The 114501-nt window shown below is 62.3% G+C and carries 109 protein-coding genes and 1 pseudogene (2 of these 110 cut by a window edge); 58 read left to right on the forward strand and 52 right to left on the reverse strand.

Annotated elements, in window-relative coordinates; all coding sequences use genetic code 11:
* The 4 genes from ACODR6_RS04335 to ACODR6_RS04350 all read left to right on the forward strand — a co-directional run.
* Positions 1-656 carry the 3' portion of a lysine/arginine/ornithine ABC transporter substrate-binding protein gene (locus tag ACODR6_RS04335; RefSeq protein WP_112714637.1) on the forward strand. The gene continues 118 nt to the left of window position 1, outside the view, so 656 of the gene's 774 nt are visible here — the last part of the coding sequence; its start codon lies off the left edge, out of view; the stop codon is at positions 654-656.
* Between the two features lie 27 nt (positions 657-683).
* Complete coding sequence (locus ACODR6_RS04340; protein WP_112714639.1) at positions 684-1388, forward strand: ABC transporter permease; 705 nt, start codon at positions 684-686, stop codon at positions 1386-1388.
* Positions 1385-2071, forward strand: a complete 687-nt coding sequence (locus tag ACODR6_RS04345) for an ABC transporter permease (protein WP_112714641.1) — start codon at positions 1385-1387, stop codon at positions 2069-2071. Before ACODR6_RS04340 ends, ACODR6_RS04345 begins: the two co-directional genes overlap by 4 nt.
* Positions 2072-2282: 211 nt before the next feature.
* A complete protein-coding gene (locus tag ACODR6_RS04350; RefSeq protein ID WP_203431171.1) occupies positions 2283-2918 on the forward strand; it encodes a hypothetical protein in 636 nt (211 codons plus the stop codon).
* A gap of 7 nt (positions 2919-2925) precedes the next feature.
* Here ACODR6_RS04350 and ACODR6_RS04355 read toward each other — a convergent pair whose 3' ends face one another.
* Positions 2926-4254: an aminotransferase-like domain-containing protein gene (locus ACODR6_RS04355; RefSeq protein ID WP_489021026.1), complete on the reverse strand. Its 1329-nt coding sequence runs from the start codon at positions 4252-4254 to the stop codon at positions 2926-2928.
* A 101-nt stretch (positions 4255-4355) separates the two neighbouring features.
* On the opposite strand from ACODR6_RS04355, the gene ACODR6_RS04360 reads away from it, so the two are divergent.
* The 11 genes from ACODR6_RS04360 to ACODR6_RS04410 all read left to right on the forward strand — a co-directional run bounded on the left by ACODR6_RS04360 (position 4356) and on the right by ACODR6_RS04410 (position 16655).
* Positions 4356-5336: a substrate-binding domain-containing protein gene (locus ACODR6_RS04360; protein WP_489021028.1), complete on the forward strand. Its 981-nt coding sequence runs from the start codon at positions 4356-4358 to the stop codon at positions 5334-5336.
* A gap of 35 nt (positions 5337-5371) precedes the next feature.
* Positions 5372-6256, forward strand: a complete 885-nt coding sequence (locus ACODR6_RS04365; RefSeq protein WP_203430265.1) for an ABC transporter substrate-binding protein — start codon at positions 5372-5374, stop codon at positions 6254-6256.
* Complete coding sequence (locus ACODR6_RS04370; protein ID WP_203430266.1) at positions 6253-7209, forward strand: amino acid ABC transporter permease; 957 nt, start codon at positions 6253-6255, stop codon at positions 7207-7209. The genes ACODR6_RS04365 and ACODR6_RS04370 overlap by 4 nt, the downstream gene beginning before the upstream one ends.
* Positions 7206-7985, forward strand: coding sequence for an amino acid ABC transporter ATP-binding protein (locus ACODR6_RS04375; protein WP_489021031.1), 780 nt, complete (start codon positions 7206-7208; stop codon positions 7983-7985). The genes ACODR6_RS04370 and ACODR6_RS04375 overlap by 4 nt, the downstream gene beginning before the upstream one ends.
* Positions 7986-8069: 84 nt before the next feature.
* Positions 8070-9251, forward strand: a complete 1182-nt coding sequence (locus ACODR6_RS04380) for a M20 aminoacylase family protein (protein ID WP_489021033.1) — start codon at positions 8070-8072, stop codon at positions 9249-9251.
* A gap of 259 nt (positions 9252-9510) precedes the next feature.
* Positions 9511-10668: a Gfo/Idh/MocA family protein gene (locus tag ACODR6_RS04385; RefSeq protein WP_489021035.1), complete on the forward strand. Its 1158-nt coding sequence runs from the start codon at positions 9511-9513 to the stop codon at positions 10666-10668.
* 13 nt (positions 10669-10681) lie between these two features.
* Positions 10682-11566 (forward strand): carbohydrate ABC transporter permease, encoded by an 885-nt coding sequence (locus ACODR6_RS04390; RefSeq protein WP_112714657.1) that lies wholly within the window; start codon positions 10682-10684, stop codon positions 11564-11566.
* On the forward strand, positions 11563-12420 hold the full coding sequence (locus tag ACODR6_RS04395) for a carbohydrate ABC transporter permease (RefSeq protein WP_199625638.1): 858 nt from the start codon (positions 11563-11565) through the stop codon (positions 12418-12420). The genes ACODR6_RS04390 and ACODR6_RS04395 overlap by 4 nt, the downstream gene beginning before the upstream one ends.
* A gap of 73 nt (positions 12421-12493) precedes the next feature.
* Positions 12494-13699 (forward strand): ABC transporter substrate-binding protein, encoded by a 1206-nt coding sequence (locus ACODR6_RS04400; RefSeq protein WP_489021526.1) that lies wholly within the window; start codon positions 12494-12496, stop codon positions 13697-13699.
* A gap of 87 nt (positions 13700-13786) precedes the next feature.
* Entirely contained in the window at positions 13787-14920 is a 1134-nt protein-coding gene (locus ACODR6_RS04405) for an ABC transporter ATP-binding protein (RefSeq protein WP_489021038.1), read from the forward strand.
* Between the two features lie 325 nt (positions 14921-15245).
* Positions 15246-16655, forward strand: coding sequence for a sensor domain-containing diguanylate cyclase (locus ACODR6_RS04410; RefSeq protein WP_489021040.1), 1410 nt, complete (start codon positions 15246-15248; stop codon positions 16653-16655).
* Positions 16656-16757: 102 nt separating this feature from the next.
* Here the strand turns inward: ACODR6_RS04410 and ACODR6_RS04415 are convergent, their stop codons facing one another.
* Positions 16758-17129: a hypothetical protein gene (locus ACODR6_RS04415; RefSeq protein WP_489021042.1), complete on the reverse strand. Its 372-nt coding sequence runs from the start codon at positions 17127-17129 to the stop codon at positions 16758-16760.
* A 70-nt stretch (positions 17130-17199) separates the two neighbouring features.
* On the opposite strand from ACODR6_RS04415, the gene ACODR6_RS04420 reads away from it, so the two are divergent.
* From ACODR6_RS04420 to ACODR6_RS04445, 6 genes are read left to right on the forward strand one after another with little or no spacing between them, the layout of a single operon-like run.
* On the forward strand, positions 17200-18186 hold the full coding sequence (locus ACODR6_RS04420) for a BMP family protein (RefSeq protein ID WP_112714669.1): 987 nt from the start codon (positions 17200-17202) through the stop codon (positions 18184-18186).
* Positions 18187-18195: 9 nt separating this feature from the next.
* Entirely contained in the window at positions 18196-19608 is a 1413-nt protein-coding gene (locus tag ACODR6_RS04425) for an amidase (protein WP_489021045.1), read from the forward strand.
* The gene (locus ACODR6_RS04430) at positions 19605-21131 is read left to right on the forward strand and encodes an ABC transporter ATP-binding protein (protein ID WP_489021047.1); all 1527 of its coding nucleotides are present in this window, start codon (positions 19605-19607) and stop codon (positions 21129-21131) included. Before ACODR6_RS04425 ends, ACODR6_RS04430 begins: the two co-directional genes overlap by 4 nt.
* On the forward strand, positions 21121-22170 hold the full coding sequence (locus ACODR6_RS04435) for an ABC transporter permease (protein WP_489021049.1): 1050 nt from the start codon (positions 21121-21123) through the stop codon (positions 22168-22170). Before ACODR6_RS04430 ends, ACODR6_RS04435 begins: the two co-directional genes overlap by 11 nt.
* Positions 22167-23108, forward strand: coding sequence for an ABC transporter permease (locus ACODR6_RS04440; protein WP_112714677.1), 942 nt, complete (start codon positions 22167-22169; stop codon positions 23106-23108). The genes ACODR6_RS04435 and ACODR6_RS04440 overlap by 4 nt, the downstream gene beginning before the upstream one ends.
* A gap of 21 nt (positions 23109-23129) precedes the next feature.
* On the forward strand, positions 23130-24419 hold the full coding sequence (locus ACODR6_RS04445; protein ID WP_489021052.1) for an amidohydrolase family protein: 1290 nt from the start codon (positions 23130-23132) through the stop codon (positions 24417-24419).
* Between the two features lie 30 nt (positions 24420-24449).
* Here ACODR6_RS04445 and ACODR6_RS04450 read toward each other — a convergent pair whose 3' ends face one another.
* A complete protein-coding gene (locus ACODR6_RS04450) occupies positions 24450-24617 on the reverse strand; it encodes a hypothetical protein (protein WP_162708653.1) in 168 nt (55 codons plus the stop codon).
* Positions 24618-24706: 89 nt separating this feature from the next.
* On the opposite strand from ACODR6_RS04450, the gene ACODR6_RS04455 reads away from it, so the two are divergent.
* The 3 genes from ACODR6_RS04455 to ACODR6_RS04465 all read left to right on the forward strand — a co-directional run bounded on the left by ACODR6_RS04455 (position 24707) and on the right by ACODR6_RS04465 (position 27694).
* Positions 24707-25318 carry a pyridoxamine 5'-phosphate oxidase family protein gene (locus ACODR6_RS04455; protein WP_489021054.1) on the forward strand — a complete coding sequence of 204 codons (612 nt, stop codon included), beginning with the start codon at positions 24707-24709 and terminating at the stop codon, positions 25316-25318.
* A gap of 10 nt (positions 25319-25328) precedes the next feature.
* Complete coding sequence (locus ACODR6_RS04460; protein WP_489021056.1) at positions 25329-26186, forward strand: LysR family transcriptional regulator; 858 nt, start codon at positions 25329-25331, stop codon at positions 26184-26186.
* 107 nt (positions 26187-26293) lie between these two features.
* Entirely contained in the window at positions 26294-27694 is a 1401-nt protein-coding gene (locus ACODR6_RS04465; protein ID WP_489021058.1) for an amidohydrolase family protein, read from the forward strand.
* Between the two features lie 225 nt (positions 27695-27919).
* On the opposite strand, the gene ACODR6_RS04470 is transcribed toward ACODR6_RS04465, so the two are convergent.
* Positions 27920-28831, reverse strand: coding sequence for a LysR family transcriptional regulator (locus ACODR6_RS04470; RefSeq protein ID WP_489021060.1), 912 nt, complete (start codon positions 28829-28831; stop codon positions 27920-27922).
* A 186-nt stretch (positions 28832-29017) separates the two neighbouring features.
* On the opposite strand from ACODR6_RS04470, the gene ACODR6_RS04475 reads away from it, so the two are divergent.
* The 4 genes from ACODR6_RS04475 to ACODR6_RS04490 all read left to right on the forward strand — a co-directional run bounded on the left by ACODR6_RS04475 (position 29018) and on the right by ACODR6_RS04490 (position 32711).
* On the forward strand, positions 29018-30376 hold the full coding sequence (locus ACODR6_RS04475; RefSeq protein ID WP_489021062.1) for a citrate:proton symporter: 1359 nt from the start codon (positions 29018-29020) through the stop codon (positions 30374-30376).
* Between the two features lie 29 nt (positions 30377-30405).
* The gene (locus ACODR6_RS04480; RefSeq protein ID WP_489021064.1) at positions 30406-31278 is read left to right on the forward strand and encodes an NAD(P)-dependent oxidoreductase; all 873 of its coding nucleotides are present in this window, start codon (positions 30406-30408) and stop codon (positions 31276-31278) included.
* Between the two features lie 24 nt (positions 31279-31302).
* Positions 31303-31992 (forward strand): RraA family protein, encoded by a 690-nt coding sequence (locus ACODR6_RS04485; RefSeq protein ID WP_489021066.1) that lies wholly within the window; start codon positions 31303-31305, stop codon positions 31990-31992.
* Positions 31993-32087: 95 nt separating this feature from the next.
* A complete protein-coding gene (locus tag ACODR6_RS04490; protein WP_489021068.1) occupies positions 32088-32711 on the forward strand; it encodes a hypothetical protein in 624 nt (207 codons plus the stop codon).
* A 12-nt stretch (positions 32712-32723) separates the two neighbouring features.
* Here ACODR6_RS04490 and ACODR6_RS04495 read toward each other — a convergent pair whose 3' ends face one another.
* The 19 genes from ACODR6_RS04495 to ACODR6_RS04585 form a co-directional block, all read right to left on the reverse strand.
* Entirely contained in the window at positions 32724-33479 is a 756-nt protein-coding gene (locus tag ACODR6_RS04495) for a sulfite exporter TauE/SafE family protein (RefSeq protein ID WP_489021070.1), read from the reverse strand.
* 102 nt (positions 33480-33581) lie between these two features.
* Positions 33582-34457: an MBL fold metallo-hydrolase gene (locus ACODR6_RS04500; protein WP_489021072.1), complete on the reverse strand. Its 876-nt coding sequence runs from the start codon at positions 34455-34457 to the stop codon at positions 33582-33584.
* Positions 34458-34568: 111 nt separating this feature from the next.
* Positions 34569-35318, reverse strand: coding sequence for a sulfite exporter TauE/SafE family protein (locus ACODR6_RS04505; protein WP_489021074.1), 750 nt, complete (start codon positions 35316-35318; stop codon positions 34569-34571).
* 118 nt (positions 35319-35436) lie between these two features.
* Positions 35437-36873: an aldehyde dehydrogenase family protein gene (locus tag ACODR6_RS04510; RefSeq protein WP_489021076.1), complete on the reverse strand. Its 1437-nt coding sequence runs from the start codon at positions 36871-36873 to the stop codon at positions 35437-35439.
* Between the two features lie 23 nt (positions 36874-36896).
* Positions 36897-37955: an Ldh family oxidoreductase gene (locus tag ACODR6_RS04515; protein ID WP_489021078.1), complete on the reverse strand. Its 1059-nt coding sequence runs from the start codon at positions 37953-37955 to the stop codon at positions 36897-36899.
* A gap of 21 nt (positions 37956-37976) precedes the next feature.
* Positions 37977-39644: an ABC transporter ATP-binding protein gene (locus ACODR6_RS04520; RefSeq protein ID WP_489021080.1), complete on the reverse strand. Its 1668-nt coding sequence runs from the start codon at positions 39642-39644 to the stop codon at positions 37977-37979.
* Positions 39641-40564 carry an ABC transporter permease gene (locus tag ACODR6_RS04525; protein WP_489021082.1) on the reverse strand — a complete coding sequence of 308 codons (924 nt, stop codon included), beginning with the start codon at positions 40562-40564 and terminating at the stop codon, positions 39641-39643. The genes ACODR6_RS04520 and ACODR6_RS04525 overlap by 4 nt, the downstream gene beginning before the upstream one ends.
* Positions 40561-41472, reverse strand: a complete 912-nt coding sequence (locus ACODR6_RS04530; protein WP_489021084.1) for an ABC transporter permease — start codon at positions 41470-41472, stop codon at positions 40561-40563. The genes ACODR6_RS04525 and ACODR6_RS04530 overlap by 4 nt, the downstream gene beginning before the upstream one ends.
* A 65-nt stretch (positions 41473-41537) precedes the next feature.
* Complete coding sequence (locus tag ACODR6_RS04535) at positions 41538-43067, reverse strand: ABC transporter substrate-binding protein (RefSeq protein ID WP_489021086.1); 1530 nt, start codon at positions 43065-43067, stop codon at positions 41538-41540.
* Between the two features lie 57 nt (positions 43068-43124).
* Positions 43125-44051 carry a dihydrodipicolinate synthase family protein gene (locus ACODR6_RS04540; RefSeq protein WP_489021088.1) on the reverse strand — a complete coding sequence of 309 codons (927 nt, stop codon included), beginning with the start codon at positions 44049-44051 and terminating at the stop codon, positions 43125-43127.
* Between the two features lie 171 nt (positions 44052-44222).
* Positions 44223-45212, reverse strand: coding sequence for an ABC transporter substrate-binding protein (locus tag ACODR6_RS04545; RefSeq protein ID WP_489021090.1), 990 nt, complete (start codon positions 45210-45212; stop codon positions 44223-44225).
* Between the two features lie 63 nt (positions 45213-45275).
* Entirely contained in the window at positions 45276-46115 is an 840-nt protein-coding gene (locus ACODR6_RS04550; protein ID WP_489021529.1) for an ABC transporter permease, read from the reverse strand.
* 19 nt (positions 46116-46134) lie between these two features.
* Positions 46135-46917 carry an ABC transporter ATP-binding protein gene (locus ACODR6_RS04555; protein WP_489021531.1) on the reverse strand — a complete coding sequence of 261 codons (783 nt, stop codon included), beginning with the start codon at positions 46915-46917 and terminating at the stop codon, positions 46135-46137.
* A gap of 136 nt (positions 46918-47053) precedes the next feature.
* Positions 47054-48280 (reverse strand): enolase C-terminal domain-like protein, encoded by a 1227-nt coding sequence (locus ACODR6_RS04560; protein WP_489021092.1) that lies wholly within the window; start codon positions 48278-48280, stop codon positions 47054-47056.
* Positions 48281-48387: 107 nt separating this feature from the next.
* A complete protein-coding gene (locus ACODR6_RS04565; RefSeq protein WP_489021094.1) occupies positions 48388-49284 on the reverse strand; it encodes a LysR family transcriptional regulator in 897 nt (298 codons plus the stop codon).
* A gap of 247 nt (positions 49285-49531) precedes the next feature.
* On the reverse strand, positions 49532-49753 hold the full coding sequence (locus ACODR6_RS04570) for a hypothetical protein (protein WP_489021096.1): 222 nt from the start codon (positions 49751-49753) through the stop codon (positions 49532-49534).
* Between the two features lie 72 nt (positions 49754-49825).
* Entirely contained in the window at positions 49826-50926 is a 1101-nt protein-coding gene (locus ACODR6_RS04575; protein ID WP_489021098.1) for a D-TA family PLP-dependent enzyme, read from the reverse strand.
* Between the two features lies 1 nt (position 50927).
* Positions 50928-52403 (reverse strand): M81 family metallopeptidase, encoded by a 1476-nt coding sequence (locus tag ACODR6_RS04580; RefSeq protein ID WP_489021100.1) that lies wholly within the window; start codon positions 52401-52403, stop codon positions 50928-50930.
* Between the two features lie 30 nt (positions 52404-52433).
* Positions 52434-52919, reverse strand: a complete 486-nt coding sequence (locus tag ACODR6_RS04585; protein WP_203430286.1) for a hypothetical protein — start codon at positions 52917-52919, stop codon at positions 52434-52436.
* A gap of 111 nt (positions 52920-53030) precedes the next feature.
* Here ACODR6_RS04585 and ACODR6_RS04590 point away from each other — a divergent pair, with 111 nt between their 5' ends.
* The 6 genes from ACODR6_RS04590 (at position 53031) to ACODR6_RS04615 (ending at position 59790) form a co-directional block, all read left to right on the forward strand.
* A complete protein-coding gene (locus ACODR6_RS04590; protein ID WP_130280459.1) occupies positions 53031-53417 on the forward strand; it encodes a RidA family protein in 387 nt (128 codons plus the stop codon).
* 27 nt (positions 53418-53444) lie between these two features.
* The gene (locus ACODR6_RS04595) at positions 53445-54311 is read left to right on the forward strand and encodes a MurR/RpiR family transcriptional regulator (RefSeq protein ID WP_203430287.1); all 867 of its coding nucleotides are present in this window, start codon (positions 53445-53447) and stop codon (positions 54309-54311) included.
* Positions 54312-54331: 20 nt separating this feature from the next.
* Positions 54332-55108: an SDR family oxidoreductase gene (locus ACODR6_RS04600; RefSeq protein WP_489021103.1), complete on the forward strand. Its 777-nt coding sequence runs from the start codon at positions 54332-54334 to the stop codon at positions 55106-55108.
* Positions 55109-55139: 31 nt separating this feature from the next.
* Positions 55140-57059, forward strand: a complete 1920-nt coding sequence (locus ACODR6_RS04605; protein WP_489021105.1) for a beta-N-acetylhexosaminidase — start codon at positions 55140-55142, stop codon at positions 57057-57059.
* 10 nt (positions 57060-57069) lie between these two features.
* Entirely contained in the window at positions 57070-58506 is a 1437-nt protein-coding gene (locus tag ACODR6_RS04610; protein WP_489021107.1) for a M81 family metallopeptidase, read from the forward strand.
* A gap of 81 nt (positions 58507-58587) precedes the next feature.
* Positions 58588-59790 (forward strand): MFS transporter, encoded by a 1203-nt coding sequence (locus ACODR6_RS04615; RefSeq protein ID WP_489021109.1) that lies wholly within the window; start codon positions 58588-58590, stop codon positions 59788-59790.
* A gap of 124 nt (positions 59791-59914) precedes the next feature.
* On the opposite strand, the gene repC is transcribed toward ACODR6_RS04615, so the two are convergent.
* The 9 genes from repC to ACODR6_RS04660 form a co-directional block, all read right to left on the reverse strand.
* The gene (gene repC / locus ACODR6_RS04620) at positions 59915-61201 is read right to left on the reverse strand and encodes a plasmid replication protein RepC (protein ID WP_489021111.1); all 1287 of its coding nucleotides are present in this window, start codon (positions 61199-61201) and stop codon (positions 59915-59917) included.
* 151 nt (positions 61202-61352) lie between these two features.
* Complete coding sequence (gene repB / locus ACODR6_RS04625) at positions 61353-62396, reverse strand: plasmid partitioning protein RepB (RefSeq protein ID WP_489021113.1); 1044 nt, start codon at positions 62394-62396, stop codon at positions 61353-61355.
* 51 nt (positions 62397-62447) lie between these two features.
* The gene (gene repA, locus ACODR6_RS04630; protein ID WP_489021115.1) at positions 62448-63662 is read right to left on the reverse strand and encodes a plasmid partitioning protein RepA; all 1215 of its coding nucleotides are present in this window, start codon (positions 63660-63662) and stop codon (positions 62448-62450) included.
* A gap of 449 nt (positions 63663-64111) precedes the next feature.
* Positions 64112-64795 carry an ABC transporter permease gene (locus ACODR6_RS04635; protein ID WP_489021117.1) on the reverse strand — a complete coding sequence of 228 codons (684 nt, stop codon included), beginning with the start codon at positions 64793-64795 and terminating at the stop codon, positions 64112-64114.
* Between the two features lie 3 nt (positions 64796-64798).
* Positions 64799-65470 carry an ABC transporter permease gene (locus ACODR6_RS04640; protein ID WP_199625672.1) on the reverse strand — a complete coding sequence of 224 codons (672 nt, stop codon included), beginning with the start codon at positions 65468-65470 and terminating at the stop codon, positions 64799-64801.
* A complete protein-coding gene (locus tag ACODR6_RS04645) occupies positions 65463-66833 on the reverse strand; it encodes a M20/M25/M40 family metallo-hydrolase (protein ID WP_489021119.1) in 1371 nt (456 codons plus the stop codon). Before ACODR6_RS04645 ends, ACODR6_RS04640 begins: the two co-directional genes overlap by 8 nt.
* Before the next feature lie 47 nt (positions 66834-66880).
* Positions 66881-67660: a transporter substrate-binding domain-containing protein gene (locus tag ACODR6_RS04650; RefSeq protein WP_112714739.1), complete on the reverse strand. Its 780-nt coding sequence runs from the start codon at positions 67658-67660 to the stop codon at positions 66881-66883.
* Between the two features lie 78 nt (positions 67661-67738).
* Positions 67739-68872: an aminotransferase gene (locus tag ACODR6_RS04655; protein WP_489021122.1), complete on the reverse strand. Its 1134-nt coding sequence runs from the start codon at positions 68870-68872 to the stop codon at positions 67739-67741.
* A gap of 22 nt (positions 68873-68894) precedes the next feature.
* Positions 68895-69839, reverse strand: coding sequence for an ornithine cyclodeaminase family protein (locus ACODR6_RS04660; RefSeq protein WP_489021124.1), 945 nt, complete (start codon positions 69837-69839; stop codon positions 68895-68897).
* 121 nt (positions 69840-69960) lie between these two features.
* Here ACODR6_RS04660 and ACODR6_RS04665 point away from each other — a divergent pair, with 121 nt between their 5' ends.
* Complete coding sequence (locus ACODR6_RS04665) at positions 69961-70530, forward strand: helix-turn-helix domain-containing protein (RefSeq protein WP_112714745.1); 570 nt, start codon at positions 69961-69963, stop codon at positions 70528-70530.
* Positions 70531-70628: 98 nt separating this feature from the next.
* Here the strand turns inward: ACODR6_RS04665 and ACODR6_RS04670 are convergent, their stop codons facing one another.
* The 4 genes from ACODR6_RS04670 to ACODR6_RS04685 all read right to left on the reverse strand — a co-directional run bounded on the left by ACODR6_RS04670 (position 70629) and on the right by ACODR6_RS04685 (position 73771).
* A complete protein-coding gene (locus tag ACODR6_RS04670) occupies positions 70629-70871 on the reverse strand; it encodes a hypothetical protein (RefSeq protein WP_112714747.1) in 243 nt (80 codons plus the stop codon).
* A 225-nt stretch (positions 70872-71096) separates the two neighbouring features.
* Positions 71097-71558 carry a helix-turn-helix domain-containing protein gene (locus ACODR6_RS04675; RefSeq protein ID WP_112714749.1) on the reverse strand — a complete coding sequence of 154 codons (462 nt, stop codon included), beginning with the start codon at positions 71556-71558 and terminating at the stop codon, positions 71097-71099.
* 153 nt (positions 71559-71711) lie between these two features.
* Positions 71712-72818, reverse strand: coding sequence for a hypothetical protein (locus ACODR6_RS04680; protein WP_489021127.1), 1107 nt, complete (start codon positions 72816-72818; stop codon positions 71712-71714).
* On the reverse strand, positions 72734-73771 hold the full coding sequence (locus ACODR6_RS04685; RefSeq protein WP_489021129.1) for an aldo/keto reductase: 1038 nt from the start codon (positions 73769-73771) through the stop codon (positions 72734-72736). Before ACODR6_RS04685 ends, ACODR6_RS04680 begins: the two co-directional genes overlap by 85 nt.
* 260 nt (positions 73772-74031) lie before the next feature.
* Here ACODR6_RS04685 and ACODR6_RS04690 point away from each other — a divergent pair, with 260 nt between their 5' ends.
* Positions 74032-74475 (forward strand): SRPBCC family protein, encoded by a 444-nt coding sequence (locus ACODR6_RS04690; protein WP_203430299.1) that lies wholly within the window; start codon positions 74032-74034, stop codon positions 74473-74475.
* A 193-nt stretch (positions 74476-74668) separates the two neighbouring features.
* Positions 74669-76375, forward strand: a complete 1707-nt coding sequence (locus ACODR6_RS04695; RefSeq protein WP_489021131.1) for a methyl-accepting chemotaxis protein — start codon at positions 74669-74671, stop codon at positions 76373-76375.
* A 26-nt stretch (positions 76376-76401) separates the two neighbouring features.
* Here ACODR6_RS04695 and ACODR6_RS04700 read toward each other — a convergent pair whose 3' ends face one another.
* Complete coding sequence (locus ACODR6_RS04700; protein ID WP_489021133.1) at positions 76402-76995, reverse strand: amino acid synthesis family protein; 594 nt, start codon at positions 76993-76995, stop codon at positions 76402-76404.
* Positions 76996-77161: 166 nt separating this feature from the next.
* On the opposite strand from ACODR6_RS04700, the gene ACODR6_RS04705 reads away from it, so the two are divergent.
* The 9 genes from ACODR6_RS04705 (at position 77162) to ACODR6_RS04745 (ending at position 86702) form a co-directional block, all read left to right on the forward strand.
* Positions 77162-78964 (forward strand): helix-turn-helix domain-containing protein, encoded by a 1803-nt coding sequence (locus ACODR6_RS04705; protein ID WP_489021135.1) that lies wholly within the window; start codon positions 77162-77164, stop codon positions 78962-78964.
* 165 nt (positions 78965-79129) lie between these two features.
* Positions 79130-80122 (forward strand): flavin reductase, encoded by a 993-nt coding sequence (locus ACODR6_RS04710; RefSeq protein WP_489021137.1) that lies wholly within the window; start codon positions 79130-79132, stop codon positions 80120-80122.
* Between the two features lies 1 nt (position 80123).
* Positions 80124-81638 carry an aldehyde dehydrogenase gene (locus ACODR6_RS04715; RefSeq protein ID WP_489021139.1) on the forward strand — a complete coding sequence of 505 codons (1515 nt, stop codon included), beginning with the start codon at positions 80124-80126 and terminating at the stop codon, positions 81636-81638.
* A gap of 39 nt (positions 81639-81677) precedes the next feature.
* Positions 81678-82754 (forward strand): LLM class flavin-dependent oxidoreductase, encoded by a 1077-nt coding sequence (locus ACODR6_RS04720; RefSeq protein ID WP_489021141.1) that lies wholly within the window; start codon positions 81678-81680, stop codon positions 82752-82754.
* Between the two features lies 1 nt (position 82755).
* Positions 82756-83565: an alpha/beta fold hydrolase gene (locus tag ACODR6_RS04725; RefSeq protein ID WP_489021143.1), complete on the forward strand. Its 810-nt coding sequence runs from the start codon at positions 82756-82758 to the stop codon at positions 83563-83565.
* On the forward strand, positions 83558-83947 hold the full coding sequence (locus ACODR6_RS04730; RefSeq protein ID WP_112714771.1) for a carboxymuconolactone decarboxylase family protein: 390 nt from the start codon (positions 83558-83560) through the stop codon (positions 83945-83947). Before ACODR6_RS04725 ends, ACODR6_RS04730 begins: the two co-directional genes overlap by 8 nt.
* A gap of 145 nt (positions 83948-84092) precedes the next feature.
* Complete coding sequence (locus ACODR6_RS04735; protein WP_130280511.1) at positions 84093-84926, forward strand: transporter substrate-binding domain-containing protein; 834 nt, start codon at positions 84093-84095, stop codon at positions 84924-84926.
* Between the two features lie 61 nt (positions 84927-84987).
* Positions 84988-85962 (forward strand): amino acid ABC transporter permease, encoded by a 975-nt coding sequence (locus tag ACODR6_RS04740; RefSeq protein ID WP_112714775.1) that lies wholly within the window; start codon positions 84988-84990, stop codon positions 85960-85962.
* Positions 85959-86702 carry an amino acid ABC transporter ATP-binding protein gene (locus ACODR6_RS04745; protein WP_281438215.1) on the forward strand — a complete coding sequence of 248 codons (744 nt, stop codon included), beginning with the start codon at positions 85959-85961 and terminating at the stop codon, positions 86700-86702. Before ACODR6_RS04740 ends, ACODR6_RS04745 begins: the two co-directional genes overlap by 4 nt.
* A 14-nt stretch (positions 86703-86716) precedes the next feature.
* Here ACODR6_RS04745 and ACODR6_RS04750 read toward each other — a convergent pair whose 3' ends face one another.
* The 3 genes from ACODR6_RS04750 to ACODR6_RS04760 are packed head-to-tail and all read right to left on the reverse strand — an operon-like array spanning position 86717 to position 90722.
* On the reverse strand, positions 86717-87805 hold the full coding sequence (locus tag ACODR6_RS04750) for a lactonase family protein (protein WP_489021147.1): 1089 nt from the start codon (positions 87803-87805) through the stop codon (positions 86717-86719).
* Between the two features lie 11 nt (positions 87806-87816).
* Entirely contained in the window at positions 87817-89085 is a 1269-nt protein-coding gene (locus ACODR6_RS04755) for a glycerate kinase type-2 family protein (protein ID WP_489021149.1), read from the reverse strand.
* A gap of 26 nt (positions 89086-89111) precedes the next feature.
* The gene (locus ACODR6_RS04760) at positions 89112-90722 is read right to left on the reverse strand and encodes a GMC family oxidoreductase (protein WP_489021151.1); all 1611 of its coding nucleotides are present in this window, start codon (positions 90720-90722) and stop codon (positions 89112-89114) included.
* A 221-nt stretch (positions 90723-90943) separates the two neighbouring features.
* Here ACODR6_RS04760 and ACODR6_RS04765 point away from each other — a divergent pair, with 221 nt between their 5' ends.
* From ACODR6_RS04765 to ACODR6_RS04780, 4 genes are all read left to right on the forward strand, one after another.
* Positions 90944-92023, forward strand: a complete 1080-nt coding sequence (locus tag ACODR6_RS04765; RefSeq protein ID WP_489021153.1) for a sugar ABC transporter substrate-binding protein — start codon at positions 90944-90946, stop codon at positions 92021-92023.
* A gap of 113 nt (positions 92024-92136) precedes the next feature.
* Positions 92137-93177: an ABC transporter permease gene (locus tag ACODR6_RS04770; RefSeq protein ID WP_354541106.1), complete on the forward strand. Its 1041-nt coding sequence runs from the start codon at positions 92137-92139 to the stop codon at positions 93175-93177.
* A 5-nt stretch (positions 93178-93182) separates the two neighbouring features.
* Entirely contained in the window at positions 93183-94685 is a 1503-nt protein-coding gene (locus ACODR6_RS04775; RefSeq protein ID WP_489021155.1) for a sugar ABC transporter ATP-binding protein, read from the forward strand.
* 10 nt (positions 94686-94695) lie between these two features.
* Positions 94696-95658 (forward strand): ABC transporter permease, encoded by a 963-nt coding sequence (locus ACODR6_RS04780; RefSeq protein ID WP_203430310.1) that lies wholly within the window; start codon positions 94696-94698, stop codon positions 95656-95658.
* Positions 95659-95720: 62 nt separating this feature from the next.
* Here ACODR6_RS04780 and gloA read toward each other — a convergent pair whose 3' ends face one another.
* Positions 95721-96134 (reverse strand): lactoylglutathione lyase, encoded by a 414-nt coding sequence (gene gloA / locus ACODR6_RS04785; RefSeq protein WP_489021158.1) that lies wholly within the window; start codon positions 96132-96134, stop codon positions 95721-95723.
* A 161-nt stretch (positions 96135-96295) separates the two neighbouring features.
* On the opposite strand from gloA, the gene ACODR6_RS04790 reads away from it, so the two are divergent.
* Genes ACODR6_RS04790 through ACODR6_RS04805 form a run of 4 tightly spaced genes read left to right on the forward strand, consistent with a single transcriptional unit; the run spans position 96296 to position 100099 of the window.
* Positions 96296-97741 carry an FAD-binding oxidoreductase gene (locus ACODR6_RS04790; protein ID WP_449097416.1) on the forward strand — a complete coding sequence of 482 codons (1446 nt, stop codon included), beginning with the start codon at positions 96296-96298 and terminating at the stop codon, positions 97739-97741.
* 3 nt (positions 97742-97744) lie between these two features.
* Positions 97745-98464, forward strand: a complete 720-nt coding sequence (locus ACODR6_RS04795) for a FadR/GntR family transcriptional regulator (RefSeq protein WP_112714795.1) — start codon at positions 97745-97747, stop codon at positions 98462-98464.
* A gap of 17 nt (positions 98465-98481) precedes the next feature.
* Positions 98482-99225 (forward strand): SDR family oxidoreductase, encoded by a 744-nt coding sequence (locus ACODR6_RS04800; protein WP_130280529.1) that lies wholly within the window; start codon positions 98482-98484, stop codon positions 99223-99225.
* A gap of 28 nt (positions 99226-99253) precedes the next feature.
* Positions 99254-100099, forward strand: coding sequence for a fumarylacetoacetate hydrolase family protein (locus tag ACODR6_RS04805; RefSeq protein ID WP_489021161.1), 846 nt, complete (start codon positions 99254-99256; stop codon positions 100097-100099).
* A 33-nt stretch (positions 100100-100132) separates the two neighbouring features.
* Here the strand turns inward: ACODR6_RS04805 and larB are convergent, their stop codons facing one another.
* The 4 genes and pseudogenes from larB to ACODR6_RS04825 all read right to left on the reverse strand — a co-directional run.
* Positions 100133-100798 carry a nickel pincer cofactor biosynthesis protein LarB gene (gene larB, locus ACODR6_RS04810; protein WP_489021163.1) on the reverse strand — a complete coding sequence of 222 codons (666 nt, stop codon included), beginning with the start codon at positions 100796-100798 and terminating at the stop codon, positions 100133-100135.
* The gene (gene larE / locus ACODR6_RS04815; RefSeq protein ID WP_489021165.1) at positions 100795-101577 is read right to left on the reverse strand and encodes an ATP-dependent sacrificial sulfur transferase LarE; all 783 of its coding nucleotides are present in this window, start codon (positions 101575-101577) and stop codon (positions 100795-100797) included. Before larE ends, larB begins: the two co-directional genes overlap by 4 nt.
* Positions 101574-102866 (reverse strand): nickel pincer cofactor biosynthesis protein LarC, encoded by a 1293-nt coding sequence (larC, locus tag ACODR6_RS04820; RefSeq protein ID WP_489021167.1) that lies wholly within the window; start codon positions 102864-102866, stop codon positions 101574-101576. Before larC ends, larE begins: the two co-directional genes overlap by 4 nt.
* Positions 102867-102876: 10 nt before the next feature.
* Positions 102877-103800 (reverse strand): annotated as a pseudogene (locus tag ACODR6_RS04825) (NAD(P)-dependent oxidoreductase); the annotation flags it as partial.
* A 108-nt stretch (positions 103801-103908) separates the two neighbouring features.
* Between ACODR6_RS04825 and ACODR6_RS04830 the strand changes: the two are divergent.
* Entirely contained in the window at positions 103909-104655 is a 747-nt protein-coding gene (locus ACODR6_RS04830; protein WP_112714809.1) for a FadR/GntR family transcriptional regulator, read from the forward strand.
* 4 nt (positions 104656-104659) lie between these two features.
* Here ACODR6_RS04830 and ACODR6_RS04835 read toward each other — a convergent pair whose 3' ends face one another.
* From ACODR6_RS04835 to ACODR6_RS04860, 6 genes are all read right to left on the reverse strand, one after another.
* On the reverse strand, positions 104660-105946 hold the full coding sequence (locus tag ACODR6_RS04835) for a nickel-dependent lactate racemase family protein (protein WP_489021170.1): 1287 nt from the start codon (positions 105944-105946) through the stop codon (positions 104660-104662).
* 1 nt (position 105947) lies between these two features.
* The gene (locus ACODR6_RS04840; RefSeq protein ID WP_203430318.1) at positions 105948-106676 is read right to left on the reverse strand and encodes an ABC transporter ATP-binding protein; all 729 of its coding nucleotides are present in this window, start codon (positions 106674-106676) and stop codon (positions 105948-105950) included.
* Entirely contained in the window at positions 106673-107395 is a 723-nt protein-coding gene (locus tag ACODR6_RS04845) for an ABC transporter ATP-binding protein (RefSeq protein WP_489021173.1), read from the reverse strand. The genes ACODR6_RS04840 and ACODR6_RS04845 overlap by 4 nt, the downstream gene beginning before the upstream one ends.
* Positions 107392-108408, reverse strand: a complete 1017-nt coding sequence (locus tag ACODR6_RS04850) for a branched-chain amino acid ABC transporter permease (protein WP_489021175.1) — start codon at positions 108406-108408, stop codon at positions 107392-107394. The genes ACODR6_RS04845 and ACODR6_RS04850 overlap by 4 nt, the downstream gene beginning before the upstream one ends.
* 19 nt (positions 108409-108427) lie before the next feature.
* Entirely contained in the window at positions 108428-109297 is an 870-nt protein-coding gene (locus tag ACODR6_RS04855; RefSeq protein ID WP_112714819.1) for a branched-chain amino acid ABC transporter permease, read from the reverse strand.
* Between the two features lie 99 nt (positions 109298-109396).
* A complete protein-coding gene (locus ACODR6_RS04860; RefSeq protein ID WP_489021177.1) occupies positions 109397-110548 on the reverse strand; it encodes an ABC transporter substrate-binding protein in 1152 nt (383 codons plus the stop codon).
* Positions 110549-110754: 206 nt separating this feature from the next.
* Between ACODR6_RS04860 and ACODR6_RS04865 the strand changes: the two genes are divergently transcribed.
* The 3 genes from ACODR6_RS04865 to ACODR6_RS04875 are packed head-to-tail and all read left to right on the forward strand — an operon-like array spanning position 110755 to position 113618.
* Positions 110755-111741 (forward strand): aldo/keto reductase, encoded by a 987-nt coding sequence (locus ACODR6_RS04865; RefSeq protein WP_203430322.1) that lies wholly within the window; start codon positions 110755-110757, stop codon positions 111739-111741.
* 12 nt (positions 111742-111753) lie between these two features.
* Positions 111754-112629: an amidohydrolase family protein gene (locus ACODR6_RS04870; RefSeq protein ID WP_203430323.1), complete on the forward strand. Its 876-nt coding sequence runs from the start codon at positions 111754-111756 to the stop codon at positions 112627-112629.
* A complete protein-coding gene (locus ACODR6_RS04875) occupies positions 112626-113618 on the forward strand; it encodes an aldo/keto reductase (protein ID WP_203430324.1) in 993 nt (330 codons plus the stop codon). The genes ACODR6_RS04870 and ACODR6_RS04875 overlap by 4 nt, the downstream gene beginning before the upstream one ends.
* A 36-nt stretch (positions 113619-113654) precedes the next feature.
* On the opposite strand, the gene ACODR6_RS04880 is transcribed toward ACODR6_RS04875, so the two are convergent.
* Positions 113655-114501, reverse strand: partial view of an ABC transporter permease gene (locus ACODR6_RS04880; RefSeq protein ID WP_203430325.1) — the 3' portion only. The gene runs 815 nt beyond the window's last position; only the last 847 of its 1662 coding nucleotides appear in the window; its start codon lies beyond the right edge, outside the window; the stop codon is at positions 113655-113657.

Below are 114501 nucleotides of genomic sequence, written 5' to 3' on the forward strand. Positions count from 1 at the left end.
TCAACTTCAAGCAGGCCGACGGCACGCTCGCCGGCTTCGACGTCGATATCGCCAAGGCGCTCTGCGACAACATGAAGGTCGAGTGCAAGATCGTCGCCCAGGATTGGGACGGCATCATTCCGGGCCTGCTCGCCCATCACTACGACGCGATCGTCGCTTCGATGTCGATCACCGAAGAGCGCAAGAAGAAGATCGCCTTCACCGACCCCTATTACCACACGGCCGGTGCGCTCGCGGTTCTGAAGTCCGCTCCCCTCGCAGGCAACACGCCTGACGACCTGAAGGGCAAGACGCTCGGCGTCCAGTCCTCCTCGACCTTCTCGACGCTGATCGAAGACAAGTACAAGGATGCCGACGTGCGCCAGTACGGCACCGTCGACGAAGCCCTGCTCGACCTCGTCGCCGGCCGCGTCGATGCCGTCATGGCCGACAAGATCACGCTGACCGAGTGGTTCAAGAAGTCGGGCAACGACTGCTGCCAGCTCGCCGGCAACGACATCAAGGACTCGCACTATCTCGGCGACGGCGTCGGTATCGGCATCCGCCAGGCCGAACCGGACCTGCAGGCCAAGCTGAACAAGGCGCTCGCCAATATCGTTGCCGACGGCACCTACAAGACGATCAACGCGAAGTACTTCCCCTTCTCGATCTACTAAGCCGTCGCGCCCGGAGACGAAGAGGCCATGGAAACCCTTGGATTTGGCGCGAATGGCTGGGGCGGCCAGCTCCTCGCCGGCACATTGCTGACGATCGAGCTGGCACTGACCACCCTGCCGTTCGGCTTTGCCCTCGGGCTTGGCCTTGCCCTGATGAAGAACGCCCGCAGCAAGCTGCTGCGGGCAATCGGCGAAGGCTTCACGACAGCCTTCCGCGGCCTGCCCGAACTGCTGACGCTGCTGCTCATCTATTACGGTTCGTCGATCGCCATCCGCACCATCGGCGAATGGATGGGCTATAGCGTCAATCTCGAACTCAGCCCGTTCATCGCCGGTGTCATCGCGCTCGGCGCGGTCTTTGCCGCCTATTCCAGCGAAGTGCTGCTCGGCGCACTGCGCGGTATCGACCGCGGCCAGATCGAAGCCGGTCTCAGCCTCGGCCTGAAACCTTTTCCGCTGTTTCTCAAGGTGATCTTCCCGCAGCTGCTGCGCCCGGCCCTGCCCGGTCTCGGCAACTGCTGGCTGGCGCTGCTGAAGGAAACGTCGCTGGTCTCGGTGATCGCGCTCGACGACATCCTGCGCCAGGCCTATCTGGCTTCGGGCCAGACCAAGCAGCCCTTTCTGTTCTATGCCGCCGCCTGCACGATATATCTGCTGCTGACGATGCTCTCGAGCACGGTGCTGATTGCGCTCGAACGCTATGCCAACCGTGGCTGGGGGCATGCGCGATGATCGATCTCGACGTTTTCCAGCAATATGGCGGACGCCTGTTTTCCGGCCTGCTCGTCACCATCGAGCTGACGGTCATTTCCATCACGCTCGGCGCCGTCCTCGCCGCGCTGCTGACCTGGGCCAGGTTGTCCGGCCCGAAGGCGGTGCGGGCTGCGGCCTTCGCCTATTCCTATGCGGTGCGCGGCACGCCGCTGCTCGCCCAGGTCTTCCTGGTCTATTACGGTTCCGGACAATTCCGGCCCGAACTGCAGGCGCTCGGCCTCTGGCAGCTGTTCCGCGAGCCGCAGTTCTGCGTGCTTCTGACCTTCAGCCTCAACACCGCCGCCTACCAGTCGGAAATCTTCCGCGGCGCGGTGCTCGCCGTTCCGCGCGGGCAGATGGAAGCGGCCAAGGCGCTGGCGCTGAGGCCATTCCTGGCGACCTTCCTCGTCGTCGTGCCACAAGCGATCCGCCACGGCCTGCGCGGCTTCGGCAACGAAGTTGTGCTTGTGCTGAAAGGCAGTGCCGTCGCCAGCGTCGTCACCGTCTATGACCTGCTCGGCGCCACGCGCTTTGCCTTCCAGCGCACCTATGATTTCCAGCTCTATATTGCGGCGGCGATCGTCTACATCATCATCGTCGAGCTGCTGCGCCGCGGCTGGAATCACCTGGAAGCTCGCTTCCGGCTGAAGGCTGCCCGCTAGTCCAGCCGGCCTCTGATCGACCTCGACGCGGGCGGCAAGCAGGCCGCCCGGCGCATGATGCTCCCCGTCCGCTAGGGCTTTGCTGCGGCTATGTTACCGGCCGATGTGCAATCGTGAAGGAACGGGCTTGTCCACAGCTGCGTTTTCCAAACGGTAGAAATCGCGTGCCCGGCATGCGATTGACTGATGCGGAATCGCTGACGAGGACATGATGGCTTTCGATTTCGGCATGCTTCCGATTGCTCTTGCTGCAGCAATCGTCGCACCCGCCGCCGCTCCGCAGGAGACGGCGCCGGCGATGCTGCCATTCGGCATATCGCAGGACATGCGCCCCTCAACGCTCGGCTGCGAGGCGATCGATGGCGGCGGTAGCAGCACGAGCGACGCGACCGGACAATATGTCTGCAAGGGCGCGCCGGAGGCGAGCGACCTCTTCAGCGAATATATCCTCGCCTATGTGAAGGGCACCGGGATCTGCAACATCTCGGCGGTCTCCTCCTATATCGCCGAAGACAGCGACGGAAAGAAAACCCGCGCGCTGTTCGGCAAGGCCTATGCGCTGATGAGCCAGCAGCTCGGCAAACCCGACGAAACGGTCGATCACGCCACCAGCAACGAATTCCGCGACAACCGGCAGTTCGAAGAGGCGATCATCAGCGAAGACCGGCAGATCTTCGACCAGTGGAACGACCTCTCGCTGCGCTTCGGCAACGCCGAGTCCGCCAGCCTTACGATATCGGGCAGCGACGAGCTCGGCCTCGCCGTCTACGGCATCTTCCGCTTTGCCGGCAATGACGACTGCCTGCGCAAGATGGAACTGGCGACCGGCCGCTCCGCCGGCGAATAATCCTTCCTCACTGGTGAACGGCCGCGAGCGCGATGCCGTCGGCAACCTCCTGGCAACGGTCCGTCAGGTTGGCGGTCGCAACGCGCAGGTGGCTGCTCGGCAGGACCGAGAACTTCGCGCCCGGATGAACCGCGATGCCGCGGGCGGCGAGCGTCACCAGAGCAAACGGCTCCGAGGAAACCGGCACCCATGCACATAATCCGCCCCCATGGGCCGCCTCGACCCCGCGCTCGCCAAGCGCATTGATCAGGTCGGCGCGGCGCTTGATGTAGATGTCGCGCGCCCGCTCCAGCGTTTCGCCGGTTGCGGGATCGCGAAGCAGCCAGGCGGCCGCGGATTGCAGGATGCGGCTGGTCCAGCCGGCGCTGAAGGCGCGGTAGGACTGGATCTGCTCGATCATCGCCCGAGAGCCGGAGAGCACCGCGAGCCGGAGATCCGGGCCATGGGTCTTCGAGAAGGACAGGATGTGGATGACGCGATCCGGATAGAGCGAGCCCAGCGAATGGCGCGGCGCCGACGAAATATCGGCAACGCCGTCGTCCTCGACGATCAGCGTATCGCTATCTTTCAGGATCGCCGCCAGTGCCTCCATCCGCTCGGCGCTGACACTCTGGCCTGTGACGGAATGGATGCGAGGCTGGAAGATGAAGGCTGCCGGGCGCAGCCGCATCGCCGCTTCCAGTGACGCCGGAACCGGCCCCTCGCCATCGCATTGGACCGGCAGGATGCGTACGCCGCGGTCTTCCAGGATGTCGAGCAGTCGCATGCCTGTGGGAACCTCGATTGCCACCGAGGCCCCCGGCGTCACCAAGGCATGGATCAGCGTATAGACGGCATTGTAGCCGCCATTGGTCGCGAGAAAGGCTTCCGGCTCGTAGGGCCATGAACGCCTGACCGCCTCTTCTAGCTCCGGCAGGATGCGGCTGCGCTCGTAACTGTTCAGGTTCTCGGCCGAGGCGCCATAGGCCATGGCTTCGGCAAGCTTCGGCAGCAGGCGGACATCGGGCACGGCCGCCGTGAGGTCCAGCACGCCCTCACCATAATCGCCGACGCTTGCCAGGCGTTCCGGCTTGGCAATGAAGCGGTCGCCGCTGACCCAGGTGCCGTTGCGGCCGCGGCCGCTGATGATTTTCTGCCGCCGCAGTTCGCTCCAGGCCCCGGAGATCGTCGCGGGGCTGATCCCGAGCGCGAAGGCGAGATCGCGGATCGCCGGCAATTTGGTGCCGACAGGCAGCGCGCCGGCCCGGATCAAGGCACTGGTTTCAATCGCGATTCCGCGAATCGTACGATCGTTCAATTTTTCAGCAAACCAGTTTGCGTCCCGTATTTCGCTCATTTTCGCGCCATTTTTTAATGTTCAATAACGTAATAACATTTGATCAATGTATTTTGAACATTTATCGATCATGAACACAAGCTTTTTAAGAGTAGATGCACATGCCCCTGACCTTACGCCTCGCCCTTCGTGACTGGGACTACATGACGCCGCTGGTTCTCGGTGACGTCTCCTCGCCAAAGCTCGACATCAAGGTCGATCGCGTCGGCACGCTGCTTTCACATGTCGGCAAGAGCGACAGCTATGACGCCGCCGAAATGTCCTTCAGCCGCTACACGCAGCTGCGCATCGACGGCGACGAGAGCGTCGTCGGCATTCCGAACTTCATCATGCGCGGCTTCCGCCATCGCTGCATCGTCACGACCAAGGACAGCGAGCTGCGCGAACTCGGCGATCTCGCGGGCAAGCGCATCGGCGTCACCGGCTGGCGCGACTCCGGCAATACCTGGACGCGCGCCGCCGTGCGCCGCGAAGGCGTCGGCGTCGAGGATGCCATGTGGTATGCGGGACGCCTGACCGAGGCGCATCCGATCGTCGACCGCCTCGACGGCTTCGGCCGCGCTGGGCGCATCGAAGCCGCTCCCGGCGAGCGCCCGATGGTCGATCTGCTCAAGGAAGGCGCGCTCGACGCGATCTTCACCCCCTTCATGCCCGACGGCTATTTCGCCAGCGGCTCGCCCTTCCGCCAGCTTCTTTCGGACTTCCGTGGCGCCGAGCGTCGCTATTTCGACGAGGTGGGCTATGTACCCGGTATGCACCTGATCGGCATCAAGTCGGAGATCGCCGCCGAGCATCCCTGGGTGATCGAAGAGCTCAGCCGCCTGATCGATGAATCGCAGCGCATGTGGCTCTCCAAGCGGCGCAAATATGCCGAGACGACGCCCTTCATGTTCGACGAGCTTCTGAAATGCGCCGCCGAACTGCCCGAAGGCTGGGATGCGAGCGGCTTTGCGCCCAACCGCAAGATGATCGCCGATTTCGCCGGAGAGCTTCATGCCCAGGGCATCCTGCCGCGGCTGATGACGCCGGAAGAACTCTTTCCACTCGACATTGACGGCAGACCGGTAGCTGCCGCCGCCTGACACCCGAGAATATCAAATCAAAAAGGGGAATGACCATGCAATTGAAGAAAATGACCACTCTTGCGCTCGCCGGCGTCATGCTCTCCGGAGCGGCCCTGGCGCAGGATCTGCCGAAGCTTTCGGTCAACGAGGAGCTGAAGGCGAAGCTGCCAGAGGCGATCCGCACGGCTGGCAAGATGATCTCCGTCAATAACGGCTCCTTCCCTCCCTATGAAATCGTCACCGGCACCGAGATGACCGGCGCCAGCGCCGATCTGACCGACGCGCTCGGCCAGATCCTCGGCGTCACGATCGAGCATGAAACGGTCGGCGGCCTTCCCGCCCTCCTTGCTGGCGTCAATTCTGGCCGCTACCAGTTCGCCTTCGGCCCCGTCGGCGATTTCAAGAGCCGCGAAGAGGCCAACGACTTCGTCGACTGGGTTCAGGAATTCGTCGTCTTCGCCGTTCAGAAGGGCAATCCGAAGGCGATCACCTCGCTCGACAGTGCCTGTGGCAACCGCATTGCTGTCATGGCCGGCGGCTCGGCCGAAAAGGTCATCCAGGTCCAGGCCGAGAAGTGCAAGACCGACGGCAAGGACCCGATCGAAGTACAGTCCTTCACCGACCAGCCGAGCTCGATCCTGGCGGTCCGCTCCAAGCGTTCGGACGCCTTCTTCTCCTCCCAGGCACCGCTCACCTATTTCGTATCGCAGGCCAATGGCCAGCTGGAACTCACGGGTGTCGGCCAGAAGAACGGCTTCGAAGCGCTCTATCAGGGCGCCGTCGTTCCCAAGGGTTCCCCGCTCGGCCCCGTTCTGCGTGACGCGGTCAAGGTTCTGATCGATAATGGCACCTATGCGGCCATCATGAAGAAGTGGGGCCTCGAGAACAACATGATCAAGGAGCCGGGCATCAACCTCGGCGGGACGTTGCCGAAATGAGCACTGATATCAAGAACACCGCATCGCCACCCGGCGATGCGGCAGCTCGGGATGTGGCGCATGCCCACAAGCCCTTCCCCACCGGCCGCGTGGCGGCCTGGGTCATCGTCCTGGCAATTGCCGCCTACTTTGCCTGGTCGATCGCCGGAAACGAAAATTTCGGCTGGCCCGTCGTCGCCCAGTATTTCTTCGATCCGGTCGTCATCAGCGGTCTCTATGTGTCGCTTGGCCTGACCGTAGTGGCGATGATCATCGGCGTCATCCTCGGCCTGCTGCTTGCCATCGCCCGCCTGTCGAAGGACGGCCTTGCCAACTCTCTCGCATCGCTCTTCATCTGGTTCTTCCGCGGCACGCCGCTTCTGGTGCAGCTGATCTTCTGGTACAACCTCTCGACCCTCTTCCCGACGCTGTCGATCGGCATCCCGTTCTTCGGGCCGACCTTCGTCAGCTGGGACACGAATTCCGTCATCAGTCCGATGACCGCCGCGATCGCCGGTCTCGCCCTCAATGAAGCAGCCTATATGGCCGAGATCATCCGCGGCGGCCTGCTTTCGGTCGACAAGGGCCAGTTCGAGACTGCCGAAGCCTTCGGCATGACCCGGGCAAGGGCGCTGCGCCGCATCATCATTCCGCAGGCGATGCGCTCGATCGTTCCGCCGACCGGCAACCAGCTGATCAGCATGATCAAGGCGACCTCGCTTGTCAGCGTCATCGCCATGGCCGACCTGCTCTATTCGGTCCAGTCGATCTACAACCGCACCTTCGAAGTCATCCCGATGCTGCTCGTCGCCGTCATATGGTACCTGCTCATCACCTCGGTCCTGAATGTCGGCCAGAGCTACATCGAGCGCTACTATAGCCGTGGCGACCGCCGCACCGGCGCCCCCAGGGCCGCGAAGGATGCCGCCGTGCCGGCACCGGCTCTTGCTGCCGCACAGGAGGTGAGCCAATGAACGCGATCGCGACCATCGAGCCGCTCGTGCGCGCCAGAAACGTCCACAAGTCCTTCGACCAGCTCGAAGTGCTGAAGGGTATCGACCTCGACGTCGCTCCCGGCGAAGTCGTCGTCATCCTGGGGCCGTCGGGCTCCGGCAAGTCGACCTTCCTGCGCTGTATCAACCGCCTTGAGACCATCAATCAGGGATCGATCGAGGTGGATGGCGAGCAGATCGGCTACAGCTTCCGCAAGGGCAAGCTGGTGCAGCTTTCCAATCATGCCGTCGCGCTCCAGCGCCGGAAGATCGGCATGGTGTTCCAGCAGTTCAATCTCTACCCGCATATGACGGCGCTGCAGAACATCGTTGAGGCACCGGTCGGCATCCACGGCGAAAGCCGCAAGGAAGCGACCGAGAATGCCAAGCGCCTGCTGGAACGCGTCGGTCTCTCGACCAAGGCGGACAACTATCCGCGCCAACTCTCCGGCGGCCAGCAGCAGCGCGTCGCCATCGCCCGGGCGCTCGCCATCAAGCCGAAGCTGATGCTCTTCGACGAGCCGACCTCGGCGCTCGACCCGGAACTGGTCGGCGAAGTGCTCGCCACCATGCGCGACCTCGCCAATCAGGGCCTGACGATGATCGTCGTCACCCACGAGATCGGCTTTGCCCGCGAAGCGGCCGACCGCGTCGTGTTCATGGATGGCGGCAAGGTCGTCGAACAGGGCAAGCCCGAAGATGTGCTCGGCAATCCGCAGCACCCCCGCACCCGAAGCTTCCTGTCGCGCTTTATCTGAGCGCGGCAATTCTCCTCCCGAAATGATGCGCGCCGCTTGCCGCCCTGGCGGCAGCGGCCGCACTCCCGCAAGACCGGAACGGCCATGACCCTCAAGAACGATTTCGCCAGCCTCTCGGATCTCGAACCGATGAAGGCGGAGCTGACGGCGACCCGCCGCCACCTTCACGCCAATCCCGAACTCTCCTTCGAAGAAGCCGAAACCGCACGCCTCGTCGCCGAAAAGCTCGAGGCCTGGGGCTATGACGTGACGCGCAATGTCGGCGGCCACGGTGTCGTCGCCCGCATGATGGCAGGCAGCGGCAAGAAGAGCATCGCCATCCGCGCCGACATGGACGCGCTGCCGATCGCCGAGCAGACCGGCCTCGATTATGCCAGCAAGGTTTCCGGCAAGATGCATGCCTGCGGCCACGACGGCCATACGACCATTCTTCTCGGCGCCGCCGAATATCTGGCCCGTACCCGCCGCTTCAACGGCACGGTGACGCTGATCTTCCAGCCGGCAGAGGAAGCGGGTGCCGTCAGCGGCGCTCCGGCAATGATCGCCGACGGCCTGTTCGAACGCTTTCCCTTCGACGTCATCTACGGTCTGCATAATCATCCGGGCGCGCCCGAGGGCACGTTCCTGATGCGCGCCGGCCCGCTGATGGCAGCCGCCGATACCGCCGAGATCACCATCACCGGCAAGGGTGGCCATGCCTCACGCCCGCACCTGACGATCGACCCCGTCGTCGTCGCCTGCCACCTCGTCGTCGCGCTGCAGACCATCGTCTCGCGCAGCGTCGACCCGACCCAGACGGCTGTCGTCACCGTCGGCGCGATCCATAGCGGCGAGGTTTCGAACGTCATTCCTGAAAGCGCCAAGCTGCTGATCACCGTCCGGTCCTTCGATCCGAAGACCCGCGAACTTCTGGAAGCCCGCGTCCGCAAGCTGACGGAGTCCGTCGTCGACGGCTTCGGCGCCACGGTGGAGATCGACTATGTCCACGGCCACCCTGTCGTCGTCAATTCCGAGGCGGAGACGGAATTTGCCTGGAAGGTTGCCGAAGAGCTCGTCGGCGCCGACAAGGTCACGACCTGCGCCCTGATCCCCGGGAGCGAGGACTTCTCGCACTTCCTCGAACACAAGCCCGGCGCCTTCCTGCGCCTCGGCAACGGCGTCAACTCGGCCATCCTGCACAGCGCCAAATACGACTTTGCCGATGAAAGCCTGGTGGCGGGTGCTGCCATGTGGGCGCGATTGACCGAGCGCTATCTCGACGAATAGGCTTCAAGGGCGCCGCCCCGTCTCTGAAGTGGGGCAGCCAACTGGTTCCAGGGAACGAAACCAGTTTCATGACGCCGGCGGCAGCCGTTTTCATCGGCTGCCTGCTTTGCTTGCGCGGATATGCCCAGAAACGCGCTTATCCCGTATATTATGAAAATTAATTTCATCAATGCGCTTTCAGGCCCGTTTTCGGTTGACGGCTTCTGATTTTTGTCCCAACTTGAAGAAAATAAATTACGAAATTGGGAACGTCATCGGGATGAAAGTGGGAATCATAGGGCTGGGATTCCGGCTCGGCTACCTCGGCCATGTCTTTACGGCTATCGACAGCAGCTTCGAAATCGTCGGCTATGTCGATCCGGAGCCGGCGGGTCTTCCGGGGCTGACGGAAAAGGGCATTTCGGTCGGCAAGGCCTATGGCACGCCGCAGGAACTGCTGGCCTCCGAAAAGCTCGATCTCCTGATGATCGGCTCTCCCAACCACATGCATCTCGACCATATCCGCCTCGGCCTCGAATCCGGCTTGAAGGTCTTCTGCGAAAAGCCGATCGTCACGACGATCGCCGAGAGCATCGAGCTCGCTCATCTGATGGCGAAATTCGGCCATGAGCGGCTGATGGTCGGCCTCGTGCTGCGCTACTCGCCGCTCTACAAGGACCTGCGCGCCATCCAGGCCGAAGGCAAGCTCGGCCAGATCGTCTCGATCGAGGCATCCGAGCATATCGAGCCCTATCACGGCGCCTTCTTCATGCGCGACTGGCGCCGCTACGAGCGCTATTCCGGCAGCTTCATGCTGGAAAAGTGCTGCCATGACCTCGATCTCTACAATGGCGTCGTCGGCGCACGTCCCGAGCGCGTCGCGAGCTTCGGCGGCCGCAAGAGCTTCATTCCCGCCAACGACCCGGCCCGCGAAGGCATCAACGATCTCGAACTCTTCCATCGCAAGCCGAGCGGCTGGATGGGCTCCGACAAGGTGTTCGACAGCGACGCCGATATCATCGACTACCAGGTGGCAATCGTCGAATATGCCAATGGCGTCGGCATGAACTTCCATACGAACCTGAACGTCCCCGACCAGTTCCGCCGTTTCGCGATCATGGGATCGCGCGGCATGGCCGAAGGCGACTTTGTCCGCGGTTATCTCGATGTCCACGAGCAGCTGACCGGCAAGAAGGTCGTCGAGACGAAATATGCCGCAACCGAGCTCTCCCAGCATTACGGCGCCGACGAGCAGATGGCAGCCGATATCCTGGAGAGCGTGCGCACCGGGTCCGAGCTTCCGGTCTCGACGCTCAATGCTCTGGAGGCCGGCATCCTGGCACTTGCCATGGATGAGGCCCGCATTAAGAAGGCCGTCATCGACCTTCGTCCCGTCTGGGACAGGTTCGACGAGGCGCTACACGCCAGAGCGGCTTGAGGGAGGCGGCAAGATGAGTGCTCAGAAAAGTGCCGTCATCTTCGCCTGGATCCTTCTCCTTCCGGCAGTCCTCTACGTCCTGGCAATCGTTGCCTATCCGCTGGTCGACACGTTCATCCTGTCGTTCACGGACGCATCGCTGCGTAAGGTCACGAACTGGGTCGGCTGGGTCAATTACGAGAAGATCTTCAATTCCACCTTCGCGGAAGTCATTCTGCGCACCTTCATCTGGACGTTCTTTTCGGTCGCCCTGAAGATGATCATCGGCACGTTCGGCGCCGTCATGCTGAATGCCGCCGTGCCCGGCCGCTCGCTGTTCCGGCTGCTGACCATGCCGCCATGGATCGTGCCGATGGCGATCGGCATCTTCATGTGGGGCTGGATGTATAACGGCCAGTTCGGGATGATCTCTGGCCTGCTGCAGCGCTTCGGCCTGGTCGATGGCCCGGTCGCCTTCCTCGCCTATGGCAGCACCGCCTTCTGGGCGACGATCGTGACCGACGTCTGGATCGGCGTGCCGCTGGTGACGATCTACTTCCTCGCCGCCATCCAGTCGATCCCGAAGGATCTCTATGAGGCCGCATGGACCGACGGCGCCGGCCGCATGTACCGCTTCCGCCGCATCACGCTGCCGCTGATGGTTCCCGCCATCATCACCATGTCGATGCTATCGCTGATCGCGACCTTCAATTCCTTCGACATCATCTGGATCCTGACGCAGGGCGGTCCGAGCGGTGAAACGACGACGATGATCATCGACACCTATCAGACGGCAATCGGCTCGAAGAAATACGGTGAAGGTGCAGCCCGCGCCGTGCTGATCTGCATCTTCCTGTCGCTCTTCTGCTTCGCCTATTTCCGCGTCACCCGCCGCCTTAACCCGGAGAAGCGCGCATGAGCAGCCGTCCCATGATCGATCGCTACAGCTGGTGGGAAATCATCCTCATCTATTGCGGCATCGCGATGTTTCTCTTCTTCGTGCTGTCGCCTTTCGTCGAAGGCTTCCTGGTATCCTTGAAGCCGCTCAGCCAGCTCTTCTCCTCGCCATACCGCTTCTGGCCGGAGAACGGCTCGTTCGAGGCCTACAGGACGATGTGGATCAGCGTGCCGGGCTTCGGGCGCTATATCTTTAACTCCTTCTTCATCTCGATCATCGTGACCGTCATCGTGCTCTGCCTGGTCATCCCGGCATCCTATGCCTTCGCGAAGTTCGAATTCCGCGGCATGGGCATCCTGCTCGGCGCCTTCCTGACGGTGAACATGTTCTCCGGCGCCGTGCTGCTCATTCCGCTTTTCCGCCTGATGCGCACGATGGGCGTGCTCAACACCTATTTCGCCATGATCGTGCCGGGTGTCGCCTTCCTGATCCCGTCGGCGATCTGGCTTCTGCGCACCTACATGATCCGCATTCCCCAGGAACTCAACGAAGCGGCTTATATGGATGGCGCCAGCCATTTCTACACGCTCCGCCGCGTCATTCTGCCCATTGCGATGCCGGGGATTATCGTCGTCGCGATTACCACCTTCATCGGCGCCTATGCCCAGCAGTTCATCTTCGCGCTGACCTTCAACTCGAAGACTGAATACATGCCCCTGCCGGTGGGACTCTTCGCTTACTTCGGAAAGCAGGAGGTCATCTGGAACGAACTGATGGCGGCCTCCTTCGTCGGCATCGCGCCGGCGATGGTCGTCATCTTCTTCCTTCAGCGCTACCTTGTCGGCGGCCTGACCGCCGGTGCGGTGAAACAATAAGACAAGAAAAGAGTGAACAGCTAACAACGAGAATGGGAGTCACGACGTGAACACTACCATCAAGACAGGCCTAATGGCGCTCGCCTTGCTCGGTTCGACGGCACTGACCGCGGTCACTGCCCAGGCAGCCGACAAGGAAATCAGCTGGATCTATTGCGGCGACACGATCGACCCGATCCACACCAAATACATCAAGGAATGGGAATCCAAGAACGAAGGCTGGAAGGTCGCGCCCGAAGTTGTCGGCTGGGCGCAGTGCCAGGACAAGGCTACGACGCTGGCAGCCGCCGGCACGCCCGTCGCCATGGCCTATGTCGGCTCGCGCACGCTGAAGGAATTCGCGCAGAACGACCTGATCGTTCCGGTTCCGATGAGTGACGACGAGAAGAAGGGTTACTACCCGCACATCGTCGACACCGTCACCTTCGACGGCAACCAGTGGGGCGTTCCGATCGCCTTCTCGACCAAGGCCCTCTATTGGAACAAGGATCTCTTCAAGCAGGCCGGTCTCGACCCCGAGAAGCCGCCGAAGACCTGGGGCGAAGAAATCGAGATGGCAAAGACCATCAAGGAAAAGACCGGCGTTCCGGGCTTCGGTCTCTCGGCCAAGACCTTCGACAACACGATGCACCAGTTCATGCATTGGGTTTATACGAATAACGGCGCCGTCACCGATGCCGAGGGCAAGGTGACCCTCGACAGCCCGCAGATCCTCGCGGCCCTGAAGGCCTACAAGGATATCGCCGCTTATGCCGAAGAAGGCCCGACGGCATACGAACAGAACGAAGTTCGCGCCATCTTCCTCGACGGCAAGGTCGCGATGATCCAGGCCGGCTCCGGCGCCGCCTACCGCCTGAAGGACACCAAGATCAACTGGGGCGTCGCGACGCTGCCGCTTGGTCCGGATGCCAAGGGCGCCGGCACGCTGCTGATCACCGACAGCCTTGCGATCTTCAAGGGCTCGGGCGTCGAAGAAAAGGCGACCGAATTCGCCAAGTACATCACCTCTCCCGATATCCAGGGCGAATACGAACTGCAGGGCGGCGCTGGCCTCACCCCGCTGCGTCCGTCCAAGAAGGTCGACGAGTTCGTTGCCAAGGATCCCTTCTGGAAGCCGTTCATCGAGGGTATCGATTACGGTGGTCCGGAGCCGCTCTTCACCGATTACAAGGGCTTCCAGAACTCGATGATCGAGATGGTCCAGTCCGTCGTCACCGGCAAGGCAGAACCGGAAGCCGCCCTCAAGAAGGCTGCCGGCGAAATCGAAGCCTTCAAGTAAGCCTCGAAACGAGGATCGCGGTCATCCGGCCGCGATCCTCACCGACCAACTTCATGCGCGTTCAAGGCCGGGACCGGAGACAGATTTTTGGGACAGCTTCAGCTCAATAAAGTTCAAAAATTCTATGGCGACTACGAAGTTCTGAAAGGCGTCGAGCTCGACGTGAAGAACGGCGAGTTCGTTGTCTTCGTCGGCCCGTCGGGCTGCGGCAAGTCCACGCTGCTGCGGATGATCGCCGGCCTCGATGCGACCACTAAGGGCGACATCGTCATCGACGGCGTGCGCGTCAACGATCTGCCGCCGGTCAAGCGCGGCATCGCCATGGTCTTCCAGTCCTACGCGCTCTATCCGCATATGAGCGTCTTCGAGAACATCGCCTTCCCGCTGCGCGTCGAGAAGATGGAGGAGGAGAAGCTCAAGGCCAAGGTGGAGAATGCCGCCCGCATCCTGCATCTCGAAACGCGGCTGCAGCAGAAGCCCGGCATGCTCTCGGGCGGCCAGCGCCAGCGCGTCGCGATCGGCCGCGCGATCGTCCGCGAACCGAAGATCTTCCTGTTCGACGAGCCGCTCTCGAACCTCGACGCGGCCCTGCGCGCCGACATGCGCATCGAGCTTGCCAAGCTGCACCGGCAGCTGAAGGCGACGATGATCTACGTCACCCACGACCAGGTGGAAGCCATGACCATGGCCGACCGCATCGTCGTGCTCGACGCCGGCAACATCTCGCAGACGGGCGCGCCGCTGGAGCTCTATCACAAGCCGGCAAACCAGTTCGTCGCCGGCTTCATCGGCAATCCGAAAATGAATTTCCTGCCGGTCACCTGCACCGCGGCCAGCGCCTCCGGCGTGACGATCGATTACCGCGGCCAGACGGCAACGCTACCGGTTGCTGTGCGTGACGGCATGGTCGGCAAGACGCTGACGCTCGGTGTCCGCCCGGAACATATCCAGCTGACCAACGGTGACATATCGCTCGCCGTCACCCCGAGCGTCATCGAGCGGCTCGGCGCCAACACCGTAGCCTATGCGGCACTCGGCGGCGAAACGGAGAACTTCTGCGCCATGCTCCCCGGCAGCGTCGGCATCCGCGCCGACCAGCCCGTCACCGTCGGCATCAACGCCGCCGACTGCCACCTCTTCGACGAGGAAGGCAAGGCCTTCGAGCGCCGGGTGGAACTCACCGAAATCGATATGAACCTGCTGTCGCCGGCAACGGCGTGAGGGCAAGCGAGCCAACCATATTGGCCGGCAACAACTTTGCGGCCACAGCCGTCAGCCTTGCGGCTCAGCCAGTACGATCCTCGCTGAAGCCAAGCGGAGCGCACCCGGGTTCGACGCCGAACAGCTCATGACGGCGGCATTACGCAGATTTTGTCGGCGCCCGCTCCATAGCCGGTCGCCGTGACTACTCAAGGGTGGCCTCAGGCCTGGTTTGCTGATGTGTGACGAACCATTAACCGAAGCCATCAAAACGCTGGCGGCGGTAACCGCCGCTAAGGTTTCGCTCCTGTAGGTTCACCCTGAAGAAACTCAGGGCCGGCATGCGATGAAGCGTTTCACTGGATTGAAGTTGGTAGGACCTGCGCTATTGCTCGCCGCCGTCGTGATCGCCGGGCTTGCAGCAGTTCCCTATTATGGTGTCGCGCGCCTGGATGCGGAGATCCGCGAGCGTCAGGAGACACTCGTCAAACGAAACATTTCGATCTGGATCACCGACGTCGAATTTGCCCTCACTGCTTGGACAATCTGGGACGAGTCGATCGCGAAAATCGACAACGCATTCGATCCCGAATGGACCGACCGCAACATCGGCAACTCGTTGATTGGAACGTCTCGAACCCGGTTCGTCGCCATTTTGGATGCCGAAGGCAAAATGATCTACGACAAGACCGCCGACGAAGTCGCCACGCGACCATTCTTTCATCGTGGCGCCGCCGAGATCACCGGGGACGCAAGCGCCCTCGTTGCCCAAGTTCGCGACCGCGAGCAGGGTGCAAAGGCATCAGGAATTCCCAATCCTGTTTCATTCAGCAAAATCGAGGTTGTCGGAAGTGACGCCGTGCTGCTGACTGCAAGCCTCTTCCAACCGGATTTCAAAACGGCAACACCGCGCGGACCAAGCGCTCCGATCCTCATTTCGGCGATCCCGATTGCCGGCAGCTTACAGGAGTTCCTGGGTAACCGCTTCCTCCTCGATGATGCGACCATAGGCGGCCAGGCCTCCGTTCCGGACAACCGAGCCCGCGTCGAGGTCGCAGTCGGCACCGATGGGCAAAAGGAAGTCCTGTCCTGGAAGCCACCGACGCCCGCCAGGGATTTACTTTTACAATCTCTTCCCCTTGCAGCCGCAGTCATAGCCGTGCTTGTTTTTGGCGCCATATTTGTTGCGAGGATTTCGCGGCAGGCAGTGGTGTCGTTGGTCGAAGCGGAGAAGCGCATGCGACATGCAGCGACGCATGACTTCCTCACGGGGCTTTCCAATCGCACGACGATCGAACCGCAGTTCAGTCGTCTATCCGAAACAGGAAACGTCACCGTCGTCTGCCTGGACCTCGATGGGTTCAAAGCGGTCAACGACCGGCACGGACATGCCGCCGGCGACGAGGTACTCCGGCAGGTCGCTCAACGCCTTCGATCGTCCACGAGGCATGACGACATTGTCTTCCGTCTGGGCGGTGACGAATTCGCAATTCTGATGCCTTCGACCACACAGGTCGAAGCGGAGCTGAGTTGCCGGCGGCTTTCGTTGCTTCTCGGCCAGCCCTATGACCTCGATCACATCGAAGCGCGAATTGGCGCCTCGTTCGGTATTGATCATGCCGGTTCAGTTTCAGACCGCAGCTGTGACGAAGCCCTCAAGAGAGCCGACGAAGCGCTTTACGCGGCCAAATCGATTGGCCGCGGATCCGTGGTGACTTTTCAGGCGCAGGGCGACGCCATGCTGGCATGCGCTTGAGGCTGAAGAGAGCATCACCGGCTCGTGACCTTCGCATCCCAGGCTCGCATCTTGGTGCAGGTTCATCACACTGAGCGGTTCTCGCGATATGGACTTTTTCGGTCACTGTGAAGCCGAGCGCTTGGGTCGTCGAGTGAACTCCAGAAGGTCGTTAGCCGCGATATCAGCCGGGGTAAATTCGTCGCAGGCAAGGTAAGGTGTTTCTACCAGCAGACGCGTTACCAGCTTCAGCCAGCTTTCGAACATGTCCTGGGCCAGCAACCGCCACTCTTGAAAAATTGCGCCTGCTGCCGCCTTTCCCGTCAGAGACGACCGGCGGGCTGGCAGGTCATTTGCCTCTATATGCCGGCTATCCATCGGGCATAATTGCAATCGGGCCGCGAACGGTATCCGGCGCCGCTGAAAATGCCGGCTGATTCCATAACCATTTGAAATCAAATATACTATTTTTAGCTGTGCCCATTCATTGATCACGAACTCTGCTTGACACTTTTTTAACCCCTGCCTATGGTTTTTACCAAATAGTCAAAAAAGGGGAACGACTATGAAAAATCAGATCATCATGTCTCGCCGTACCGTTCTGGCCTCGGGCATTGCGCTCGGTGTCAGCGCGCTTTCTCCCGCCGCACGCGCCGCCGCACCGCTCAAGGTGGCCGGCATCCACGCCTCGCCGGTCGAAAATGCCTGGAACTCCTGTCTCCATGCAGCCCTTCAAGCCGCGGCGAAGGAAGGCGTCATCGAATATGTCTTCTCCGAGGGCGTCTCGGGCACCGATTACCCGCGCGCCATGCGCGAATATGCCGAACAGGGCAACAAGCTGATCATCGGCGAGGCCTATGCGGTCGAAAAGGAAGCGCGCCAGGTGGCCGCCGAATATCCCGACACCGCTTTTGTTCTCGGCTCCAGCGGCAATGAGGAAGGCGACAATTTCGGCGTCTTCGGCACCTGGAACCATGACGGTGCCTATCTGGCCGGGATGCTCGCCGGCAAGATGACGAAGTCCAACGTCGTGGGTTCCGTCGGTGCGATCCCGATCCCCGAAGTCAACATGCTGATCAATGCCTTCGGCGAAGGCGTCAAGGCCGTGAACCCCGACGCCAAGCACCTCGTTGCCTTCATCGGCACGTTCTTCGACCCGCCGAAGGCGCGTGAAGCCGGCCTTGCCCAGATCGATGCAGGCGCGGACATTCTGTTCGGCGAGCGCATCGGCACGGCGGATGCCGCCAAGGAGCGCGGCATCAAGGCTGTCGGATCGCTGATCGACTACTCGCCGCGTTATCCCGACACGGTATTCGCCAACGCGCTCTGGGGCTTCCGTCCGATCCTCAATGCGGCGATCGCCGACGTTCAGGCCGGCAAGCCTGTTGGCAAGAACTACACGGCCTTCGGCCTGATGAAGGAAGGCGGCAGCGACATCGTCTATGTGAAGGGTGTTGCCCCGGCCGACGCCGAAACGGCAATGGAAGCCAAGCGCGCCGAAATCAAGGCCGGAACCTTCGAAGTTCCGAGAAACATGGACCAGCCGAAGTAATTCTCACCCATGTTTCAGGACGCAACGGCGCTCGCCGGGTCGATCAGGGACGGCCGGACCTCGGCAAGCGAGGCCATGCAGGCCGCTATCGACGCGGCCGCGCGTGAGGAGGCGCTTGGCGCGATCGCCTATCTCGATACCGGGATGGGCATAGAAGCTGCGCGCCGCCTCGACGTCGAGCGGCAAAGCGAGCCCGAGCGTTTCAACGCCCGCGTCTTCGCTGGCGTGCCGACGCTCGCCAAGGATCTCGGCGGGCCGTTTGCGGGCCTGCCCGTTGCGGCCGGTTCGCGGCTCTTCGATCGCCGGAAATCCGGCCTCGATTCCGACCTCGCCGGCCGTTTTCGCGACGCCGGTCTTGTTCCCTTCGGCCTGACCACCAGTCCGGAATTTGGCCTGTCGCTCGCCAGCGAGCCGGCGATCGGCCCGCTCTGCCGCAATCCGCTCGACCGGAACCGGACACCCGGAGGCTCGTCGGGCGGGGCGGCGGCGGCCGTTGCCGCAGGCATCGTTGCAATCGCGCACGCGACCGACGCCGGTGGATCGATCCGTGTGCCGGCAGCGTGCTGCGGCCTCGTCGGCCTGAAGCCCGGCCGCGGCGCAATGCCCGCCGGACCTTTCTTCGGCAACCATCTCGGCGGGATTGCCAGCGAAATGGCGGTCACGCGCTCCGTACGGGACGCCGCCGCCATATTCGAAGCGCTCGAAGGCGCTGCCCGCGGTCCATTTGCGGACGCACCATCTGCGGCGCCACCGGAGCGGCCGCTGCGGATCGGCGTGCTGACCGATACGGGCGCGGCCTATCCGACCACCGCAGACCGCGCGCAGGCGGTAGAAGACGCCGCGAAGTTCCTGGAAGGCCGCGGTCACGCCATCGTAGCGCTCGCCTGGCAGGATTTTGCGCCTCTCGCCGATACAAGCGCAAAAGTCTTCGGCAACATTATCGCCGCCAATCTTGCCGCCTTGATCGATGGCCTTGCTCTAGACGCCGGCAAGACGGAAAAGATGACGCAGGCCTTCATCAACCGTGGACGCACCATGCCGGCAACGGAACTCTGGAAATCACTCGATGCCGGTGTGCGGGTCAGCCATGGTCTCTGGTCCCTGTTCGACAAGGTCGATGCGATTGTCACGCCGATGCTTTCGAGCGCAGCGCTGCCGATCGGCTCGTTTCCATCGGATCACGATGACACCGAGCTTCATCTCAACCGCATGACCGCCTTTGCGCCGCTCGCGGCGCTCGCCAATATATCGGGTTTTCCCGCGATCACCCTGCCCTTCGGCAAGGACGCCGACGGCCTGCCGCTACCGGTCCAGATCATCGCTCCGTTCAGCCAGGAGAAACTGCTGCTTTCTCTGGCCGCCACGCTGGAAGCCGACGAACGCTGGCAGCACCCCTTCAGCGTTGCAGGACTGAACGCATGAGCGAAAAGGTTCTCGAGCTCCTCGGCATCAGCAAGCGCTTCGGCGACAATCTCGCCAATGACGACATCTCGCTCGCCCTCGACAAGGGCGAGATCGTTGCCCTTCTCGGCGAGAACGGAGCAGGGAAGACGACGCTGATGAGCATCCTCTTCGGCCACTATGTGCCGGACAGCGGATCGATCCGCATTCACGGAAAGGATATCCCGCCCGGACGGCCGCGTGCCGCGATTGCCGCAGGCGTCGGCATGGTTCACCAGCATTTCGCGCTCGCCCCCAACCTGACCGTGCTCGAAAACGTCATGACGGGGACGGAGACGCTCTGGAATATCCGCTCGCAATCGGCTGCGGCACGCCGCAAACTTGCCGGGATCGCCGACCGCTTCGGCCTCAAGGTCGACCCGGATGCCCGTCTCGGCGATCTCTCTGTCGGCGAGCAGCAGCGCGTCGAGATCCTGAAGGCGCTGTATAACGATGCGCGCATCCTGATCCTCGACGAGCCGACGGCCGTGCTGACCAATATCGAGGCCGAGCGGCTGTTTTCGACGTTGAAGGAAATGGCACGCCAGGGCCTTTCGCTGATTTTCATTTCGCACAAGCTCGACGAGGTCATGGCCGCGGCAGATCGTATCGTCGTCTTGAGAGGGGGCAGGATGGTCGCCGAGCGCCGGGCCGCGGAGACCAGCAAGGCGGAACTTGCCGAACTGATGGTCGGGCGGCGCGTCGAGCGGCCGGTGCGCGAACCCTCGACACCCGGCCCTGTTGCGCTTGAAGCGCGCGGCCTGACGGTCCGCATCGGCGGCGTGGACCGGCTGAAAGAGATCGGCTTCACGCTTTGCGAAGGCGAGGTTCTCGGGATCATCGGGGTATCCGGAAACGGCCAGGCACCTCTGGCTCAGCTTCTCTCCGGCACGCTGGCCCGCACGGGAGGCCATCTCCTGCTTTATGGCGAGCCCGTCGGCAATCTCGGCGTCACTGATGTGATTGCCGCCGGGATCGGCCGCATTCCGGAGGATCGCAACCGGGAAGGCGCGATCGGCGACATGGCCATCTGGGAAAATGCCGTACTCGAAAGGCTGCCGGAATATTCCCGCAATGGCCTCGTCGACCGCAAGGCCGGCATGGCCTTCGCCACCGAAATCATTCAGGAATTCGACGTGCGCGGCGGAGCAGCGGCAAGCCGCACCCGGCTTCTTTCCGGGGGCAACATGCAAAAGCTGATCCTCGGACGCAATCTTCAGCGCCGTCCGCGCATCCTGATCGCTGCCCAGCCGGCACGCGGTCTCGACGAAGGTGCGGTCGCCGCGGTGCATGCTCGTATTCTCGACGCGCGCCGCGCCGGTACCGCCGTCCTGCTGATCTCCGAAGATCTGGACGAGGTGATATCGCTCGCTGACCGCATCCAGGCCATCGTCGGCGGGCGTCTGTCGCCTTCTGTCGATGCGGCGGAAGCCAACGCGCGCCGCCTCGGATTGATGATGGCGGGCGATTGGAGCCATACCGCGGAGACCCGTCATGCGCCTTGAACGCCGCGAACATCGGCCGCTCTATCTGATGGCCGGGGCGCCGGTCGCCGCAATCATCGTTGCCCTGGCGCTGTCAGGCATTCTGATCGCCATTGCCGGTGCGCCGGTGCTGGAAGCCTACAAGCGTATCCTCATCGGCGCCTTTGGTTCGCGGCTTTCGGCAACGGAAACGCTGACGCGGGCCACGCCGCTGATCCTGACCGGGCTTGCCGCCGCAGTCGCCTTTCGCGCCCGCCTCTGGAACATCGGGGCCGAGGGACAATTCTATTTCGGCGCCATCGCGGTCGCCGCCTTCGGCTCGAAACTGCTTGCCGGTCTCCCCTCCGTCGCGCTCATTCCGCTGCTCCTCGTCATTGGCGCCATCGCCGGCATGGTGCTGATCCTCGTGCCGCTCTGGCTGCGCCTGCGCTTTTCGGTCGATGAGGTCGTCACCAGCCTGCTCATGAACTTCATCGCCATTCTCTTCGTTTCGATGCTGATCGATGGCGTGCTCAAGGATCCCCTCGCCTTCGGCTGGCCGCAATCGCAGTCGGTCGCCGATCACGCCATGCTGCCGAAGCTGCTTGCCCGCTCTCGCCTCCATATCGGCCTAGCGATTGCCATCGGCCTGGCGATCGCCATCCATTTCATCCAATCGCGCACCGTCTTCGGCATGCAGTCGCGGGCCGCCGGCCTCAATCCGCAGGGCGCCGTCTTCGCCGGCGTTCCGCTCGCCCGCACGCTGGTCAAGGTTGCCTGCATCTCCGGTGGGCTGGCGGGCCTTGCCGGTGCCATCGAGGTGATGGGCGTCAGGGGTTATGTGACCACCGACCTCTCGCCGGGCTTCGGCTATTCCGGCATCGTGGTTGCCATGCTGGCGAACCTCAATCCGATCGGCGTTATCTTCGCGGCGCTGTTTACGGCCGTGATGTTTGTCGGCGCCGACGGCATGAGCCGCAGCCTGGGCATCCCGACCTATATTGCCGACGTCACGGTCGCGCTTTCGCTTCTCACGATGGTCGTGGCACTGTTCTTCACGCAATACAGGATCCGCCGATGAGCACGCTGATCGACATCCTTGCATCGGCCGGCCTCTGGGCGGCGATCCTGCGCATCGCGACGCCGCTGATCTTCGGCACGCTCGGCGCGCTGCTCTGCGAGCGCGCAGGCGTGCTCAATCTCGGCATCGAGGGGATCATGACCTTCGGCGCCATGATCGGCTGGCTTGCCGTCTATCACGGTGCCGATCTCTGGACGGGATTGTTGGTGGCGGCACTCGCCGGCGGCCTGTTCGGATTGCTGCATTCGCTGCTGACGGTGACGCTCGGTCTTTCGCAGCATGTGACCGGCCTCGGCGTGACGCTCTTTGCCTCCAGCTTCAGCTACTATGTGTTCCGGCTGATCGTTCCGGTCGCCGGCACCCCGCCGACGATCGTGCCGTTCCAGCCGATCGACATTCCCGGCCTCTCATCCCTGCCCTTCATCGGCCCGGCGCTCTTCACGCAGACGGCGCCGACCTATCTGGCGATCGCCGTCGCGCTTCTGATGGGATACGTGATCTTTCGCACGCCTGTCGGGCTTGCCATTCGCATGACGGGTGAAAATCCACATGCCGCCGAGGCGCAGGGACTAAATCCGGTGCGGATCCGCTATGGCGCGATCGTCGCCGGCAGCGCCCTGATGGCGGTCGGCGGTGCCTTCCTGACCCTGTCGGCATTCAACAGCTTCTTTCCGACGATGGTGCAGGGCCGCGGCTGGATCTGCATCGCGCTCGTTGTCTTTGCATCGTGGCGGCCGGGCCGCGCGCTGTTCGGCGCCCTGCTCTTCGCCTTTTTCGATGCCTTCCAGCTCAGGCTGCAGACTGCCGTCAGCGGCGTGCCCTACCAGATATTCCTGATGACGCCGTATATCCTGTCCATCGTCGCGCTTGCCGTCATGGCGCGGCGCGCCCGCGTGCCGCAGGCGCTGATGCAACCCTACCGCCGCGGCGAGCGATAGTTTTCCGAAAAGGAGCCAGCCATGTTCGATCTGATCATCCGCGATGCCAACCTGCCTGATGGACGCAAGGGAATGGACATCGCCGTTTCCGGCGGCCTGATCGCGGCGGTAGAGAAGACTATCGAAGCAACGGCCGGCGAGGAGATCATGGCGACCAATCGCCTGGTCTCGCCACCCTTTATCGATCCGCATTTTCACATGGATGCGACATTGTCGCTCGGCCTGCCGCGCATGAATGTCTCGGGCACATTGCTCGAAGGCATTGCGCTCTGGGGCGAGTTGCGGCCGATCGTGACGAAGGAGGAACTGGTCGAGCGCGCACTCAGATATTGCGACCTCGCCGTCAGCCAGGGCCTGCTCTTCATCCGCAGCCATGTCGACACCTCTGATCCGAGACTGGTGACGGCGGAGGCCCTGCTCGAGGTCAAGGAGCGGGTGAAGCCCTATATCGACCTGCAGCTCGTCGCCTTCCCGCAGGATGGGTACTACCGCGCCGCGGACGGGGTCGCTTCGCTCAACCGCGCCCTCGACATGGGCGTCGATATCGTCGGCGGCATCCCGCATTTCGAACGCACGATGGATGAAGGGCGCCTATCAGTGGAAGCGCTCTGCCGCATCGCCGCCGACCGCGGCCTGCCGGTCGACATGCATTGCGACGAAACCGACGATCCTCACTCGCGCCATATCGAAACGCTTGCCGCCGAAACAGTCCGTTTCGGCTTGCAGGGCCGGGTGGCCGGCTCGCATCTGACCTCGATGCATTCGATGGACAACTACTATGTCTCGAAGCTCATTCCGCTGATGGCAGAGGCGCGGATCAACGTCATCCCGAACCCTTTGATCAACATCATGCTGCAGGGCCGGCATGACACCTATCCCAAGCGCCGCGGCATGACTCGCGTACGCGAGCTGATGGATGCCGGGCTCAACGTATCCTTCGGGCACGACTGCGTCATGGACCCCTGGTATTCGATGGGTTCCGGCGACATGCTGGAGGTCGGCCACATGGCGATCCATGTGGCGCAGATGGCGGGCGTGGAAGACAAGAAGAAGATTTTCGAGGCCCTGACCGTCAACTCGGCGAAAACGCTTGGGCTCGAAGGCTATGGGCTGGACAAGGGCAGCAAGGCCGACCTCGTCATCCTTCAGGCGGCCGATCCGCTGGAAGCGCTTCGCCTCAAGCCGGTCCGCCTGGCCGTTATCAAGGGCGGAAAGGTGATCGCGCACACCGCGCCTCGGATCACGACCATATCGATCGACGGGCGGCCGCAGGCAATCGATATCGGGCTCGACTACATTCCCAGGGCGTAACTGCGCAGCGGCCCTTCACGCGAGAAGCGTTCAGGATCTCGCGCTTGCCTGCGCGACGGAAGCCTGATGCCCGGTTTGCCTGTCGCCACCGCCGGCCCACAGGGCGAGCATGATCACCGCAGCGATCAGATAGAAGATCTTGTTCGAGAGATTGCGCAGGGATTTGTTGGCGCGCGTGCATTCGAAATGGGGTTGCAAGGGCTTGGTCCGGTGGATCGAAGTCGCGGAACCTAATGTTTTAGTCCCACCAAATAAATAGCCAATCCCGAAAGCCTTGCATGCACTGAGTGAATAGCTTTACGTCCAACGACGATAGGAGACCTGTCTATTTTACGATGACATCAATAACCGAGAGAGCCTGGGACGAGCTTGCAAACGCCGCGCGCAGCAGGTCGCCCTTCAACTTCCTTCAGCTCGCGACATCCGGGCTCGACGGCTCACCGCAGCTGCGCACCGTCGTGCTCCGGCGCTGTGATCCGAAGGAGGCAACGATTACGTTCATCACCGACATCAGATCGCCAAAGGCAATCGAGATCGGCCGCGACCCGCGCGTTTCACTCCTCGGCTTCGATCCCGCCCGAATGATCCAGCTACGCCTCTCCGGCGACGCTCAACTCATCACCGACGAGCAAAAGCGGCACGAGATCTGGGCAGCACTGCCGGAGCGAACCACCGCACTTTTCAAAATGCCTCTGGCTCCCGGAACTGCCATTGGCGATGACGGCGATGCATTGCATCGCGCCGCCCTCGACAATCCGGACGTGGCATTCGCGAGACTGGCGGTTATCATCGTTCGTCTCTCTCGCCTCGAATGGCTGGACGTCAGCGGCGAAGATCACCTGCGTTGGGCGAGCGAACTGACGGCCAGTGGCTGGAAAGACGTGAGGCTGTCACCCTGAGAAATTCGAAATGAATCGCTATCCGATGTTCAGTCCCCAACTGCTGATCAGCTTCGTCGCGGTTTGCGAGACGAGCAGCTTCACGCGTGCCGCCGATCGGGTCTCGCTTTCTCAATCGACAATCAGCCAGCAGGTTCGCCGTCTTGAGGAACTGCTGGGAAAAGCCCTCTTCGAACGGACGTCGCACGAGGTGCGCCTGACCGAGGAGGGCATCAAGCTCCTGAGTTACGCCCGGCGCATCATCGCGCTGAACGAGGAAGCGCATGATGCGCTGACCGGTCCCTGGCGAGATGGCGTGCTACGGCTCGGCATGCCCGAGGACCTGACGGTTCCCACGATCGATCTTCTCGCCGCATTCAAGCGCGACAATCCCCACCTAAGGTTGGACGTTTCGAGCGGTCTCAGCCGCGAACTTCACAGGGCATATGTTCTGGAAGAGCTGGACCTGGTGCTCGTCAAGCAGGTGCGGGCGCACCTGCCGCGCGCCGCGCGGCCAGAGCCCCTGCTCTGGCTCGACAGCCTCAGACATCCGGCAATCGAGCAGTCCCCCGTGCCGATCGCGGTCTTTCCGGTCAATGGGCTTTATCGCGAGGAGCTCTGCGATACGCTTGATGGCCTCGGTCTCAGATGGCGCGTGAGCTATAGCAGCGCAGCACTTGCCGCCCTTGCCGCGGCGTCCGCGGCCGGGCTCGGGGTCAGCCTGCTTCCGGCGAATTGCCGCCAGCCCGAGCATCGCGTTCTCGGCCGGGATGAAGGTCTTCAGCCGGTGGAGAATTTCGAACTGGCCCTCTTCTATCGCGATGATGCCTCGCCGCTGGCGCTCGATCTCGCCGAGCGGCTGATCGCGTTCTGCGGTTTGTCGCGCTGACTATTGGCAAATCGAATAGCCAGCATTCGCATAAGTCGCTGCCATCTCGTAGCCGCCTTGGCTAAATGTGCCGTCACCCATTTCTGCACGACGATGAGGAGACGATCATGCAAAATAGCCTATCACAGAGCCGCCGCGGCTTCCTGAGCCGTGCCGGGCAGCTGACGACGGCTGCCGCCGTTGCAGGCCTGACCGGCGGAGCTAGCCGCGAGGCATCGGCCGAAACGCAGAATTGCGTCGAAGATGCCGCCGTAACCGCGATCGCCGACAAGCATTACCTGCTTGCAGACGTCAGGCTCGAGGAAGGTTTCGAGAAGGATGGCGATGTCGTCATTGCGACCCGCACCGCACTTTCCACACTCGAGATCAAGGATGGCAAGATCGTCGCACTTCATGCTGCCGGCGCCGCGCTTCCGGCGGGACTGCCGACCTATCAGGCGAATGGTCAGCTTGCCCTTCCCTCGACGCGCGACATGCACATTCACCTCGACAAGACCTTTTACGGCGGCCCATGGCAGGCGCCGCTGCCCCGCCAGGGCAAGACGATCATGGATATGATCGCGCTTGAGGAAAAGCTGCTCCCGAAACTGCTGCCGACCTCGGTGGAGCGAGCCGAAGGCCTGATCGCTCTCCTGCAGTCCAAGGGCAGCACGACGGCGAGGAGCCACTGCAACATCGATCCGGTAAGTGGTCTCAAAAGCCTTGAACACCTGAAGATCGCGCTTGAGAAACACAAGGACGATTTCTCCTGCGAGATCGTTGCTTTTCCTCAGCATGGCCTTCTTCACTCAAAGGTCGACGGGCTGATGCGCGAAGCGATGCAGATGGGCGTCGACTATGTCGGCGGCCTCGATCCGACCAATGTCGATGGCGCCATGGAGAAATCCCTCGACGCCATGTTCCAGATTGCGCTGGATACCGGCAAGGGCGTCGACATCCACCTGCATGAGACCAGCCCGGCCGGCGTCGCCGCCATCAACTACATGATCGATACCGTTGAAAAGAACGGCGCGCTGCAGGGCAAGGTGACGATCAGCCACGCCTTCGCATTGACAACGCTTTCACCGGAGGCTCTGGAAGAGACGGCCAAACGGCTTGCCGCCAACCGCATCACCATTGCCTCGACCGTGCCGATTGGCGGCCTGATGATGCCGCTGCCGCAACTGAGCAAAGCCGGCGTCTTCGTCATGACCGGAACCGACAGCGTCATCGACCATTGGTCTCCGTTCGGCAGCGGCGACATGTTTGAGAAGGCCTATCTCTACGCGCAGCTCTATCGCGGTTCGGACGAATATCACTTGTCTCGCTCGCTCGCGATCTCGACCGGAGGCGTCCTTCCGCTGGACAACGATGGCGCCCGCGCCTGGCCGAAGGCTGGCGATGATGCCGGTTTCACGCTGACAGGTGCAAGCTGCTCGGCAGAGGCCGTGGCCCGGGTCTCCCCGCGCACAGCAACGTTCCATCAGGGGCGCCTGGTTTCAGGCGGCGTCAACAAGGCCTCGTCCTGAAAGCTGGCCTTGGCGTCCGCAGAGTGCCGCACAGAACCGTGGGCGGCACGTCAGTCCCTGACGACGACGCAGCAATGGCCATCGGCGATAAAGGATCGAACAGAAGTCGATCCCGCGGCGGCGCTGGCACCGGGGCGTTGCGAACCGCTGTCGGCACGGAGGTCGCGGCCGACCTAAGGCCGCGGGCAAAGTTCCGCTACGATGGCGGATCATCGCAGTTAAGCGTCAGTCACCGACATTTGGCGTGAGCTCTTCCAAGACGACTTCCTGATGAACGACGTTCAGGAAATAGCGCACCGCGGGGGAGAGGAAGCTGCGTGAGCGGTGAACAATATCGAACTGCCGGTGGAGCGTCGTTGCGGTGTTTTCCAGCTCGACGATACCTGTCGACGCCGCGAGGTTCCGGCGCGACATGAAGCTCAAGAGGTCGGTTTCTTCGAGAATGAAGGGTGCGGCAACCAATGGCGTTGCCGTGACCGCCGCATCCGGCGCCGGAAGCCCTGCGGCAAGGAAGACATGTTCGAGCCACTGGCGCGTCGAAACGGCCGGCGTCGGCAGGACCCAGGAGAATTTCGACATCGCCTCCAGGCTGGGCTCCTGATCGACAAGCGGATGGCCCTTGCCAGCCACAACGACGACAGTGTCACTCAGAAGTGGTGTCGAGACAATCCAGTCGTCGGCTTCGGCTGGACGTCCCGGACGAATGATGATGTCGATCGACCCGGCCTTGAGAGCGTCCTCCAGCGCGTCATCCATCGCAGTGCGGATCAAGAGACGAAGGTCCGGCGCCTTCTCGCGCAAGGTGCGGCAGACCCCCGGAAGAAAGAACTGAGCTATCGACGCCGAGCATCCGACGCGCACCGTTCCCGCGATCCCCTTGCGAAATGACGAGACCTGGATGCGGATATCCTCAAGGTCATGCGCCAGCAACTGGTAGCGCTCCTGCAGAAGCTTTCCGGCTTCGGTGAGCACGATACCGCGCCCTGCCCTGTCGAAAAGCGCGACACCATAGGCATCCTCCAGCCGCTGGATGCACTTCGACAGGGCAGGCTGCGACAGGTTCAGCGCCTCGGCCGCGCGCCCGAGATGCCCGAACTCGGCAACCTTGAGGAAATAGCGAAGGTCGCGAAGATCCATTGATTACCCAAAGTTATGAAAGGTTGAAAATTCGCGAATAGACTTGCAGAGCCGCCGGGTCAATAAGCAGTCCCGTTTTCGGTAATCTGCCACAACGAGCAGATCGAGAACATTTTTTTATTGGTCGCCGGGAGGAACCGTTGCGGCCACGCTTACAGTGACGGCAGGCGCCGTCGGGAGGACCTTGTGATCGCCAGTCTCGGCTATCTGATGATAGCGTCGTTCCTGATCTCCGTGATCAGAAAGCATATTTCCGTTTTCGCCGGGCTTATCGGCGTGTCTGTTGTCTTCGGCGGCGCTGCAGCGCTCTGGACCACCGGATCGATCGATCCGATCTTCGGCTGGTTCCGCGACGGGCTTTTCTACACCGTCAACGATGCAGGCAAAGTCAGCCTCGGCACCATCAACCCGACAATCATGATCCTTTTCGCGATCATGTATTTCAGCATCATGATGAATGTCGGGCTCTTCGACCCGCTTTGCACATTCCTCATCCGCCGCGCCAAGGGCGATCCTCTCAAGATCCTGATGGTCACGGTTTTCGTGACATCGGTGGTGACGCTCGATGGCGACGGCACGACGACTATCCTGATCATCACCAGCACGTTCGTGCCGCTCTTCCGCCGCATGAACATGAAGCTTTCGAATCTGGCAATGCTCATCATCCTGCCGACCGGTCTGGGCAACTGTCTGCCGTGGGGTGGCCCGCTCGTGCGCGCTGCGGCCGTTCTGAAGGTCGAAGTCAACGAACTCTTCATTCAGATCCTGCCAATCCTTGCCGTATCGCTCGTCTACATTTTCTTCCTTGCCTATTTCATGGGCCAGAAGGAGCGCAAGCGCCTCGGATACGACCTGAAGGCCGCGGACCAGATCGATCGCCAGCAGATCGAAGAGATGGTCAATGTCATCCTCGACAATGACAAGGAGTTGAAGCGCCCGCGGCTCTTCCTGTTCAATCTGGCCCTGACCGTCGCAACACTGGTCGCCGTCCTTATGGGCTGGGTCGGCGGAGCGCTTGCCTTCACCATCGCCACTGCGATAGCGCTCGCCGTCAACTACACGGCCGCCGAACAGCGCGAGCGGATCACGGCCAATGGCGGCGATGCGATTGCCGTCACATCGATCATCATCGCGGCCGGCTTCTTCCTCGGCGTCCTCAGCGGCAGCGGCATGTCGACGGCCATCGCCGAGACGCTGACGCATCTCATTCCGGATACGCTTGGCAGCCACGTCGGCATTATCTTCGCACTGGTCGGCGCGATCGCCTGCTACGCGCTTCCGATCGATGCCTACTATTTCGGTATCCTTCCGGTCATCGCACCGATCGGCGCCAAATACGGGCTGACTCCGCATGAAGTCGGGATGGCTTCCTTCATGGGCCAGGCGATCCGCTACGGCTCGCCGACCGTTGCCTGGCTCTTCCTTCTGATGGACCGCACCGAGATGTCGTTCGCCGACTATCAGAAGGAATTCTTCAAATACTCGATCCCGATGTTCGTCATCTTCATCGTGGTCGCAATCGTGACTGGCGTTCTTCCGGTCTGATGCCGGAAGCATAATTCGAAGGACAATCCATGCAGACTTTGGGCTTTCTTGGTTTCGGCGAGGCTTCCTACAATATCGCCGAAGGCCTGCGCGACGAGGGCATCACGGGCATCCGCGCCTTCGACGCGGCCTGGCAGCGCGAGCCGAATGCCTCACTCATTCAGGAACGCGCCGGCAAGGCCGGTGTGGTCCTTGAGGCATCTGCTGCGGATCTCATCGGCAAGGTCGACATTGTCGTCTGTTCGATCAGCGCCAACATGGCGGTCCCCGTCGCCGAACAGAGCGCGCCGCTGTTGCGGCCCGAACAAATCTATGTCGACCTCAACTCGGCAGGTCCCGACACCAAGACGAGTGTCGATCGCATCATCTCGCCGCGCGCCACCTTCGTCGACGTCGCAGTCATGGGAACGGTGCCCGGAAACCGTCACAAGGTTCCGATGCTGGCATCGGGCAAAGGCGCCATTGCCATCGCTGACTATCTCAATCGCTTCGGCGCAAAGGTGACCGCGATCGACGGACCGGCAGGCAAGGCCTCGGCTTCGAAGATGTTTCGCAGCATCTTCATGAAGGGCTATGTGATGCTGCTCCTAGAGGCAGTGGTTGCCGGGCGCAAGTTCGGCCTCGAAGACGATGTGCTCGCTTCGATCCGGGCGTCGCTCACCACCGACGACTTCATCAAGCAGGCCAACGACCTGATGGCTCGCGGTGTTATCCATGCCGAGCGGCGCGAGCACGAGATGGACGAGGTCATCGCGACGCTGAACAGCCTCGGCGTCGATGCAACCATGTCCATTGCCGCGAAAGACAAGCTCGCCTGGTGCGTCAAACAGGGCTTCCGCGAACACTTCAACGCCAAGCCACCGGAAGACTACCACGACATTTTCGCCGTGCTGGCAAAGTAATAATCGGAACGGAAGGATCACCCCATGTCCAATACCGGATTTCGCATCTTCACGAAGATCAATCGCCCGGATGCGGCACTCGTCGAAGGCCTGCGCGGCCTGCCGGCCGCAAATATCGGCGACTGCCTCAACCGCTCCTCGATGCTCGACGCCCGCATTCGCAAGATCTCGAAGGGCAACTTGATCGGGCCAGCCTTTACGGTGAAAAGCCGCGCCGGCGACAATCTTCTGCTGCACAAGGCGCTCGACATGGCGCAGCCGGGCGATGTCATCGTATTCGACGCGCATGGCGACGTGACGAATGCCATCACCGGCGAACTGATGATGCAGACGGCGGTTCAAAAGAAACTCGGCGGTGTCATCATCGACGGTGCCATCCGCGATCTCGCGACGCTGAGAGACATGGACCTGGCGATCTTCGCCGCCGGTGTGACGCCGGCTGGCCCCTACAAGGACGGTCCCGGCGAAATCAACGTGCCCGTATCGATCGGCAGCGTGGTTGTTCATCCCGGTGACATCCTCGTTGGCGACGACGACGGCATTGTGGTCGTCCGCCAGGCGGACGCTGCAGAGATCGCGGAGAAGGCACGCAAGAAGCAGGCCTCTGAAGACGACAAAATGAAGTCGATCATCGGCGGCACCCTGAACACATCCTGGATCGACAAGGAACTGGCGGCCAAGGGCTGCGAGATTATCGAGGATACTTATCGCTAAGCAGGCCCAGCAGGGGAAACGGTCTCTCGAATATCGGGGGACCGGGAGCGGAGATACGTGTTGACGAAGGATAGCCGACAACCCATCTCAACGCCATGCGAAAAGAACAGAAGAATGACGTCGAACTCCTGAAAACGTGGCGGCTCGCGTCGGCAGCGACCATGGGATCGGCGGTTCGCGCCAAGGGTATCCTCCTGGAACTCCGGGCACGGGTTCCGGCCGCGGTGAAGAAGTCGCTTGATCTCGATGCGGGTGAGATCACCCTCGTGATGCCCGCCAGCCAGAAGACCGAATTCCACGCTGTATCGGCTATCGTCAGCAAGGTGCTCGACGGCATCGAGCAGCTGCCGGTGATCCCGCGCGAGATCCAGGACATCCTGACGATCACCACCAGCGAACGTCATCGCTGGCTGGCGGACGGCCGGCTGCCGAGCGCCGGAACACGAACCGTCCGGCTGAACGGCCGTGCCCGCCGGATCACCTTCCACGTCTTCGATCCGAAGGTTGTCGAGGACATTCTGGATCGGGGTGTTGTGGAGGAATGGCGCGAGGAAGACGCGATTGCCAAAGCGGAAAATCGGCGCCGCGCCGCGTATCAGGCGAAGCTGACCCGATCACTGAAAAAGAGTAAGGCAAAGAAGGCCGAGACCACGACCGACGCCAATTCACCGAAACTGGAAGGCTGGGAAGAATTCGGACGCGACGGTTTCTTGAAATAGGTCCGATCCAGGTCACTCGACGAAATACGCCCGGGCAAAGAATACCGTCGTCGTTGCTACCGCGAGCACAATGGTGAGTGCCCTGATCGCAGCAGCCGGCAGTTTCCGGCCGATATGCGCCCCAGCCCAGCCGCCAAGGAGCGCCCCGATCAACATGGGCAGGCATTGAGACCAGGCAATCGCCCCGGCTGCGACGAAAACGATGACGGCCACCGCGTTCGCGGCCGTGACCATCAGCATCCGCATCGGGTTCAATTCCTTGATCTCGCCTCCGCCGAAGACACTCCAGGCCGCCAGCATCATCAGACCGACCGCTCCACCGAAATAGCCGCCATAGACGCCGAGTAAGAACTGGACGGGGACGATGGTCGAGGTTCGGGCTGAAGCGCGGCTCCGGAAGGCCGCGCTGATCCGTCGCCCGAAAACCAGCATGAGCGTAGCGATCAGCAGCAGCCAGGGGAGGATGGCGTCGAAGACACTGGAAGGCGTCAATAGCAGCAGCACGCTGCCACAGAGCCCTCCGAGGACCGTTGCAAGCGCGATCGGCAAGACCGGCACACCGCAGACTTTGCCGAACCCGTCGCGATAGACCCAGGAGCTAGCCAATCCGCCCGGGAAAAGGGAAAATGTGCTCGTCGCGTTGGCTGCGACCGACGGTACTCCGACCGAAATCAGCGCCGGCAGGGACACGAAGGACCCGCCACCGGCCAATGCATTCATGCTGCCCGCCAGCATCCCCGCCAACAACAGAAGCAACATATCATTCATCGAGATAGCCAAGAGTTGCATGTGAGGCGTCTGAATGATGGTCTATCATTGCGCGCTCGTCGAAGCGAGGTTGCATTCGATAGGGAGCCCGCCTGATCCGGTTTACTTGTCCGGGACGCCAGGGTCCCACTCGAAATGGTCGCCATCCGCCTTGACGTGGCCGACACCAGGAAACGGCAGGTGGGGAGCAAAGACCAGTTCGTTTGACGCAACGAGCTTCTTCAGCGTGTCGACACGGGTCTTCTCGCTGCCGGCGGCGTCATTGTCGAACCCTACCGGCCATTCTGGCTTGGCAAGTGAGATGATCGAGCTGTGGACCGTGTCGCCGATATCAAGCAGCTTCTCCTTGCCGGAAACAATCTGATAGCCGACGTGACCGGGCGTGTGGCCCTTGAGCCCGACTGCCGCGATGCCGGGCGAAATATTGGCGCCGGGCCGGAAGGGTTTCACATGTCCGTCGATCACCTTGATGATATCGGCAAGCTGGCTGTTCTTTCGGGCAAAAGCCCATTCTGCTTCCGACATGCGGATCGTCGCGTTCGAGAATGCAAGCTTGCCGTCCTTGACGAGACCGCCCATGTGATCTGGATGCGAATGGGTAATGAGAATGTCCGTGACCTCGTCGGGCTTGTAGCCAGCCATCGCAAGCGACTGTTGAAGAGCGCCGCCGACACCCGTATCGATCAGGATCAGACGCTTCGGCTCCTTTACCAGGAGAGCGTCGACACTAAGGGTAATTGAATCCGCCGGCGCACCGGCCGCCTTCAACACGGCGCCGACCTCTTCAGGCGTGTGGCCGACGCCGAATGTCTTGCCGTCATTCGGGCGAACAAACTGGGCATCATGCAAGGCAACCACGTCGAACGAGCCGACCTTGAACGCCTGCGCCTCCGCCTCCTGGGCGGGCATCTGGGCGAGAGCGGCAGGCGATATGGAGAGAGCAAGGCAGAAGGCGAGAGAAGCTTTGGGGGAAAGCATGGATAAGATCCTTTCATCACCAGACGGAACGCCCCTGTCTTATGACGGTTCTGCCCACTTGGTCACTTCGAAATGTCGTGAACGCGCAGCACTAGGCTGCAGCTCGCCACCCTAAGCAACCGCATAATCGGCAATCAGCTTGCATGACAGAGCAAAGAGCGTGATCTGGATTACCCGGAAGAAGATGCCGTCCGGCAGAATTTTGGTCAGCTTCTTTCCGGCCACCGTCCCGATGATCGCCGCCGGCGCCAGCCACATGACGAGCTTGGTGTCGAAATTAGAGAATTGCTGCAATTGCCAGTAGGGAATGAGCTTGGCGGCGTTGATGATCGCGAAGAGAATGGTCGCCGTTCCCGCATAGGTCATCTTCTCGAGTTTCTGCGGCAATACATACATCTGGAAAGGCGGAGCACCCGAGTGCGAAACGAAACTGGTGAGGCCGGCAATGGAACCCCAAAACATTCCAGCCGAGACGCTGGCCCTTGCGTTCTGCGACCGGAATCGGCCGCCGAACCAGGCGTTCAAGCAGAAGACGACGCCGATGATGCCGACAAGCAGGCCGATGAAGGCGCTCGAAAGATGCGAGCTGAAGGCCCATCCGATCGCGATGCCGACAAGCGAAGCCGGGATCAGGATCTGCAGATTCCGGGCAGAATAGCTGTGGCGGTAGAGATAGAGGCCGACCATGTCGCTGGCGACAAAGATCGGCAGCAGCAGCGCGGCGGCAGTAACCGGAGAAATGACCAGGGCGAGAAGCGGAACCGACAAGCCGCCGACAGATGGAAGACCGCCCTTCGACAATCCGACAAGGAATGCCGAAAGCGCGGCGATCGCGATGATCAATGGGGAATGCTCTATCACAGGATTTCTCTAGATCGCCGGTACCGCAATAAGAACCGTCGCCTTGCTGGAGCGGACGCGTGTGCGGCTCGGCCGCTGCTCATCCGCCCTCGCGACGGCCCGGATCACCAGTTGGTCGTCAAGCCAGCGTGTAGCTGGTCTTGACCGTTGTGTAGAATTCGGCGGCGTACTTGCCCTGCTCGCGCGGGCCGTAGGATGAGCCCTTGCGGCCGCCGAAGGGAACGTGGAAGTCGACGCCTGCGGTCGGCAGGTTGACCATCACCATGCCGGCTTCGGCATTGCGCTTGAAATGCGTCGCATGCTTCAGGCTGGTGGTGGCGATGCCGGAGGACAGGCCGAAGGGCGTGTCGTTGGCGGTGGCCAGCGCTTCTTCGTAATCCTTGACGCGGATGACCGAGACGACCGGGCCGAAGATCTCTTCGCGCGAAATGCGCATCTGGTTGGTGGCTTCGGTGAAGAGCGTCGGCTGCAGGTAGAAGCCGGGGGTGTCGCGGGTCAAGAGCTCGCCGCCGAAGGCAAGCTTGGCGCCTTCCTTCTTGCCGATCTCGATATAGTCGGTGTCGGTCTTCAGCTGGCGCTCGTCGACGACGGGGCCGATATGGGTGCCGGCCTTCATCGCGTTGTCGACGACGACGGTCTTCAGCTTCTCGGTCAGCGCCGCGACGAACTTGTCGTGGATGCCTTCAGTGACGATCAGGCGCGACGATGCCGTGCAGCGCTGGCCGGTGGAGAAGAAGCCTGAGTTTGCGGCTGCTTCGACGGCAACGGTGAGGTCGGCGTCATCGAGGACGACCATCGGGTTCTTGCCGCCCATTTCCAGCTGGAACTTGCGGTTATGCTCGATGGAGGAGGTGGCGACGCGCTTGCCGGTGCCCGTGGAGCCGGTGAAGGTGATGCCGGCAATATCCGGGCTGTCGAGCATGGCCTGGCCGACGACAGAGCCCTTGCCCATGACGAGGTTCAGAACGCCCTTCGGCAGGCCCGCGCGGTGCAGGATGTCGACGATCGCCCAGGAGCAGGCGGGAACGAGTTCGGCCGGCTTGAAGACGATGGTGTTGCCGTAGCAGAGAGCCGGGGCGATCTTCCAGGCCGGGATGGCGATCGGGAAGTTCCAGGGGGTGATGATGCCGATGACGCCGAGCGGGTCACGGGTGATTTCGACGCCGATATTCGGGCGGACCGACGGCATCGTCTCACCGGCGAGACGGAGCGCTTCGCCTGCGAAGAATTCGAAGATCTGCGAGGCGCGGATGGTTTCGCCGATGGCTTCCGGAAGCGTCTTGCCTTCTTCGCGTGCCAGCAGAGCGCCGAGCTCGTCCTTGCGGGCCATGATCTCGTCGCCAGCCTTCTTCAGGATGACGCGGCGTTCCCAGATGCCGGAGCGCGACCAGGCCGGGAAGGCGGCCTTGGCGGCGGCGATGGCGTTCTTGGTGTCTTCCGAGCTCGCGCGTGCATATTCGCCGATGAGCTCGTTCGTGTCGGAGGGGTTGATGTTGCGCGTGACGTCCGCGCCTCCAACCCATTCGCCGGCGATCAGGTTCTGATGAATTGTCATTGATCTCTGCTTTCTGGAACTTCTTAGGAAAATGCCGGGGCGGCTGCGAAAGTGCCGGTGCCCAGGTCACGTGCGAGTCTCGAAATCTTGTCGAAGAGATCGTCGCTGACCTCCAACCCGTTCGCCATCTGGCGCCGTTTTTCGGCCATTGCCCGCTCCCCGGGCAGACGGACGCCGCGCGATCCTTCCGCCGGCCGGCTTGCCTTGCATCGTCTCGCAAATTCCGTCGTTTCGGCAAGAAAGGCGGATGAGCCCGAAAAGGCCGCGGGATCGATGAGCTGCAGGAACACGCCTTGTGCACCGCGCTGTTTCGGGTTCAGCCGCCCGTGCCCGGAAAGGGCGAGCGCGAAGGCTTCCACCATGATGCCGAAGCCGAAGCCTTTGTAGCCGAAATCCTCGCCGCCGAGCGACACGATGGTGCCAGGCGGATCGGCGCGCAGCGCGGCCGCGTCGTCCGTCGGTCTGCCGCGGTTGTCGATGACCCATTTGCCGGGGAGTGGCTTGGTCGGATCGGCGCTCTGCACCTGCGCATTGGAAACCAGCGAGGTGCATTGATCGATCAGGATCGGATCGGCGAGCGTCGGGATGGCTGCCGCGATCGGGTTGGAGGTCAGCACGGGATCGGCACCGCCGAAGGGCGCGACCGAGGCGACGCCGGGATCCGTCACCATCATCAGGCCAAGATAGCCGCGGCGCGCCGGCTCCTCCAGATAGGCCTGCAGGCTGCCGATATGCGAGCAATTGGCAATGCTGGCGGTCACGACAGGCGTCTTCTCGATCTTCTCATAGAGGGACCGGATCGCCTTGCGAACGACATAGGCACCCGGCAGCCGGTGCGCCTGCCAGTTGAGCGTCGAAGTATCCTCGCGGACCACAGTGATCTCGCCGTCCTTGGTAATCAGATCCTTGGAAAGTCTGTCGAGATAGGTCGGCAGCATGGCGAGCCCGTGGGTGCGATGCCCCATCAGATCGCTCTCGATCATGATATGGCTCATCTCGTCCGCAAAATCGCGTCTCAGGCCGGCTGCCTGCAGCAGGCCCGAGACATCCGACCTGGCCCTCTCGACATTGAGGTTTTTCATTGCAGTTCCTTTCCCTGCGGATCAGGCATGTTGGGCGGCTGTGGGTTCCATCCTGTGCATCCAGGATGGAATTTCCCCGGCGCTCAGCAATTTGCGTGTGTATTCGTCCCGCGGCGAGAGGAAGAGGTCGTCGGTCCGGCCATATTCAACAATCCTGCCAGCCTTCATGACGACGATCTCGTCGGCAAAACTGCGCACGACAGGAAGGTCGTGGGTGATGAAGATGTAGGAGAGATCGAGCCTGTCGCGGAGTTCGGCAAGCAACGCGATCACCTGCGCCTGGATGGAGACATCGAGTGCCGAAACCGCTTCGTCGCAGATGATGATCTTCGGCTCGGACGCCAGGGCGCGCGCGATCGCGATGCGCTGGCGCTGCCCGCCGGAGAACTGGTGCGGGTATCGCTCCGCATGATCCGGCGCCAGTCCGACCAGCAAAAGCAGTTCCCGCACACGGGCTCCCCAGCGATCCCGGCCCAGGATGTCACGATGGATCGCGAGCGGCTCCGAAATCAGCTCGGCAACCGTCATCTTCGGATTGAGCGAGCCATAGGGATCCTGGAAGACCATCTGCACGTCGCGCCTGAAGGCCAGCAGTTCCTTGCCGCGCAACGAGAAGACGTCTTTGCCCTTGTATTCGACTGTACCGGACGTCGGATCTGACAGGCGCATCAGCAGCCGGGCGATCGTCGATTTTCCCGAACCGGATTCGCCGACGATCCCGAGGGTCTGTTTGGGACGGAGGGTGAAATTGGCGTGATCGACCGCAAGCAGCTTCTCGGCACTTCCACCGATCAGACCGCTCGACAGATGATATTCCTTGCAGAGATCGCGCACGACCATGAGCGGCGGCTGCAAACCGTCGATGCTCTTGCTGCGCTGCTGTTTCTCGACGTTGGGGATCGCGGCCAGCAGCTGGCGCGTGTAAGGCGCCTGCGGATTGGTGAAGGCCTCGCGCACACCGCCTGCCTCGACGATCTTGCCGTCCTTGATGATCGCAACCTTGTCGGCCATCAGACCGGCAACGGCAAGGTCATGAGTGATGAGGATCAGGCCCATGCCCATCTCGCGCTGCAGTTCCTTGAGCAGCTCAAGGATCTGGCGCTGAACCGTGACGTCGAGGGCAGTCGTCGGCTCGTCGGCGATGATCAGCTTCGGCGAGAGGGCGAGCGCCATCGCGATCATCACGCGCTGGCGCTGTCCACCGGAAAACTGATGCGGATACTGGGCCGCACGCGCTGCGGCATTCGGAATGCCGACGCGCTCCATCAGCGCGATCGCCTTCTGCATGGCTTCCGACTGGCTCGCCGCCTTCCCGTGTATCCGGAAGACCTCGGCGATCTGCCAGCCGACACTGTAGACCGGGTTCAGATGCGCCAGCGGATCCTGGAAGATGATGGCGATCTCTGAACCGTTGATCTTGCGCCGCTGCTCGGCGGTCATCCTGAGGAGATCCCTGCCCTCGAAGCGGACGGTGCCTGAGGTGATCCTTCCCGGCGGAGCATCGAGGATATTCATGATGACCGAGGCGCTGACGCTCTTTCCCGAACCGGATTCGCCGAGGATCGCCAGCGTTTCGCCTCGCTCGACACTCAGGCTGACCCCGTCCACAGCCTTCACCACACCTTGCGGGCCTGAGAATTCGACCTTGAGATCATCGATTTCCAGCAGTCGATTGTTTGCCTGCGTCATTTCTTTCGACCTCCTTCGAGGCGCCAGCGCTGTTGTGGATCGGTGGCGATCCTCAGCCAGTTGGACAGGATGTTGAGCGAGAGGGCGGTCAGCATGATTGCGAGGCCGGGCCAGAACGAGAGCCACCATGCCCGCGAGATATAGTTCCGTCCGGTTGCGACCATCGAACCCCAGGTGAAATCGGGCGCCTGTACGCCGAGCCCCAGGAAACTCAGACCGGATTCCGTGATGATCACAGCAGCGAAATCGACGGCCGCGATGGTCAGCAGCGTCGGCAGGATGATCGGCACGATGTGCTTGAGAATAACGCGTGCAGAGGAAGCACCCATCGCAACGGCTGCAGTCACGAAGACGCGGCTGCGCACTTCCATCACCTCGGCCCTCGTGGTGCGCAAATAGACCGGGATGCGGGTGATCGCGAGCACGATGACGAGGTTGGTGACACTTGGGCCGAGCACATAGAGCACGACCAGCGCCGTCAGAAGCGACGGAAAGCTCATGATCATGTCGGTAACGCGCATAATGAGATCGCTGACCAGCCCGCCCCGATAGCCGGCGATGAGCCCGAGAAGTGCCCCGATGACAACGGAAGTGATAACCGCCGACAGCGCGACCGCGAGCGTCGTCTGCGCACCGACGATGATGCGGGCGAGAAGGCTGCGGCCAAGGTTATCGCCGCCGAGAACGTAGAGGAAACCCTTGTCGAACGAGGGGGGTGCGTTGCGCCCGGCGAGGTTGAGGGCGTTTGCCGCGTTGCCGATCAGATAGGGACCGACCAGGCAGGTGATCGCGACGATCAGCAGGAAGATCGCGGCGGCTGTCGCGAACTTGTCGGCCCATAGAAGCGACAGGACGGTGCGCGCTCCGGACGGTTTTTTCGGAGTGCCGATGGCTTTGGTGCTTTCTGCGAGATAGGTCATGCATGCCTCACGCGCGGATCGAGGATGGCGTAGGTGATGTCGAGCAGGATGTTGAGGAGGAGGATCGCGCCTGCGGTAACCAGGATGGCTGCCTGGATGACAGCGAAGTCACGCTGCATGATGGCGTCGATCATCAGGCGGCCAATGCCCGGCCAACCGAAGACAGTCTCGACAATGACGGCTCCATTCAGGAGATTGGCCGCAAGATCGCCGGCAACCGTGATGACCGGCAGCATCGAATTGCGCAGCGCGTGGACGAAGACGATCTTGGTCTGCGTCGCGCCCTTGGCATAAGCGGTCTTCACATAGGCGGATGAAAGCGCGCTGATCATCGACCCACGGACGACTTGGCCAAGCAGGCCGAATGGGCGCAGCGCCAGGACGAAAAGCGGCATGATCCAGTAGAGCGGGCCGCCGACGCCCGATGTCGGTAGCCAGCCGAGCTGAACCGAGAAGATGATCACGAGGATGATCGCTACCCAGAAGTCCGGAGTGCTGGCACCGGCAAGCGACAGGATACTGATCAGCCGATCGAAGACGCCGCCCGGTTTGCGGGCTGCAAGAGAACCGCAGATGATGGCGCCGACAAAAGCAAGACCGAGAGCGATGAGCACCAGCTTCAGCGTCTGCGGAAATGCTTCGAGAGCGATGTCCATGGCCGAGCGCTGCTGGCTCAGCGATGTGCCGAAATCCAGATGCAGGAGATCGAAGACATAGCGGCCAAACTGGATATAGACCGGGTCGCTGAAACCATGGAGCTGCGAGAATGCTTCACGATCGGCCGGTGAGGCGTCGATCGGAAGGAACAGATAGGAGGGATCGCCGGTCATCCGCGAGAGGAAGAAGACGAGCAGCAACAGGCCCGCCATCGAAAGCAGAGTGAAAAGCGAACGCTTGAAGAATCTCATGGCCTCTTCCTTGCGCTAAGGTTTTGATGGGTGCGGCCCGTCGGGCCGCACCGTGACACCGCGACTTATTCGCTCGTCTTGAAGCGAATCTGAGAGAGGTCGATCTCGCTGTTGGTTGCGAGAGAGGGCTTCCAGTCGAGGCGGGGATTGACCCGGGTATAGCCGATCATGTGGTACATGTAGATATCGGCGACGATGTCGTCGTGCAGCAGCGCGAACAGGTCCTGAAACGCCTTGGTGCGCTCCTCGCCGGTCGCAGGCTCCGCCGTGTCGATCAATTCATCGACACGCTTGTCGTAGACCGCAGAGTTGACGCCGTCCGAGTCATACTTGTTGAAGGCGGTGAACGTCGCGTCGCCGAGCAGGTTGTCGTGCTGATCCTGGTGCAGGTTCGGCATGTCGGGCTCGGGGAACGGCCGGTTCTGATAACGAAGCCAGTTGCCCGTATCGAACATCTTGATCTCCGTCTTCAGGCCGATTTCGGTCCACATCGCCTGCATCGCTTCCAGAGCCTCGCCGGCATTGACGTAGATTTCGTTGCGGCCGATGATCGTGATCGGCTTGTCGACGGGAACACCGTCTGCACGGGCTTCCTCGATCAGCTTCTTGGCCTTTTCGGGATCGTAGGGGAATGGCTTGATATCGGCATTGAAGCCATTGACGTTCGGACCGACCAGCTGCTCGGAGAGCTTGGCCTGATCGCCGAAGAGCACCTTCAATCCCTCGCGGTCGATCGCGAGATTGAGCGCCAGGCGTACGCGCCTGTCGTTCAGCGGCGCGACATTGGTGCTGATACGCAGACGCGTGGTCTCGCCATTCGGATAGGCAAGATCGGTTTTCGGGTTATCGGCGTCCGCGACCGAGATGATGGGGGTCAGGTCCGCCTCGCCTCTTGCGACCATGGCCGCGCGCAGCGCGGATTCGGAGCGCCAGACGAATTTCGCCCCCGCAACGACGGGCTTGTCGCCCCAATAATCATCGCGGCGCTCGAGCGTGATATCGGTGCCCGCATTCCACGACGTCATGGCATAGGGTCCGGTGCCGACCGGCGCGCGGCTTGCTCCTTGCAGCTGCATTTTCGGCGAGCTCATTTGTACGACGCTCATCATGATCGGGAAGATCGGGATCGGCTTGCTGGTCTTGATATCGACGACATAGTCGCTGACGATATTGGTCTCGAGATTGACGCCGCCAAGCGTCTGCTGCTTGGTGTTGCAGGTCATGTCCTTGCGCTGCAGGCGATCGATCGACGAGGCAACGGCCTTGGCGTCGAAGGGCGCACCATCGGAAAACTTCACGCCTTCTCGCAGATGGAAGCGCCAGGTATCCGGAGCCGCCTGCTCCCATTTCGTCGCCAGTTCCGGCTTCACCTCGCCGCTCTGCGGATCGATGACCGTCAACGGCTCGGTGATGTTCTGGATGAGCACACGGCCGATGCTCGAATGTTTCGATTCGCACGGCTCAAGAGACGGCGGCTCTTCGGGCAGCACGACCGTGACGGTCTCGTTGGCAGCATTCGCCGGCGCGGCAATGGCGCCGGCAGACAGAATGGTCGATACGCTCAGAAGTAAAAGATAAGTCGTTCCCTTCAGCATGTTTTCCTCCCATGCTCTGAAAAAGTGGGCGGCGCCCTCCCGGCGCCGCAAATTGGGTCAAGCGGCCTTCCGGAATGATCCGATCAGCCCTTCTGCCTTCAGCAGCGAGGACAGCGTCTCGTTCTGCGCCGCTGTCAGCGGCCATGCCGAGGGTGCGCGTGTACGGCCGCAGTCGTGGCCCATCAGCTGAAGAGCAGCCTTGACGCCGGTGACATTGGTTCCGTTCATTTCCTGGGCGCGCACCTCTTCGAAGGCGCTCATGCGGCGGATGAGCTTGCCGGCTTCGACATAGTCTCCCGCATCCAATGCCTTGTGGATCGCGACAGAATGTTCCGGCCAGACATTGATGAGACCGGACGTAAAGCCTCTCGCACCGACGGCGTAGAAGGGCGGCGCCCAGGTTTCTGCCAGTCCGCCGACCCACACGATATGCGACGGCGTATTCTGGATGGTTTCTGCAAGCTTCATCGGATTGGGCGTGGCCCATTTGACACCGATGACGCCTTCCAGATTGCAGATATCCTGGATGGCCTTCAGGCCGATCTGGTCGTTGCGTAGATAGAGCACCAGCGGAAGGCCGCCGCTCGCGTCGTACACGCGCTTCACATATTCGACGATGCCGCGCGGCGCGACGAAGGGATCCGGCGGCTGATGGATCATCAATGCATCCGCACCCGCTTCGGCCGAAGTCTTGGCAAGACGGCAGGCATCCTTGATAGAGCGTCCGATACCGGCAAGCAGCGCCACCCGGCCGTCGATGTGTTCGGCTGCTGCGCGCACCATGGTTTCGGCTTCATCGGTCGTCAGGGCGTAGAACTCGCCCGTATTGCCGTTAGAAACGAGAATATGAACCCCGGCTTCGACGGCGCGGTCTACCACCGGCCGCAAAAGTAACGGGTTTAGTTCGTCCTTCGCATCGAACGGCGTGACGAGGATTCCCGAAATTCCAGTCAGAGCTTTGGCGAGATCAAATCCGGCGCCCATGCAAACCTCCCTTTCATTGGCTTAGCTGAGAGGATGCTAGGTGGGCGATTGATAAACGTCCATTTCATATAACCACTTAATCAATTCATAAAATGTATCAATCGCGAGAGGCAAAAGAAAAGGCGGGGAACGCTCCCCGCCTCTGCTTTATTCAATCGTTTTAATGGCTTATCAGCTGCCCGAGCGCTCGGTGATTTCGGGAAAATAGAGATCTTCCCATTTTTCCGGTCCGGTCGGAATGATGCCGGCGCGATGCATGAACTGAACGACCGGCAGTGTGCCCTGCGGGGTCGCCGAAAATACCGTTCCCTTCTCGTTCAACACCCCGAGAACCTCGTCGACGGTGAGCTTGTCCTTGCTGACGCGCAGATAGAGTTTCGCCGCCTCTTCCTTGTTCTTGTTGATGAAGTCGTCGGCCTCGTCGAGAGCGGCTATCAGCGCCTTGATGGCGACGGGGTTCGCATCGTGGAAGGTCTGGTTCGTGAACATGATGTTGTTGACGACGGGCACATCCGAGAGCTCGGAGGAATCGAAGACCTTGTGAATCCGGGGGTCGCGCAGGGCGAGAACCGAATAGGGCGGCGTCGAGAAATGCGTGTTTACTTCATGCTGCGGATTGAGCAGCGCCTGCAACGCATCGGGGTGAGAGAGCTGGACCGTCTGACTGTCGAGTTTCTTCCGGCCCTCTTCACCATAGAGTTTTTCGAGCGCCATGGAGAGTGCCACCGCCTGGTTCGAAACCTTGACCGTCGGTACGGCGATGCGGTCGTTGGCAGTGAAATCCTTGAGGCTCTTGACGTCGGGATTACGCGACAGGAGCGGCAGGGCAATGCCTCCAACGCCCGCTACGCCCTTGACCGAGCCCTTGGTCCGCGACCAGAGGATCGCAAAATTGGTCAGGCCCGCGGAGACGAATTCGACATTGCCCGAGATCAGCGCATCTGTCGTCGCGCCGCCATTGGCGAAGGTGATCCACTTTGCCGTAAGGTCGGGCTGGCCGAGTTCGGCGGCATGTTTTTCAAACAGCTTCTGTTCTTCCATCACCATGGACGGAAGATTGTTCATCTGCAGCTGCTTGGCAAAGCGAACTTCTTCGGCAGATGCACCAGCTCCCGCCATGACGGCGGCTGCGGCCAAAAGACTGATGGCAATTTTTCTCATTTGTTCTCCTCCTTATTGCAAGTGGTTGTGACAGCTGCCGGCATCCCCCAGCTGTCACCAGGCTCAGTTCTGCACGCCCCATTTCTGAATGGTGTGGCGTTCGATCGTTCTGAAGATCAGGTTCTCGACAATGAGGCCGATCATAATGACCGCCAGCAATCCGGCGAAGACAGCGGGAATGTCGAGGACGTTGCGGTTTTCGAAAATGTACCAGCCAAGGCCGCCCTCACCCGAGGACACGCCGAACACCAGCTCGGCCGCGATCAGCGTGCGCCAGGCAAATGCCCAGCCGATCTTGAGGCCGGTCAGGATGGTCGGAAATGCCGCCGGCACGAGGATCTTGAACACATATCGCAATCCGTTGATCTCGTAATTGCGGCCAACCATGCGGATCGTCTGGGAAACGCCGCGGAAGCCCGAATGCGTGTTCAGCGCGACCGCCCACATGACCGAATGCACGAGCACGAAGACCAGGCTGCCGATCCCGAGACCGAACCAAATGAGAGCCAGGGGCAGAAGCGCGATCGCCGGGAGCGGATTGAACGTCGCGGTCAGCGTCTCGAGCAGATCGGTACCGAGGCGCGTGTTGATGGCCAGGATCGTCAGGGCAGAAGCCAAGGTAACGCCGATGCCGTAGCCGAGTACGAGGATTTTCAGCGACGCCCAGGTCCGCTCGATCAGCACGCCATTACCGATCGAGGTCCAAAGCGACGACAGGGTCTCCGTCAGGGTCGGAAACAGCAACGGGTTCCCAAGGATCCGCGCATAGGTTTCCCAGATCGCTGCGAGCACGAGAAGGATGAAGGTCTTGCGCACCGCGCCGTTCGCCCAGAAGAGCTCGAAGCCGCTGAGGCGAACCTGGAGATCGGCCGTCCCGGTGCTTTCCTTCATCTGAGGCCGCATGATGATCGTATGCTGCATCTCAGTGTTCCTCCCCTGTCCCTGCGAAAAGCAGGTCGTGTATTTCCTTTTCCAGCTGCGCGGCAGAGCCATCGGCAGCACTCACCTTGTCGACGTCGCAGACCTCCGCCTTCACCCGGCCCGGATGCGGCGACAGAAGCAGGATGCGATTGCCGATCTTGATTGCTTCACCGATCGAATGGGTGACGAACAGCACGGTGAATTTGGTCTCTTCCCAAAGGCGCAGCAGCTCGTCCTGGCAGGTGCGGCGGGTCAATGCGTCGAGCGCGGCGAACGGCTCGTCCATCAGCAGCACATCAGGCTCCATCGCCATGCCGCGCGCAATCGAGACGCGCTGCTTCATGCCACCGGACAGCATGTGCGGATAGCTGTCGACGGCACGGCTCAGCCCGACCTTGTCGATATAGTGGCGGGCCTTCTGTTCGGCTTCCTTGGCCGGCAGTTTTGCGGCGTTCAGCAGCGGGAACATGACGTTACCGAGCACCGTCTTCCATGGCAGGAGCTGGTCGAATTCCTGGAAGACCATCATGCGGTCGGCGCCCGGCTTGGTAACCGTGCGGCCATTGATGGTGATCGTGCCCTCATCGGGCCGGAGATAACCGCCGACGGCCTTCAGAAGCGTCGACTTTCCGCAACCCGACGGTCCCAGCAGAATGAAGCGATCGCTGCGGTTGACGTTGAAGGTCACGCCTTCCGTCGCCGTTATCATCAGCTGCTGGGTCTTGTATCTGAGGGTGACATTGTTGACTTCCACGAGCGGGGAAGCCGCCGCTTGCTCACCCATGCGGCTCGAAGGCCTGCTTACTGCATTCATCTGCGACGCTCCTCTCGTCTTATGCCTGCGCCGGGGCCCGAGGCCCCGGCGGCGTATATTAGTAATTCGTCTTGCGGGAGACGGTCCCGCTGCGCAACCGAAAAGATCAGCCGGCGACGATGCTTTCCGTGGCCAGGTGATTGCGCTTGATCAGCGCCGCGTCGTATTCGACGCCGATGCCTGGCCGGTTCGGAACCGTCAGCGTGCCGTCCTTGGCGATGCTGTTGACGTTGTCGCTATAGCCGCAGACGTAGATCTCCGGAGACGGATCGAGCATCGCCGGCGAAACGTTGGCGCATTCGTACATCGTCGTGCTCTGCATGGCAGCGATCAGGTGACGATGCACGGGGCTCGGGCCGTGCATTTCGACCGAGACGCCGAGCGATTCCGCAAACCGGATGGTCTTGAGGCAACCGGTGACGCCGAGGTCATAATGGGCGTCGGCGCGCAGGATGTCGGTGCCGCCGTTCAGCAGGAAGTCGGCCTTGGCTTCGGGGCCGGTTACGTGCTCGGTCTGGAGGATCGGGATGGTCAGCGCCTCGCGCAGCGCCTTGTGCTGATAGATGCCGACACCGAGCGGGCGCATCGGGTCTTCGAACCAGCGGAACCCGGCATCTTCACAAGCCTTGCCGACGAAGATCGCGTCGCTGAGGGAATCGAAGACACAGGCCGGGTCGAGCATCAGTTCGGTTCGTTCGCCGAGCTTCTCGCGCATGTAGCGGACGTTTTCGGCTTCCTCCCACTTGTTGCCTTCGTGCCAGCTGTGCATCTTGAAACCCTTCCAGCCCTTTTCCTTGAGGCCGAGGAAGAACTCGACAACGGCTTCCTTGTTCGGAAGGTTGTCGAGCCGGTCGCCATTGTGGCAGGACGCGTAAGCCGGGATCGTTTCGCGGAAGCCGCCAAGCATCTGCGAGAGGCTGGCATTGTAGGCCTTGCCTGCGAGGTCCCAGAGCGCGTTGTCGATGAAGCTCAGGCCGTAGGAATTCGACGGGCGGCCGGCGCGCCGCGCGGTGCGCCAGATCAGCTCGCGCTCATGCCAGCGGTTGCCGACGGCAACCTTGGCGGCGACGATCGCCTGATCGAGGGTGCCCGTCGTTGCAAAGTTTGCATATTCGCCAACCAGGCCATCGGACGTGAAGATGCGGATCATCAGCACCGGCCGGGTATAGACGGCGCCCGGTGTGTAGACCATCGATCCACCGATGACGTTGGACTTGTAGTTGCGCGCGAAGTTCTTGACGTCGACGCTGAATGTCGTGACCTCGATCTTGTCGATGGTCCCGGAGGTCAGCGACGCCGTGTCAGCATCGCTCTTCTTGAAGTGGGTGGTCATGCTCGCTCCCTATCTATGCACTTGATCCGGGGGCAAACATCTCATCGGGATCGATACAGGTCCAATCGCAATAGAGGATTGATTGATACCGAACTCATATCGATCAATCAGTCATCTATGGCTGCATGCTGGATGATGATATCGCGCGCCATTGTCGTCACCGGATTGTCGTTGCCGCGACGCCAGGCCAGGAAGACTTCTACCTTGGCCTCTTCGGGCAAGGCGATTTCCCGGAAGATAACGTTTGATAGTCCCAGCACCTTGGAGGAACGCGGGACGAGTGCACAACCGGATCCGGCACTGACGAGCGCAAGGATCGTATGGGTCTGTCCGAGATACTGGGTAAAGCGCGGCCGCACGCCGGCATAGTTGAAGATCGGCGCCAGAATTTCGTAGGTGTACCAACCGTCGGCTGGCGAATACATCACGAAAGGCTGGTCATCGAGATCACTGAGTTCCAGCACCTCCTTGCCAGCAAGCCGATGATCCTTGTGGACCGCGAGGACAAACCTCTCGCGCTGAACACATGCAAGCTCCAGGCGCTCCTTCTCGCGGGGCAGGCGCACCAGCCCAAGATCGGTTCGCCCCGCATGAAGCGCCTCGATTTGCTCGATTGTCAGCATTTCATGCAGGAGCAGGTTTACGCCTGGTGCATTGTCCCCAACCGCGCGGATGACCCGCGGCATCATCGCGAAAGCGGCAACTGGAATGAAGCCGAACGAAATACTGCCGTGCTTTCCGGCCTCCGCCTGACGCGCAGTCAGCGCCGCCGCTTCGGCTCGCTTCAGCAGATCCTGTGCCTCGACGAAGAAAGACCGCCCTGCTGCCGTCAGACGTACCGAACGGCTCGTGCGCTCGAACAATTTAACGTTCAGATCGTCCTCAAGCAGCTGGATCTGCCGGCTGAGTGGTGGCTGCGTCATATGCAGATGCTCCGCGGCACGCCGGAAATTCAATTCCCGGGCAACGGCTACGAAGCATCTGAGCTGGCTTAATTCAAACAATGTTGGCCCCCGGCCTGCGCCTGCTGGTCGAAGGCCATAAGTAGCTCAGGTAACTATCCGTAGAAAGCGGACTGCTTCGAATTGTTTTCTTCCGAATCCAAAACGCGCTCATGCCGATTTACGGGTAACTTCGGACAGCCGGAAGCTAGACTTTGCTCTCGAAGGAGCCTCAGCCCATCCGTCGATGCCCGGCTAATTATTGCGGGAGAGCGCCCTTCCACATCGGTACGGATGGCTTGCCCGCTCATCATTCCTGAGCCACACCTTCGGTCAGCCCGTCATAGACTTCCATCAATGCATTGGTGATTGCCTGCCCAAGTGCGGCACCCGCAGCGCGGACGTCGTTCTCGTCGCCGTCGCGCGCCGACCTGGCAAGCTCGAAGCCCTGTTCGCTGACGATCAGTTTGGCGACTTCGATCGCCCACTGGCCGAAATCGCCGCGATTTCCAATCTGGATCTGTTCTTCCACGCCGCTCTCCTTCGCTCGTTGGCCTCCATCTAGCGGATGTGGCCGCGGGCGCAAGCGCGAATGGCAGGTCGGCTACCAGACGAGGCCGCGCGCCGCGACGTCCTCGACGCGGGTGACAACGCCGTTGCGGTGAAAAACCATCGTGTCGAAGAGGTTCGAGACGACGCAGGTGTGGTTGGGGATGATGAAGATCTTCTCGCCGATCTGCGGTCGCGGTCCGGCGCAGGCCGAAAGGTCGATCACGCCATGCTCTTCGGAAAGGCTGGCGATCTTCGCCTCGGGATAGCCGACGACGAGGCCGAAATCGCTGAAACCCTGCAGATCCGAGGTTAGCGCCTTCGAACCGGCATCGATGACGGCGCGGTCGCCGTTCGGCCGGGAGACGACGGTCGCGACGATATACATGGCGCAGTCGTCTTCGCTGCAATGGCCCATGCGGATCATCTGGCGGTCGTTGTAGATGTAGGTCCCGGCCCGGTGCTCGGTGGCGGACTTGACGAGATGGGCGTCGAAGAGGCTCGGCGTGCCGCCGTTGCTGACGATCGGGCACGCGATGCCTTCGGCTTCCAGCTGCTTCAGTGTTGCCTGGATGAAGGCCTCGACGGCATCGGCCGCCTGTGGCTTGGGATAGGTGAGAATACCGCCGAAGGTCAGGCCGTCGGCAGCGGCGATGCGCTTGGCGAGCGAGGCCGCCTGTTCCGGTGTCTGGACGCCGCAGCGCGCACCGCCGGTATCGCACTCGACAAGCACGGTCAGCGGTTTGCGGCCGGAGAAATGCGCAGAGAGGCCATCGACCGTGACGTCGCTGTCGGCGACTACCTTGAGGCCGGAAATGCGGTCGTTCAGGCTGCCGAGCCGGTCTAGCTTCTGCGGGCCGAGAATATTGAAGGTGATCAGGATGTCTTCGAAGCCCGCGGCGGCGAAGACCTCGGCCTCGGTCACCTTCTGACAATTGATCCCCTTGGCGCCGGCCGCCACCTGGGCAACGGCGAGCGCCGGGATCTTGTGCGTCTTGATATGCGGGCGAAAATTCAGGCCGTGCTCGTCCATATAGGACTGAATCCGCTGAATATTGGCGGCCAGCTTGTCTTCGTCGATAACGGGGCGGGGGGTCGAGAGATCCGCGATCCTGTCACCGGCCTTGGCGACGACGGCAAACTGGTTGTCATGCATCTCAGGCGGCTCCGCGTTCGCTTCCATGAGGATCGGCCACGATCGGCCAGATGTTCTTCGGCGCCCGGCGGTAAGGCGTCGTCGCCGGATTATTGGGATAGGGCGTTCCCGCCGAGCAGTAAAGGATCTCGGCGGCAATCTTCGAGAAGGAGGCGAAGAAGTGGTTGGTCGACTTGATGACCAGGATCTTCTGTTTCGCCGGATCGATACCCATCACCGAAAACAGGCTCGGATCGAAGCTCTGCGCCCGCGTCGAGTTGAGAATGATGTCGATACCGTCGAGCACGATATGCGCGGCATCGCCGAAAGGCGCCAGGCTCTCGCCGAACTGCATTTCGGCATTCTTCACCAGCTTGACGACCTTCACCATGCCATCGATCGGATTGCCGGTGCCGGGCGCGGATTTGGCGCCGAAGCGGAGCGGGATCTCAGCTCCCTCGCCCGCCGCAAAGCATATCTGAACGGCAATCGGATCCCAGATCGTGCCGATCGCAGCGCTCGTCACACCGCGAGCCAGCAACTCCTCGAGGATGACGGTCGCATCGCCCGCCGTGCCGCCGCCGGGATTGTCCCAGACATCAGCGATGACCACCGGCCAGGCCTTGGCGGCGATCGCCCGCGATACCGCTTCCTTCTCGTCGATCTGCGGCACCATGAACGTGCCACGCTTGGAAAACAGCTCCATGCCGAGTTCGCGCGCCAGCGCCGCACCCTTTTCCAGCTTGTTGTCGGTGACGACCAGCAGCTTGGTGCCCATCTCGGGCACATCGCCAACCATGAAGCCGTGAACGACCGAGATCGACAGGATGTCCGGATCTTCCTTCTCGATGCGCATGATCTTGTCGACGAAAGAGCGCATCGGGTCGCGCGAGGTCGGGAAAACGTCGATCATCCGGCAATCGAACACCGAATTCACAGGCTTTACCCGGCCTTCGAGCGCATCGACTGCGATCCGCCACAAATCTTCGGCGCGATCGACGAAATCGGTATGCGGGAATTCCTTGAAATAGACGGCAAAGTTCAGCGCTTCGATGCGCTTTTTCGTCAGATGGCTGTGCGGATCGAGTTCGGCGCAGATCAGCACGTCGGGTCCGACCATGTCGCGCATGCGGCTCAGGAGATCGCCTTCGGTATCCTCATATCCGGCAGCGACCATGGCGCCGTGCAGGCCCATGACGATGGCATCGACAGGCATTGCCGCCTTCAGCTGGTCGAGGATTTCGTCGCGCAGCTCTTCATAGGTATTGCGGTTAACGAGGCCGGCGGGATCGGCCCAGGTGGCCGTGCCCTCGATCAGCTCCCAGCCCTTTTCGGCAGTAACGCGGCGGCCGACGGTGATCGGCGCGGTGCAGAGCGTCGGCGTTTCGGGATGCTGGCCAGGCGGCGCATAGAGGGATGCCTCGAAGGCGCGGCGATCCACACAGATCGGGGAAAAGGTATTGGTCTCGGTCGCCAGTGCTGCCGTGAAAATGCGCAAGTGTGTTGGCCTTGTTTTGTCGGCCCCGCGTCAACCCATCGGGTTCGGCAGGTAGCCGGTGAATCCGCAGATCTTCCACCGTCCTTCGTGGAGCCTGCAATAATAGAGCGTCTGCCATTGCATGATGTCGCGGCTGCCGTCGCTCTTCGTCAGGCCTCCGTCGAACTTCTTGCGGACAAGCGCCATCTCGCCTTCGATCTCGATATCTTCGAGGGTCGTGGTGGTGAAGATCGCCGTGCGGGTATCCTCGGCAAAGCTCTGCGTCGCGAAGTCCTTGGCCTGCTTCAGCCACTCGTCGCGATAGGCTTTCAGCGTCGGGAAGGCGAGGCGCCATTTGTCGGGGCTGACTTCCTTGCGGCCATCGATGCCCATGAAGCCTTCCTCGACGAAATCATGCTCGACGGCGGACCAGTCAGCGGCCAGAAACGCATCGATATCGCGCGTCACCAGCATCTCCCAAATGGTATGCCTGGCGGCATCGGAGGCGGGGAAAGGATTCTTGAAAGGATCACGCATGTTCGCCCCCGATTTAAATAGTTTTCATAAATGGCGTTTTTCGCTGGTCAAATTCCGCTTTCTATGGTCACTTGTCAACTTATCAAGAAAATAATTTGCAGGGATCCGCGTATGTCCATCAAGCGATATGGCACTGTTCAAACCGGCGCCGGCGGCAAGCCGCTGCCTTTCGCACGCGCAGTGGAAGCCGATGGCTGGCTCTATGTTTCCGGCCAGGTCGCCATGGAAAACGGCGAGATCATCGAAGGCAATATCATCCCGCAGACGCACAAGACGATCGCCAATCTGATCGCCATCCTTCATGAGGCCGGTTATGGCGTCGAGGATATCGTGCGCGTCGGCGTCTGGCTCGACGATCCCCGCGACTTCTGGACCTTCAACAAAATCTACCAGGAATATTTCGGCGAGCACCCGCCGGCGCGCGCCTGCGTCCAATCGTCCATGATGGTGGATTGCAAGGTCGAGATCGATTGCGTCGCCTATAAGAAGAAAGACTGACGGCGGCGATTACGGGGGGGGACCGGCTTGGATATCTTTTCTACATTGCAGGAAGACAAGAGCCGGCTCTCAGCCTCCGAGAGCCGCATCGCCGAAATCATCGTCAATGATTTCGAATTCGCGGTGAATGCCTCGATCATCGAGCTTGCCGAACGGGCGCAGGTTTCGCCGCCGACGGTGACGCGCTTCTGCCGCCGTCTCGGCTGCGAGAGCTTTTCGGATTTCAAGGTTCAGCTCGCCCGTACCGCCCATATCGGCGTGCGCTATCTGAAGCCGGAATCGAAGAGCGGCGATCCGGCCGATGTCGCCCAGGACATCATCACCAAGGCGCAGAACGCCCTCTTCCTGCTGCACCGCTCGCTGGATCTCGCCGCGATCGAGGCAGCCGTCGGGCTGATCTCCAAGGCCGAGATGATCTACGCCTTCGGCTCCGGCGGCAATTCCTCGATGATCGCCGACGAGCTGCAGAACCGTCTCTTCCGCCTCGGCCTGCGCATCACCGCCAGTTCCGACCACAGCATGCAGCTGATGATGGCGGCGGCCGCAAAATCCGGCGACGTGATCATCGGTTCCTCCTTCTCCGGCCGCAACGCCGAGCTGGTGCGCGCTTTCGCCCTGGCGCGCGAGGCGAAGGTGAAGACGATTGCGCTTACGCAGACCGGCAGTGCGGTCGCCAAGGCGGCCGAGGTCGTCGTGCCGATCGACCTGCCCGAGGGCACCAATATCTATCGCCCGACCTCGACGCGCATCGCCTATATCGCGACCGTCGACATTCTGGCGAGCCTCGTTGCCTACGCCATCCAGCCGAAGGCGACGACGACGCTGAGACGCATCAAGCAGCAGCTGGTCACCCACCGTGACGGCAGCGACGACAAGCAGCTGCTCGGAGACTGAAAAACAAGAGGGAAGCGGCAATGACTCAATCGGTGGCCATCGTGACGGGAGCAGCAGGCGATATCGGCGCGGCGATCGCCGGCCGGCTTGCCGATGATCATGACGTCATTCTGCTTGCCGATATCGATGCCAAGGCTGCCGCCGCGACCGCCGGAAAGCTCGGCGATGCCGGCCGTTTCATTGCCGTTCAATGCGACGTGACGAGCGAGGCAAGCGTTGCAGATCTTGCCAAGCGCGCCGCCGGAACCGGCAGCCTGCGCACCCTTGTCAACAATGCGGGTGCGGCGCGCGCCGTCAGCCTGCATGATACGACACCCGAGATCTGGCGCGCCGACAACGCGCTCAATCTCGAAGCCGCTTTCCTGACCTTCCGCGCCGTCGAGGACCAGCTGAAGGCGTCGAAAGGTTCGGTCGTCAATATCGCTTCCGTCAACGGCATGAATGTCTTCGGCCATCCGGCCTATAGCGCCGCCAAGGCCGGGCTGCTGCATTTCACACGGCTGGTCGCGGTCGAATACGGCAAGTTCGGCATCCGCTCGAATGCCGTTGCCCCCGGCACCGTAAAGACGCAGGCCTGGGAAGTGCGGGCTGCCGCCAATCCCAATGTCTTCGAGGATGCCCGCCGCTGGTATCCGCTGCAGCGCGTCGTCGACCCGAAGGATGTCGCCAATGCCGTGAGTTTCCTGGCCGGGCCGATGGCGGCTGCCATCACCGGCGTCTGCCTGCCGGTCGATTGCGGCCTGACGGCTGGCCAAGCGGAGCTCGCCCGCACCTTCTCCCAGTCCGAGCACTACTGAAAAACATAAGAGAAAATGAGAGGAACGAGATATGAAACCGGTTTACTACCGCCTTGAGAACAGTTGGAACCCCAATGGCGGGCCGAACGGCGAGTTTACTTTCACGCTTTTCAACCTGTCCGATGAGGCGCTTTCCGGTTTCAAGCTCGTCTATACCTCCCTCACCCGCGTCATCGATGCTGCCGCCTGCGGCAATGCCACCTTCCTGCGCCGCAATGCCAATTTCCACGAGTTCGGCCCGCCCGTGGGCCTGACTGTCGCGCCCGGCGGGAGCTGGACGTTCACCGTCGCAGGCCTCCATCGCAAGGCGCAGCATTGCACCGATGGCGCCAAGTCCGCCTATCTGACACTCTCCTCCGGCAAGCATGTGCCGGTCGCCGTTTCCGATCTGCTGCTCGAAGGCGCGACCAGCGAGCCGCCGCCCGCTCTGCTGCCCGAGGGCCGCCTCGACCTGCCTTTCGCGCTGCAGCCCTGGCCGGCCGAGATCGATGCCAAGCCGGGCGACGCCTTCCCTGTCGTGCTCTATCCGCAGGGCGCCTCGAGCGAAGAGCTCTCGGCGATCTCAACCGTCATCTCGCTGACGCGCCGCCTTTTCGAAAGCGATCATTCCGTCTTCAATCTCGTGCCTTCGCCACAGGGCCGGGCGCTTGTCTTCACTGCGGATGCGGCGCTCGATGCCGAAGCCTACAAGCTGACCTTCGCAGCCGATCGCGTGACGCTCGCCTATTCCGGCGCGGCCGGGCGCCAATACGGCCTGACGACGCTTGCCCAGCTTTTGAACGGCGCTCGCGTCACAAAGGGCAAGTTCCGCTTCCCGATCTCCGGGACGATCTCGGACAAGCCGCGTTACGGCTGGCGCGGTTGCCATCTCGACGTTTCCCGCCAGTTCTATCCGGTGGCCGACGTCAAGCGGCTGATCGATATTCTCGCCTGGTTCAAGCTCAATATCTTCCATTGGCACCTGACCGACGACGAGGCCTGGCGCCTGGAGATCAAGGCCTATCCGCAGCTGACGACAACAGGCGTCCTGCGCGGTCCCGAGGAGCCGCTATTGCCGCAGCTCGGCAACGGCGCTGAACCGGTCGGCGGCTTCTATTCGCAGGACGATATCCGCGACATCGTCGCTCACGCAGGCGTTCTCAATGTCGAGGTCATCCCCGAGATCGATATTCCCGGCCACAATGCCGCGACGCTGATCGCCCTGCCCGATCTGACCGATGGCCAGGAGGCGCCTGACAGCTACCACTCGGTTCAGGGCTATCCGAACAACGCGCTGAACCCGGCCGTCCCGCTCACCTACGAATTCCTCGAAAAGGTGTTCGACGAAATGGTCGAGCTCTTCCCCTCCGCCTACATCCATATCGGCGGCGATGAAGTGGCGAACGGGTCCTGGCTTGCCTCGCCGATGGCGAAGAAGCTGATGGAGGAAGAGGGGATCACCAACGGTACCTTCGGCCTGCAGTCCTATTTCCTCAAGAAGGTCAAGGCGATGCTGACGGCGCGCGGCCGTAAGCTCTCCGGCTGGAACGAAGTGTCTCATGGCGGTGGCGTCGCTTCCGAGGACACGCTGCTGATGGCCTGGGAAAACCCGCAGGTCGGCATCGAGCTCGCCAGGGAAGGCTACGACGTCGTGATGACGCCGGGCCAGGCCTATTATCTCGACATGGTTCAAGCGACGGCCTTCCAGGAACCGGGCGCAAGCTGGGCCGGCACCGTGCCGCCGGCACATACCTATGCCTATGAAGCGGCCGGCGAATTCCCCGAGGAATTGCAGCACAAGCTGAAGGGCGTTCAGGCCTGCATCTGGTCCGAACACTTCCTGTCGCGCGGCTATTTCAACCGCCTCGTCTTCCCGCGTCTGCCGGCGATTGCCGAAGCGGCCTGGACGCCGAAGGCCTTGAAGGATTGGGATCGCTTCGCGGCCATCGTTCCGCTCAGCCCGAAACTCTGAGGAGGAAGCGATGCGGATCGCGATCGGCGGGCTCCATACCGAATGCAGCACCTATTCGCCGGTGCTGATGTCGGTCGACGATTTCAAGGTGTTGCGCGGGGAGGAACTTCTCCGCGCACCGCAGTTCGATTTTCTCGATGGCAGCGGCGCCGACCTTTCGCCGCTGCTTCACGCCCGCGCCGTCCCCGGCGGCCCCGTCTCGCGCGTCGCCTATGAGAGCTTCAAGGCCGAGTTTATCGAGCGGTTGAAGGCGGCGCTGCCGCTCGACGGGCTCTATCTTGCCATGCATGGCGCCGTGAATGTCGAGGGCATGAACGACGCCGAGGGCGACTGGATCTCGGCGGCGCGCGATATTGTCGGCGACGCCTGCATTGTCGCGGCGAGTTATGACCTGCACGGCAATGTCAGCCAGCGCATCATCGACCAGCTCGATATCTTCGCCGCCTATCGCACGGCCCCGCATATCGATGTGCGCGAGACGATGCTCCGCGCCTGGTCGATGCTTCTGGAAGCGCTGCGGACCGGAAATCGGCCAGGCGTCGCCTGGGCGCCGGTGCCGGTTCTCTGGCCGGGCGAGCGAACCTCGACCGAGGACGAACCGGCAAGGAGCCTCTATGCCAGGCTTCCGGATTACGATGCGCAAGACGGTATTCTCGATGCCAATCTGATGATCGGCTATGTCTGGGCCGACGAGCCGCGGGCAACGGCCTGCGCGGTTGCGACCGGCACCGACAAGGGCGCGGTGTTGACTGCAGTAAACCGCATCGCCCAATCCTATTGGGACGCGCGGTCCGATTTCCGCTTTGGTCCGGTGACCGGTCCGCTGGGCGAGATGCTCGATATTGCCGGAAAATCCGCGACAGCGCCCGTCATTCTCGCCGATTCCGCCGATAATCCGACCGGCGGCGGCGTTGGCGACCGTGCCGATGTACTGAGCGCCGTCCTCGCCCGCGGTTTCGACGATGCCCTCTTTGCCGGCATTACCGATCGCCCGGCTGTCGAGGCCTGCTTTGCGGCGGGCAAGGGCGCGCAAATATCGCTTTCCGTCGGCGGCAATCTCGATCCGTCGAGTGCTCCGGTCCGCTTCGACGCCGAAGTCGTGACGCTCCACGATTCCGGCTCCGCTGCCGAGCGTGAAGCCGTGGTCAGAACCGGTGGTGTAACCGTCGTGCTCGCGGCGCGCCGCCGCCCCTATCACAACATCGCCGACTTCACGCAGCTTGGCCTCGATCCGAAAGCGGTACGGTTGCTCGTCGTCAAATCCGGATATCTCTCCCCGGAGCTGGCGCCGATCGCCCACCCCAACCTGATGGCCTTGACCGAGGGTGTGGTCGGTCAGGACATCGAAAATCTGGTAAGTCTGCGGCGCAGCCGTCCAGCCTTTCCCTTCGACAAGAATTTCAGCTACACGCCGCAGGCGCGCCTTTCCTCCCGCTGGCGCGACTGAAACCGATCTGCCGCGATCCGAGTGCGGATGGGATCTCCCTCCCCGTCCGACGCGGCGCGCCTCTAGCCTCGAACGACGACAATGAAACGCCTGATCCCCGACGTCTTCCGCAACCCGGCTATCCGGGTGAGCATGATTGCCATCTTCACCTTCGGCTTTGCCGGAGCCACGACCTCGCCCTACCAGTCCGTCGTCGGCATCCGCGAGCTCGGCCTGTCGAACGCGCTCTACTCGGCGCTGATCTTTGCCGCAGCCACGGTGAACGTCATTGTCAGCATCCTGCTCGGCAATCTGGCGGACCGGCTCGGCGAATACCGAACGATGATGCTGGTTGCGGCGGTCTTTGGCATTATCGGTTACGGCGCGATCTTCATCTTTCCGACGCAGGAGATCTTCGTTCTCAGCGCCCTGCTTCTGCTTCCCGTTTATGGCTCTCTGAACTCGCTGCTCTTCGCCAATGTTCGTGCCGCGACGGGAAAGATGGAGCGTAGCGAAGTCGCGACCGTCAATTCCGGTGTCCGCGCGATGATCTCGCTCTCCTGGGTGCTGGTTCCCGGATTGACCGGCATCCTGCTGTCCGGTTCGCCGACCATGCTGCCCGCCTATCTCTTTGCCTGCATTTCCTGCCTGGTCTGTCTCGGGCTGATCGGCCTCTTCCTGCCGCGGCAAAGCGGAACCGATCGCGCTGCCACCCATCACCTCTCCTATCTCGCAGCCCTCGGCCAGGTGATCTCGCCGAAGATCTTTGGACGCGTCGTCGCCATTGCGCTGATCAGCAGCACGCTTCATGTCAACGGCGCCATCCTGCCGCTGGTGATGACCGGGGCCGCGCATGGGACGGTTGCCGATGTCGGTATTCTCGTCGGCATCGTCGCCTTTCTCGAAGTCGTCTTCATCATCGTATGGTCGCGCATGCTGCGGGTCATCAGCCAGCTCAAGGCATTGGCGGCCGGCGCCGTCATCTACGCCGTCTACCTGCTGCTTCTCGCCGTCGCCTACGAACCATGGCATGTCTACGCCCTCACCCTCATCAGCGGCATCGGCGCCGCAGCCCTGATCAGCATTCCGATCACCTATCTCCAGGACCTGATCGCCGAACGCCCCGGCCTCGGCAGCGCACTGATCTCGGTCAACATCTTCCTCAGCGCCGGTTTGAGCGCCCTGCTCTTCGCTGCCGGTACCGCTGTGACCACCTATTCCGGAACCGCACTGGTCGGCGCCTTGTCCGGTATGATCGGCACCGGCTGGCTGCTCTATCTCGATGGAAGCAGACGTAGCCTCTAGAAGCCTGAATTCATTGGATTTCTTCGGGTTTGAGCACTCCGGTTGCGTTTTCAGCCGAACGAGATGCAATTGTTTCTATTCGATTTTCTTTTCGCAACGGAACTGAAAGGTAGTTTTCTTTCCCTCAGTTCGGCGGAGGTGCATACGGTGGTGTTTGCGCGCCTCTTTCACCGGAAACCGAGTTTCGCCTCAGAGCCGCCAGCATTGGCCACGCGTTGAACCGTCCCTGCTCCGCAAGCCGTGCCAGAGAGCGCAGATATCCGCCGGGAGAGGTCACGCTCTCGCCTTTCTGGAGGATGCAAGCGACGACGGCAGCGGCATTTTGCGGTCCCATTGCCGCTGATGCTTGCCGATAGGCGGAGGGTCCGATCTGCAGCATGGTGCTGACGAGCGTGGTGGCCTGAATGAGATCCTGCCAGTTCCGCACTCTCGCATTCGGTCCGTAGAGGGCGATGTCGGGGCAATAATCGATGATGGTACTGAGAGACACAGACCTGGGGATAACATTCTCTGCTGTAACGGAAGCGTCATCTTCGGCATGCATGGTGTCAGCGTGGTTGACGGAGTTTACGGTGGTAAACTCAATCTCTGCGCTTTCCGGCCGCGCTTCAGAATCAAGATAAGATTCGGATTTTGTTATCTGTATGTGCCGCTCATTTTGAGAGTCATTGGCGCTCGAATTTTCCGTTTTAATCTGTGTTTCCAGCCGCTTGAGGATTTCGGTGCGGAGATCTTCGAGTTCTGCCAGAACCGAGGCGATCAGATGTGGCGGAGCGACCCGCGGAAGCTTGTTCAGGATCAGGTGAAAGACTTCCTGGACTCGCCACCAGTCACCGCCCGCCTCTTCAGCGACCGCAGCAGTAATCAGCTTGGAAATATCCCGGCGGCACAAGGTTAGCCGCTCCTTGATCAGCTGCACATGTAAACGCTCGGCAGCGACCTTTTCCGCCAGACGCTCGATCTCGGCAGCACGCGCAAGCAACGGCGCCAGCGAAAATCCGTAGGCCTCGCTGATATCGCCCTGCCGGGTCTTGCGGGCATAGCGCTTGCCGTTCGGGCTATCCTTGCGGATGACGAGACCGGCGGAAACGAGTGCGGCCATATGACGGCGAACCGTCGGCTCGGCCATGCCATGGCAGCGGATCGACAGCTGCGTATTGGAGGGAAAGACAACGAGATTGCGCTCGCTGGAGAGCTCGTTGTGGGGATAAAAAGATAAAAGCGCATTCAGCACGGCAAGCGCTCTGTCCGAAATATCGAGCAGAGGTTTGGCCTGGCAAAGGGCGCGATAGATTTTCCATTTGTCGACCGAAGGGCTTTCCTCGATCTTTTGTGCCTTGATCTGACTTGCGAGCAAGCCAAGCGTCATCGGCCGCCGCCCGAAAGGCGTCGTCACACGTCCGCTGTCCATTTTTCTTCGCCTTCTTCAAGGCAAAAGATATGGGCTCACCAAAAATAGGTGCCGAAGACTCTTGACTATGGGGAGTGGAAATGTGATTCTCTGGGTGTCTAGATCAGAGAGGGCTTCCACTACGGCAACGTTTTGGGGGCCTTTTCTTTTGCTATTGATCTCCGTTCTTTCCTGACAATTGATCCTTCTCGAACGCCTCGAAGAGACGATCCAGATTGTCTGCGATATAGGCGCCGAAGGCCGATGCCCTGGTTGCCTTCAGCGCAATCGTGAATTGCTTCCCGTCATTCTTGATCTTCGCCTTGACCGAGCCGTCGCGGCGCTGCCACTGCGTTACGGCAGCGGGTTCAGCATGCGTTGCGGCAGTCGAAGACGGCTTGCGGCTGAGGAAGCCGACAAGCAGATCGAAGCGGGTGTCGGGTTCCGCAGCGATGAAATCATCGGTCTCGACAAAGAGCTTGGCGCGCTCCGGCGCATTCTCTTCTTCGAACTTGACCGAGAGCTCATGCCAGCGGTCACGGCCAATCGCACGAGCCGCACCGATGGCTGAGAGCACATCGGCGGGAATACGGCGGGTGACCGACAGCATCTTCGAGATCGTCGTTTTGTCGGCACTGAGCGCCGACATGATGGTCTCGCGATCGAAACTGAGCTTGTCGAGCTTGTCGGCAAACATCGTGCGTTCGATGAAGGAGAGATCGGCGCGGGCGGAGTTTTCCTGGCCTTGCGCGATAACGTGGTCGCGATCGTCGAGCTTCTTGACGACGGCGCGAACCGGCCGGCCGAGCTCTTTCGCAACGCGGGCGCGGCGATGGCCGAAGGCGATCTGATACTTGCCGTCCTTCTGCGGATGCGGACGCACGAGAATAGGGGAGTCCTGCCCGCGCGTACGGATCGCTTCCAGAAGCTCCTGGAACTGCTCGTCGGTCTGCACCAGGCGGTCGGCGACGAAGGAATCCTCGATCAGCGCCGTGTCGAGATCGATTACCGTCTCGCCATGCGCCAGCTTTTCTTCGATATCGCGTGCGGCATCGGCCCGGGCAGCGAGCGCATCAATGCTGCGCGTCACCGCGCCGAGCGCGCCAATACCCTTGAAGGTGATCTGCTTCTCGGCAGCCGATTCAGGTTCGTTGTTTACGGCGGTAAACTTCTTGGAATCGTCCATCAGGCCCGAGAGGATGTTCTTACGTGCCATTTATCTCCCTCCGGCCCATCGATCTGTCTGCTGTGGTCAATTGCGTCCGGGTCATTTGCGACCCCAGGCTTTGTGGATCAGATCGGCAATCTCGCCATTGACGGCATCCATGGCCTCCATCGCGCGGTCATAGGTGGCGCGGGTAAAGGCGCTGCGCTCGACTTCGTAAAGCGTCTGGTTGGTCATCGCCGCATCCGAGATTGCCACGCTGCGCAGCATCGGATTGGTGAGAACGTGGTTGCGGAACATCGAGCGCATGAAGGCGACCATCTGTGTCTGCGGTCCGTCCTGCGGATCGTAGCGGGTCACGAGATAGCGCAGCCAGTCGAGGTTCATGTTGCCGCCGGCGCCCTTCAGCGTGTTCAGCACTTCGCCGAGCATCTGCAGGAACTGGCACATCGACATGACGTCGAGCATCTGCGGGTGAACCGTGATCAGAACCGCGGTCGCGCCGCAGATGGCGCTCATCGTCAGGAAGCCGAGCTGCGGCGGGCAGTCGATAACCACGACATCATAGTCATTGGCAACGGAGGACAGCGCCTCGTCGAGACGGGCAAAGAAGATACGGCCGTAATCGCTGGTCTTGCCCTGCGCTAGAACGCGCGGCGTATCATGCTCGAATTCCATGAGCTCGAGATTGCCGGGCACCAGATCAAGGTTCGGAAAATTGGTCTTGCGGATGATTTCCTTCAGCGGCCGCCGCTCGTCGTCATAACGGATCGCCGCATAGAGCGTCTCGTTCTCGTTGACGTCGAACTCCGGCTGGAAGCCGTGGATCGCCGAAAGCGAAGCCTGCGGGTCGAGATCGACGGCGAGCACGCGGTGGCCGGTGAGCGCCAGATGCTGCGCCAGATGCGCGGCACTGGTGGTCTTGCCGCTGCCGCCCTTGAAGTTGACGACGGCGACGACCTGCAGATGCTCGCTGCCCTTGCGGTGCGGTACATAGCGCGTGCCGCCGCGGGCGTTCTGATCCAGGAACTGGCGCATCTCGTCCATTTGCTCGGCCGTATAGGAACGGCGGCCCGATGACGTGACCTGGGGGAGGGGGCCTTTGCCCTCCAGCGACAGATTTCTCAAATAGCCGCTGGTGACGCCCAGAAAGCGCGCGGCTTCGGCGAGCTGAAACTCGCGCAGATCCTTCATCGCCCGCGGCGGGAACATTTCCAGACGATGCTGCTTCAGCTTGTCTGACAGTTCCTGGGCCTGAGCGATGATCAGCTGATCGACGTCAGAAATTGCCTTATCAATTGTCGTTGCCATATTCATGGAAATCTCGAAAATGCGATTTAAACGCCTTACGGGCTTTGAAAGCGCATTTAGCTCCGATTCTCATTTTCTTGCAAGGCAATTAGGGTAAACAGGGGGTTAACCCGCTTTCTTCGAGGCCTTTTTCACCGTGAAAACTCTCGCCGGCTAAGAATCGGCAGCGATTCAGCGGTGAATCCAGAGGCAGTATGGGCAGCGGAAGAAATGTGGATCTTCATTTCCGTTGGAGAATGAAGATTAACCATATCAGCGCATTAGCATTTAGCCGTTTTGGGTCCCGAAGGCTGCGAATCGAATCACATCCGCCAGCTGATGGTTCATTCTACACCGGATTTGCGCTGTTTGAGCAATGCGGAACACCCGCCAGCCACAGCTTTGCGAGGGCGGGGGCTCTGTTCGAACACGATCGGCCGCGCGCCGCGCACAGAGCCGTGGTACAGGAATGCAGCTCACCGGCCCGGAATCGCAACCTTGGCCTCGATCGCCCGGAAGATGCGGCCGAAGACTGCGCCCATCAGCAGGTAGCAGGTGCCGGCGATCAGGAAGGTTTCGAAGGGGGCGTAGGTCTTGGCGACGAAGACGCGGGCGGCGCCGGTCATTTCCATGACGGTGACGGCGCTGGCGAGCGTCGATCCTTTCATCACCAGGATGAGTTCGTTGCCGAGTGCAGGAAGGATGGCGCGGTAGGCCTGTGGCAGGATCACCTTGATCAGCAGGATGCGGTGATGGAGGCCGAGCGCCTTGCCCGCTTCCCATTGGCCCGCCGGTAGCTGGCGGATGGCGCCGCCGATCAGTTCGCCGGCATAGGCGGCCGAGTTCAGGCCGATCGCCAGTATGGCGCAATAGACGGGATTGCGCAGCAGCGGCCAGAAGATGCTGTGGCGCACGGCATCGATCTGCCCGAGGCCGTAATAAATGATGAAGAGCTGGACGAGCAGCGGGCTGCCGCGCACCAGGAATGTATAGGTCGAGAGCGGCGCGCGGATCGCCTTCCGGTCCGAGGTCAGCGCCAGCGCGATCGGCAGGGCGAGCAGCTGGCCGAGCGCGAAGCTGGCGATGGTGATCAGGATCGTCAGGAGGAAGCCGTTCTTGACGGCCATGAAGGCGGGCAGGAAGAGATCGAAGGACAGCATGGCTTACCTCATATGCGGCGTCAGCCGCGTCTCGTAGGCCTTGAGCAGCAAGGTCGAGATGCCGGTCACGATGACGTAGAAGCCGGCGGCTGCGAGATAGAAGGCGAGCGGCTGGTGGGTCGCTCCTGCTGCCACCACCGATTTGCGCATCAGCTCCTCGAGGCCGATTACCGAAACGAGGGCGCTTTCCTTGAGGATGACCAGCCACTGGTTGGTGAGCCCCGGCAACGCCTTCACCATCATCTGCGGCAGGACGACGAGCAGGAAGGCGCGCGGGCGACGGAAGCCAAGCGAGAGCGCCGCCTCCCATTGTCCCTGCGCGACGCTGAGAAGCGCGCCGCGCAGGATCTCGGTGAGATAGGCGGCGGAGACGACCGAGAGCGAGGCGATGCCGGCGGTCAGCGCGTCGACCTCGACATAGCGGCCGGCAAGCTTGGTCAGCAGCACGGTGCCGCCATAGAAGATCAGGAAGATCACCAGCAGTTCCGGAAGGCCACGGATCAGTCCGACATAGCCCATGATGATCCGCCGGGTCAGGGAATTGCCATAGACGGCAGCGGGCGCCAGCACGGCGGCGATGACGAAACCGACGACGAAGCTACCGAAGGCGACGATCAGCGTCGTCGTCAGCCCTTGCAGCAGTTGTCCCTGATATTGGTAGAGCGCCTCAAACATGCGGTTCTGCCTCCGGCGCCGATCCGAAGCGGCCGGCGAGTGCGGCAAAGAATTCCGCAGAGAAGCCGATCATGTTTTCGAAATGCGAGACGAGGATGTTTTCGTCGGGCGAATGCAGCATGGCGCCATGATGCGTCAGGCCTGCGCCGAAGAGTGTGGCGCCGAATTTGTGGATGAAGGGATGGGCAAGGCCGGATGCGGCCGAACTTGGCTGGATGATTGCCGGGCGGCCGAACCATTTCTCCAGCAGCTCGGCGCCGAGATCGACAGCCGCATGCGACGGATCGCTTCGGACCCCCAGCACTTCGGCATCGAGAACCTTCAGCGCGATATCGTCAAATCCCCGGGCGTCGAGATGGCGGCGCAGCAATTCGGCGATCTCAACCGGGTTCTGGCCGGGCGCCAGGCGGAAGTCGAGTTTCGCCATGCCGGTGCAGGGCAGCACGGTCTTGGCGCCTTCGCCGTCATAGCCGCCGTGGAAGCCGTTGACGTTGAGGCAGGGCTCGAAATTCAGATGTTCGTAGAAGGTCGCGGCATCGACGCCTTCGAGCAGCCGGCGTCCGCCGGTCTCCTCCTGCAGGCTTTCGAGCGGGAAGGGAGGCTTTGCCGCAAGCTCGCGGCTGCGCGGATCGGGCGCGATGACGCTGTCGTAGAAGCCGTCGATCAGGATACGCCCGCAGGCATCGCGCAACGACGAGATCGCAGTCGCAAGCCGCCAGAGCGGGTTGTCGAAGATGGCGCCGAGGCTTGAATGAAGATCGGCGCGGGCCGTGCGGCATTCGAGTTCGACGGCGAGGATGCCCTTGAAGCCCATCAGGATGATCGGGCGGCCGGATTTGTCGACCTCGCCATATTCCCACCAGCAGAGATCGGCCTTGGTGTCGGGGAAGCGCTTGTCGAGGAAGCGGTTGAGCGAGGGGCTGCCGATCTCCTCTTCGCCCTCGGCGATCCAGATCAGCTTGAAAGGCAGGGGGCCGGGATGGGTCTTGCGGAATTCGCGCCAGCCGGCGAGGCGGCTGACGAACTCGCCCTTGTCGTCGGCCGAACCGCGGCCATAGAGGCGGCCGTCGCGTTCCGAGAGCGTAAAGGGCGGCGCGGTCCAGAGATCGACCGGATCTTCCGGCTGCACGTCATAGTGATTGTAGATCACCAGCGTGAAAGGACCGTCGCCGGTTTCGCCGACCACGAAGGGGCCGACATCGCCGGAATGCTGTTCGGTGGCAAAACCTGCCTCAACGAGAAGCCGTTCGATGCTGTCGGCGCAGGCCTCCATGCCTTCGCCACGGGCGCTGACGGAAGGGATCGCGACGAGATCGGACAGGTCTTTGACGGCGGCGGCAAGAATGTCGGCGGGAATGCGCATAGTGTCTCCTGAAAACGGGAGGCGGGATTACCGCCTCCCGCCTGCCATCACTTCTTGGAGATGTCGTAGCCGAACCACTTTTCGGCGATGGTCTTGACCGTGCCGTCCTTCAGCATCGCATCGACAGCGCCATCGACCTTGGTCTTCAGCTCGGTCTTGCCCTTGCCCATGGCAACGCCCTGGCCCTTGCCGAATTCCGGGAAGTCGGCGCTGGTCAGCAGCGGGCCGGCATAGGCGAGCTTGTCGGCGCCGCGGTCCTTGATGAGCGGCTCCCAGGCGGAGCGTTCCATCAGGCCGGCGTCGATGCGGCCGGCAACGAGGTCGTCGGCGATCTGGTCGGGACGGTCGTAGACGCGCACGTCGGCATCCGGGAAGTGCGCGCGGATGACCTGCTCGTGGGTCGAGCCGGACTGTACGCCGATCGCGGCCTTGCCGAGCGCCTTGGCGAGATCGGCAGCGGACTTGGCAGAAGCGGCATCGCTGCCCGGAGCGGTGACGATGGCGTTCGGCGCATCGGCATAGGCAACCGAGAAGTCAACCTTCTGAGAGCGCTCGTCATTGATCGAGACGCCGGAGATGACGAGGTCGAACTTGCCGACCTGCAGGCCGGGCAGCAGGCCGTCATAGGCCTGGTTCTGCCAGTTGCAGGTTGCGGCGATGCGCTTGCAGATCTCGTCGCCGACATCCTTGTCGAAGCCGATGATGTTGCCGCCGGCATCGACGGATTCCCACGGCGGGTAGTCGGCGCTGGTGCCGATCCGCAGTTCGTCGGCCGAGGCGGCGCCGGCGAGCATCGAGAGAGCGAGTACGGTCAAAAGTCGTTTCATGAAATTCCCCTTTTGTTTGGAAACGGACTCAATCCGCCGCCCGGGACGGGCGGCAGGAATTCTTGGGATGGGTGGAGATCAGGCGGCCGAAGCGGCGGCTTCCTTCAGGAATTGCGAGATACGCTTCAGGCCTTCCTTCAGCACATCTTTGCCATTGGTGTAGCCGATGCGCAGGTAGCCCTCCATGTCCATGGCGCTGCCCGGCGTCAGCATCACGCCCTTCTGGTCGAGCAGACGCAGGCAGAATTCTTCGGAGGTGATCGGCAGGTCGTATTTCAGAAGCGCGGTCGTGCCGGATTTCGGCTTGATCCAGGAAATCAGCGGTTCGGCATCGACCCAGTCGGAGAGGATCGCCAGCGCCGAGCGGGTGATCTCGTGGCTGCGCTTCAGGATCTTGTCCTTGTTCTCCAGCGCGATCGCCGCGAAATGGTCGTCGAGACGGCCGACGCTGATCGTGTTGTAGTCGCGGTGGACGGAGACCGCGTGGATCAGCTCTTCCGGCGCGACGATCCAGCCGAGGCGCAGCCCCGCCAGCGAATAGGTCTTCGACATGCTGCCGGTGCTGATGCCCTTTTCGTAGAGATCGGCGATCGAGGCGGTCATCCCGTCTTCGCCTTGCTGGTCCGTGCCGCGATAGACTTCGTCGCAGAGGATCCAGGCGCCGCATGCGCGGGCGATCTCGACGATCTTTTCGAGATAGGCGCGGTCCATCAGCGAACCGGTCGGATTGTTCGGGTTGTTGATGGCGATCAGCTTGGTGCCCGGCGTTGCCAGCTTTTTCAGCTCTTCGAGATCGGGCAGGAAGCCGGTCTTTTCGGTGAGCTTCAGGATCTGGATATCGGCACCGATGCTTTCGGGGATCGAGTAGTGCTGCTGATAGGTCGGCAGCACGGAGATGACGCGGTCGCCGCGCTCGACGAGCGTCAGGTGAACGAGTGCGTTGGCGCCGATCGCCCCATGGGTGATGACGGTGTTTTCGAGCTTCTGGTTTTCATAGAGACCGGCCACCAGATTGCGCAGGCGAACGCTGCCTTCGATCTCGCCATAGGTCAGCTTGAGCGGCAGCAGTTCGGCGGCGATATCGGTCTTGCCCGCCATGTCGAGCAGTTCCGCGACGGTCAGGGATTCGACGCAGGTCTCGGCCAGATTGAGCTCGCACGTCGTCTCGTACTTGTTCATCCAGATTTCGACGCCGAAATTGCGGATCTTCATGTCATTCTCCTCGGTATTACGATTATTGGCCGCGTGCAGCGGCGAGCAGGGCAACGGCAGCGGCGACATCCTCGAGGCCAAGGCCGATCGAGCGGAAGAAGGCCGGGCGTTCGCGGCTCGGGGCCTTTGCCCGTCCGGCAAGCAGTTCCGGCAGGTCGCCGCAAAGCGCATCCGGGTTCCAGGCGCCGGAAGCGGCGGCAAGCTTCATTTCACCGGCCGAAGCAGGCGTCGTGGCGCGGTAGTCGCAGTACACGTCGAAGCCCGAAAGCGCTGCCGGATCGACTTCATGGGCGTTCGCAACATTGGTACTGATCGAGGTGACGACGGCGGCCTTCGAGAGCGTGGCCGTATCGATGACCGGCTTGCCCGACGAGGTGCAGAGCAGAACGACATCGGCGCCGCGCACCGCCTGGTTGACGTCGGTAAACTTGGTGATGGTGCAGCCAGCAGCGCTCTTCTCGGGAATGCCGGTGCGGCCGGCGATATTCGGCGAGGCGATGCGGATCTCTTTCCACGGCCGGATCGCTTCGGCGTAGCGCAGATGCGCCAGAGCCACCGGGCCGGAACCGACGATGGTCAGCACCGAGGCATCGGCAGCGGCGAGCGCGTCGGCGGCGATGACAGAGGTGGCGGCGGTGCGTTCGGTGGTGAGCTTTTTGGAATCGCAGAGCAGTACCGGTTCGCCGGTTTCCATCGACATCAGTAGCGTCCAGGCCGTGACCAGCGCCTTGCCGTCGCCGGGGATGTAGGGAGAAAGCTTGGCGCCGAAGACCTTTTCGCCAGCGAGAACGCCGAGATAGGTGATGAAGTCGCCGGCATCGCGCGGGAAGAGGCTGAGCGTCTGTGGCGGCTGTACGGCATCGCCGTCGGCCAGCGCCCGGAACATGCGCTCCAGCACCGAGCGGACATCGACTTTCGGAAGAAGCGCCGTGATATCGGCTTCGTGGAGAACGATCGGTTGCGTCATGCTTTCCTCGCCTTTACATGCGGAACAGCCGATGGAACGCAGCTATCCGTTCGCGCGGCCGGATAGGACGCACGGCGAGATCGCGATTGATCTGACTGCCCAATGTGATTAGAGGAAGCCTATGAGCAATATATTGCACAGTCAAGGCGGGGGCGATGTCTTGTCGCATGTTTCTGGGAATCTTCGCAGACTAAGGCAGGCCTCGGGTCTGAGCCAGGTAGCGCTGGCGGAAGCTTCGGGCATCAGTCGGCGGATGATCGTCGCTGTCGAGGCGGGCGATGCCAATATCAGCCTCTCCAGTCTCGACAAGCTGGCGGCGGCCATGGGTGTCGGCTTCGTCGATCTCGTTCGCGATCCGAACCGCACGTCCTCATCCGATATCAACGAAGTGACCTGGCGCGGGCGCGGAGCGGCAAGCTCCGGCGTGCTGCTCGGCACGGCACCCGCCGCGCATGAGACGCAGATGTGGCACTGGTCGCTCGAAGCCGGCGAACGCTACGATGCCGAGCCTGATCCGCAGGGCTGGCACGAAATGATCTTCATCATCGAGGGCGTGCTGACGCTGTCGCTCAGCGGCACCGAGACCGATTATCCGGCCGGAACCTTTGCGATCTACAGCTCGGCGCAGATCTATTCCTATCTCAACAACGGCAGCGAGACCGTTCGCTTCATCAGGAATGTCGTCTCTTAAACGCAGCCGGACCGTCTGCTGTAACGTTTAATCAAATAGAGCAACGAAATCCGAGAGATCGTCTCACTCCGGCTTTCCGGAGTGAGAGAATGTCTCGTTCAGTGGCGTACTGCGAAAGCTGCCTCGATACGCTGACCTTCTTCGGCGATAGCCGGTGCTGCGCTGTTCTGAAGGTCCTGAAGCAGGGAATTGAGCGCCAGGTCGAGGCAATGCGCCGGGAATTCGGCACTCAGCTCCTTGGCATTTTCGCGTGCGAAAGCAATCAGTCTTGCCAGCGACGCCAGCTCCTTCAGCTGCTCTTCGCTCTTCGCATGGGTGACGTCGATGACCGCATCTTCCATTGTCAAACCTCGTCAGATCGCCGCCTTGGGACGTGGCGGCAATGTGACGTTAGGGGAAGTTCTCGCGCGGCGCGCGTGACACAAGCGTGACACACCTGCAGGCATCAGAAAACACTTGCAGATTCAACTTCAAATTCCGCAATCGGCGTGACATCGCCGCTACAGAACATGACAAAGGCGCGAACCTTTCGGCCGCGCCTTCGAAACGTTGATACTGACGGCTGCTTAGCCGTTCAGCGGCTGGCTGGTTTCCGAAGCTGAAGCGCCGACCGCGGTGTCGCGATGGCCTTCGGCCTGCGCCATGGCCTTGACCAGCGAGACGATCTTTTCGCGGATCTGCGGGTCGTTGATCTTCAGGAAGGCGCGGTTGAGCGCGAGGCCTTCCTTGGAGCGCAGGAATTCGGAGACCGGATCGGCCTTCTGCGGCATTTCCAGGCCTTCGAGCGTCAGCGGCTGAGAGTCTTCCTGCTGGAAGAAATAGCTCGGCGGCGCCGAAAGCACTTCGGCGATCTTCTGCAGGCGGCTGGCGCCGATGCGGTTCATGCCCTTCTCATACTTCTGGACCTGCTGGAACGTCACGCCGATCTGATCGGCCAACCTTTCCTGGCTGAGGCCGAGAAGGAGCCGGCGCATTCTTACTCGGGAGCCGACATAGACGTCGATTGCATTCGGGGCCTTGGCGTTCATTTGTTTTTTCCGTTTACCGCGAGGTTCGATGGGCGTCCTTGCGGGAGACCGATCACTTGGGGGGCCAATAGATAGTGTATGAGCTAAGTGAAAAATTCAATCACTACTTCTGGGGATGGACCATTCGCCGCTGCGCGCTTGTGTATATAGTACTTACGGGTGGTTTTGGACATTTTCCGGGCGCTGCGCTTCTGCTTCCAGCCAGGCCCGAAATGCATTTGTTTCCAAGCTCTTCGTTTCCAAGAGGTCGGTCATAACGACGAGCGGGTTCGCAAGGTCAAGGCCGTGCACCCGCCTTCCATGCAGCCAGCTCGCGGCATCGGCCGATATCACGATTGCGAGATTCGCAGGCGACGCCGCGGGCACAGCGCGCAGATGGGAGAGCAGATCGGCAAATTCGGCGGTCGGGGCGAGCCTGACCTGCAGCTCCGGCACGTCCTGCCGGCGGCCGAGGAAATAGGTGGCGGCATATCGGCCGGTCACGGCATAGCCGATCCGATGACTACGGCAGAAGCCGTCGAGTCGCTGCTGAAGTGCCGCCAGATGGTCCGGCGCCAGGGCGAAATGCTGCCAGCGGTTCGGCCGTGACGACGCGGCATGGGGCAGGTTGTCGACGATCGCTTGGGAATGGTCGAGGCGGTAGAGATGAGCGCCGACATCGCGATTCCGGCTGACCCACCCGGCCTGTATTGCTTCAGCGATGGCGGTGCGGGCTGATGTTGCCGAGATGCCGGCAGATCGGCCGAGTTCCGCTGCCGTGAAAGGTCGATGGCGAAGATGCCAGAGGGCGCAGAGCAGCGAGAGTTTGGTTTTTGAAGCGGGGATCGGCTTTGCGTCCAGCATGAGCTCGCCGCGCGGACGGAGATCGACACCGTCCCGAAACACACCCCATCCGGCATCACCGAGCGCAATTGCCAGGGAGGAGGCGGGATCGCCGGTCACGAGAACCGGCGTCACGCCGATCTTTCCGAGTGTTTCAGCGGTGCGCCGGGCCCGCGCCTTCAGGGCCGGCGAGTTGGGGATAGGGGATGCAGGTTCGCGAACCAGCAGCAGCCGCGTCCGCTGCCCGAAGAGTTCGAGTTCCGGCAGACCGGCCGCTGCAACGAGATCGGCGCGCCGGGACGACAGAAGCGTCTCGAACTCGCCGATCACCGCCGCGGCCGGCCGCAACTGCATCAGCCACCGGCCGGAAGCGGAGCGGCGGGATCGATCAGGCCCTGAGCCCGCAGATCCGACCAGAGCGCTGCCGGGATCGGCCAACGCAGATAGGAGAGGTTCTGCCCGAGTTCCTCCACCGAGCGGGCGCCGGGAATGACGCTGACGACGAGCTTGTGCGCCAGCGGAAACTGTAGTGCCGCCGCGGCGAGCGGAACATCGTAGCTGTCGCAGACGGTTGCGAGCTTCGTCACCTTATCGAGTACTTCGGCCGGTGCATTGCGGGTGTTGAAGGTCGCGCCGTTGACCGCGCCGGTCGCCAAAATCCCGGAATTATAGGGGCCGCCGATGACCAGCTTGGTGCCCTTGCGCTCGCAGGCGGGGAGGAGGGTCGCAAGCGGCTCCTGTTCGAGCAGCGTGTAGCGTCCGGCGAGCAGGAAATAGTCGAACTGACCGGCCTCGACGAAATCCGACAGCATCTGCCACTGGTTGATGCCGACGCCGATCGCCTTGATCACGCCTTGCGACCGCAATTCGTCGAGCGCGGGGTAGGCGCCGTCCATCGCTTCCTTGAAGCGGCTGCGGGCATAGGGATCCTCTCCCCTGGCAAAATGGATAGCCTCGTCGGGATCGTGGATTGCCAGCATGTCGATATAATCGGTGCCGAGCCGTTTCAGCGATCCCTCGATCGAGCGCAGCACGGCATCGCGCGAATAGTCGAAATCGGCCCGGAAGGGCGGTGCCTCGTCCCAGAGCACAGGTCTGACCTCGCTCTGGGGGATCGGCACCAGATCGTAGCCGACCTTGGAGGAAATCACGATCTCACTGCGCGGTAGCGTGCGGATCGCCTCCCCGAGCCGCGTTTCGGCAAGGCCGAAGCCGTAGACAGGGGCGGTGTCGAAATAGCGCAGCCCGTTTTCAAAGGCGGCATGCACGGTCTCGTGCGCCACCTTCGGATCTGTCGCCCGGTACATATTGCCAAGGCCCGTTCCTCCCAAGCCCATGGTGGTGACCGTAAGGCCGCCTTTGGTTACGCTTCTCTTCTCCAGATCGGGCATTGCTCTTCCTTGACCATCCTGTTCATCCGGGTGCGAGCGGAACGGGCCGCAGCGCCATCACGAATGGCATAGTGGCACAGAATTTGTCGTACAACAATGTAACCGGACGAATAGATTTTCGAAGGTGGGGATCGCAGCGTGCGGGCTTGCCTTCGGCCCGGGCGGCATATTTTCTTTGCTAAATCGAAACTGCGCTGTCGGATTGTGGCGGCGACGCACGTCCTTGGGATGTCCACGCAATCAAAGGAGGAAACCGAACCATGCCGAGTACCATCCGTCTGCACCGCGTGCTGGCCACCAGCCCTCAGAAGATCTACCGCGCCTTCATCGAGGCCGATGCACTGGCGAAGTGGCTGCCGCCGAACGGCTTTGCCTGCACTGTCCACCACATGGAGCCGAAGGTCGGCGGCACGTTCAAGATGTCGTTCCGCAATTTTACCAACGGCGATAGCCATTCCTTCGGCGGCGAATTCAAGGAGCTGATCCCGGGCGAGCGCGTGCGCTACACCGACAAGTTCGACGATCCGAACCTGCCCGGCGAAATGGAAGTCACAGTGATCCTGAAGAAGGTGTCCGTCGGCACCGAGGTCGACATCACCCAGGCCGGCGTTCCGGATCTCATTCCGCCGGAAGCATGCTATCTCGGCTGGCAGGAATCGCTGCGCAACCTGGCAAAGCTGGTCGAGCCGGAGATCACCAACTGATCTTCCTTCATCGCAAGACGGCGCGCCGAGAGGCGGGCCGTCCTGCCGCGCAGCAAACGCGCAATTGAAAATATCCAAGCTTTAGACATGCTTAATCGCTAATTAACGCTGTCCCCCTACTGTTCACCAAAAGGTCTTTGGCTGCTCTTTGCGTGCGGCGGAGAAGCCTGTGGTCACCGGGGGTTCTTACTGCATGTCTCGCTTTTCCATTCTCGGCCTGGATGCGTCGGCTGTTATCGATGCGCTGAGCCGCTCGCAGGCCATCATCGAGTTCGATCTGAAGGGCAATATCCTGACGGCGAACGAGAATTTCTGCAAAGCGGTCGGCTACCAGCGATCCGAGATCGTCGGCCGCCACCACAGCATGTTCGTGCTGCCCGACGAGGCGAAATCCGAAGAATACCGGGCCTTCTGGGCGAAGCTGGCGCGCGGCGAATACGACCAGTGCCAGTATCGCCGCCGCGCCAAGAGCGGCCAGGAAATCTGGATCGAGGCCTCCTACAATCCGGTCTTCCGCCGCGGCAGACCCTACAAGGTCGTCAAGATCGCCACCGACATCACCGCGATCAAGCGCAAGAGCGCCGAGGATGCCGGCAAGCTCGCCGCGCTGTCGCGCGTCCAGGCGGTCATCGAGTTCACGCCCGACGGGCGCATTCTTGGCGCCAACGAGAATTTCCTTTCGGTGCTCGGATATTCGGCCGAAGAGATCGTCGGCAAGCACCACTCGATGTTCTGCGAGCCGGGCTATGCCCAGTCTCAGGAATATCGCGACTTCTGGGCCGACCTGCGCACCGGCAAGTTCTCGAACGGTCAGTTCATGCGGCTCGGGAAGGATAACAAGCGCATCTTCATCCAGGCCTCCTACAACCCGATCCTCGATCACAATGGCGAAGTCTTCAAGGTCGTGAAATTCGCGATCGACGTGACCGATCGCATGCATGCCGTCGAAGAGCTCGGTTCGGCGCTGGAGCGTCTCTCGCAGTGCAATATCCGCATCACCCTCGACGAGCCTTTCGTCGGTGAATTCGAGCGCCTGCGCCGCGACTTCAACAAGTCGATCGGCGAGTTCCAGAAGACCCTCGTCAACGTTCTCGGCCAGACCGGCGACCTGAGCAAGAGCAGCCAGGAAGTACGCGAAGCCTCGGAGCACCTGGCCGAGCGCTCCCGCGAACAGGCAGCCGCCCTCGACGAGACGACGGCGGCGCTGAGCGAGATCACCGCGACGGTGCGTTCGTCCACTGAAAATACCAAGGAAACGCGCCAGCTCGTCCAGAGCGCCCGCGTCTCGACCGCCGCTTCCACCGAAGTCGTTCAGCAGACCGTCGATGCCATGCAGCGCATCGAGGCCGCATCGCGCGAAATCAGCCAGATCATCGGCGTCATCGACGAGATCGCCTTCCAGACCAATCTGCTGGCGCTGAATGCCGGCGTCGAGGCCGCGCGTGCCGGTGAAGCTGGCAAGGGCTTTGCGGTCGTGGCGCAGGAAGTGCGCGAACTCGCCCAGCGTTCGGCCAATGCCGCCAAGGAAATCAAGGTGCTGATCAACAATTCGGGCGCCGAGGTTCTCGAAGGCGTCCGTCTCGTCGGCGAGACCGGCGAGGCGCTGAAGGAAATCGACGTCCTCGTGAAGCGCATCGACGGCAATGTCGACAAGATTGCCAAGGCCGCGGACGAGCAGACGACGGGTCTCGGCGAAATCAGCAAGGCGGTCGGCCGTCTCGATCGGATGACGCAGGAAAATGCGGCGATGAGCGCCCGCACCACGGCGATCTCGAGCACGCTGGCGCTCGGTGCCGACGCGCTGTCGCAGCTCGTCAGCCTGTTCAAGCTGAACCGCCGCGCCGTGCAGCGCGACGACGGTTCGTCGGTCAAGTCCAACTGGAAGCGTACGGCGGCCTGATGCCGCCGCCCCGCCGGGCGGGCTGACTAGCCCTTGGCGACCATCTCGGCTTCCATCTCCGCAATATCCTGGAAACGGTCGGCGATGCGGGCATGCGGCCTGCCGCCATCGGCGGCGCCGATCGCCACGACGATTTCGTCCGGGCCGGGTGCGTCGGCAATCAGGAAATTGGCGGTCAGGAAATGCGAGCGCTTGCCGCTCTCGCTTTTGTGCATCATCGGCAGCGACAGAAGCGCGCCCGGGCCGTTGCGGGTATTGGCGAATTCCAGGTAGTTGGTGCCGCCGATCGCTTCGCGGAACGGATTGCCGAAGCGCAGCGTGTGGATCATCGCCGAGGCGTGCTCGATCTCGCCGTTGATGCCGACCGCTGCCGCCTTGCCGCAGGCCTCGATCTTGCCGGCATCCATCTGGCGCAGCAGCCGCGTCGTCATCTCATGGCTGAGGTCGCCGGCGATGCGGATGATCTCCGGCCGCAGATCCTCGACGAAGCCGCGCCCGGCCCAGGGGTTCTGGATGACGGCCGCGACGACGACCATGGTCACCGGCCGGGCTGCCGCCTTGCCGCCTTCGACATGCGTTTCTTCGAGGAAGGTGGATATCTTTCTGATGCCGAGTGTCATGCCTTGCGCCGATACGAAATGTTGAAACTCCCAAAAGCCTAGCGGCTAAACGGCGAACGTCTTCCTCCGATCGGCGGAAGGGCGTTGCGTCGGCTTCCATCGAAACGGAGTAGATTTCCGCCGAATGCGCGCGCATGATGCGGGCAGCTGGAGGGAGCGAGGCAGTTTGGATCAGAAGTCTCAGATATTGGCGCTCCGCGACGTCGCAAGCCAGATCAACAGCGGCGGCGATCTGCAGACCGTGCTGCAGCATCTGATCGCGGCAGCCTGCCGCCATGCCCATTGGTCGCTCGGCTCGATCATGGGCATCGATGCGGCGCATGGTTATGCCTGTGTCATCGTCCGCTACGATCCGACGCTGATCGAGCGGCAGCTGCCTGAGAAGTGGGAGCTCGCGACCAGCCCGTCGCTGATCGCCCTGCAACGCAACGAGCCCGTCTATCTCCGCGACGCCCGCGAGTCCGTCGAGTTTCCCGGCTACCGCAAGGAAGCCTTCGAGCGCGATTACCGTACGGTCGTCGTCATGCCGATGAACTGCAAGGACGCGGAGGGCCGGCCGATGGTGCTGAGTGTCATCTCGCGCCAGATCACCGACGTCTCCGAGGACGACCTCGCCTTTCTCGGCGCCATCATCCACATGGGCGCCATCGCCGTCGAGCGCGAACACCGGCTGGAGGCCGAAAAGCGTGCGGCACAGCGGCTCGAGCGGGCGCTGCAGGCGCATACCTCGCTGCTCGAACATGTGCTCAGCGACGGTGCCGTCGCGCCGCTCTCGGCCATGGTCGGCATGATGCTGCCGAACCCGACCGTCGTCGTCGATTTCACCGCCAATCAGGTCATTGCAGGACGCCCGCCGAATGCGCTCTACGATGAGGCCTCCTGGCAGGAAGCGGCAGCGACGACGCTTGCCCGTCCCTTGATGAAGGCGGCACGCGAGGCGATCGATCGCGGCGCGACCGATGCCGCCAGCCTGTTTCTCGATGATGGCGCGCAGCGCTTCAAGATCTCGGCGCGCATCGAGCCGCTGACGGTCGATAATCAGCTGGTCGGTGCATTGATCATCTTCCCGACCTCGCGCGAATTCAGCGATCTCGATTTGTTGATGCTCGACAGCGCCAAGTTCGCGCTCAGCGTCCAGATGATGCGCAGCTTCATCCGCTTCCGCTTCGAGACGAGAACCCAGACCGAACTATTCTTCGAGATCGTCGAGGCCCGCTGGCGCAATGCCGGCGATGTCGCCCAGCGCGCCCAGCGCCTGGGGCTGAATTTCTCGGTGCCGCAGCAGATGATCGTCATCGATTTCCCCGACAAGACGAAAGCCTTCGGCGGTGCCTCCGTCGATGTCGAGCATACGCTTGCCCGCATCATGCAGCAGGCCTCGTTGCAGGCAAACCTGATCGCCATCGATGGCGGCGTCGTCTGCCTCGTGCCCCACGACGCGAGCAAGCGGCAGGAGCGCACGGTCAAGCTGACGCGCCGTATCGCCGAAGAACTCGGCCGCTATTTCGACGAGCCGCCTGTTGTCGTCGCGGGCAATCGCTGCGCGGCGCTGTCCGATTATCCGGCGGCCTGGGAACGCTGCAGCCGGATGATCCGCATTGGCCGGTCCTTTGGGCTCACCGGTGCCGTCTCGGCGCAGGATTTCGGGCCGCTGCCGATGCTGGTGGCGGCATCCGAGGCAGGCGACGTGCGCAGCTTCGTGCAGGAAAGCGTTGGCGCCATCGCCGAGCATGACCGCGAGAACGGCACGCCCTATCTCGAGACGCTCTCCACCTACCTGCAGGAAGGCTGCCGCAGTCAGGCCTGCGCCGATACGATGGGCCTGCATGTGACGACGCTGCGCTATCGGTTGTCGCGCATCCAGGAGCTTTTCGGCGTCGATGTCGAGACGCCGGAAAAGCGCTTTGCCGTCGAGCTGGCGATCCGCCTGCACGGCGTCATCGACAATCGGGTCAGCGCCGAAAAGTAACCTCTGACAGCCGGCATCCGTGGTTTTGCAGCGCCTGCCTCTGGCCATTTTCCCTCTCCTACGGATCACAGCAGAAGTTTTCCGCTCACTCCGTCGAAGCCAAGGAAGAACGGCTGCACCGGCAACGATAGCCTCTCTTCATCAAGCACGAGGAGGCGCTGAGAGATGGTGGAGATAGCGGCAAAGGCGGATGCGCCGATCGACCCGATCGCCCTGCGCCGAGCCTTCGGAACCTTCGTGACGGGCGTCACCGTCATCACCACCCGTGACGAGGATGGCGCGCCGCGTGGCATGACAGCGAATTCCTTCACCTCCGTCTCGCTCGACCCGCCTCTGCTGCTGGTCTGCATCGCCAAGTCGGCTTCCAGCTATCAGGCTTTCACTGGCGCCGGCTGCTTCGCGGTCAATATCCTCCATGAAGGACAGGTCGGCGTATCCGCGACCTTTGCCTCCAAGTCGCCGGACAAGTTCCAGTCCGTCACCCACGACCATATCCATACCGGCGCACCTGTCCTGACCGACAGCCTCACCTGGTTCGACTGCACGACCTACAATACCGTCGATGCCGGTGATCATGCGGTGCTGATCGGCGAAGTCCGGGCTTTCGGCACCAGCCCGACGGCGCCGCTCGGCTTCTGCCGCGGCCGCTACGCCAGCGTCAAGGATCCGCTGCCATCGGGCTGGCTCGCCTCCCATGGGATGATCATCGGCTATCTCATCGAAGCCGGCGACGGCCTGCTGTTGCGCTCGGATGGCAAGGGTGGCTGGGTGCTTCCCTCGGCGCGCCGCCGCAAGGCCGACAGCCAGCTGGTGGTCGAAGGCGGAGATGCGCTGAGCCTCGTTCCGGAAGAGACTTTCCTCTATTCCGTCTTCGATGTAGCCGACAGCGATCCCGGCTATCTCGTCTATCGTGCCCGGTTGGCGGGCGAGGGCGCGGGCGTCAACCTGCCTGCAGACCTCCGCTTCTTCGCCATCGACGATCTGCCCTACGAAGCGATCGCCACCCACGAACTGCGCTCCATGCTGCGCCGCTACGTCCGCGAGCGGCAGGCCGGCCGGTTCGGCATTTACATGGATTCAGACGACGGCGGCCGCGTCGCGATGATCGACGGCGAAGCCCGTGCCTGGATCCAAGCCTCCCAAGACCAAGGACAGTGACATGAAGACGACGGTAAGCTCCATCGAAGGGTCGCGACAGGGCCTGTTCATCAACGGCGAATTCGTGGCGCCGAAGAACGGCAACTACATCGCCAGCTACGACCCGACCACCGGCGAGCGCTGGTACGATCTGGCCGAAGCCGATGCCGACGACGTCGCATCTGCGGTCGCCGCCGCAAATGCCGCCTTCCGCAATCCGGCCTGGCGGCGCATGACGCAGACCGACCGCGGTGCGCTGGTGCGCAAGCTCGCGGAACTCGTCCGCGCCAATGCCGATACGCTTGCCGAGATCGAGACGCGCGACAACGGCAAGCTGCTGAAGGAAACTCGGGCGCAGATGCGCTCGATGCCTGATAGCTATCACTATTTCGCCGGCATGGCCGACAAGCTGCAGGGCGACACGATCCCGATCAACCGGGCCGATACGCTGAACATCAACCTGCGCGAACCGCTCGGCGTCGTCGGCATGATCACGCCCTGGAATTCGCCGCTGATGCTGCTGACCGGCACGCTGGCGCCATGCCTGGCGATCGGCAACACCGTCGTCATCAAGCCATCGGAGCATGCGACCGCCTCGACGCTGGCGCTGGCCGAACTGATCCATGAAGCCGGCTTCCCGGCCGGCGTCGTCAACGTCGTCACCGGCACCGGCAAGAGCGCCGGCGAGGCGCTGACCCGCCATCCGGGCGTTGCCAAATATGTCTTCACTGGCAGCACCGCGACCGGCCGCCGTATCGCCGGCAATGCCGCGCAGAACCTCGTGCCCTGCTCGATGGAGCTCGGCGGAAAGTCGCCGCACGTGGTCTTCGGCGACGTCGAGATCGAGCATGCCGTCAATGGCGTCGTCTCCGGCGTCTTTGCCGCTGCCGGGCAGACCTGCGTTGCCGGTTCGCGCTGCTTCGTTGAAGCCAGCATCTACGACAAGTTCATCGATGCGCTGATCGCCCGCACCGCCCGTATCCGCGTCGGACTGCCGACGGTCGACGATACCGATATCGGCCCGCTGGCGCTCGCTGACCAGCTTTCCAAGGTCGAAGGCTACGTCGCCTCGGGTGTCAAGGAAGGCGCCAAGGTCGCGGCCGGTGGCCGCCGCCCGCAGAAGGAAGGTCTTTCGAGCGGCGGCTGGTACTACGAGCCGACCGTCATGGTCGATGCGCAAAACGACATGGGCTTCATGCGCGACGAGATCTTCGGCCCGGTAGTCGGCGTCATGCCGTTCCGCGACGAGGCGGAGATGATCGCGCTCGCCAATGACAGCCATTACGGCCTCGCCTCCGGCATCTGGACCAAGGATATCGATCGGGCGCTTCGCTTCGCCAACCAGATCGAGGCCGGCACCGTCTGGGTCAATACCTATCGCTCTGCCTCCTTCATGTCCGCCAATGGCGGCTTCAAGGAAAGCGGCTACGGCCGGCGCGGCGGCTTCGAGGTGATGCATGAGTTCTCACGGCTGAAGAACGTCATCATCGATTATTCCGGCGCCATGCAGGACCCCTTCGTCATCCGTCTGAAGTGACGGCACGCACAAAACTGAACCCGAAAGGGAGGCTAGCAGATGAAATTCGCAGTATCGCTGACCATGGAACGCTTCTCGCCCGACATCCCGATGTCGACGGTCAAGAACAATCTCCTGCAATTGGCACGGATGGCCGACGAAGGCGGCTTCGAGGCGCTCTGGACTGCCGAGCACCACACGATCGAATGCACGATCTCTCCCAATCCGTTCCAGACGCTGGTCTGGCTGGCACAGCACACTGAGCAGATCCGCCTGGGTACCTCGACGCTGGTGGCGCCGTACTGGACGCCGATCCGTCTCGCCGGCGAATCCGCGCTCTGCGATCATCTGACCAACGGCCGCCTGGAATTCGGCATCGCCCGCGGCTCCTATCAGTATGAGTTCGACCGGATGGCCGGCGGCATGCCGCAGCAGGAAGGCGTCGCCTACATGAAGGAGATCGTCCCGGCCGTGAAGAAGCTCTGGGCCGGCGATTATGCTCATGACGGGCACTACTGGAAATTCCCGACCGCCACCTCAGTGCCGAAGCCGCTGCAGCAGCCGCATCCGCCGATCTGGGTCGCGGCCCGCGATCCGGGCTCCTTCGACTGGGCGATCGCCAATGGCGCCAGCATCCTTTCCACGCCGCTCTCGCAGCCGGCAGCCGAGATCCAGGTTCTGGCCGACAAGTTCAACAAGGCAGTTGCCGATCATCCCGAGGTACCGCGCCCGCGCTTCATGATGCAGCGCCGCACCTGCGTTTACGACAAGGCCGACGGCTGGGAACTGGCGGTCAAGCACAGCATGGATTACGGCCGCGCCTTCGAAAACCTGATGCAGAATATCGGCAATGTCCGCGAAGGCTTCCCGGAAGCGGTGCCCTATGAAGCGGTCAAGGGCAAGGACAACTACAATCCGGACAATATCCGCAAGAACCTGATGTTCGGCACGCCCGACGATGCGATTGAGAAGCTGCTGGTCTATGAAGAAGCTGGTGTCGATCAATACTGCCTCGGCCTGACCTTCAACCTGCCTTTCGAGCTGCAGAAGCGGACGATTGAGCTGTTCGTCAAGGAAATCATGCCCTTCTTCGCGGCCCGCGAAAAGGACAAGCAGCGCAAGGCGGCGGCAGGCTGACATGGCAGAGGCACAGCGCCATACCGTCGGAGACGTGACGCTCAACTACCGGATTGATGGTAGCGGCGATCCGCTGGTCTGCATCCACGGCGTCGGCTCCTATCTGGAGGCCTGGTCGGGTGTGGTCGAGCGCCTGAAGGACAGTTTTACGATCCTGACCTTCGACCTGCGCGGCCACGGCCAATCGAGCCGGGTAAAGGGCCGCTACGAGATCGACGATTTCGTCAACGAGGCGCTGGCGCTCGCCGACAAGGCAGGCTTCTCGAGTTTCAATCTCGCCGGCTTCTCGCTCGGCGGGCTGATCGCCCAGCGCCTGGCGCTGACCCACCTCGACCGGCTGCGCAAGCTGGTGCTGCTCTCCACGGTGGCCGGCCGCACGCCGGAGGAGCGGACGCGGGTTCTGGAGCGCCTCGCAGCGCTGCGGGCCGGTACGCCAGCCGACCACCATAATGCCTCGCTGTCGCGTTGGCTGACCGAAGAATTCCAGGCCGCGAACCCGGAGGTCATCGCACGGCTTCGCCAACGCGATGCCGAGAACGATCCGGAATGCTATGCGGCCGCCTACCGCGTGCTTGCCGAGACCGACTTCGGTGGCTTCCTCGACCAGATCCGTTGCCCGACGCTGATTGCGACGGGCGAGGACGATGCCGGATCCAATCCGCGCATGGCCCGCTACATGCACGAGCGCATCCCGGGCTCGACGCTGTCGATCCTGCCGGGCCTGCGCCATTCCATTCTCATCGAGGCGCCGGAAACGGTGGCGAACCTGATGCGCGGCTTCCTGGCCGCCAAGGAGACGAACCATGGATGAGGCGCTCAGAAAGAGCGGCGAGGCCGTTCGCCGCAAGGTACTGGGTGACGACTATGTCGACCGCGCCATCAACGGCGCCGACAGCTTCTCGGCACCGTTTCAGGATGTGCTCAACGAATATTGCTGGGGCACGGCCTGGACCGACGAAGGGCTCGACCTCAAGCAGCGCAGCCTGCTCAACCTCGGCATGCTGGCGGCGCTGAACCGCATGCATGAATTCGGCATCCATTTTCGCGGCGCGATCCGCAATGGCCTGACCGATGACGAACTGAGGGCAGCACTCGTGCAGATCGCGGTTTATTGCGGCATTCCGGCCGGCGTCGAAGCCTTCCGGGTCGCCCGCTCCATTCGCGACGAGATGCGCCAGAAAGGAGAGCTCTGACTTCCATCGATTCAAGGAAGCGACCGGCCTGCGGCTGCTTCAAATCGCCGGAAGACGAAAAGGTCTCTTCGACATCAAGATTGCATGACGGTACGGGAATGAGCCCGGGCCAAAAACCAAGAATGACAATAAAGGGAACCATCGCATGAACAGACTGACCAAGATTTCCGCAGCGGCAGCATCGCTTGCCGTGGCCTTCGCCGCACTCCCGGCCAATGCCGGTGCCGTCCTCGACCGCGTCATGGCGGCCAAGGACCTGAAGGTTGCGACCGACGCCAACTGGGCGCCGCAATCCTTCATGAACGAGAAGAACGAACTCGATGGCTTCGACGTCGATGTCGCCAAGGATATCGGCAAGCGTCTCGGCGTGAAGGTCGAATTCGTCACGCCCGGCTGGGACATCATCACCGCCGGCAACTGGGCGGGCCGCTGGGACATGCATGTCGGCTCGATGACGCCGACCAAGAAGCGCGCCGAGATCTTCGATTTCCCGGCCGTCTACTATTACACCCCGGCAGCCGTTGCCGTTCACAAGGACAGCAAGGCCACCAAGCTTTCCGATCTCGACGGCAAGGTGGTCGGCACCACGGCAACCTCGACCTTCGAAGCCTATGCCAAGGGCGACCTGACGCTCGATGCCGCCGGCGCGCCTCCCTTCAAATACGAGTTCAAGCCGAAGGAAGTGAAGTCCTACGCCAACTCGACCACCGCCTTCGACGACCTGCGTCTCGGCGACGGTACCCGTCTCGATGCCGTCGTCTCCTCGCTGCCGAGCATTCTCGACGCTGTGAAGGCCGGCTACCCGATCAAGCAGATCGGCGACCCGGTCTTCTACGAGCCGCTTGCCGTTGCGATCGAGCATGGCGACAAGGAATTCAACGACAAGATCGCTGAAGCCGTGAAGGGCATGCAGGCCGATGGCACACTGAGCAAGCTCTCCGTGAAGTGGTATGGCGTAGACTATACGGTCGTAAAGTAACCACCGCCAGAAGCGGACGGTCCGGGCAACCGGACCGTCGATTTGCCGCAAGGGACAAGAGATGCTTTATCCCGATACCGTCGAGTCTGAAGTGCTCGTCCATAAGCCGTGGTTCATCGCGACGATGTTTGCGGTCGTGCTGGCTTTCTTCCTGATGTTCAACATGACCGGCACGGCGATGGGCGAATTGATGCGCCCCGTGATCGGCGATCCCGCAGCCAGCGGCCTTTACGGACGTTTCGCGATCGCCTTCGTCATCGCCGTCATGTTCGTGCTCAATGTCGTGCTGATCGGCTTTGCGCCGCTCAGGGTGCAGATCGCCGTCGTCTGGCTGGAACTGTTGCTTCTGTTCCTCGCCTTCTTCGCGACCTTTCATCTGAGCCTGCCGTTCATCGCCGAAAAACTGCCCTTCATGATTACCCAGGGACTGGTGACGACGATCTATGTTTCGGCGATCTCGATCGTCATCGCCTCGGCGATTGCCATTCTCGGCGCCGTCGCCAAGCTCTCGACCAATGGCTTTGCCTATGCGATCGCCAGCTTTTACACGTCGTTCTTCCGCGGCCTGCCGCTCCTCATGCAGGTCTACCTGATCTATCTCGGCCTGCCGCAGCTCGGCTTCGTCATCGATGCGGTGCCGGCCGGCATCCTCGCCCTGTCGCTCTGCTACGGTGCCTACATGACGGAGATCTTCCGCTCGGGCATCCAGAGCATCGACCGCGGCCAGTGGGAAGCCTCGCGCTCGATCGGCTTCGGCTTCGGCATCACCATGCGCAAGATCATCCTGCCGCAGGCGCTGCCGGTCATCATTCCGCCGACCGGCAACCAGTTCATTTCCATGCTGAAGGACAGCTCGCTGGTCTCCGTCATCGGCGTCTGGGAGCTGATGTTCCTCGCCCGCACGCTCGGCCAGAAGACCTTCCAGCACATGGAAATGCTGATCTCGGCCGCCATGCTTTATTGGATCATGTCGATCTGCCTGGAGCTCATCCAATCCCGCATCGAGCGTCACTACGCCAGGAGCAAAGTCCGATGAACGGCGACAAGATCATCGAAGCGAAAAACGTTTCCAAGTGGTACGGCGCCTTCCAGGTGCTGAAGGATATCAACCTGACGGTCAGCAAGGGCGAGCGCATCGTCGTCTGCGGTCCCTCGGGCTCCGGCAAGTCGACGCTGATCCGCTGCTTCAACCGGCTTGAGGCGCATCAGGAAGGCGAGATTTCGGTCAACGGCATCACGCTGCACAACAAGATGCGCAATGTCGGCGAGGTCCGCAAGAATGTCGGCATGGTGTTCCAGCACTTCAATCTCTTTCCGCATATGACGGTGTTGATGAACTGCATGGTCGGGCCGATGTGGATCAAGGGCGTGCCGGAGGCCGAGGCCAAGAAGACGGCGCTGAAATTTCTGGAGCGCGTGCGCATTCCCGAACAGGCCAACAAATATCCGATCCAGCTCTCGGGCGGCCAGCAGCAGCGCGTGGCGATTGCCCGCTCGCTCTGCATGCAGCCGGCCGTGATGCTCTTCGACGAGCCGACCTCGGCGCTCGACCCGGAAATGGTCTCGGAAGTGCTGGAGACCATGACCGGGCTTGCCAAGGACGGCATGACGATGGTCTGCGTGACGCACGAAATGGGCTTCGCCCGCGCCGTCGCCGACCGGGTGATCTTCATGAATTCAGGGCAGATCGTCGAGGAAGGCAAGCCGAACGACTTCTTCACCAATCCGCAGCACGAGCGGACCAAGCTGTTCCTCAGCCAGATTCTCAAGCACTGAGCGGCTTCTGCCGCTCAGGCCCTGGCGAAACGCAGGCACATCGGCGTGCCGATGCGAATGCTCTTGCCGGTATCAACCAGCGATCCGGCTTCCGCATCGCGGGCAAAGATGCTGACGACGTCGCTGTCCTGATTGGCACAAAGCAGGTGGCCGCCTTGCGGGGCGATCGCGAGATTGCGCGGCGTCCGGCCACCGCAGGGGACCTGACCCATTGGCGACAGCCTGCCGGTCTCGGCATCGACCGCGAAGACAGCGATGCTGTCATGGCCGCGATTGGCGCCGTAGAGAAACCGTCCGTCAGGCGAAATCTGCAGGTCGGAGGCGTGGTTTGCAGCAGCGGCCTGCTCGGGAATGGTCGCATAGACGCCGATCTCCTCGAGTGACTTGCCGCCCGCGCCGATCCGGTAGCTAGCCACCGTCGAGTCGAGCTCGTTGATGACGAAGACGAAGCGCCCGGACGGATGCAGCGCGACATGGCGCGGTCCGGCGCCTGGCCGTGTGGCGGTCTCGCTGATCTTTTCGAGTTGCCCGTTTTCCAGGCTGTAGACCGTCAGCCGGTCGGTGCCGAGATCGGCGACCAGCAGCAGATTGGGCGCAATCTCGGTGACGCTGTGCGGATGGCTGCGTTCCTGGCGGGCGGTATTGGGGCCGGTGCCGGATTGCGCGGCGCTGATGCGGCCGGGCGCCAGCGAGCCGTCTGCCCGGCGTTCGAAGGCGACCAGTGCCTGATCCGGGCCACCCGCACCCATCGCGTAATTAACGACGAGGAGATGCCGTCCATCCCGGGAAATCGCGTTATGCGCCGTCGTTGCGCCAAGCGAAGGCTGCATGTTGAGGTGGTCGAGGCGTCCGGCCTTCCCGTCGAAGGACAGGGCAGTGACCAGACCCTCGTACCAGCCCTCGATCTCGGAATTGGCATAGACGAGGCTGCCGTCCGGCGTCGGCGAGAGGAAGGTCGGATTGACGATCTGCGGGGCGGAAGCCAGCCGCTCGGCCGTCAGAGTCTCGTCATCGAAGAGGTGGACCGAGAGGCCGTCGCCGTTCGCGCCTTCGAAATAGGAGGTCGGCTGGTTGAGCGTGCCGATGAAGAGCAGATGTTTCATGGCGGGTCGCCTTACAGGATCAGGATGGCTCTGAAATCGTTGACATTGGTCCCGGTCGGGCCTGTCTCGAAGAGGTCGCTGATCGCCTTGAAGCCGCTATAGCTGTCATTGCTGTCGAGTACGCGGCGCGGGTCGAGACCGGCGGCGCGCAGGCGCTTGACGGTCTCGCCATCGGCAAAGGCGCCTGCATTATTCTCCGAGCCGTCGATGCCGTCGGTATCGGCAGCGAGCAGGTGGACGTCGTGGCCGTCGAGCGCGAGCGCGGCGGCAAGCGCGAATTCGCCGTTGCGGCCGCCCTTGCCGCCTTTGGCGCGCATCGTCACCGTCGTCTCGCCACCGGAGAGGATGACGACCGGCTTCGTGAAGGGGCGATCGCGGCCGCTGACTTCCCTGGCGATCGCCGCATGCACAAGCGCCACGTCGCGGGATTCGCCTTCGATCGCATCCGACAGGATCGCCGCTTCGATGCCGCTTGCGCGGGCAAGCGCGGCGGCCGCTTCGAGCGACACGCCGGCCGAGGCGATGATGTGATGGCTATTGCGGGCAAAGGCCGGATCATCGGGCAGGGGAGCATCGGCCCTCTCCGAATTCAGGTGGTCGAGCGCCGCCTGCGGCAGCTTCAGTCCGTATTGGGCGACGATCTCCAGCGCCTCATGCCGGGTCGAGAGATCGGGGACGGTCGGTCCCGACGCGACATGGGCCGGATTGTCGCCCGGGATATCGGAAACGATGAGGCTGACGACACGGGCCTTCGTCGCTGCTGCCAGACGGCCGCCCTTGATCGTCGAGAGATGCTTGCGCACGACATTCATCGCCGAGATCGGCGCGCCCGATGCCAGCAGCATCTCGTTCAGCGCGATCTCGTCGTCGAGCGTCAGCCCCTCGGGCGGTGAGGGCAAAAGCGCGGAACCGCCGCCGCAGACGAGCGCGATGACGAGGTCGTCCGCCGTCAAATCCCTGACCGTTTCGAGCAGCCGCTTCGATGCGGCAAGACCGGCGGCATCCGGCACCGGATGGGAGGCCTCGATGATTTCGACATGCTCTGTCTCGCAGCCATAGCCGTAGCGGGTGACGACGACGCCTTCGAGCGGGCCGTCCCAGAGGCTTTCCAGTGCCCGCGCCATCTGCGCCGCGCCCTTGCCGGCGCCGATCACTACCGTTCTGCCCTTCGGCTTTTCCGGCAAATGCGCCCTGATCCCCGTCAGCGGGTCGGCGGCCTTGACGGCGGCGTGGAAAAGCGAAGCAAGGAATTCACGCGGCGAGGAGATGGAATGGGTCATGGAATGATCTGCGCTTGATGTCGTTACTATGCGTAATCGTGCTGCGGCTGCCGCTGCAAGACGCCTTTGAGAATATCGGCCGCTTTCTCGGCAATCATGATGGTCGCGGCATTGGTATTCGACGAGATCAGCCGCGGCATGACGGAACTGTCGCAGACCCGGAGCCGATCGATGCCGCGCACCTTGAGATCCGGATCGACGACGGCATCCTCGCCACCGCCCATGCGGCATGTGCCAACGGGGTGATAGGCCGAGCGGCCGTATTGCCGGGCGAACTGTCGGTATTCCTCCTGCGTGCGGATATTGCCGTCAGGCAGGTGCAGCCGTCTGACGAAGGGCCGGAAGGCCTGCTGGGAGAGGATCTCCTGGCAGATCTTGATGCCGTCGACGGCGCGTTCCAGATCGTAGGGTTCGGCGAAGGCGTTCGGATCGATCGCCGGGGGAACGGATGGATCCTTCGAGCGCAGAGTTACCGTCCCGCGCGAGCGCGGCCGCACGTGATAGGAATTCAGTGTGCAGCCGTTGCCGCCGGGCACGCCGCCGATGCCTTCCTCGACGCCTGCCCCCGGCAGGAAGTGGAACTGCAGATCCGGGGTCTTCTCCGCCTTGTCGCCCCACCAGAAGCCGCCGCCCTCGACGATGTTCGAGGCCACCGGCCCCTTGCCGAACAGGGCGTACTCGATCCCGGCCGCGACCTGCCAGTGACGCTTCTTGTAGCGGTCGATGCCGTGCGAGCCGCTGAGTTCGGCAAGGACGTCGACATCCATGTGGTCCTGCAGGTGCTTGCCGACCTGCGGCAGATCCCTGACGACGTCGATATCGAGCGCCCGCAGCTCGTCGGCGGGGCCGAGGCCCGAGAGCATCAGCATTTTCGGCGAACCGATGGCGCCCGATGTCAGGATGACTTCGCGCTCGGCCCTCAACAACACCGGCCGGCCGTTCTCGATGATCTCGATGCCGACGGCGCAGCCGTTCTCGATGACGATCCTGTTGACGGCGGTATCGGTGCGCACAGTCAGGTTCTTGCGATGCGCGGCGGGCTTCAGATAACCGACGGCGGTGCTGCTGCGGCGTCCATTCTTCGTGGTCGTCTGATAGAAACCGGCGCCTGCCTGCGATCCGGCGTTGAAGTCGGGATTGAAGGGAAGACCGGCTTCCTGTGCGGCACGCACGAAAACCCGCGTCAGCGGATGCGGGTTCTGCGAGCTGACGCCGAGCGGTCCTTCGGTGCCGTGATGAGCGCCGCCGAATGTGTCATTGCCTTCGGACTTGCGGAAATAGGGGCGCACATCCTCGTAGCCCCAGCCGGTGCATCCTTCGAGGTCGCGCCATCCGTCGTAATCCTCGGGGCAGCCGCGGGTGAAGACCTGTGCGTTGATCGAGCTGCCGCCGCCGAGCACGCGGGCTTGCGGATAAACCATCTTGCGCCCGGCGATCTCGCGCCCGGCCACGGTCTCATAGCCCCAGATCAGCGGGCCGGCCGTCATTTTGAAGAAGCCTACGGGGAGATGGATATACATATTGCTGTCGCGCGGACCGGCTTCCAGCAGGGTCACGGAAACATCAGGGTCCTCGCTCAGGCGCGCAGCAAGCACGCATCCCGCCGAGCCGCCCCCGACGATGATGTAATCGGGCATTCTCTCCTCCGTAAAATGCATGTGATGCCGGGCGCTCCTCGTTGCCGCGGCATCAATTCGCGATCACAATCTCAAGTCTCTTGCCCCTCGTCAAGAGAAAGGGTACGGTTATCGTCTTGAAGGGTTGTCGTACAAATGCTATGACGACGTCGCTTCAGATGGAGGTGCCGGGGAAAGAAGGACGGCATCGCCATCTTCGTCATTCAACGGGAGGTTTTCGAATGATCGATAAGATAAATTCGCATTTCGGCAGCATGAACCGCAGATCGTTTCTGGCAACCGTCGCGGCGGGCGCAACCGTCGCAGCGCTGCCCAAACAGCTCTTCGCCGCAGACAAGCCGACGCTTGTCACGTCGATCCGCTCGCTCTCCAATCCTTATCATGCCGTCTGGAAAACCGGTGCCGAGGCCTTCGCCTCCGCCATCGGCCTCGACCACGTCACGCTGGTTTCCGAAGGCAACAGCGAAAAGGGCATTGCCGACATCAAGGCCATGCTTGCCAAGACCGGCGGCAACATGGTGCTGAATTCCGACCCGAACGACACGCCGGATGCGCGCCCGATCGTCGAGGCCTGCGCCAAGGCCGGCGCCTATGTCGTGACCCAGTGGAACAAGCCGGCGGACCTGCATCCGAAGGACTTCAACCCGAACTACGTCTCGCATATCGAGTTTGACGGCATTTCCAGCGGCAAGCAGATCGCCGAAATCCTCTTCAAGTCGATCGGCGGCTCCGGCGGCATCATCGCGCTCGGCGGCCAGATTTCCAATACGGCGGCGATCGAACGCAAGAAGGGCCTGGAAGACGCGCTGGCCGCCAACACCAACATCAAGCTCCTGGATTTCCAGGTGGCGAACTGGAAGTCTTCGGAAGCCTATGATCTGACGAGCAACCTGCTGACCCGCTTCGGCGACGACGTGAAGGGCATCTGGGCCGCCAATGATGACATGGGCACCGGTGCGCTCGAGGCGCTGCGCGCCGAAAACCTCGCCGGCAAGGTCCCGGTCGTCGGTGTCGACGGCATCAAGGCCGCGGTCGATGCGGTGCGCAAGGGCGAGTTCGCCTGCACAGTGACGTCCGATCCGTTCTGGCAGGGCGGCATGGGTCTGGCGATCGGTCTCGCCGCGCTCCAGAAGAAGTTCGACCCGGCCAAGGAGCCGGCCGACCATCGCGAATTCTACGGCAAGGCCGTGCTGATCGCGAAGGAGAACGTTGAGGAATATTACAAGACCAACATCGACTCCCATCCGACGCTCGACTGGAACGATCTCTGGGGCCGCGTCACGGGTGCGATCCGCACCTAACCCGAGTTCGTGTCTCCTCCCGCAGCCAGCGGCTCCTCCGCGGCTGCCTCCTCGCTGGCGGGCGCTTTCGGCGCCTGCCAGCAACTCCGGATGACGCAGCGAGGTGCAGTCTGTTGACCATCAATGCCGAAAACATCAAGACTATGACCAAAAGCGAACAGGCAGGTGACATGCCGACTGTTGGAAGCCGCCTGTTCGGCGGGCTCGATCGCAAGCGCTTGCGTGCCTATGCCCCGGCATTGGTGCTGATCGCACTCTGCATTCTAATCACCATCGCCAATCCCAATTTCATCGAGCCGCGCAATCTCGTGCGCATCGCCAATTCCGCCGCGGTGCCGCTGACGCTTGCCATGGGCCTCACCTTCATCATCCTGCTCGGTAGCATCGACCTTTCGGTCGAGGGATCGCTGTCGGTGGCCGCGATGGTCACCGTGCTGCTCGCCACCAATGATGCGAATGCCAATGCCTATGGCTGGCTTGCCGTGATCGCCGCCATCGCCGCTAGCACGCTGATGGGCTTCACGACCGGCATCATCCAGACGTTTCTGAGGATCCCCTCCTTCATGGCGACGCTCGGCGTTTGGTTCATCGGGCTCGGGATCTCCGTCTATATGCTCGGCGGTTCGGCCGTGCGCCTGATGGATCCGTCGATCCGCGATCTGGCGCTGGCGCGCTTTCTCGGATTGCCGGTGGCAGTCTGGGTGGCGCTTGCCGCCTTCCTGATTGCCTGCACCGTTCAGTATTATACCCGCCTTGGACGCCACATCATGGCGATCGGCGGCGGTGAGGATGTGGCCGAGCTTTCGGGCATCAATCTGCGCCGTGTCCGCATCATGGCCTTCGGGCTCGCCGGCTTCTTCTTCGGCGTTGCCGGCGTGCTTGCCGCTGCCCAGCTTGGCCGTTCGGATGCGGTCATCGCCGACGGGCGCCTGTTTGCGGCCGTGACCGCCGTCGTCGTCGGCGGAACGGCGCTGACCGGCGGTGAAGGCGGGGTCATCAACACGCTGGTCGGCGTGCTGATCGTCACCGTGCTCAGCAACGGCATGATCCTGCTCGGCGTCTCACCCTATGTGCAGCAGACTGTCCAGGGCCTGATGATCATCGCCGCCGTTGCGCTGTCGCTCGACCGCCTGCGCCTCCAGATCGTGAAGTGACCGCCATGTTGTCAGCCAACGAAATCAGCAAATCCTTCGCCGGCGTTCACGCTTTAAAGAACGTCTCGCTCGAAATCCGCCCGAACGAGGTCGTTGGCCTCATCGGCGAAAACGGTGCCGGCAAATCGACGTTGATGCGGATCCTTGCCGGAACGCACCAGCCCGACGGCGGCACGCTCATGCTCGACGGGCAGCCGTTGAAGCTGCGCAATGCGCGTGATGGCGCGGCCAACGGCATCGGCATGGTGTTTCAGGAACAGTCCCTGCTCCTCAACCTCTCGGTCGCCGAAAACATCTATCTCGGCCAGGAAGACCAGTTCGTCCGCTTCGGCATCATGGACTGGAAGGCGATGCGCGCCGCCGCCCGCCGCCAGCTCGAAAAGATCGGCGTCGACATCGATGTCACGGCGCGGACCTCGGAACTGACCTTCGCCGCCCGGCAGATGGTCGAGCTCGCCAAGGCGCTGACGCTGGAAGAGACCGTTTCCCGACCGCTCGTCATCCTGCTCGACGAGCCGACTTCGGTGCTGAGCGGCAGCGATATCGACGTGCTCTTCAAGCGCGTGCGCTCGCTGAAGTCGCGGGCAAGCTTCGTCTTCGTCTCGCATCGGCTGGACGAGGTGCTGCGCATCTCCGACCGCGTCTACACGATGAAGGACGGCCAGGTGGTGGCCGAGCATCGGGCCGCCGATGTTACCGGTCCTGAACTCCACGAGATCATGGTCGGCCGCGGGCTGCAGGCAACCTATTACAAGGAAGACAAGCAGCTGCCGCCGAAGAGCGAGATCGTCGTCGATGCCAGCAGGCTGTCGATCGACGGCGCTTTCCATGATGTCGACCTGCAGATCCGCGCCGGCGAGATCGTCGGCATTGCCGGTGTCGTCGGCTCCGGTCGCGAAGAGGTGACGCGGGCGATCGGCGGCTTCCTGACGCATACGGCCGGTACGTTGAAGATCAATGGTGAGCCGGTGCATTTCCGTTCGCCCGAACAGGCGGTGCGCAAGAGCATCGGCTACATCCCGCGCGAACGGCGCGTCGAGGGGCTGGTGATGTTCCTGTCGATCGCCGAAAATATCAGCCTTGCCGATCTCTCCTCCGTCATGCGCGGCGGCGCGATCGATTACCGGCGTGAACGCAAGCTCGCCGCCGACTGGATCAAGCGGCTGCGCATCAAGGCGCCGGGACCGGATATTGCCTGCCGTAAGCTCTCGGGCGGCAACCAGCAGAAGGTGGTGCTGGCGCGCTGGATGACGGCAGGATCACGGATCCTGATCCTCGATCATCCGACCCGCGGCCTCGATGTCGGCGCCAAGGAAGAGGTCTACGAGCTCGTCCGGCAGCTTTCCTCGGAAGGCGTCGCCATCCTTTTGATATCGGACACGCTGGAAGAAACGATCGGCCTGTCGCATCGCGTGCTGGTGATGCGCGATGGTGCGGTCACGGCCCATTTCGATGCGGCTCCGGGCGCCAAGCCGGATCAGGTCGATCTCGTTGCGGCAATGGTGTGAGGAGGCAATCATGTTCAAGGACATCAAATCCCTTCTCACTGCAGGCTGGATGCAGGGCGCCATTCCGCCGGCGTTGCTGGTCGTGCTGGTGCTGGTCATCGAGATCGCCGCACCCGGCTTCCTCACCGGCGACACGCTGATCCTGCTCCTGTCGAACACCGCGGTGCTCTTCATCCTGGCGGCCGGCGTCACCTTCGTCATCCTGATCGGCGGTATCGATCTGTCGATCCAGTCCGTGGCATCACTGTCCAGCGTCATCCTGGCTCAACTCTTGCCGCAGATCGGCATGCTGGCCTTTCCCGTCGCGATCTTCTCGGGCCTCATCTTCGGCGTGCTCAGCGGCTACGTCCATGTTCGGCTGAAGGTGCCATCCTTCGTTGCTACCTTGGCGACTGGTGGCGTCGTTGCCGGTATCGCGCTCTGGGCCGCGGCCGGACGGGCGATCACCATCGAAGAGGGTGGCCGTGAAAACACGGCCTGGATCAACGGCAATTTTGCCGGTCTTCCGACCGTCATCTGGATTGCCGCCGTCATCGGCATCCTGGCGTTTGTCGGCCTGCGCTACACCCGCTTCGGCCGCCACAGCCTGGCGATCGGTGCGGGTGAACCGGCGGCGATTGCGGCGGGTATCAATGTCGAGCGCACCAAGATCGTCGCTTTTGCGATCTCGGGCATGCTGGCGGCGATTGCCGGCTGCATCCTTGCCGCCCGTCTTTCCAGCGGCTCGCCGAATCTCGCCAACCAGCTGCTCCTGCCGGCGATCGCTGCCGTCATCGTTGGCGGTACCGCCATCACCGGCGGCCTCGGCGGTGTGGCGCGAACGGCGGTCGGCGCGCTGATCATCTCGATCGTGCGCATCGGCATGACCTTCATCGGCATCAATATCTTTGCCGAAAACGTCGTCTTCGGTTCGGTGTTGATCCTCGCTGTCGCCATCACCATCGACCGCAGCAAGATTGCGATCATCAAATGAGGATGGCTCCCAACAAAAAAAGCCGCGCCCAGGGGCGCGGCTCTCCGAAAGCGGACCGAACGTTACATCGTGTCGAGGCCGATCAGCTCGATCTTGTAACCATCCGGGTCTTCGATGAAGGCGATATGGGTCGTGCCGTGCATCATCGGGCCCGGCGGGCGCGGGATCTTGGCACCCTGCTTTTCGAGCGCGGTGCAGACGGCGTAGATGTCGTTGACGCCGAGCGCCAGGTGGCCGAAGCCGGTGCCGAGTTCGTAGGGCTCTTCGCGGCCCCAGTTGTAGGTCAGTTCGATGACGGTGTCGGTCTCCTCCGGACCGTAGCCGACGAAGGCGTTGGTGAACTTTCCGCCCGGATAATCATCCTTGCGCAGAAGCGTCATCCCGAGCAGTTCCGTGTAGAACTTGATCGACCTGTCGAGGTCGAACACACGGATCATGGTGTGCATATTTCGAAATTGGCCGGACGCTGCGGTCATAATACGGATCCTCCTGCAAGTTATCGATTTTACACTGGTTTTTAGCGAATGGCGAGCAGCGGAAAGTAACCCTGCACTTGATGTTCGAAACCAGTGTTGTATGATAACCATGTAAGTGACCCAATTGTCCAGATGTTTTCCCGCTGAACCGGAGCAACCGCATGAATGCCCATTCGCCCCTGCAGGAAAGAGCGCTCGCCGCCCTCGCTGCCGCCATGCCGGCAGACCTGCTCCTGACGGATGGCGAGGCGCTCGAGCGCTATAGCCGTGACTGGTCCGGCGAGCACTATGGCCGTCCGCTGGCGGTCGCGCGACCCCGCTCGGCCGAAGAGCTCAGCCAGCTGATGGCCTTCTGTCACCAAGAGAAAATCCACGTCGTTCCCCAAGGCGGATTGACCGGCCTCGTCGGCGCGGCGGTTGCCAGCTACCCGGGTGGCGAAGTGGTCGTCTCGCTGGAGCGGATGAACAAGGTACGCTCGGTCAATCCGATCGACTATGCCATGGTCGTCGAGGCCGGCTGCATTCTCGAAGATGCCAAGCGACATGCGGAAGCCAAGGACTGTATCCTGCCGATAACTTTTGGCGCACAGGGGACCTGCCGCATCGGCGGCAATGTCTCGACCAATGCCGGCGGCTTCAACGTGCTGCGCTACGGCATGACGCGCGATCTGGTGCTCGGCCTCGAGGTCGTGCTTGCCGATGGCCGGATCTGGAATGGCTTGAGGACGTTGCGCAAGGACAATCGCGGTTATGACCTGAAGCAGCTCTTCATCGGCAGCGAAGGCACCCTCGGCATCGTCACCGCCGTGGCGCTCAAGGTCTTTCCGAAGCCGGAACAGGTGGAGACGGCGCTGGTCGGCCTCTCCTCCGTCGATGACGCGATGCAGCTCTATGCCCGGGCGCGCCGCCAGTGCAGCGACCTCCTGACGGCCTTCGAACTGATCCTGCGCGGCGGCCTGGAGATCGCCATCAACTCCCGGGACGACCTGCCCGATCCGTTGAGCGAGCCCTATCCTGTCTATGTGCTGATCGAAGCGTCGGCCGCCGGGCGTGTCGATCTCCGCGCGCTGCTCGAAGGTTTCCTCGCCGATGCATCCGATCTCGTCCTCGACGGCGTCATCGCAAGCAGCAAGGCACAGGGCGACCGCCTCTGGCTGCTGCGCGAAATGATGGTGGAGGCGCAAGGGCGCGGCGGGCGATATCTCAGGACGGATGTGTCCGTTTCCATTTCGAGCCTCGCGGCCTTCGTGACCGACACGCTCGAAGCGCTTTCTGACAAATATCCGGAAGCCATTGCCGTGACCTACGGCCATGTTGGCGACGGCAATATTCATCTGAACATCGTGCCGCCCGTCGGCATGCCTGCCGATCAGTACGATGCTCTCTTTCATGCGACGGAAGAGGTGATCTTCGACGTGACGGACAAGCATGGCGGCTCGATCAGCGCCGAGCACGGCATCGGCCGGGTCAAGCAGAGCGCCTTCCTGAAACGCGCCGACCCCTTGACGCTGGAACTTTCGCGCCGGATCAAGGATGCATTCGACCCGAAGCATCTATTGAGCGAGGGGCGTATATTGGCAAGTGCAGCAGGCAGTGCAGAGGGGTAGGGAATGACGTTGAAACTCGACAAGGTCAATCGGGGGCCGCATCTGTCGACGCTGGTCGCGAGCTCGATCTCGCGCGAGATCGCCCAAGGGCGTCTACGGCCAGGCGATCAGCTGCCGACCGAACAGCAGCTTGCCCAGACATTCGGCGTCAGCCGCAACGTGGTGCGTGAGGCGATTGCGCGCTTGCGCTCCGAGGGACGCATCTGGTCGCAACAGGGCCGCGGCGCTTTCGTTGCCGACCAGCCGAACGCCACCGTGCTGACCATCGATTACGAGGCGCTGCAGCAGGCCAACGCCTTCCAGTCGCTTTTCGAGTTGCGCGGCATCCTCGAAGTCGAGGCCGCAGCGCTTGCCGCCAAGCGGCGGACAGCCGACGATCTCAGCGCCATGAAGGAGGCGCTGGTGACGATGCGCGATGCGCCTTATGGCAGCGTCATGTGGCTGAAGACCGATCTCGAATTCCACAAGACTGTCGCTGCGGCGACCGGCAATGTCTACATGGTGCAGTTCCTGATGTTCGTTTCCGAGCGGGTGCGCGAATCCATTCTCGCATCGGGCAACCAGCAGCGCTCGGAAGACCTTGCGGCCGTCACGCTCGGCGAACACCAGCGTATCCTCGATGCGATCGAGGCCGGCGATGGCGACGAAGCCCGCGATGCGATGCGCGACCATCTCCATGGCGCCGCAAGCCGCGTCGGTCTTGCCGGAGAACAATCCGAGTAATCTGTTGAGGATCAGACATGACTGGAAGACTTGAGGGAAAGACGGCCGTCGTCACGGCGGCCGGGCAGGGGATGGGGCGTGCCACGGTGCTGGCCTTCTTGCGGGAGGGCGCCCGCGTCTGGGCGACCGATATCGACGCTGCCAAGCTTGAAACACTGAACGAACATGCCGGCGTGACGACCCGCAAGCTCGATGTGCTGAACCCCGCGGAGATCACCGCCTTTGCCGGCGAGATCGGTGCCCCCGATATCCTCTTCAACTGCGCCGGCTTCGTCCATCACGGCTCGATCCTCGATTGCGACGAGGATGCCTTCGATTTTTCCGTCAACCTGAACATCCGCGCCATGTACCGGATGATCCGGGCCTTCCTGCCGGGCATGATCGAGCGTGGCGGCGGCTCGATCGTCAACATGGCCTCGGTCGCGTCGACCGTCATTGCCGCGCCGAACCGCTTCATCTACGGCACCACCAAGGCTGCCGTCATCGGCCTGACGAAATCGGTGGCGCTCGATTATGTCGGCAAGGGCATTCGCGCCAACGCCATCTGCCCGGGCACGGTCGAAAGCCCGTCGCTGCAGGATCGTATGCGTGCGCTCGGCGACTACGACCAGGCGCGGGCCGGCTTCATCGCCCGCCAGCCGATGGGACGGCTTGGAACGGCGGAAGAAGTCGCCGATCTCGTCGTCTACTTAGCCAGCAATGAATCGGCCTTCATGACCGGCAATGCCCTCGTCATCGATGGCGGCTGGGCGAACGCCTGAAGATAAACCCCTCAAACGGACAATCGATATGAAGCTTCTGAGATACGGCCAGCGCGGCTCCGAAAAGCCGGGCATCCTCGACAAGAACGGCAAGGTGAGAGACCTGAGCGGCCAGATCGATGACGTCGCCGGCGCCAATCTGACGGCTGCGGGCCTCGCCAAGATCGCCGCTATCGACATCGAAAGCCTGCCCGTCGTCGCCGAGCCAGGCCGCCTTGGTCCCTGCGTTTCTCGCACCGGCAAATTTATCTGCGTCGGCCTGAACTATGCCGACCATGCTGCAGAGACGGGAGCGGCCATTCCCGAAGAGCCGATCCTGTTCATGAAGGCGACGAGCGCCATCACCGGCCCCAACGACAATGTCATCATTCCCCGCAAGTCGAAGAAGACCGACTGGGAAGTCGAGCTCGGCATCGTCATCGGCGATGAGGCACGCTACGTCTCGGAAGCCGACGCGATGAAGCATGTCGCCGGCTATTGCCTGATCAACGACGTCTCGGAGCGCGAATTCCAGGCGGAGCGCGGCGGCCAGTGGACCAAGGGCAAGTCGGCCGACAGCTTCGGCCCGATCGGCCCCTGGATGGTGACGCGCGACGAAGTCGCCGATCCGCAGGACCTGAAGATGTGGCTCTCCGTCGATGGCGTGATGCGCCAGAACGGCTCGACGAAGACGATGATCTTCGGCGTTTCCTTCCTCGTCCACTATATCTCGCAGTTCATGAGCCTGCAGCCGGGCGACATCATTTCGACCGGCACGCCCCCGGGCGTCGGCCTCGGCATGAAGCCGCCGGTCTTCCTGACGGCCGGACAGACGATCAAGCTCGGCATTGAAGGTCTCGGAGAGCAGACGCAGCTGACTATTGATGCTGCCTGACGATAACGGGGAGCCGCATTTGCGGCTCCCTACTTACCGAAGCTGCATGGTGTTGAGCAGCCGAAGGGCGGCGCAGGCTGCGCCATAGCCATTGTCGATATTGGTGACGAGAAGGCCGGGCGCACAGCTGGCGAGCATCGCATTCAGCGCCGTACGGCCCTCTTCGGCGGCACCATAGCCGACAGAGGTCGGGACGCAGATGAGGGCGCCGCCATAGAGGCCGCCAAGGACGCTTGCGAGCGCCGCATCCATTCCAGCAACGGCGATGACGATTGGAAAGCGCCTGATGTCCTCGACCCTGTCCATCAGCCGCCAGAGACCGGCGACCCCGACATCGATGATGAAACTGCACTCGACGCCGGCATGGCGAAGGGTGCGTTCGGCCTCGCGCGCTGCGGAGGCATCCGATGTTCCGGCCGAGACGATTGCGACCTTTCCGGTGAGCGATAGTGGCGGCAGCTCTCCGAAATAGGCGGTCTTCGAAATATCGCACCAGTCGGTCTGTGCCTTCAGATGCGCCGGTAGTGCATCGTGTTTTGCCGCATCGAGACGGGTCAGAAGCAGGCTCGCATCACGCTCCCTTGCGCTCTCGAGAATGCCCGCGATCTGTTGCGGCGATTTCCCTGCGCAGAAGACGGCTTCGCTGAGGCCGATGCGGTCGGCCCGGGCGAAATCGAAGACGGTATCCGTGCTGCTCATGGCCGTGCACCGATGAAGGCGCTGCCGTTGCGGTAGGGCTCGAAGGTCAGAGGCTTGCCCTGGTAGGCCTCAGGCAGCATCTTGCTGATAACGGCGCCCATGTCCTCTGTGCGCTGAAGGCTGCCGGGATCCAGTTCGACGACGACGCCGCTACGGCGGATGCGGCAGCGGACAGTCTTCGGGCTAATCGCCTGTGTGAGGAAAGTCTCGATGCGATGCACCGCCGCCAGCGTTGCGGCGTCGATGACGATCGATGTCTCGATGCGGCTGGAAAGGCAGGGCGAGGCGGGCAGTTCCGACAAGTCTCCGAGACCAGCCTCGCGGGCGAGGCGACGTACATCGGCCTTGCCTATCCCGGCCTCCACGAAGGGATGCCTGACGCCGAAGTTGCGGGCCGCATCAAGGCCTGGCCGGTATTCGCCGAGATCGTCCAGATTGGTGCCCGACAGCACCTGCCGGGTCGTCCTGGCAGTGATGGCGCCGTAGAGATTGCCCTTGCAGAAGAAGCAGCGATTGACGGGGTTGGCGATGTAATCGGGGTCAGAGAATTCGCCGGCATCGATCAGCTGCAGGTCCCAGCCTTCTTTGTCCGCGAGCGTCCGTACCCGCTCCGTCGCCTCGGGCGGCACGGCAGGCGAAACGGCGTGCATGATGCCGGCGCGCCCGGCGCCCAGGCGCTGGACGGCGATCGTCGCCAGCGTCAGCGAGTCGATGCCGCCGCTGACGGCGATCGAGACGTCGCCCAGCGCGTCGAGTACCGTTTCGAGCGCGTCTCTCACAGCAGATCTCCTCTCTTCTGCTTCAGCAATCCTTCCAGCAATCGGCGCAACCCGTTGCGGGCGGCTGCACCCGACGTCGAGGCCAGCGTATCGGCTTCGAGCTTGGCGCTTCGCCCGGACGGGCGCTCGACGAGCTTGAAGGCATAGAGCTGGCCGCCATGCTCAACGGTTTCTTTTTCGCGGCGCAGCGTCATGCGCGCCGCCGTCGAGAGGCGCAGGCCGATCGTCGTCGTTTCGTCGAGGATGGCATTGGCGACCTCTTGCTTTGCGGCCGGGTCGGCAAGCACGCGCAGATGCGTCATCATCCGGCCCTTCTTGCCGAACACTGGCGCCTGGATGACATCGCGCACGCCGTCCTGGCTGCGCAACCTGTCGATCGCCTGGGCGATGTCCTCGCCGGTCTGGTCGTCGATCTCGCATTCGAGGACGGCGATTGTCTCCTCGGTAACGGCTGGGCTTTCCCGCCGTTCTAAGGCGAGCAGCCGCAGGCAGTTGCTGACGCCGGCCAGCCGCTTGCTGCCGAAACCGTGGCTGGATGCCTTCAAGACCCTGCGCCCGGGAGCCGCCGGCTTCTCGCAGAGGTAGGCGAGGATTGCCGCACCGGTCGGCGTTACGCGCTCGCCGGCAATGCCGTCGTCAATGACATCGAAGCCCTGGAGCAGGTGAACGGTCGCCGGTGCCGGGACAGGGAGAAGCCCATGCGCGGTCCTCACCCGGCCGCTGCCGAGCGGAATGGGGCCGACGGTCCAGCCGGTCGCGCCGATCTGGCCGATCAGCCATCCGGCGGCAACGATATCGGCGATCGAATCCCAGGCGCCGACTTCGTGGAATGTCACGTCGTCAGGTGCTTTCCCATGCACCCGCCCCTCGGCCTCGGCGAGCTTTCCGAAGATGCCGGTGGCATGGCGTATGGTTTCGGCATCGAGGGACGATTGTGCCAGAGCATCGCGGATCGTCCGCCAGGCCACGTGGTCATGTGTGTGGTCATCTGCGCCGTGATCGTGGGCCTCATGGTCATGGTGATGGCCATGATGGTGGTGGTGATGATCCCCGTGGCCGTGATCATGCGCGTGGTCAGGCCCGTGATCTCGATGGCGGACGGTGAAGCGGCGGCCTGTGAGGATGCCATCGTTGTGGCCAATAAGCGCGCAGTCGACGCGCTCGATCAGCGGGCAAAGCTTTAGTGCCGCCTGCAGGCCTTCCTGCAGGTCTGGCCGGAAATCGAGCAGGGCGGCGACGAACATGTCGCCTGCAATGCCGCCCACCGGATCGAGATGAATTTCGAGCACGTTTCCGTCCCTATTTTCCGGTCCTGTGGGCGGTGAGCGACACGCCGTTCGCCGCCGCGATGACATCAGAGAGCGCCGGTACGAAGGATTGGCCCTGGCCGGCGGCAACGGCGGTTGCAAAGCTGTTGCGCACGGCTGCACCGACCGGGTTGACCGCCTGCAGTGCCTGGGCGAGCGAGGCGAGGTAGGACATGTCCTTCAGCGCATTGGCCATCGCGAAACGCTGGGCGTTCTCGTTGCGGTTCAAAACGAATTCGAAGAAGGCCTGGTAGAAGCCGCAATCCATGCGGCTGCCGCGCAGCACGCTGTCGAAAACCTCTGGTGTCAGCCCCGCCTTAGCGGCGATCATCAGCGCTTCGGAATAAATCGCCGAATAGCCCATCGAGACGAAGTTGTTCAGAAGCTTCATCGTGTGACCCGTTCCGGCGGGACCGGTCTCGATGATGCGGGCGGCGAAGGCTTCGATGATCGGCCGGGCGCGGGCAATGCCATCGGCGGAGCCGCCCGCCATCACATCCAGCTTGCCCTCGGCCGCTTCCTTCGGCGTGCGGGCGAGCGGCGCATCGACGAGCGTGATGCCCTGCTCCGAAAGCTCGGAGGCAAGCCTGATCGTCACGGCCGGGTTGGATGTCGAGCAGTCGATCAGCAGCATCCGCTTGCCGGAGGCAAGCAGGCCATCGGCACCCGACAGCAGCTGCTGGACCTCTTCCGATCCGGTGACGCAGAGGATCACGACGTCGGAAGCCAACGCCAGTTCTTTCGGCGTCGCCGCTTCGCTCGCACCTTGCGCCTTCAGCGCCTCCACAGCCTCGCGCTTGCGATGCGCCATCACGGTCAGCGGCCAGCCCTTGCTCAGAAGGTTGGCCGCCATGCCGGAGCCCATGGCGCCGAGACCGATGAACCCGATTTTCTCTTTCATGCTTTCCTCCCGGTTGGTTTCGGTATCCCGGTATGCGGGCTTTTGCTTTTTCTAGTGGTATGGTTTAGCAACGGCAGTATTGGCAGCCCGGCGCCGGACGGCGAGATTGGACTTCGGAACGGAATGAAGGACAGGGACAGCGCGGTTTTCAACACCATCCCGCAGACGCCCAATCTGCGCAGCGGACTGGCCGACAGCCTGATCGCGCAGATCGAATCCGGTGATCTTAAGCCCGGCCAGCGCCTGCCGACCGAACAGGCGATCATGGAAGCGACCGGTGTGAGCCGCACCATCGTGCGTGAGGCGCTGGCGACGCTCAGGGCCAAGGGGCTGATCACCACGCGCCAGGGGCTCGGCGCCTTCGTTTCCAACGATCCGACGCCGCGCTCCTTCTCCATCATCCCGAACGACCTGGAATCGATCGACGAAGTGCTGCGCGTTCTCGAACTGCGCATCGGCATCGAGTATGAGGCCGCCGGCCTTGCGGCCCTGCGGCGCACGCCGGAGGATATCGCCCGCATGCAGGCGCGGCTGGATGCGCTCGATCAGGCGATCGAACAGGGCGGCTACGGGGCCGAGGAGGATTTCGCCTTCCACCGCTCGATCCTGGTCGCAACGCAGAATTCCTATTACGGACGGCTGTTCGATACGTTCGGAACGGCCATGGTGCCGCGCCAATGGGCGCGCCTCGACAACATGACGGCGCTCGAGCGCGAGGGACATGCAGCCCGCATGCGCAAGGAACATCACGCGATCTTCCAGGCGATCCGCGACGGCAATGAAGCGGCGGCGCGCAAGGCGCTGCGCGCCCACCTGTCGAAGAGCACGGCGCGCTTCGAAGAGCTCCGCGACGCCCGTCTTCATCGATAGCCGGTCAGCCCGCATAGCGAGGCACGACATAAGGCCCCTCCGGAATGATCGCGACATCGGGATCGCTGCTTCGTGAAATGCTGCGGGCGATCGCGGCCGTCAGGTCGTCGATCACGCCGACGCCGGTGAGCTCCCGGTCGCCGCCGGAAAGCCCGGTCGTATAGAGTTCGACGCGGCCGAGCCGCATCGGCTTCAGCTGCATTTCCGTCTGCCATTCATCGATCTCGGCAAGGCTCTTGGCCGTCAGCGTCGCCAGGAAGCGTTCCGGGCCGAGCTCTACGAGGCGTGCCTGCGCCTCGCGGAATTCGGGCGAACCGAAGCCTTCGGAACATTCCGACGCGATGATCAGCGTGCCGCCGGGTTTCAGGATATCGAGCGGCGTCACCATGCCCTTGATCGTCTGGTAATAGGTCTTGTCGAGCGGATAGCCGGCTGACGAGGTGACGACGGTCGAGAACTTGCGATCCATCGGCACCTGCGTCGCGCCGCTGACGAAATCGACAGCCGCCTGATGGCTGGCGATGATCTCGCCGAAGGTGACGCAGACGAGGTCGCGCTCCTCGTCCAGCACCGTATTCAGCGCAAAGACCTCGCCGAGCATGCGGACGATCTCCAGCTGCTCCTCGTGCAGCGGATTGCCGATCAGATTGCACTGGACGGCGAGCGGATCTTCCATGAAGCGGGCCGAGTGGAAGGTGCGGATCGTCTCGTGATGCGCGACACCCGGCGCGATGACCTTGCGCCCGCCGGACCATCCGGCCATGAAATGCGGCTCGACGAGGCCGGTGGCGATCTTGAGATCGGCCTCGGCAAACAGCCGGTCGAGCTTGACCGGCGTGTTCCGTGTTTTCGTGAAACCGAAATCGATATGGGCGTTTTCATCGCGCGCGTAGTGGTTCTCGACGCGGACATTTTCGAGAACCCAGGGATCGCCGACGAGCTCGGCCAGTTCATCGCCGAGATTGGGACGGTGGAGGCCGGTTGCGACCAGCACCGAGATCTCTTCGCGGGCAATGCCGGAGGCGATCATCGTCTCGATCATCGGGCGCAGGAACAGCCGGTTGGGCACCGGCCGGGTGATATCGCAGATCAGGATGCAGGCGCTGCTGCGTCCCCTTGCGAGTTCGGCAAGCGGTGCCGAGGCAATCGGATTGTCGAGAGCGCCCCGAATGGCCGCCTTGGGGTCGGCGAGCTTCGGAAGTGCCTGCTTGCGGATCACCGCCGGGCGGGCGCCCGGTGGAAGGGTGATGTCGAGATGGCCGCGGCCATAGGAGAGGGCGATTGCGCTCATGTCAGGCCTGCTCCGCCACGCCGCCGAGATAGAGCTCGCGCATCAGCGACATGTCCTTGAGTTCGGCGATCGGCCCCGATGTTGCGATCCGGCCGTTCTGCATCAGGTAGCCACGGCTGGCGACCGAGAGCGCCAGCCCGGCATTCTGCTCTACCAGCAGAACGGAGGCGCCGAAGGTCTTGCCGATATTCAGGATGATCTGCTGGATTTCCTTGACCAGCAGCGGCGAGAGGCCGAGCGAGGGCTCGTCGAGCAGCAGCACGCGCGGCCTTGCCATCAGCCCGCGGGCGATCGCTAGCATCTGCTGCTGGCCGCCGCTCAGCGAGCCACCCTTCTGCTGCCGCTTGGTGGCGAGGATCGGGAAGAAGCGCTCCATCGTCTTGACGTCGGCTTCGACGGCGTCGGTATCGCGCCGCGCATAGGCGCCGAGACGCAGGTTTTCTTCGACGGTCATATCGCCGAAGATCCGCCGTCCCTCAGGCACCAGAACCACGCCGCGCTTGGCCATGATATCGGGTGTCTTGCCGGTCAGGTTCTCACCGGCGAAGGTGACGGTGCCGGCGCGTGGCTTGACTAGGCCGACGATGGTGCGCAGCAACGTCGATTTGCCGGCGCCGTTGGGGCCGAGAATGGTGATCACCTCGTTTTCGCCGAGCGTCACGGAGACATCGCGGTTGACGACCGTTGCGCCATACCCGGTCGTTACATTGGAGACTTCGAGCAGGTTCACAGCGCACCTCCGAGATAGACTTCGAGCACCTTCGGATTGGAAAGAACGTCCTGCGTCGGGCCATCGGCGATCTTCGATCCGAAATCGAGGACGACCAGCCGCTTGCAGAGCATCTGCATCAGCTTCATGTCGTGATCGATGACGCAGACGCTGATGCCGTGGGCCGGAAACTGCTTGACCAGCCCGACCAGCGTTGCCGTTTCCTTGTCGTTGAGACCGGCCGCCGGTTCGTCGAGCAGGATCAGCGAGGGACGGGTTGCGAGCGCCAGCGCGATGCCGAGCAGACGAAGATTGCCGAAGGGCAGGACCCCGGCGCGCTCATTGGCGAGTGCCGTCAGCCCGACGAAGTCGAGCAATGCCGCCGGCGTCGTCCAGGGATAGGGACGGCTGGTCTTGCGGGCGTGTTCGCAGGCGATCTGGACGTTTTCGAGTACGGACAGCCCGGGAAAGGCCATGGCCTGCTGGAACGTGTAGCCGATTCCCGCCCCTGATACCTCATGGGCGGCAAGGCTGGTGATATCGCGGCCGCGCCAGGTGACATGTCCCTCGGTCGGTTTGTAGACGCCGGTGATGACATTGAAGAGCGTCGTCTTGCCGGAGCCGTTCGGCCCGACAATGCCGAGGATTTCGCCCTCTTCGATCGAGAGATCGACGCCGGAGAGCGCCGTGACGCCACCGAACTGCTTCTTCAACCCTGAAATTTCAAGAATGGCGTTCATCGTCCGGCCTCCGAAGAATGTTTGCCTCCGGCGGCAGGCGACGGCGCCTGTTTGCGGCTGGCGCCGAACAGCCGCTGCCATCCATCGGCGAGGCCTGCAATCAGGCCGTTCGGCAGAAGCAGGATGACCGCGATCAGGCAGACGCCGTAGAGAATGCGTGACTGGACCGGGTCGAGGTTCAGAACCTCCGGCAGGAAGGACACGAGAATGCCGCCGGCAATCGGCCCGAGAAGCAACCGCGCGCCGCCGATCATCACCATGAGTGCCAGATAGATGCTCGGGAAGGAGGCGAACTGGCTTGGCGAGATGTGGCGCAGGAAATAGGCGAGCAGTACGCCGGAGACACCGGCAAAGACGCCGCTGACCACGAAGGCGCCGATCTTGTGGCGGCCGACATTGATGCCGAGCGAGGCCGCCAGCTTCTCGTTTTCGCGGATGGCGCGCAGCGTGCGGCCATAGGGCGAATTGATGATCGCCCAGCTGGCGATGGCGCTAAGCGTCACGAAAGCCAGGACGACGAAGTAGTAAGGCACGAGATCGTCGGCACGCATGCCGAAGAAGCCGACCGGCAGCTGCAGGTCGAGCCCTGTCGCCGCCCCGGTGAAGTCACCGCCATTGGTCAGCACGATGGTCAGCAGCTGGCCGAAGGCGAAGGTCATGATGACGAAGTGGTGGCCGCTGACGCGCAGCGACGGCACGCCGATCACCGCCGCAAAGGCCGCCGCCGCGATGCCGCCGATCGGCAGCGCCAGCCAGAAGCCGATGCCGGTATCGCGGGCAAGCAGCGCCGCCGCATAGGCGCCGACACCGACGAGTGCCGCATGTCCCATCGAGAGAATGCCGGTCTGACCGAAAAGTACCGAGAGACCGTAGAGGGCGACGATGTTGATGCCGGCCGAAATGGCGAGCGACAGCATGCGGTTGCTGGCGCCGATTGCCGGAACGAATGCGAGGATCGCCAGTACGACGAGAGCCGGGGCCAGCGAGCGGAGCGACGAAAGAGGGGTGTTCATAGCATGTGCCTTTCGTGCGTCACGCCATCTTCGGGCCGCTGGTGCCGCCGAACAGGCCGTTCGGGCGGAAGAGCAGCACGAGGATCATCAGGGCGAAGGAATAGGCGTCGGTCCAGGCGGAGAAGCCGTAGCCGGCGCTGAAGCCCTCGACGATGCCGAGGATCAGGCCGGCGACGACGGCGCCCGTCAGGTTTCCGAGGCCGCCGATCAGCGCGACGGCAAATCCCTTCATGACCATCGTGCCGCCGGTAAACGGCGTGATGGGGAAGAGGGCGATCAGCAGCGCGCCGCCGAGACCGGCAAGGGCGCTGCCGAGCACGAAGACGCCGGTGATATAACGGCGCACGGGGATGCCCATCAGGGCCGCGGTATCGCGATCATCGACGGCGGCGCGGAGCGCGCGGCCATAGCGGCTGCGGGTGACCATGACGAAAGTGAGCGCCACGACGGCGATGGTGACGAGGATGACCATGACGCGAACCGAGGCGATGCGTACGCCCGCGACATCCCAGATGCCGGTCAGCGGCCGCGGGATGCTCTTCTGGTTCGGGTCGTAGAAGAAGATGACGATGTGCTGAAGCACGACGATCAGGCCGAGCGAAACGATGAAGCCGTTGGTCGGGCGCGTGAGCGTGAAGCGGAAGAGCCCGCGCTCGAGAACGAAGCCCATGACCCCCACGGCAAGAATGGCGAGCACCAGAGCCAGATAGAAGCTGAGGCCCGCCTGAACCGCGAGCCAGGTCACGATGCTGCCGATCATCAGGAATTCGCCATGGGCGAAATTGATGATGCCGGTCAGTCCGAAGATCAAGGTGACCCCGACGGCGATCAGCGTGATCACGCTTGCGATCGACAGACCGTTGAGGATTTGCTGAATGAGAATGTCCACAGCCCTGTTCCGCTGTTGCGCGGACCGCACGGGCGGCCCGTCGGTTTTCTGAATGAAAGTCCCGCCGGCGCAGGGGCCGGCGGGAGGCGCATCGGCAGTTTATTCCGCAGGGGCTTCGGCGGGTGGCTGCTGCATCGCGCAGGAGATATCGCCGCCCGGAGCTGCGGCGCAGACCTCGGTTGCATGCGTCACCTGATGGCTCTTGTTGAAGGAGAGATCGTCGGAGACGACGCCCTTGTGATGGAGCGATTCAAGCGCTGCGACGGTCTTGTCCGGATCGAGCGAGCCGGCCTTGGTCCAGGCTTCAGCGAGCATGTGGACATAATCGTAGTAGAGCAGCGAGACCGAGGAGGTCACGCCCTTCGGGGCGCCGGCGGCGAAGTAGGCCTTGAAATAGGTCTTCGCGTTGGCGTTGGAGGATTCACCCCAGCAGATCGGCACGCAGCTCATGGCGACCGGAACGTCGGCGGAAAGACCGCGCTCCTTCCAGATGCCCGGATCGACGCCGAACAGGAAGTAGCTCGGTGCAACGCCGAGTTCGAGCGCCTGCGGCAGGGCCGTCAGCGTCGAGTCACCATTGTACCAGAAGTGCACGACGTCAGGATTGAGGCTCTTGGCGCGCGTCAGGAACGGCGAGAAGTCGGTAGTGTCAGGCGGGTAGGAAATGACTTCAGGCACTTCCTGGCCCTCGGCCTTCAGCGCCTTGACGTAATAGGAGGTCAGGAACTGGCCGGTCGCGTCGTTGCCGACGATGACGACTGATTTCTTCAGCGGATGGCCGACCAGAGGCGTCAGCAGGCTGAGAACGCCGCGGGCGGTCGAGCCGGAGCGCTGGAATTCCTGCGGCTCGGACTGGAAGAGGTAGTGATCCTCAGCGCCGGGGGCGACGGACTGCGGGTTCAGGATCTTGGCCAGCGTGCTGTTGCCGGCAAACTGGATGACCTTGGCGGGCTGGGTGATTTTGGTCATCGCCAGCGTGAAGTCGTGGGTTTCGGAACCGAAGATCGCCGAGACCTTCTCGTCGCGGACAAGCTCCTGCGTTGCCGCGATTGCGGTGGAGATATCTGTGCGGTCGTCGCGCTTCACCATCTCGACCTTGTAGGTCTTGTCACCAACCTTGACGCCTCCCGCGTCGTTGATTTCCTTGACCGCCAGGCCGACGCCTGCCGGCAGGGTATGGCCGGCCGAGACGAAGGCGCCCGATTCCGCCGCGACGACACCGATCTTGATCGTGTCTTCGGCGGCTGCCATTTGCATAGACGCGCCGAGGCCCAGCGCTAGAGAAATGCCTCCCAAAACAAGTGATCGCACGGTCTCATCCTCCCGATGCAGATTTTGCGTACTTACCGGGTTGTCGTACAACCCTGTTTTCTGATAATTGGGTTGACGGAGAATGTCAAGCAAGTCCAACCAAGCGGCGCCGGTGTGCCGGCCACCGCAAAACGAGGGAGTGAGTTATGCGAACCAAGGAATTCGGCCGCACCGGCCGGAAGGTCAGCGAGATCGGCTTTGGCGCCTGGGCGATCGGCGCAGCATGGGGGGAAGTGAATGACGAGGAGGCGCTTGCCGCCCTTCACGCCGCTCTCGATACCGGCGTCACCTTCATCGATACGGCCGATGTCTATGGCGACGGCCATTCGGAGCGGCTGATTGCCAAGGTGATGAAAGAGCGGGGCGGCGCGCGTCCGTTCATCGCCACCAAGGCCGGGCGTCGCCTGCCGCAACAATCGGTCGAGGGCTACAGCGCAGAAAACCTCGACGGCTGGATCGATCGCAGCCTGAAGAACCTTGAGACGGATTGCCTCGATCTCGTGCAGCTGCATTGCCCGCCGACGGATCTCTACTATCACCCGGAGGTCTTCGGCCGGCTCGACCGCCTTGTCGAACAGGGCAAGATCCGCAACTACGGCGTCAGCGTTGAGCGTGTCGAGGAAGCGCTGAAGGCGATCGAATATCCTGGCGTCGTCAGCGTCCAGATCATCTTCAATGCCTTCCGCCAGCGCCCGATCGAGCATTTCTTCAAGCAGGCTCTGGAAAAGAAGGTGGCGATCATTGCCCGCGTGCCGCTGGCAAGCGGCCTTCTATCCGGCAAGTTCAAGAAGGACACCAAGTTCGAAGCCAACGATCATCGCCTGTTCAACCGCAACGGCGAGGCCTTCGATGTCGGCGAGACTTTCTCCGGCGTGCCCTATGAGGTCGGTCTCGAAGCCGTCGAGAAGGTTCGTCCGCTGGTTTCTGGCGATACGACCATGGCGAAATTCGCGCTGCGCTGGATCCTGATGTTCGACGCCGTGACGGTGGCGATCCCGGGTGCGCGCAATCCGGCGCAGGCGAGTTCGAATGCCGAGGCCGCCGGTCTTCCGGCCATTTCCGACAGCGCGATGCAGCAGATCAAGTCGATCTACGACACCTACATCAAGCAGTATGTGCATCAGCGCTGGTAGGGGATTTCAGCCATGACGAGCCCTATCATCGATTCCCATCATCACTTCTGGGACCCCGCCAGCGGCGGCGACTATGGCTGGCTGAGCGGCCCGTTCGAGCCGATCAACCGCGTCTTCGAGCCTGATGATCTTCGCCCGGCGCTGCAGAAAAACGGCGTCTCCGGCACCGTCCTTGTCCAGACCTGGAACGATCTCGGCGAGACCTGGGATTTCATCCGCACGGCCGAAGCCACGGATTTCGTCGCCGGCGTCGTCGGTTGGGTGGACCTGACCGACCCGAAGCTCGGCCAGACGCTTGCCGAACTCAAGTCTTCGCCCGAAGGCAAATGGCTGGTCGGCGTGCGCCACCTGATCCAGACGGAGAGCGATCCGAACTGGCTGCTGCGCGCCGATGTGAAGGCCGGACTGCTGGCCGTCCAGGCTTCGGGTCTGGTCTACGATCTGGTGCCGAACCTGCCGCAGCTGCCCTCCTGCATCACGACGGCGCAGGCCTTCCCCGAGATGCGCTTCGTGCTCGACCACATTTCGAAGCCCGAAATCCGCAATCGCGGTTTTGACGAATGGGCGGTGCTGATCCGGCAGTTCAGGGGGCAACGCGATCACGTCTGGTGCAAGCTATCGGGCATGGTCACCGAAGCGAACTGGCAGAGCTGGACGCCTGAGGATCTCAAGCCCTATGTCCATGAGGTGCTCGATGTCTTCGGCACGGATCGCTGCATGTTCGGCACCGACTGGCCGGTCTGCCTCGTCGCGGCGAGCTACGACCGCGTTGTCGAGGCGCTGCAGGAATGCCTCAACGATCTTTCCAGCGCTGAGCGGGAGCGGATCTTCGGGCTGAACGCCATCGAGGCCTATCGTCTCCCCGGCTTTCAGGAGCGCAAGGCATGACTGACGCTAAGACCTCGAGCAAGATCGGCTTTGCCTCGCGCCTCGGCTTTGGCGCGAGTGGTATCGGGACGCTCTATCGCGACGTCACCGAGGCGCAGGCGGCCGAAGTGCTGGCTGCGGCCTATGGAGGCGGGATGCGCTATTTCGATACCGCGCCGCTCTATGGCCATGGGCTGAGCGAATTGCGTCTCGGCACCTTCCTGCGGACCATCGATCGCAAGACCGTCACCGTCTCGACCAAGGCCGGCCGCTATATGGCGCCGCCCTATGGCGAGGCGGTCGATTACGGTCTCTGGGCCTCGCCGCTGCGGCTCAAGCCGGTCTTCGACTACAGCTATGCCGGAACGATGCGCTCGCTGGAGCAGTCGGCGAGCCGGCTGGGTATTGCCGATTTCGATCTGGTCTATATCCATGATGTCGACCGCTTCACCCATGGCGATGCCTATGAGCGGCGCTTCAACGAGGCCGTCGAGGGCTGCTATCGGGCGCTCGCCGATCTCCGCAAGGCCGGTCACATCAAGGCGATCGGTGTCGGTGTCAACGAGAGCGACGTCGCGACGCGGTTCATCAAGGCCTGCGCGCTCGATGCGGTGATGATGGCCGGGCGCTACACCCTGCTCGACCGGGCCGCCGAGGCCGACCTTTTGCCGGAAGCACAGCGCCAGGGCGTCGAGATCGTCGTTGCCGGGGTGTTCAATTCGGGCATTCTCGCAACAGGCCCCGCAAGCTCGGGAACGACCTTCGATTATGGCGCGCCGCCCGAGCATGTGGTCGCAAGGGCAAAGCGGATCGAGGAGATCTGCACGCGTCACGGCGTTCCGCTGCAGGCGGCGGCGATCCAGTTCGCCTTCCGCAATCCGCAGGTCTCAGCGGCCGTTCTCGGCATGAGCCGGCCGGAGCGGATCGCGCAGAATCTCGACTGGGCGAAACTGCCGATCCCCGAGGCTCTGTGGCAGGAAACCGACGCGCTCTTCGAGCGCGAAGGCTAAGATCAGGCGCCCGCGTGGAGAACGCGCGGGCGTCTTTCAGCGCCTGATACTGCCGACCCGCGAGAGCAGGATGACCGGCAGGAGGCTGACGAGCACGATCGCGAGCGCCGCGATCGAGGCCTCCTCATAGGTGCCTCGAGCCGCCTCGCCGTAGAGATGCGTGGCGAAGGTCTCGACATTCAGCGGGCGCAAAAGCAGCGTCGCTGGCAATTCCTTGACGCAATCGACGAAGACAAGAAGCGCGGCAGCGGCGATCGCCGTCTTCGACAGTGGCAGATGCACGAGGCGGAACGTGCCTGACGGCGTCTGTCCCAGCGTGCGCGATGCGTGGTCGAGCGAGACGGGAATGCGCGCCAATCCGGCGTCGATACCACCCGCCGAAATCGCCAGGAAGCGGACCGTCAGCGCATAGACGAGCGCCGCGCCGGACCCCATGAAGAACAGTCCAGTGGCGATGCCGAACCATTGCGCACCGGCATGAAAGATCAGCCGGTCGGCGCTGCCGAGAACGATCAGAACGCCGATCGCGACGACAGTGCCGGGCGCGGCATAGCCGGTTGCGGCAAGGCGCAGCAGTGACGACGAGCCGGTACCGGGCCGCAGACGGGCGGCATAGGCGAGCATCAGGCCGAGAAGGATGGCGGCGGCTGTGGCGATCGAGGCGAAGAGCACGGTGTTGACCGCTTCGCTGAGGAAATTGGCGGAAACGCCGGCGAAGCGGAAGCGCTTCCAGGCTTCGGAAGCCAGATAGATAGCCGGCGCGCCGAAGCCGAGGATAACCGGCAGGAAGCCGAGAGCCGAGAGCAGCATGCCCTTCGGCCGAGACACTTTTTGCGGCTGCAGGCCGCGGCTGCGGCGGCTGTCGGTGGCATAGCGCTGATTG

The organism is Rhizobium sp. FG96 (assembly GCF_057808655.1).

Bases quoted from the DNA above. Each gene is read 5' to 3' on its own strand.
- ACODR6_RS04875 (WP_203430324.1), top strand. From the start codon at position 112,626: ATGACTGACGCTAAGACCTCGAGCAAGATCGGCTTTGCCTCGCGCCTC.
- ACODR6_RS04845 (WP_489021173.1), bottom strand. From the start codon at position 107,395: ATGAACGCCATTCTTGAAATTTCAGGGTTGAAGAAGCAGTTCGGTGGC.
- ACODR6_RS04515 (WP_489021078.1), bottom strand. From the start codon at position 37,955: ATGAAAAACCTCAATGTCGAGAGGGCCAGGTCGGATGTCTCGGGCCTG.
- ACODR6_RS04410 (WP_489021040.1), top strand. From the start codon at position 15,246: ATGAAGCGTTTCACTGGATTGAAGTTGGTAGGACCTGCGCTATTGCTC.
- ACODR6_RS04575 (WP_489021098.1), bottom strand. From the start codon at position 50,926: ATGCATGACAACCAGTTTGCCGTCGTCGCCAAGGCCGGTGACAGGATC.
- ACODR6_RS04435 (WP_489021049.1), top strand. From the start codon at position 21,121: ATGCGCCTTGAACGCCGCGAACATCGGCCGCTCTATCTGATGGCCGGG.
- ACODR6_RS04690 (WP_203430299.1), top strand. From the start codon at position 74,032: ATGCCGAGTACCATCCGTCTGCACCGCGTGCTGGCCACCAGCCCTCAG.
- ACODR6_RS04600 (WP_489021103.1), top strand. From the start codon at position 54,332: ATGACTCAATCGGTGGCCATCGTGACGGGAGCAGCAGGCGATATCGGC.
- ACODR6_RS04850 (WP_489021175.1), bottom strand. From the start codon at position 108,408: ATGAACACCCCTCTTTCGTCGCTCCGCTCGCTGGCCCCGGCTCTCGTC.
- ACODR6_RS04685 (WP_489021129.1), bottom strand. From the start codon at position 73,771: ATGCCCGATCTGGAGAAGAGAAGCGTAACCAAAGGCGGCCTTACGGTC.
- ACODR6_RS04585 (WP_203430286.1), bottom strand. From the start codon at position 52,919: ATGCGTGATCCTTTCAAGAATCCTTTCCCCGCCTCCGATGCCGCCAGG.
- ACODR6_RS04660 (WP_489021124.1), bottom strand. From the start codon at position 69,839: ATGACGCAACCGATCGTTCTCCACGAAGCCGATATCACGGCGCTTCTT.
- ACODR6_RS04430 (WP_489021047.1), top strand. From the start codon at position 19,605: ATGAGCGAAAAGGTTCTCGAGCTCCTCGGCATCAGCAAGCGCTTCGGC.
- ACODR6_RS04535 (WP_489021086.1), bottom strand. From the start codon at position 43,067: ATGCTGAAGGGAACGACTTATCTTTTACTTCTGAGCGTATCGACCATT.
- ACODR6_RS04740 (WP_112714775.1), top strand. From the start codon at position 84,988: ATGCTTTATCCCGATACCGTCGAGTCTGAAGTGCTCGTCCATAAGCCG.
- ACODR6_RS04665 (WP_112714745.1), top strand. From the start codon at position 69,961: ATGAGCAATATATTGCACAGTCAAGGCGGGGGCGATGTCTTGTCGCAT.
- ACODR6_RS04560 (WP_489021092.1), bottom strand. From the start codon at position 48,280: ATGACCACCCACTTCAAGAAGAGCGATGCTGACACGGCGTCGCTGACC.
- ACODR6_RS04790 (WP_449097416.1), top strand. From the start codon at position 96,296: ATGAATGCCCATTCGCCCCTGCAGGAAAGAGCGCTCGCCGCCCTCGCT.
- ACODR6_RS04550 (WP_489021529.1), bottom strand. From the start codon at position 46,115: ATGCGGCCTCAGATGAAGGAAAGCACCGGGACGGCCGATCTCCAGGTT.
- ACODR6_RS04795 (WP_112714795.1), top strand. From the start codon at position 97,745: ATGACGTTGAAACTCGACAAGGTCAATCGGGGGCCGCATCTGTCGACG.
- ACODR6_RS04390 (WP_112714657.1), top strand. From the start codon at position 10,682: ATGAGTGCTCAGAAAAGTGCCGTCATCTTCGCCTGGATCCTTCTCCTT.
- ACODR6_RS04540 (WP_489021088.1), bottom strand. From the start codon at position 44,051: ATGGGCGCCGGATTTGATCTCGCCAAAGCTCTGACTGGAATTTCGGGA.
- ACODR6_RS04835 (WP_489021170.1), bottom strand. From the start codon at position 105,946: ATGAGCGCAATCGCCCTCTCCTATGGCCGCGGCCATCTCGACATCACC.
- ACODR6_RS04700 (WP_489021133.1), bottom strand. From the start codon at position 76,995: ATGACACTCGGCATCAGAAAGATATCCACCTTCCTCGAAGAAACGCAT.
- ACODR6_RS04345 (WP_112714641.1), top strand. From the start codon at position 1,385: ATGATCGATCTCGACGTTTTCCAGCAATATGGCGGACGCCTGTTTTCC.
- ACODR6_RS04830 (WP_112714809.1), top strand. From the start codon at position 103,909: ATGAAGGACAGGGACAGCGCGGTTTTCAACACCATCCCGCAGACGCCC.
- ACODR6_RS04490 (WP_489021068.1), top strand. From the start codon at position 32,088: ATGCGAAAAGAACAGAAGAATGACGTCGAACTCCTGAAAACGTGGCGG.
- ACODR6_RS04870 (WP_203430323.1), top strand. From the start codon at position 111,754: ATGACGAGCCCTATCATCGATTCCCATCATCACTTCTGGGACCCCGCC.
- ACODR6_RS04735 (WP_130280511.1), top strand. From the start codon at position 84,093: ATGAACAGACTGACCAAGATTTCCGCAGCGGCAGCATCGCTTGCCGTG.
- ACODR6_RS04355 (WP_489021026.1), bottom strand. From the start codon at position 4,254: ATGAGCGAAATACGGGACGCAAACTGGTTTGCTGAAAAATTGAACGAT.
- ACODR6_RS04545 (WP_489021090.1), bottom strand. From the start codon at position 45,212: ATGAGAAAAATTGCCATCAGTCTTTTGGCCGCAGCCGCCGTCATGGCG.
- ACODR6_RS04710 (WP_489021137.1), top strand. From the start codon at position 79,130: ATGGTGGAGATAGCGGCAAAGGCGGATGCGCCGATCGACCCGATCGCC.
- ACODR6_RS04495 (WP_489021070.1), bottom strand. From the start codon at position 33,479: ATGAATGATATGTTGCTTCTGTTGTTGGCGGGGATGCTGGCGGGCAGC.
- ACODR6_RS04635 (WP_489021117.1), bottom strand. From the start codon at position 64,795: ATGCTGTCCTTCGATCTCTTCCTGCCCGCCTTCATGGCCGTCAAGAAC.
- ACODR6_RS04350 (WP_203431171.1), top strand. From the start codon at position 2,283: ATGGCTTTCGATTTCGGCATGCTTCCGATTGCTCTTGCTGCAGCAATC.
- ACODR6_RS04860 (WP_489021177.1), bottom strand. From the start codon at position 110,548: ATGGCAGCCGCCGAAGACACGATCAAGATCGGTGTCGTCGCGGCGGAA.
- ACODR6_RS04530 (WP_489021084.1), bottom strand. From the start codon at position 41,472: ATGAGATTCTTCAAGCGTTCGCTTTTCACTCTGCTTTCGATGGCGGGC.
- ACODR6_RS04695 (WP_489021131.1), top strand. From the start codon at position 74,669: ATGTCTCGCTTTTCCATTCTCGGCCTGGATGCGTCGGCTGTTATCGAT.
- ACODR6_RS04655 (WP_489021122.1), bottom strand. From the start codon at position 68,872: ATGAAGATCCGCAATTTCGGCGTCGAAATCTGGATGAACAAGTACGAG.
- ACODR6_RS04525 (WP_489021082.1), bottom strand. From the start codon at position 40,564: ATGACCTATCTCGCAGAAAGCACCAAAGCCATCGGCACTCCGAAAAAA.
- ACODR6_RS04440 (WP_112714677.1), top strand. From the start codon at position 22,167: ATGAGCACGCTGATCGACATCCTTGCATCGGCCGGCCTCTGGGCGGCG.
- ACODR6_RS04670 (WP_112714747.1), bottom strand. From the start codon at position 70,871: ATGGAAGATGCGGTCATCGACGTCACCCATGCGAAGAGCGAAGAGCAG.
- ACODR6_RS04445 (WP_489021052.1), top strand. From the start codon at position 23,130: ATGTTCGATCTGATCATCCGCGATGCCAACCTGCCTGATGGACGCAAG.
- ACODR6_RS04760 (WP_489021151.1), bottom strand. From the start codon at position 90,722: ATGCCCGATTACATCATCGTCGGGGGCGGCTCGGCGGGATGCGTGCTT.
- ACODR6_RS04730 (WP_112714771.1), top strand. From the start codon at position 83,558: ATGGATGAGGCGCTCAGAAAGAGCGGCGAGGCCGTTCGCCGCAAGGTA.
- ACODR6_RS04645 (WP_489021119.1), bottom strand. From the start codon at position 66,833: ATGCGCATTCCCGCCGACATTCTTGCCGCCGCCGTCAAAGACCTGTCC.
- gloA (WP_489021158.1), bottom strand. From the start codon at position 96,134: ATGACCGCAGCGTCCGGCCAATTTCGAAATATGCACACCATGATCCGT.
- larB (WP_489021163.1), bottom strand. From the start codon at position 100,798: ATGAGCAGCACGGATACCGTCTTCGATTTCGCCCGGGCCGACCGCATC.
- ACODR6_RS04720 (WP_489021141.1), top strand. From the start codon at position 81,678: ATGAAATTCGCAGTATCGCTGACCATGGAACGCTTCTCGCCCGACATC.
- ACODR6_RS04400 (WP_489021526.1), top strand. From the start codon at position 12,494: ATGGCGCTCGCCTTGCTCGGTTCGACGGCACTGACCGCGGTCACTGCC.
- ACODR6_RS04715 (WP_489021139.1), top strand. From the start codon at position 80,124: ATGAAGACGACGGTAAGCTCCATCGAAGGGTCGCGACAGGGCCTGTTC.
- ACODR6_RS04470 (WP_489021060.1), bottom strand. From the start codon at position 28,831: ATGGATCTTCGCGACCTTCGCTATTTCCTCAAGGTTGCCGAGTTCGGG.
- ACODR6_RS04725 (WP_489021143.1), top strand. From the start codon at position 82,756: ATGGCAGAGGCACAGCGCCATACCGTCGGAGACGTGACGCTCAACTAC.
- ACODR6_RS04745 (WP_281438215.1), top strand. From the start codon at position 85,959: ATGAACGGCGACAAGATCATCGAAGCGAAAAACGTTTCCAAGTGGTAC.
- ACODR6_RS04615 (WP_489021109.1), top strand. From the start codon at position 58,588: ATGAAACGCCTGATCCCCGACGTCTTCCGCAACCCGGCTATCCGGGTG.
- ACODR6_RS04865 (WP_203430322.1), top strand. From the start codon at position 110,755: ATGCGAACCAAGGAATTCGGCCGCACCGGCCGGAAGGTCAGCGAGATC.
- ACODR6_RS04420 (WP_112714669.1), top strand. From the start codon at position 17,200: ATGAAAAATCAGATCATCATGTCTCGCCGTACCGTTCTGGCCTCGGGC.
- ACODR6_RS04365 (WP_203430265.1), top strand. From the start codon at position 5,372: ATGCAATTGAAGAAAATGACCACTCTTGCGCTCGCCGGCGTCATGCTC.
- ACODR6_RS04460 (WP_489021056.1), top strand. From the start codon at position 25,329: ATGAATCGCTATCCGATGTTCAGTCCCCAACTGCTGATCAGCTTCGTC.
- ACODR6_RS04750 (WP_489021147.1), bottom strand. From the start codon at position 87,805: ATGAAACATCTGCTCTTCATCGGCACGCTCAACCAGCCGACCTCCTAT.
- ACODR6_RS04590 (WP_130280459.1), top strand. From the start codon at position 53,031: ATGTCCATCAAGCGATATGGCACTGTTCAAACCGGCGCCGGCGGCAAG.
- ACODR6_RS04780 (WP_203430310.1), top strand. From the start codon at position 94,696: ATGTTCAAGGACATCAAATCCCTTCTCACTGCAGGCTGGATGCAGGGC.
- ACODR6_RS04675 (WP_112714749.1), bottom strand. From the start codon at position 71,558: ATGAACGCCAAGGCCCCGAATGCAATCGACGTCTATGTCGGCTCCCGA.
- repB (WP_489021113.1), bottom strand. From the start codon at position 62,396: ATGGCACGTAAGAACATCCTCTCGGGCCTGATGGACGATTCCAAGAAG.
- ACODR6_RS04375 (WP_489021031.1), top strand. From the start codon at position 7,206: ATGAACGCGATCGCGACCATCGAGCCGCTCGTGCGCGCCAGAAACGTC.
- ACODR6_RS04805 (WP_489021161.1), top strand. From the start codon at position 99,254: ATGAAGCTTCTGAGATACGGCCAGCGCGGCTCCGAAAAGCCGGGCATC.
- repC (WP_489021111.1), bottom strand. From the start codon at position 61,201: ATGGACAGCGGACGTGTGACGACGCCTTTCGGGCGGCGGCCGATGACG.
- ACODR6_RS04755 (WP_489021149.1), bottom strand. From the start codon at position 89,085: ATGACCCATTCCATCTCCTCGCCGCGTGAATTCCTTGCTTCGCTTTTC.
- repA (WP_489021115.1), bottom strand. From the start codon at position 63,662: ATGAATATGGCAACGACAATTGATAAGGCAATTTCTGACGTCGATCAG.
- ACODR6_RS04765 (WP_489021153.1), top strand. From the start codon at position 90,944: ATGATCGATAAGATAAATTCGCATTTCGGCAGCATGAACCGCAGATCG.
- ACODR6_RS04485 (WP_489021066.1), top strand. From the start codon at position 31,303: ATGTCCAATACCGGATTTCGCATCTTCACGAAGATCAATCGCCCGGAT.
- ACODR6_RS04520 (WP_489021080.1), bottom strand. From the start codon at position 39,644: ATGACGCAGGCAAACAATCGACTGCTGGAAATCGATGATCTCAAGGTC.
- ACODR6_RS04605 (WP_489021105.1), top strand. From the start codon at position 55,140: ATGAAACCGGTTTACTACCGCCTTGAGAACAGTTGGAACCCCAATGGC.
- ACODR6_RS04360 (WP_489021028.1), top strand. From the start codon at position 4,356: ATGCCCCTGACCTTACGCCTCGCCCTTCGTGACTGGGACTACATGACG.
- ACODR6_RS04465 (WP_489021058.1), top strand. From the start codon at position 26,294: ATGCAAAATAGCCTATCACAGAGCCGCCGCGGCTTCCTGAGCCGTGCC.
- ACODR6_RS04800 (WP_130280529.1), top strand. From the start codon at position 98,482: ATGACTGGAAGACTTGAGGGAAAGACGGCCGTCGTCACGGCGGCCGGG.
- ACODR6_RS04555 (WP_489021531.1), bottom strand. From the start codon at position 46,917: ATGGGTGAGCAAGCGGCGGCTTCCCCGCTCGTGGAAGTCAACAATGTC.
- ACODR6_RS04640 (WP_199625672.1), bottom strand. From the start codon at position 65,470: ATGTTTGAGGCGCTCTACCAATATCAGGGACAACTGCTGCAAGGGCTG.
- ACODR6_RS04380 (WP_489021033.1), top strand. From the start codon at position 8,070: ATGACCCTCAAGAACGATTTCGCCAGCCTCTCGGATCTCGAACCGATG.
- ACODR6_RS04340 (WP_112714639.1), top strand. From the start codon at position 684: ATGGAAACCCTTGGATTTGGCGCGAATGGCTGGGGCGGCCAGCTCCTC.
- ACODR6_RS04610 (WP_489021107.1), top strand. From the start codon at position 57,070: ATGCGGATCGCGATCGGCGGGCTCCATACCGAATGCAGCACCTATTCG.
- ACODR6_RS04650 (WP_112714739.1), bottom strand. From the start codon at position 67,660: ATGAAACGACTTTTGACCGTACTCGCTCTCTCGATGCTCGCCGGCGCC.
- ACODR6_RS04385 (WP_489021035.1), top strand. From the start codon at position 9,511: ATGAAAGTGGGAATCATAGGGCTGGGATTCCGGCTCGGCTACCTCGGC.
- ACODR6_RS04370 (WP_203430266.1), top strand. From the start codon at position 6,253: ATGAGCACTGATATCAAGAACACCGCATCGCCACCCGGCGATGCGGCA.
- ACODR6_RS04510 (WP_489021076.1), bottom strand. From the start codon at position 36,873: ATGACAATTCATCAGAACCTGATCGCCGGCGAATGGGTTGGAGGCGCG.
- ACODR6_RS04775 (WP_489021155.1), top strand. From the start codon at position 93,183: ATGTTGTCAGCCAACGAAATCAGCAAATCCTTCGCCGGCGTTCACGCT.
- ACODR6_RS04425 (WP_489021045.1), top strand. From the start codon at position 18,196: ATGTTTCAGGACGCAACGGCGCTCGCCGGGTCGATCAGGGACGGCCGG.
- ACODR6_RS04395 (WP_199625638.1), top strand. From the start codon at position 11,563: ATGAGCAGCCGTCCCATGATCGATCGCTACAGCTGGTGGGAAATCATC.
- ACODR6_RS04480 (WP_489021064.1), top strand. From the start codon at position 30,406: ATGCAGACTTTGGGCTTTCTTGGTTTCGGCGAGGCTTCCTACAATATC.
- ACODR6_RS04500 (WP_489021072.1), bottom strand. From the start codon at position 34,457: ATGCTTTCCCCCAAAGCTTCTCTCGCCTTCTGCCTTGCTCTCTCCATA.